We start from the raw sequence: 115,343 nt of genomic DNA, 5'->3' as shown, positions 1-115,343 counted from the left end.
ACTGTGCTCTGCCCAGCGGGATAACCATGTACTGGACAAGTTCGACAGCAAGCGACAGTAACGCCGCAATGGAAGCGGCCCCGACAATGTGGCGGAACCGAAGGAACAGTCCACTAGCTACCCCTAATGGCGCAAAAAGCAGCAGGTTCATCGACTGCCAATTGACCGAGAATAGCGCCCCTGGGGCCGGGAACGACCACGCCCAGACTCGGGTCGTCGTCAAACCATCGTTCAATCCCGGCGCGTGCCCTGACGGTGTCACTGTCGCAGCGATCACAACGGACACGCTCGCCATCCAGAAGAACACGATTACTGGATGCTCTCGAAGCCGTCGGCCAACAGGCTTTGCGATTACTGCTGCAACGATCGCACCAACTGCCGCGACCGGAAGTGCGTAGGGCAGTGCAGTTAGATATCTAAGCATTTACAGTCCTGTACAGAACGTCGTTCTCGTGTAGTAGTTCTTGCCCGAAATCGTGTCTTTCATCAGAGCACGAGCGCATGGCCGTTTGCTGCTCAACGACGCAGAGCCCGAGAACGTCGCTGTCTTTGTTTGCTTCGACTTCATCTTGTAGGTTCCGGACCACGACACCGGGCCTTGAGCTCCGCCCTTCTTGTTGACCGCCTGGAATCCGAACTTAACCGAAACCCCCGAACCTTTCGTCTTCTTGTACGTGACTTTGGCCTTCGAGACACGGTTGCCATTGGAGTAGACCTGGGCGTTGAGAGAGCCGTTCTGCACGTCGTTATATCCCGCGTTATACCAGGTGTAGCTTGCTGCTTCAGCGTTGGTTGAAACCCCCCAGCGTCAGGGCCGCTGCCGCTACCCCTGCAATGAGCATCTTCTTCACATGATTCCTCTCTGCTGGAACTCCGGTAGTCCTCAGCCGGTATAGAGGTTATGTTCATACTCGGCCTCCGCACATCCCCCAAAAAGACGAAATTGCACAAGAAATGTTGATCTACTGCGCTGGACTTGCACGCACGGCTGTGTGAAAGAGCCCTCACCGTCCAGCCAAACGTCCACTCGACCTGCCGGAACCGGCCCCTTCGTCCCGAGTTCGCGACACGTTTGGCCGCCCGTCCTCACTTGCACCTAAGCCATGGAATCGTGACTCGGCTCACGCCACCATGGGGCCATGACCATTGACGTTCCCACCACAGGCCGCTCACTGCCCCAGCTGCAGCCGATCAGCTTCATCGGCGCAGATGGCCGGCTCACCGACACTCCGACCGAAGGGCTGCGGATCCCCAGCGATGCCGCCCTCACCGGTCTCTACCGGCAGATGGTCCTCGTCCGCCGGTTCGAAGCGCAGGTCACGCATCTGACCCGGCAGGGTCGACTTGCGACCTACCCCTCCGCGGCAGGACAGGAAGCCGCCGAGGTGGGGGCCACCACCGCGCTGGCCCCGAACGACTGGCTCTTCCCCACCTACCGCGACTCGGCAGCGCTGCTGACCCGCGGAGTGCCCGTCGCCGAGATCCTCGCCGCCTTCCGCGGGGACTGGCACTGCGGTTTCGACCCGCGTGAGTATCACGCCTCACCTGCGGCGACACCGCTGGCAACGCAGACTCTGCATGCCACCGGATTCGCGATGGCCGCGAAGCTCAAAGGCGAGGATGCAGCGACTCTGACCTTCCTCGGCGACGGCGCCAGCAGCGAAGGCGACACCCACGAGGCCTTCAACTTCGCCTCCGTGTGGCAGACCCCGACGGTCTTCGTGCTGCAGAACAACCAGTACGCGATCTCCACTCCCCTGCGGGAGCAGACGAACGCGACGATGCTCGCCGATCGCGCCGCCGGATACGGAATGCCGGGCCTGCGCGTCGACGGCAATGATGTCGCTGCCGTGTTCGCCGCCGTCGCCGCGGCACTCGAGCGCGGTCGGAATGGGGACGGTCCGACCCTCATCGAGTGCCTCACCTACCGGATGGAGTCGCACACGAACTCCGACGATCCGACGAAGTATCGCGACTCCGAAGAGGTCGAGCACTGGAAGCAGTTCGATCCCATCGACCGTCTCGAGAAGTATCTGCGAACGACCGGTGCCCTCGACGATTCGACGGTCGCAGAGGTCGCCGAGGCGGCTGAGACCCTGGCCGCGTCCGTGCGCGATGCGATGAACCAAGAGGCCGAGGTCGACCCGCGCGAACTCTTCGCCCACGTCTATGCGACCCCGCGCACGGCCCTTGCCGAACAGCAGCAGGTCCTCGAAGCCGAACTCGCCGCGGCAGGCCACGCATGAGCGTCGAAACAGGCACCGACCCGACGTCCGATCCGACCGCGGTGAACGACGAAACAGCACCGGCCGCCTCGGCGAGCACCGAACCGGCGACAATGGCCGCACCGTCATCGGTGACGATGACGAAGGCCCTCAACCAGGCGCTGCGCGATTCTCTGGCCGACGACGACACTGTGCTCGTCTTCGGTGAGGATGTCGGCCGCCTCGGCGGGGTCTTCCGCGTCACCGAAGGACTGAGGGCCGAATTCGGGTCGAACCGGGTCTGGGATTCCCCGCTTGCGGAGTCGGGCATCATCGGCACCGCAATCGGCATGGCGATGAACGGCATGCGCCCGGTGGTCGAGATGCAGTTCGACGCCTACGCCTACCCCGCGTTCGAGCAGATCGTGTCCCATGTGGCGAAGATGCGGAACCGGACGAAAGGCCGGGTCAGCCTGCCGATCACGATCCGGATTCCCTATGCCGGCGACATCGGCGGAGTCGAACACCACTCGGACTCGTCCGAGGCCTATTGGACGTCGACGCCGGGTCTGACCGTCGTCACGCCGTCGAATCCGGCCGATGCGTATTCGCTGCTGCGCGAGTCGATCGCCTCCGATGATCCGGTCGTGTTCATGGAGCCGAAGTCGCGGTACTGGATGAAGGAGACCCTGTCTCTGCCGGTGACGACGGCGCCGATGAATCGGGCCCAGGTCATCCGCGAGGGCACCGACGTCACCCTGCTCGCCTATGGTCCGACGGTGCGGACGGCGCTCGATTCCGCCGAGGCCGGGGCCGAGCACGGACTGTCCATCGAGGTCATCGACCTGCGCACGCTGTCGCCGTTCGATGATGAGACGGTGTCCGAGTCCGTGCGCAAGACCTCGCGCGCGGCGATCATCCACGAGGCCGCGCAGTTCGGCGGATACGGCGCCGAGGTGGCCGCCCGCCTCACCGAGCGCAACTTCACCCACCTGTCGGCCCCGATCCTGAGGGTCGCTGGATTCGATGTGCCGTATCCGTCGCCGAAGCTTGAGGAGTTCTATTTGCCCACCGTCGAACGCGTGCTCGATGCGCTCGAGTCCTGGGATTGGGAGCTGTGATGAGTGCTGATCTGAATACGGGCACGCGCGAGTTCATCCTTCCCGACCTCGGCGAAGGCCTCACCGAGGCGGAGCTGATCTCCTGGAAGGTCGAGATCGGGGACGAGGTCCACGTCGATCAGATGGTCGTCGAGGTCGAGTCCGCGAAGTCCGTCGTCGAACTCCCCTGCCCGTACGCCGGGCGGATCGTCAGCCTTCACGCGAACGCCGGGGACACCGTCAGCGCAGGTCAGCCCTTGCTCTCCGTCGCCGAGGCGAGCGCCGAGGCGAGCGCTGAGGCAGGCGCTGAGGCAGGCGCTGAGGCGGGCGCGGGCGCCGGGCCTGTGGACGGCGGCGAAACTGGTGCCGGCGAATCGAGCGGCGCGAACCTCATCGGCTACGGTACATCGGAGCCGAAGACCCGGTCGACGAAGAAGCGCTCGTTCGGCGGCAAGCACACGGCCGGGCCTGGTGCGGCCGAATTTGGTGCGGCATCCACTCCGAGCCCGGCTGAAGCGCCCGCTGTTCCGACCGTCACCCCGGACGCCCCATCGCAGCCGCCGGCAGAGACGTCGACCTCCACCGATGAGTCATCGACGGAGGCAAGCGAGCGCGTCTCCCCCGTCTCTTCCCCACTTGTGCGCAAGCTCGCGAAGGACCACGGCATCAGCGCCAAACACATGCCCGGCACGGGTCCGGGTGGGGTCGTGACCAGGGCCGATGTCCTCGCCGCGATCGAGTCGGGCACGGCTGCGAACGTCGAAGCGGCGAGCGCTCACGTCCCCGCGGGGACGTCACCAGCCGGCGAACCTCAGTCGACCACGCAACGCAGCGCCACCTCGGTGGGGGCACCTTCGCCTGTCGGGCGGGCCGACCGCGATACCCGCACCCCGATCACGGGGCTGCGGAAGGTCGTGTCCGAACGTCTCACGAAGTCGCGGCAGGAGATCCCCGAGGCGACGATCTGGCTCGATGTCGACGCCACCGAGCTGCTGGGCACGAAGCGCGCGCTCGAGGCGCGCACGGGTGAGAAGTATTCGCTGCTGTCCCTCGTCGCCCGCTTCGTCGTGGCCGGGTTGAAGAAGTACCCGATCATCAATTCTTCGATCGACACGGCCGCCGGCGAGATCGTCACCCACGGCGACATCAACCTCGGCTTGGCCGCGCAGACCCCGCGCGGGCTCATGGTTCCCGTTGTCCACGGGGCCGGCGAGATGAGTCTGAGGCAGATGCGCGACTCCGTGTCCGAGACCGTCGGGAAGGCCGCCTCGGGCAAGTTCGATCCGTCCGAGCTCTCCGGCGGCACGTTCACGCTGAACAACTACGGGGTGTTCGGCGTCGACGGTTCGGCCCCGATCATCAATCTCCCCGAGGTGGCCATGCTCGGTCTCGGTCGGATCAAGGACCGCCCGTGGGTTGTCGACGGCGAGCTCACGGTACGCAAAGTGATGTACCTGTCGTTCGTCTTCGACCACCGGGCGTGCGACGGTCAGGAGCCGAGCGAGTTCCTCACCTTCGTCGCCGACTGCATCGAGAACCCGATCTCGCTGCTGCCCGAGCTCTGACGAGCGCTCTCGATCAACTCGAAGCTCGAAAAAGTCGTCACCCGCGACGACTTTTTCGAGTTTCGCGTTGACTGAGCGGGGACGAACTCAGGCACCGAGCGACGCCGCTGCTCTTCCGATGTCGAGACGCGGCCAGTCCGCGAGATCCGCCAACATCTGCCGGTCGTGGGTGACGACGATGAGCGCCGCCGAGGCGGTCCCGAAGGACTCCGTGAGTTCGTCGACCAGCGAGGCGGACAGATGATTCGTCGGTTCATCGAGGATGAGCGCGTCGGGTTCGACCGCCAGACACATCGCCAGCTGGAGTCTGCGCTGCTGACCCTGCGAAAGTCGGTGAACCGGTGTTGTCGAGTCATCCGCCGAGAGCAGCCCGAGGTCCTGCAGGGTAAGGTCGCCGGACAGCGACGACCGTAGTGCATAGTCCTCGAACACACGGGCGGCGGTGTCGGCGGCGTTCCATTCGGGCACCTCCTGACTGAGCAGCTCGACCCGTGCCTGCGGATGTCTGTGCACCTCTCCGGAACTCGGATCGAGACGGCCGGTGAGGATGTCGAGAAGCGTCGACTTGCCGGTGCCGTTCGCGCCGGTGATGAGCAAGCGGTCGCCGGGAGCGATGCTCAGAGACACCGTCTGCCTCATCCGCCCTTCAACGGTGACCGATTCCGCTGCCAGCGGTGAGCCGCCTTCCGCTTCCCACCGCTCGTCATCGGATTCCGATACGTCCGGCCACTGCAGACGCAGAGGCGGTTCGGGCACTTCCACGGCGTGCCGTTCGAGGTCTTCGACGCGACGGTTGAAGGCCTGCACGACGCCGGCGGTCCTCGTCGCGCGAGTGTGCTTGCCGGTTCCCTTCGGCGGACGCCACCCCGTGCTCAATCGGGATCGGGCGTCATCGGCGGCTTCGGACAGTCGGGCGTGCTCGGCCACCTCGGCGAGGTAGTCCTGCTCCCAGTTCTCACGGTCCCGACGTTTCCCCGCCACCCATCCGCGGTAGCCGCCGGAGTAGTTCCGGGGGCGTCCGTCGCGACTCCGGTCGAGATCGAGGAATTCGTCGGCAACATCGTGAAGCAGCGCCCTGTCATGGCTGACCAGGGCGAATCCGCCGTGTCGGGTGCGCAGTCGCTCGGTGAGGAACGCCAGTGACTGGGCGTCGAGGTGGTTCGTCGGTTCGTCGAGCAACAGGATGTCGGTACTCGAGCCGAGGACGACGGCCAGACGCACTCGATAGCGCTGGCCGACCGAGAGGCTCGCGAGGCTCCGCGTCCGGTCCGAGCACGCGGAGAGTCCCGCCAGTGCCGTGTCGATGCGCCGCTCGCCGCCCCATGCGTCGAGGCGGGTCGCCAGGTCGAGGGCCTGCGTGAAGGCTTCGTCTGCTCCGGGCTCGTCCCGCGCCATTGCCTCGCCGGCGGCGTCGAGAGCGGCCAGCGCGGCCTTCTCCTGGCGCAGGGACTCATTGATGAGATCGCCGACCGTGCGGTTGTCGTCGGCGTCGAGCGCCTGCTCGAGCAGGGTGACGGTACCTGATCGCCGCAGCTCTCCCTGATCGGGTGGAAGGGTACCGGCGAGGACATGCAGCAGGGTCGTCTTTCCGCTGCCGTTCTCACCGACGACGGCCAGTCGCGAACCGGCGGAGACCGTCAAGTAGAGACCGGTGAGGATCTCGCGGTCGCCGCGCATGATGTGAATGTTCTCGGCGCGGATGTGTGCGGAAGATCCTGCGGGCAGGTCGAGTTCGGGGGATGAAGATGTTGATTTCGGCATCGTGGTCTTTCAGCTCGTCGTGGAGCCGGACAGCATGAAACCACCGTCCGGCGAGGGCCAGGACGGCGCACGAGAGTGATGTGAAGGGTCCCGCCGCCGTCAGCGGCGGCTACGGAGCCTTCTGGAGGGCATACCGAAATTCATGGCACCAATTCTAACAGCGGGATATTTCTGTATTAGTCCCGGGGACAGCGAGCCACTGGCGGAGTCGTCCCAAACGACAGGGCGAGCGGTGTGGTCGAAGTTCCAGCCATTCCAGGTCCAGACGATCAGGCCGAGCGCGGCTCCGGATGGATCTCAACCCGCAGGTTCAGCGCCTTGGTCACTTGCAGGACTGTTGACCAAGTCGGATTTCCATCCTCCGACAACGCCCTGTAGAGGCCGTCGCGGCTCATGCCGACTCGGCGAGCCAGGTCGCTCATATTTCCTGATCGAGCGATGATCCCGAGCGCCGCCGGAAGGGCACCCGGGTCATCCGCGGCATCTTCAAGGGCCGTCTCCAGCAAGATCGCGGCATCATCGGCAGTGGCAATGTGATCAGCGGCGTCGAAGATCGGATACTTCACGTCGTCAGTCATGTCCACCCTCCTTCCTCTGGTCCAGCTTCCAAGTATCAGCAAGCTTCTTCGCAGCGGCTATGTCCTTACCCTGCGTCGACTTGTCACCACCGCAGAGCAGCACGATCAGCTCAGACCCGCTCTGAAGGAAATAGATCCTGTAACCGGGACCGGAATTGATCTTGAGTTCAGACAACCCGTTTCCGATCGGTGCCACCTGGCCAGGATTCCCGTGCGCAAGCCGATCCAGTCGAAGCAGAATGCGGACACGAGCTTTCTCATCCTTGAGGCCCTTGAGCCAACGATCAAATGTTCGGGTAGTTCGAACAACAGCCACGTGTCGATTATATCTGACACTTTTGCGCTGCACCAGGGTCCGCATTGTCAGCTGACTGCTCGGTCATCTCCGTCAGCATAGCTCTCCGATTCCACACTTCGGACGGCCATTTCATCTGTGATTCATGGCACTAACCTTGCCGAGGCTGCCGACCGGCTGCCGGTGTCGAGTGAAAGAAGGTCGCTCATGTCGCAATGTGACGATTCGGCCCCAACGTCAGGGCCACCTCGGCGGCGGTATTCGCTGGTCCTCCTCATCGTTCCCGTCATTCTCTACGTCCTCACCCCGGTCGTGGCGAACTCGGTCGAGCCGCGTGTCGCCGGATTGCCGTTCATCCTCGCCTATACGATCGCGGTCACGATCCTCACCTGGCTCTTCGTGTGGATGACCGCTCGCGGCGACCGGTACTACCGGCACGATCTGCCCGAGCACATCCCCTCCGATGTCGCATTCGGTGAGGACCACGAGATCGAAGAGGCCGCGAAATGAGCACCCCCGCGATCATCGCCTGCATCATCTTCGGCCTCGCAATGCTCGCGACCATCGGCATCGGCATCTGGTCCGGCCGCGGCCGGGAGAGGTCGCTGGACGAATGGTCGGTGTCCGGGCGGGGGCTCGGCTTCGTCTTCATCCTGCTGCTCATGGCAGGCGAAACGTATACGAGCTTTTCGTTCCTCGGCACGGCCGGTTGGTCCTACTCCTACGGTGTGCCGATCCTCTACCTCATCGGGTACCTGAGCATCGGTCTCGTCGTCGCCTACCTCGTCGGCCCTCTGTTCTGGACCTATGCCGCCCGGCACAAGCTCGTCAGTCTCTCCGACATCGTCGAACACCGGTTCCGCTCGCGTGGGTTGGCGATCCTCGTGGCTGTCCTCGCGACGATCTTCATCGTCCCCTACATCCAGCTGCAGATTCAGGGCATGGGTGCAGTCGTCAACGCCATGAGCTACGGCGCGATCGACCTCAAGGTCGCCGCCATCGTCTCCTTCATCGTTGCCGAGGCGTTCATCCTCTTCTCCGGACTGCGCGGTTCCGCCTGGGTCAGCGTCCTCAAGGACGGACTGGTCATCCTCGCTGTTGCGTTCCTCGCGATCTACGTACCGCTGCACTATTTCGACGGCCTGGCTCCTCTGCTTGACCGCGTCGTGAGTGAGAAATCTCAGTGGCTGACCTTCCCCGGTGCAGGCGATGGCATCTACGGGGGTGCATGGTTCATCTCGACGATCATCCTCAACGGGATCACGATCACCGTGTTCCCCACGTCGATCGCCGGCTACCTGTCGGGCACCTCGGCGAATGCTCTGCGACGCAACTCGATCATTCTGCCCTGGTATCAGCTGCTGCTCCTCGTGCCGATGATGGTCGGGGTGGCTGCACTCTTCGTCGTCCCTGCCCTCAAAGACGCCGACCTGGCTCTGTTCTCCGTGGTCATCGACTCACTGCCAGCACCTCTGGTCGCACTCATCGGTGTCGCCGGTGCCCTGTCGGCCATCGTCCCGATGAGCGTGTACATGCTCTCAATCGGGTCGATGTGGGGACGGACTGTTTTGGGCGGCGGCTTGGCTGGACCGAAGCACGCCGCTTCGATGACGTCTGAGCAGCTGAACGCACGGGGCCTGCGGCAGAAGACACTGTCCCAGTGGGTGTGCCTGGCCGTCGGCATCATCGCCCTGATCATGAGCCTGCTCATGCCGGATGCGCTCGTCGAGCTCTCCGTGCTCAGCTACGAGGGCCTGGCACAGGTCGTGCCGGCCGCGTTGCTGTCTCTGTACTGGCCGCGCATGAGCAAGCAGGCAGCGGCTGCGGGTCTCATCGTCGGCTCCGTCGTCATGGTCGCCCTCCACTACACGGGACTCGACCCATTGCTCGGAATCAACGGCGGTCTCTGGTCTGTCGCGGCGAACCTCATCGTGGTCGTCATCGTCACGCTGGTCAAGCCAGACCCACGGTGGGCACCGAAAGCCCAGCGTCAGGCGCGCACCGAGGCGGCGGCGTTGTAGGTGCGAACCCCTCGATCAGCGCGAATCTCAAAAAGGTCGTCACTGGCGACGACTTTTTCGAGTTTCGCGTTGACTGAGCGGAAGCGAGCTCACCCGTCGAGCAGCGCTGCCGCGTACATCGGACGGGCCGCATCCGCGCTCGGCGGGTGGAAGAGCCCGGCCGTGGCATCGCGGAAGAGGCGGGAGAGTTCGTGCTTGTTGCCGAATCCGCTGCCGCTCGTGCACATCAGCGCGGTCTCGGCGCTGCAGCGGGCCGCCTCGGCGGACTTGATCCTCGCCCCCACCAGACGCAGCGGCCACCCGGAGCCGTGGTCGATGAGGTCATCGAAGTCCCGAGCATACGCGTCGATCATCGCCGTCACGGGCATGAAGTCGAGGTGGGCATCGGCCAGGCGCGTCCGGGCTTCGGGGACCTCGGCGAAGGTGACGCCGGCCTTCGCTGACTTCCGCTTGTGCAGTCCGGCGGCGCCCAGCTCGAGCGCACGGGCCGCGACTCCGGCATAGACGGCAGCGATGAGCAGCTGGAAGTTGCTCGTGATCGCGAAGGTGAGCAGATCGGGGTGTTTGCCGGCGGGGATGACGCGTGAGACCCGTTCGGGTTTCATCGGCACGTGGTCGAGGATCGTCGCCCGCGACTGCGAGGCCCGCATTCCCAGCACATCCCACTCGTCCGAGACCGTGATCCCGGGTGCATCGCGTTCGATGAATCCGTAGACGAGCTGCCCCTCGGCGGGCTCGTCCGCATCGAGACCGGCGATCCCGTCGTCGTCGGAGGCCACGGCACCGTGGACGATGAGCCTGGTCCACACAGGAGACAGCGAAGTGAAGATCTTGACCCCGGTCAGTTCGTATCCGCCGTCGGACGTCGGCACCGCCTCGGTGTTCGAGCCCTGCAGCACCCAGTCGTTCGACGGCTCCGAGATGCCGAAGGCGAAGATCTCGCCGGCCATGACCTCGTCGAACACCCAGTTCAGCGAGTCGTCGCCGCGATCGGACAGCGCCTTGACCACTCCGGTGGTCATGAGGTGCATGTTGATCGCCAGCGCCGTTCCGGGCGCCGCCGCTGCCAGCCTCTGCTGCAGTCGGGTGACCTCGAACAGGCTCAAACCAGGCCCGCCGTGGGACTCGGGCACGAAGAGGGTGAGGTAGCCGAAGTCCTTAAGCTCGGCGAGATCCTCGTCGAAGAATCGGTTCTCGCGGTCATAGACGTCGGCTCGTTCGCGGAATCGTTCGAGCACATCATCGGGCAGGTACCGCGCGGCGAGTTCGCTCACGCGTGTCTCACGGTCGGTCATCGTCTCTCCTTCGTCGAGGGGTCGGTCGCTTCTGCTGACGGTGTTGTGGGTTGCGCGGTGCGGCGCAGGATGATCGCGCTGTTGTGCCCGCCGAAGCCGAACGACGTTGACAGCACGGTGTCAACGGCCGCCTCGGCGAGGTTCGGTTCACCGCCCATCTCACGGGCGTGACCTGTGACGATGTCCCAGTCGGGGAACTCGTTGTCGTCGAGGTTGAGCGTCGGCGGCAGCGTCTGATCACGCATCGACAGGGTCGCGATGATCGCCTCGACGACCCCCGATGCGCCGAGGAGGTGCCCTGTCGTCGATTTCGTGGCCGAGATCGGGGTCGACCGTCCCGCCTCCCCCAGGGCCGCGCCGAAGGCGGCGAGTTCGGCGCGGTCGCCGGCCGGTGTGCCCGTGGCGTGAGCGTTGATGTGGTCGATATCGCAGGGTTCCAGCCCTGCATCGCTCACTGCCTGGACCACCGCCGAAGCGGCTCCCCGTCCGCCCGGATGCGGGTTCGTCGGGTGGTGGGCATCGCTGGCGGCGCCAAATCCGACGAGCTCGGCCAGCGGCGTCGCCCCACGTGAGGCCGCCGAGTCGGCGGATTCGAGGAGGATCGCGGCCGCACCTTGGCTCATGACGAAGCCGTTTCGGCCCCGGTCGAAGGGGCGGCTGGCGGCGGTCGGATCGTCTTCGTATCCGGCGGCGAGCGCGCGCATGTTCGCGTTCGAGGCGAGATTGACCGGGCCGAGGCAGTCCTCCATGCCGACGACGAGCACGGCGTCGGCGTAGCCGTGGCGGATGCGGCGCATCGCCTCGCCGACGCCGATCGCCCCGGACGCGCACGTTGCCGAGACTCCCTGTCCCGGACCGCGCAGGTCGAAGCGCTGGCTGATGAGCGCGGCCGCGGAGTCCGGTGCCCCGTGGATGGCGAGCGTCAGCGGGACGGAACGAGGACCGTCGGCGTCGAGGGCGCGGGTTGCTGCCTGCATGGCGTCGACGGGTCCCGATCCGGTGGCGGCGATGACGGCTGTGCGGTCGCGGTCCCAGGGCAGATCCTCGGCCGGCGCCGGGATTCCGGCTTGGCGCAGAGCCTGTTCGGCCGCGGCGATGGCCCAGTGTTGGACGGGGCTGAGCCGGCGGGCGAGCGCTCGGGGCAGGACCGTCTCGGCGTCGAAATCCCGGATCTGCCCGCCTATGCGTACCGCAAGATCATCGAACTGCTCACCTGCGAGAACGTCGATGGCGCTGGTTCCGGTGCGCACGGAGTCCCAGAGGGCTTCCGGATCCCGCCCGCTGGGGGTGATCGCGCCGAGTCCGGTGATGACGACCCGCTGGCCGTCCGTACCGCGTTGGAGTGTGTTCACAGCCGTGTTCCCTGTCCGCTCATGATGAGGTCAACGGTTTCGGCGCGCCGAATCTTCCCGCCGATGGTCCGCGGCAGCCGCTCGAGTGCAAAGAAGCGGCGCGGCACGAACTGCGGTGCGAGTCGGGCCCGGGCATGAGCGAGCAGCGCTGCCTTGTCCGCACCTGATCCCTCGATGACGAGGGCGACGATGCTGCCGAGACTGTCATCGGGCACCGCGATCGCACACACCTCGCCGAGGCGGCCCGCCCCGTCCCGTCCGGATGCTTCGTTGAAGCCCTCGAAGGCCCGTTCGACTTCGGGCAGGGACACCTTGTGTCCTCCCGTGATCGCGAGGTCGCCGGCACGGCCGGCGAGTTGGAGCAGACCGTTCTCGATCCGCCCCTGGTCCCCGACGCTCGCCCACCCATCTGGCCCTTGCAGACGGGCGTCGGTGGTGCCGGTGACGTAGCCGTCGGAGCAGGCGGCGGCATTGATCCACAGGGTGCCGATCTCTCCCTCGGGCAGGCGCTGTCCGTCATCACCGCGCACCTCGGCGCCGATCGTGTCATAGACGGTGATCCAGGTGCCGTCCCCGTCACGGCTGTCGCCGATGAAACCGATCTCGGCGGCACCGTAGTAGCTGATCAGTCGGGTGTCGGGGAGAACCTCGGCGAGTGCTGAGCGGATGGATGCGGGCAGGTTCGCTCCCCCGGTGACGACGAGGTCGAGACCGTGGAAACGGGCCGGTGATCGGCGGGCCGCCTCGGCGAGGGCCTTGACCACGGCAGGCACGGCGACGATGCGGGTGATGGCTTCGTCCGCGATGCGCGCACCCATGGTGAAGGGGTCGAAGCCATCGGCGACGTGGACGCTGCCGCCGGTGGCGAGGCATTCGACGATCGCGTAGAGGGTGAGGCTGTAGGACACGGGGCCGGGCGCCAGGGTGGCCACGCCGGGGAAGGGTTCGAGGTAGGCCGAGGACACGGCCACGTTGTCTCGGTACTGCTGGCGGGTCTTGATGAAGGCCTTCGGGTTGCTCGTCGTGCCCGAGGAGAAGAGCATGAGGAACGGTTCGGATGCCTCGCGGACGCTCGGCGGGGTGGTGTCGGCGGGATCGACCGCGGCCTCGCGAGCCCGGAAGTCCGCGGCGGTGATGACGGTTCCGGTCCAGCCTGCGGCGGCGAGCGCCTCGGCGAGTTCGGTCGAGTCGCTGATGACAAGCCCGATGCCGGTGCATGTGATGACTCCGACCTGGTGATCCAGCGGCCACCGGGGATCGACCGTCGCCGAGACCGCACGGAACCCAGCGAGGCCGGCGATGATGCGGGAGGTCTCGAACGCCGAGGTCAGACTCACTGCCGTGATCGGGATCCCGTGGGTTTCGGGGGCCGGTGTCGGCGGCTCCGTCTGCCCTGCGTGCAGGGCGGAGACGGCGGCGAACAGCGTGGCCGAATCGTCGACGAGCTCGGCATAGGTGAGACTGCGGACTCCTGCGTCCTCGTCCGGTCCGCCGACGATGGCCAGCTGCTGAGGATCGGCGGCCGCAGTCTCGAGGATCCTCGATGTGATGGGCAAGTGCGGCCTCCTCGAAATCGATTCTCCCGGCTCGAACCGGGCACCGGTCCCCAGTATAGGAGCCGTATGGAGTGGGGTTGTGCCCCCGCTCTCGGCTCGCACCCACCGGAGTCCACGACAATGGGAGCATGAGCGAGACGGGGAGCGACGGAGCATACGAGCGCGGCTGGCAGTACGGCGATCAGATCCTGTGGACCTACACGAATCCGGCCCACCCCGGATTGGTCGATCAGCGCCCGGTCACGGTCATCGCCGATGACGAACGCCATCTCGCGGTGTGGTTGGAATCCGGCACACGGATGCTCCATCACGTTCTCGCCGACGGCAGGGGAATCCGCGAGGCCGATGGTCCGGCGCGGTTCGGCGCACCACGGGCCCAAGGCGTCAAGGACTGGCAGGGTCCGGGAATCGTGGCCGTGTTCCAGCCCGGAGTCGCCTATTCCGTATGGTTCTTCCTGACTCGCTCGGGCCTCCGCGATTCTTTCTACGTCAACCTCGAAGACCCGTATACCCGATTCGAGAGCGGGATCCTCACCGCCGACCACGTCCTCGACATCGTCGTCGATGCCCCCGGTGGCTACCGCCTCAAGGACGAGGATGAACTCAACTTCGCCTTCGATGCCGGGATGTTCTCCGCCGAGCAGGTCGCGCGGATCCGGTCGGCAGCAGAGACCGCGATCGCCGACATCAGCGCCTGGCGGTTCCCCTTCGACTCCGACTACCCGCACTTCCGGCCGAACCCCGACTGGCCGATCCCCACCCTGCCAGCCGACGCGGCCTGGGATTTCGAGACCCGGTGATGCGCTGCGCGAGCGCGAAAAACGGGCTGAGCGTCGAGGCACGCATGCGCACATGCGTTTGTCGAAACTCAGCCCGTCTCTCGGCGCGATTGCCGCTCAGCGGCCGATCATGCTCAGCACTGCGTCAGTCAGCCACGTAGTACATGCGCTTGTTGACGAATTCGTCCATGCCGTAGGGGCCCAGTTCGCGGCCGAAGCCCGAACGCTTGGTGCCGCCGAATGGAATCTCCGCACCTTCGCCACCTGGGGTGTTGACGTTCGTCATGCCCACGTCGAGACGCTGAGCCAGCTTCGCAGCACGCTCGGGGTCCTTCGCGAACACGGCGCCGCCGAGGCCGAAGCGGGTGTCATTGGCCAGCTTCAAAGCGTCATCGTCGCTGCCCACCTTGTACACGGTGGCCACGGGGCCGAAGAGCTCCTCACGGTAGGCGTCCATGTCCGAGGTGACTCCGGTCAGCACGGCAGGAGAGACATAGGCCGAACCGTCGTCGGCAAGTTCGCCGCCAACGAGGGTCGCGCCCTGTTCGACTGCACGGTCGAGCTGCTTGCGCAGGTTTTCCGCGGCACCACGCGAGGACATCGGCGAATATTTGCCGTCGCCCGCCTCGTCGGGGGTGCCCTTCGTCCAATCCTGGGCGCGCTTAGTCAGCCCGGACACGAAGTCCTCGTAGATGTCGTCCATGACGATCATGCGCTTGTTCGCGTTGCAGACCTGGCCGGTGTTGTAGAGGCGGGTGCCCCATGCGGTGTCGACGGCCTCGTCCATGTTGTCCGTGTCGAGGACGATGTAGGGATCGGATCCGCCGAGTTCGAGGACGGCCTTCTTGAGGTTCTTGCCTGCAGTCGCGGCCACGGCCGAGCCGGCCCGCTCGGAGCCTGTCAGCGACACACCTTCGACGCGGTCATCGGCGATGATGGTCTCGATCTGCTCGTGTGTGGCGTAGATGTTGTTGTACACGCCCTCCGGGATGCCGGCTTCCTTCATCATGTCGGCGATGATCGCCGATGACCGGGGGCAGATCTCCGCATGCTTGAGGATGATCGTGTTGCCCAGCACCAGGTTCGGCGCAGCGAAGCGCGCAACCTGGTAGTAGGGGAAGTTCCAGGGCATGATGCCCAGGAGTGCTCCGACGGGTCGGCGCTGGATGAAGGCCTTGCCGCCCGACATCGATTCGATGGGCTCGTCCGCGGCGAACTTGGGTCCGTTGTCCGCGTAGTAGTTGAAGATGGCCTCGCAGAACTCGGCTTCCTCGATGCCTTCGGCGACGGGCTTGCCCATCTCCAAGGCGATGACCGTTGCGAGTTCTTCCTTGCGCTCACCGAACAGGGCGGCGACCTTGTTCACGATCGCGCCGCGCTCTTCGATGGTCTTCTCGCGCCAGGCCAGGTAGCCCTTGTGAGCCGCGTCGAGGACCTCCTCGATCTGCGCATCGGTGGCGTTGTCGAACGATTCGACGACCTCGCCCGTGGCCGGGTTCTCGACACGGTAGCCGCCTGCAGCACTGCCTACATTGCTCATTCCAGACTCCTTTGACTAGCGACGCCCTTGTAGCGCCGGATAAGGCGTTTGCATCGCTGTTGCCGCCGAAATCGACGGATCGCGTATGCCTGCCTCTCACGCTATCAACACGTGACGTGTGCAACAAGTGCCGGAACCTGGGGGAATCATCAGTGCGTGACGACCTGGAGCGGTCTCGCCGAGGTTGTGCGGATTTCGCGGACAATGTCACGAAATCCGCATCCTCGGCAGGTCGTACTCACGGTTTCTGCACCGCCCTGCGGCGCTCGTTCAACGCCGCGTCGAGACAGAGAGCCTCAGAAGATGGAGCTGTAGGCGTTGAGCGCCAGCTGTCCGCCGAGGTGGGCGTAGAGGACCGTCGAATCCTTCGCCACCGTGCCGCTTCCGACGAGGTCGAGCAGCCCCGCCATCGACTTGCCCTCGTAGACGGGGTCGAGGATGACGCCTTCGAGTTCGGCGGTGGTGCGGATCGCGTTGACGGTCGTCTCGTCGGGGATGCCGTAGGCAGGGCCTTCCCAGCCGGAGCGGATGTCGACGTCAGCATCGGTGATCTCCCGACCGAGGCCGATGAGGTCAGCGGCATTGTTCGCGATGCGTTTGACCTGGTCACGGGTCTTGTCCAGGGTCGCAGAGGCGTCGATGCCGATGACCTGGCGCTTGGGACCTCCGGCCGCCTCGAGCGCGGCGAAGCCTGCGATCATTCCCGCGTGAGTGGAGCCGGTGACCGTGCAGACGATGATCGTGTCGAAGAAGACGCCGAGCTCCCTCTCCTGTTCTGCGACCTCGTAGGCCCAGTTGACGAAGCCGAGTGCACCGAATTTGTGCTCCGAGGCACCGGCCGGAATGGGGTAGGGCCTGCCACCTGCGGCCTCCACCTCGGCGATGGCGTTCTCCCAGCTCGAGCGGATGCCGATGTCGAATCCAGCGGAGTCGAGGTGCACATCGGCGCCCATGATGCGGGAGAGTTCGATGTTGCCGACTTTGTCGTTGACCGGATCGTCCCAGTCGACCCAGCGTTCCTGGACGAGCCGCGACTTCAGTCCCAGGTGTGCCGCGACGGCCGCGACCTGCCGCGTGTGGTTCGACTGGTAGCCGCCGATCGAGACGAGCGTGTCCGCGTCAGAGGCGAGGATGTCGGGAACGATGTATTCGAGCTTGCGGGTCTTGTTACCGCCGAACGCGAGTCCGGAGTTCACGTCTTCGCGCTTGGCCCATACCCGGGCCCCGCCGAGGCGGTCACTGAGTCGCTTCAGCTCGTGGACCGGGCTGGGCCCGAAGGTCAATGGGTAACGTTCGAAATCGGTGATTGCCATGGTGCCCTCTTCGTTTGGTGAAGCCGGTGTGGTCTGGTGAAACTGGAGTCGTCTGGTGAAGCCGGTGATGAGTCCTTGCGATATGCAATATATTGCATTCTGCGAAGGACTACAATGGGTCGAGCACGATATCCCATATGCCAGGACCGCCGAGCAGATCACCCCAACGACAGGATCGAGAGAGGTCGAGAGTGCCGATTCCCACGAATGCACCGATTCCCCAGCGCAGACTGCTGCGCGACGACGTCTACCGCTCGATCCGCGACGCCATCGTCCGAGGCCAGCTGGCACCCGGGGAACAGCTGCGCGACCAGGAGCTGGGGGCCTGGCTGCAGGTCTCGCGCACCCCCGTCCGGGAGGCGCTTCAACGCCTGGCACAGGCTGGACTGGTCGTGGCAGAGCCCGGACGCATGACCCGCGTGGCGCCGGAGAATCCCGAGGCAGTCGTCCACGCTCGCCAGATCGCGGCCCAACTGCACGCCCTGGCCATGAGCCTGGCCTTCCCGAACCTCAACGTATCCGATGTCTCCGCAATGGAAGCCGCCAACAATGAGCTGAGATCGGCACTGAGAGACTCCGACATCGACGCGGCCATCGCCGCCGATGACGCATTCCACGAGGTGGCCCTGGTCCGCAGCGGCAATCCCCTCATTCCCGAACACCTCGAGGTCGTCACCGCGACACTCCGGCGAGCCGAATATCTGCACTTCGACTCCGTCAAGGGCTCGGCCTCACCCGAGCAGCATGACCAGATCATTGCCGCCGTCCGCGCCGGCGAAGCCGACCGCGCAATGGCTCTGACCTGCGAGAACTGGTCGACGCTGACCAGCCACGGCGCCGACTGACTGAGCCTGCTGACTCCCCCGCCACTTCCGCCTGCCAACACAGTCCGATGACGCCCCTGGGTCGATCGCGCCCACAATAAGTCATCAAGTGATTAGATGTCTCGTGTAGAGTGGCGCCCACGATCACCGACGATCAAAGGAAGAACAATGCATTCGACGACGAAACGCATACTGTCCATCGGCCTGACTCTGGCGCTCCTGCTCAGCCTGGCCCTCGCCCTCACCCCACGATTGACCGCGGCCGCCACCCCGCCGAACCAAGCAGACAGCCGCTCCTCACCCGGATGCGGAGTCGAGCAGAAGCCCGGAAACGACCAGGGAACGATCACCTCGGCGGGAGAGGATCGCACCTACCGGATCAACATCCCCCGCGACTACGACATCACCTCGCCGATGCCGCTCATCCTCGGCTTTCACGGCCGCGGCTCCGATGGGGCGGAGTTTCAGAACTACACCGGACTTCCCGAACTGCCTGCCATCACGGTCTTCCCCGACGGCATCGCCGAGGACGGAAAACGCTCCTGGCAGGGCGCGCCCTACGCCAGCGGCGCCGATGACGTTCGCTTCGTCGCCGACCTCCTCGACTCGCTAGAGGACGACCTCTGCATCGACCTCAACCGCGTCTTCGCAACCGGAAAATCCAACGGAGGCGGCATGGTCTCGGTCCTCGCCTGCCAGCTGCGGGACCGATTCTCCGCCTTTGCCACGATCGCCGGCGCCTACTACCCGCAGTCCTTCGACGGCTGCGACTACTCCGAACCGACGCCGATGCTCGCCATCCACGGCACGGGCGACGCCACCATGCACTACGAGGGAGGCGAGCGCCAGGGCGAGACCTACCCATCGGTGCGCACCTGGCTGGAGCCCTGGGCCGAGGCCGCGGACTGCACCGGCTCGAAGGATCGGAAGGTCGGCAAGAGGGGTGAGAAGGTCGTGCGCACCAAGTGGCAGAACTGCCGGGACGGAGTCGATGTCGAACTCTATTCTGTTGCCGACGGCGGTCACGTCTGGCCAGGTGAGACCATGTACAGCGGTGGTGGATATGTCACGCAGGATTTCTCCGCCACGGACACCCTGTGGGAGTTCTTCAAGGACCATCCGAGGGCCGAACCTGCCCACGAGTGACCCTTGACACACGATTCACTAAGTGATTAGATGACTTAAACACTTGAAGGAGAGTGCCATGACAGCACCCATCGGACTCGTCGAACGACTCACCCGCGAGATCGTCGACACGATTCGCACCCAGAACCTGCAGCCCGGTCAGACCCTGCCCTCGGCAAAGGCCCTGGCTGAGCGCTTCGAGGTCACCGTCCCCACCGTCCGCGAGGCCCTGCGCCGCCTCGAGGCCACAGGATCGGTCGAGCTCAAGCACGGTTCCGGCACCTATGTGCGAGAGGCGATCAACCGTCGCATCCTCGACAATCCGCACTACGTGCCCGTGGATCTCGCCGCAGCCATCGAGCTTCTCGATGCACGCATCGCCATCGAACCCGGCATCGCGGAACTCGCGGCCAGCGTCCAAGGTGACAGTGCCGTGGAGACGATGGAGACCGCGGTCGACAACGCCCTGCAGCTGCACACCGAGGTGCCCGCGGGTCACTTCCACGTCGAGCTGGCCAAGGCCTCGGGGAATCGGGCGCTGCACGAAATGCTCGTCTCCCTGCTTGCCATTCACTCCCGCACTCAGCAGGCGGCCCGCTTCACCTACGATCGCCTCCGCGACCACGACGAGCACGCCGACATCCTCGATGCGATCAAGCGCGGCGATGGCCTCGAAGCATCGCACCGGACGCGCAAACACCTCGAGAGCATCAAAGCCGCGGTGCTGGCCGATTGGTCGGAACAGTCTGCAGCCGATTCGTCGGAGTCCACCACCACTGAAGGAACCGAACAGTGACCCGGCAGAGCGTGGCCGAGATCCGACCACAGGTCCGCAAGTACGGAGAGCTGACCTCGCTCGAGGTCGAGGTTGCCAAGGCGAATGACGCCCTCCTCATCCTGCCGGTCGGCGCCTGCGAGCAGCACGGGGACGGACTGCCTGTGAGCACCGACAGCATCCGGGCCGAGCATGTGGCCACGGCAGTGGCGGAGGAGTTGGCAGGCAGGGCCTTTGTGCTCCCGAGCATCGACTACGGGGTGTCCCCTCACCACGGAAACCTGCCCGGCACCATCACACTCGACCCGCGGACCTTCGTCGACATCGTCACCACGGTCGCCGGCCAACTCAGCGACTCCGGTTTCACCCGCATCCTGGTGATCACCGGCCACGGGGGCAACATGGCCGCCCTCGGCGTCGCCCAACAGGTGCTGCTGGGAACGCATCCGAATCTCACCTTCGCCTATTCGCCGGTCAGCGCCCTGGCCACCGAGTCCACCGCAACACTGCCGCGCACCGAGGTCAGCGGGCATTCCGGGGAATCCGAAACCTCACAGATGCTGGCCATCGACGACCACCTCGTCGATTCCCCTCGGCTCACTGCCGGAGCCACTGCCCTCGCTGATCTCTCACCACGGGCACGGCTGAGCCGGACGAAGTCACCGACGAGTGCCGTCACCTTCGACCAGTACTCCGAGAACGGGGTCCTCGGGGATCCCCGCACCGCCACGGCCGCGGCCGGGGACGACATCCTCGGCGAAATCATTGCGAAACTCGTCGCCTACTCCCGGGAGATGCTGCGACTATGACAGCCGACCTCAGCTAGTCCGCACACCTCTCACCCGGGCTTCCTCACCACCACTTTCACATCTCTTCGCCACAGCGGCACCATTTCACTTCAGTCCCACCTCTCTGACCGATGGAGTTCACGGGTACAGCCGAGTCGTGCCCAAATGCTCCTCCTCTCACCTGGACGAACAGGAGCCAGACATGGAAACGACCACCACCGACAAGCCCACTCAGGAACGCCTCCCGGCAGTCATCCGATTCCTCAACGTGATCGAAACCGTCGGCAACAGACTGCCACATCCGTTCTGGCTGTTCTGGATCCTCGCGGGAATCCTCGCCGTCCTCAGCCTCATCCTCTCCGCCATGGGAGTCGGGGTGAACGACCCCGGCACCGGGGAATGGACCCCGGTGAACAACCTGCTCAGCGGCGAGGGAATCGCGATGGCCGTGAGCATCTCGCTCGATGCCTACCAGTCGTTCCCGCCGCTGATCACGATCATGGTCGTCATCATGGGAGTGGCACTGGCCGAGCGCACCGGGCTGCTGTCGACGGCGATGAAGGTCTCGATCGCCAGGGTTCCCGCGTCCCTCATCGTCTTCACCGTCGCCTTCATGGGAACGGTCTCCCACGTCGCCTCGGCGGCGGCCTATGTCATCCTCGTCCCTTTGGGCGGCATGGTATTCAAGGCGGTCGGGCGCTCCCCCGTCCTCGGTGTCATCGTCGCCTACACCTCGATCGCCTCGGGATACGACGCCAGCCCCATCCCGACGCCCAATGACGCGATCTTCGCAGGAATCACCTCGGCGGCGGCGAACATCATCGATCCGGACTACATCGTCACTCCGATCGGCAACTGGTACTTCAACATCGCCAGCTCCATCCTGCTGGCCATCGTCATCACCATCGTCACCGAACTCGTGCTCACCAAGCGTCAGAACCTCGAAGCTGACGAGGACGCCGAACACGAAGACCTGGTCATCACCGCCAAGGAGCGGTCGGCGCTGCGGTACTCGATGTTCGCAGTGATCGCGATGCTCCTCTTCGTCGTAGTCCTCGTCGTCCCGGACAATGCTCCCCTGCGCGGGGACGGTCCCATCGGCGAGTCCCCGTTCCTCACCGGCATCGCATTCATCATCGCCATGATCTTCGGCGTCGGCGGAATGGTCTACGGGTTCCGTGAGGGCACGATTGAGAAGTTCGCCGACGTCCCCAAGCTCATGAGCCAGGGCATCGTGTCCATGGCCCCCGTCCTCGTCCTGTTCTTCGCGATCGCCCAGTTCCTCGAGTACTTCGCGTGGACGAACATCGGCATGCTCGTGTCCGTGTCGAGCTCGGAACTGTTCACCGGCCTGGGGCTGCCGACGTGGGTGATCTTCATCCTCGTACTGATCGTTCTCTCGATCGTCAACGTCCTCATCACCTCAGGCTCGGCGATGTGGGCGATCATGGCCCCGGTCATCGTGCCGATGCTCATGCTCCTCGACGTCCCACCCGAGACCTCGCAGGCCCTCTTCCGCATCGCCGACTCGGGTTCGACTTCGATCACCCCGATGAGCCCCTACTTCATCCTGGCCCTCGGCTTCATGCAGCGCTATCAGAAGTCCGCAGGCATCGGCACCCTCGCCTCCCACACCCTGCCGCTGGCGGTGTGTATGACGATCATGTGGAGCCTGCTGTTCTTCCTCTGGTGGGGCCTGGGAATTCCACTCGGACCGGACGCCCCCGTACGGTGATGATCTGGCGCGCGAGAGACTGCGAATGACATTCGCTCGACACTCCGCAGCAGGTACACCTGCACAATGGTTCACCGAAATGGTTCCACTCCTGGTCAGGAACCTTGTTTCCACCCTCGGCACCGATAGCACAAGGGGTATTTCCACAGGCGTTGTCGAAAAAGCGCCCAGAAAAGTTATTGACTCGATATAAATGACCGATATACTCGTCGGTAACACCCCGCAGTAACATACATCACAACGAGACGAGATACGTCACGGTGCGACGCCGACATAGCTGTCGGCCTCCGGAGGAGGATCAATGAAGTTCCCGAAGCTCAGCAACAGCATCCGCAAGATCGGCAGATCACACACAGGTCGAATCGCCCTAGTCGCGATTCCTACGGGTGTCGTCTCCGCCATTTTGATGGGCGGGGTAGCTCAGGGCGCTGTTCCAGTTTCATTCGCGGTGTCAGGAACTCAGTTCCAGATCACCTCCTCGCAGCTCGAGGGAACAGGCTTCTCCCAGTACAGCGGGTACGCCAAGGACGCAGAGGGTGGAAAGCACTCGGTTGTGACCGCCAACATCAAGGACGCCACGCTGGAGAACCTCTGCCAGTCGGCAGTCGCGGACACGCCGATGGGCAAGGTGGGTGTGCTCATCAAGGCCGGCGGTAAGGGAACTCCTGCATCGGCCAAGGACCTGCAGATCGGCATGACGGGACTCCGTGGCGACGCCGAGTTCAAGAACATCCGCATCGGCGTCGACGCATCCGACGTCAACACTGCGGAGAAGGGGACCAAGGGCGACTTCGCCCAGGACGCCGACACAATCTCGATCAAGAAGCTGGAACAGGACTCGTGGAGCACCACAGCCTCCGTGTTCACCCTGAAGGACATGGAGCTGAAGCTCACTGACGGATCCGAGACGTGCTTCTGATGAAGGAAGCCGCAATCAACGATCAGCAGACCGACAGGCAGGAGGACTCCGTGCAGCGTACGAATCTGCTCGCGTTGTCCCGCCGATCACGCCGCAACAGTGAGCGCGTGGAGGCCCAGCCCGAATCGACCGTTGAGACGGCCGAATTCGCCGCTGCGACATCCGGTCGTGACGATGCCAATCGTGAGGATGCCACCAACGAAGCAGCCGGTCACGAAGCGACCGGTAGCGAAGCGGCGGGTCACGAAGCAGCCGATCGCGAAGATGCTGCTAGTGAAGATGCTGCTCGTGAAGGAACCGGTCGCAAGGGAACCGGTCGCGAGGATGCCCCAAAGCGTCACCGCTTCCGGAACTGGCGTCGCCAGCGTCCCTTCATCGGCGGAGTGCTGGCCGTGCTCGGCGGAGTCGAGCTCTTCTTCTCCGGGCAGCTCGACACCGGCAACCTGCAGGTTCAGTTCGGCATCGAGGGTCTGCAGGCCACGGTCATTCCGATCGCTCTCGTGGTGCTCGGGCTCCTGTCGATGTTCAGGCCCACGCATCACGTGTTCTACGGGATCATCGCTCTCGTTCTTTCGGTCTACTCGCTCATCGGGGTCAACCTCGGCGGGTTCATCCTCGGAATGCTGCTGTCCTCGATCGGATCGATTCTCATTGTCGCCTGGATGGGACCTCGGAAGCCGAAGTCCGACGCTCCAAGCTCGGACGCTCAGGCACCAGCTGCCGGGCGGAGGGAAGACACTCAATCCGCAGGTGAAGAGGGCGTTGCATGAGGGCGCCCAGCCGCCGCACGGCGTCGCTCCTGGCGGCAGCTGCCCTCATCGTCCCGTCTGCTGTGGGAGTGACAGCGGCAGCACCGGCTCACTCATCTCCACTGTGCAATCCGCTGTTCGGATGTGAGGATTCGGAATCGAAGGAGCCGAGTCCGGATGTGAAGCCCACGGCACCGATCTCTCCGGAGATTCCCGTGAAGCCGAAGGATCCGAAGTCGCCGGGACCCACCGACGAACCGACAGACGAACCGACTGAGACGCCGACGGATGAACCTTCCGAGACGCCTACAGACGAACCGTCAGACGAGCCCACCGATCCAGGTGGGTTGGGGGTCAAGGATCCAGATGAAGAGCCGGATGATGGGGAGCTGAACGGCGATTTCCCGAAGGATGCTCAGCTCGATGAGAACGCTCCGATCTTCACTAAGACTCCCGCGGCCATGGGCTCTGAGTCACTGTCATTCAAGGGGCTCAAAGGGATCTCGTTCGCAGCTGTTCCGACCGCCGACGGCGGGAAGATCACCACGCTGAAGATCCAGGCCGAGGAGATCTCTATCGACGGGTTCTCCCTCACGGTGCGTCCGCCGGAGGAGAAGGAAGGACTGTTGACCACCGCTGACACGATGACGCTCAAGGGCGATGTCACGGTGTACATCGGTTCGATCACCGCCACGACGAAGAACGGCGATTCGCTGACCCTGGGTCCCGAAACGCCGCCGACCATGGACGATGTCGAACCTGGACTCCTGCGAGTCACGATGGGATTGGTCGGTTCCACCGCCGATTCGATCAACTACTCGAACACCGACCAGGAGCTCAAGGAAGCCTGATCACGACCGCGTCGACTCGTTCGTCGCACACGCGTCACCTACAAGAGGCCCGTCGTTTCCCAGCATTGCGTACTGCTGGGAAACGGCGGGCCTCTTCATCCGTCCTTGCTCATCTTCATTCGTCCCTGCTCAGTCGCCCCTCTTCGCACGTTCCAGCTTCTTGGCTTTGAGCGAATCCCGCACCTCACGTAGTTTGTCGCGCTTACGACGACGTCCCGCCTCGGCGGCCTTGATCTGCTCCGCGGTCGGTTCATGATCACCCATGCCGACCTGCAGCTCGGCCGGTGTGATCTCACGCATCACGCCGACGTCGATGCGCTTGCGCAGCCGCAGAATCTCAAGGCGCAGAATCCGGGACAGGAAGTACAGGCCCAGCAGGTTGGGGAAGGCCATGAGGAAGAAGATGGCATCGGAGAACGCGATGACCGATTCCAGTGACATGGAGGCACCGACGATGACGGCCAGGATCCAGAAGATCTGATAGGCCTTATCGGCCTTCTTCGAATTCCCCGTCAGATATCCCAGGGCCTGCTGGCCGTAGTATCCGTAGGCGAGGATCGTCGAGAAGGCGAAGAGCACCACGCAGATGGTGAGCAGGATCGGGAACCATCCGGCCACCGTCGCGAACGCCTCGGAGGTCAGACCGATCCCATCCTCCGAGCTCGACCCGTAGAGACCGGTGGTGATGATCGCCAATGAGGTCAGGGTGCAGATGATGACGGAGTCGATGAGCGGCTCCCACATCGCCACGAAGCCCTCGGTCGCAGGCTTCGTCGTCTTCGATGCTGCGTGGGCCATGGCCGCCGAACCGATGCCGGCGGCGTTCGAGAACAGGGCCCTCTGAATACCGACGATGGCCACACCGATGACTCCGCCGGTGAGACCATCAGGGGTGAAGGCACCGGTGAACATGAGTGCGAAGGCATGCGGGATCTCACCGATATTCATGACGAGGATGACGAGGATGCTGAGGAAGTAGAGAATCGCCATCATCGGAGTCAGCTTCGACGTCCACTGGCCGATCTTCTTGATCCCGCCGAGGATGACCAGTGCCGTCAGCGCCGCGACGACGGCGCCGATGAGCCACAGCTTGTCGGCGAGGAAGCTGCTGTCCCCGCCCGTGGCTTTGACCAGGATCGCCGCGGCCTGGTTGGCCTGGAACAGATTGCCCGCACCGATGACTCCGATGACGGTGGCGATCGCGTAGAAGACCGCGAGGAACTTGCCGAGCTTGGGGCGCCCGATTTCGGCCAGACCGTCGCGCAGGTAGTACATCGGCCCACCGGAGACGGTGCCGTCTGCCTGGATCTTCCGATACTTCACGCCGAGAGTCGCCTCGGCCATCTTCACGGTCATGGCGAAGAAGCCGAAGATGATGATCCACAGGGCGGCTCCGGGTCCGCCGACGGTGATCGCGACAGCGACGCCGGCAATGTTGCCCAGCCCCACCGTCCCGGAGAGTTCGGTCGCGAGGGCTTGGAAGCTCGATACCTGGCCCGGATCCGTTTTGCGGGTGAAGCGCCCGCGGATGATGCCGATCGAGTACTTCAATCCCCTGATGGGCTGGAAGCGCAGGTAGACGGTGAGGAATACCGCCGCCGCCATGAGCCAGACGACGATGAGGGGGATGCCGACTCCGCCGATGGAGAGCTCGAAGAACACGACGTTGCTGAAGGCTTGGGCGATCGGACCGACGAACGATTCGATCGCCTGGTCGATGCCCGAAGCGGCCGTGATGTCTGCGGCCGCCTGGGTTTCGGCCACGGCGTGGGAAGCGGTGGTCATCCGGTCGGCATTGATCGGGATGGAATCCAGGACGGCGATGTCGTGGATCTGGTCAGAATTTTCAATTATGGAGTTCATTCTCACGGGCGCTTGGTTGCGATTCGTCCGGAGGATCGGTCCGGCACCGGCGCCTGAAAACAACCTAGCAAGAACTCCACGAGCTGTCAGCTAACGTTCAGCTTTCAACAAACTCCAAGGTCACCGGGCTTTCCCGAGGTCACTGGCGTCGGCGCAGGAAGTCGACGAAGCTGTGCGCGATTGCCCGGTTGATTCTCACCAGCCCGGCGTCCGCCTCGGCGACCTCGGCCCTGATGGATTCGTTGGTCTTGCCCTCGGGCAGTTGGAGGGGGTCCGAACTCAGCCACTGTGCGACCTGCGCGGCATCGGACTCGGGATGGAACTGGGTGCCCCACGCGAATTCGCCGACCCGGTACCCCTGCACGGGTGCGTCGGAGCCGGTAAGCAGGAGTTCTGCGCCCTCGGGCAGCTCCATCTCCTCCTGGTGGAAGAGGACCGCGGGAATCGTCTCTCCCGGTCCGCCGGCGATGGCCGCGAACACAGGATCCTTCTCCCCCGCCGAGGTGGTGTGCAGATCGTAGATCCCGATCTGGGGGCGATCACGTCGGAAGATCCTCGCCGAGCTGGCTGCTGCCAACAGCTCGCCACCGAGGCAGATGTTGAAGCTGGGAAACTCCCCCGCCGCCGAGTCTCGCAGCAGGCTCCTGACCTTGGGCAGCCACGGGTTGACCGTGTCCTCGAGAGGCCCTGCGGATCCTCCCAGAACGAGGAGAGCGGCATAGCCGTCATCGGCAGCTGAGCCGTGAAGCGCGGCTGAGCTCTGAAGCGCGGTAGGGATTTCGTCGCCGAGGTAGGGGCGAAGGACATCCACCTCGGCGCCGGCCTCTCTCAGCCAGTCGCCGAACCGCTTCGGCCCCGCGCCGTCTTCGTGCTCGATGACCAGGATTCTCAATTCGCTCATGGAGTCATTGTCACCGATGCGAATCGGTGCCGTCGACATAGTCTTGGAGCTGAGATTGGATTAGTTTTGGCAGAGTCTTGAATCTGACATCGTGTCAGGTGGGTCAATGGTGATGACGACACGAGTAGGTGACATGGGACGAAGTGAACACCGCATGAGGATCGGTGAATTCGCCAGGCTCGGCCAGGTGTCAATCCGGATGCTCCGGCACTACGAGGCGCTGGACCTGCTCATCCCGCAGCACGTCGATCGCTTCAGCGGCCACCGCAGCTACTCGGTGGCGCAGTTGACCAGATTGAACCGAATCATGGCGCTGAGCTCGCTGGGGATTTCACTGAAGAGAATCAGTGTTCTCCTCGATTCCGAGCCGAGTACCAGCGAATTGGTCGACATGCTCACTCTCCGTCGCCATAAGCTGCAGACCGAACAAGAGGTCGCGGCAGCATCTCTGGCCGAAATCGAGTTTCGATTGGCCCTCATCGAAAGGACGACCATGAAGTTCCCGGACTGCGTCATCAAGGAATTGCCGGCAGAGAGAATCATCGGCACGACTGTCCTGCTCGGCGAACCCCCGTTTGATACCTCGGAGATCGGCCCACTATTCGGCAAAGTCGCTGGTCAGATCATAGCTGCCGGTGGCGACCTCGATGTCGGCGTCGGGCTCTACTCCGATTCCGAGGCGGGCACCGAGGTCACATGCGGTTACCGCATGAACTCGGCCGATGGCAACGGTCTCAACACAACCGGCCCCACCAGCACCGAACTGGACACCATCGAGTTGCCGCCATGCACTGCTGCCACTCTCATCCACGAGGGTTCGATGAGCAGAATCGGTGCGAGCTGGCAGCACCTGAGCGAGTGGTGTCTCAACCAAGGTTATTCGCTCAACGGTCCTTGTCGAGAGATCTATCTGGAGGAAGACGACGGCGACGGTTCTGACTGGGTGGTCGAACTCCAGCAGCCGATCACCCGCTAGGCACACGAAACGGGGCCCGTGCTCAACGATGATGTCGTTGAACGCGGACCCCGGCACCACCTCGGCGGCGGTGTTTGAGTGGTCAGTTGGCGATTGACGAAGCGGTGGCCGTGGTGACGGCCTTGTCGGCGACGATGGCCTTGCGCAGTGACAGGAAGAGCAGAACCATGCCGACGGAGAGCGCGATGTGTCCGAGCCCGGCGATGCCGGAGATCATGGCGCTGGACTCCTGGCCGAGGACGGTGAGCATTCCGTGCCAGACCATCATGCCGGCGGTGAGGATGATGCCGGCGTTGTAGGTCCAGAAGAACCAGGAGAACATCTTGGTGCCCGAGAGACCGAAGACCTTGTCGAGGACGAGGACGATGAGCAGGACGATGAAGCCGAGCGTGAGCAGGTGGGTGTGGACGACGCTGAGCTGAGTGAAGCCTCCTTCTGGGAAGTCGTTGGCCTTGGTGAACTCCCGGTAGAACAGGCCGGAGAGGACGCCGATGATCATGTATGCGAATGCCGCGTTAAATATTTTCTTCATGCTTCTACTTCATCAAGATCCGGCATTCGAATCCTGACCCAGAGGATTGAACTCTGTTCCCAACTTTTGATTGATGTTCGTCCTCACACCCTCAAACCTCCCGATTTCGCAGGGAATCCGGGTCAAGGACGGCTAGCCTGAAGGCATGTCCAAGGAGAATCTGTTCGCAAAGATCGACCGCATCGCCGGCGGCAGCAAAGCAGGACTCATCGTTCCCGCCGAGGGGCTCGCCCATCCGAAGACGAAACGCGCGTTCGCGTGGATCACGGGGCTGCTTGCCCTCGAATTGGTCCTCGGCGTCGGCGCGGTCGTCGTCGCTGTCATCATCGCCGGCAACGGCGAACCCGTGCCGTTCGCAGTCTGGATGCGCGCCGTCGTCGTCCTCGCTATGACCGCCACACTGTTCTACTTCTTCTGGCGCTCGACGAAGGGCTACTACTGGGGCTACCAGCGGCTGCGCCTCTTCGCCCAGATCTTCCCGGTCATCACCCTCGTCATGGCGGCCATCCCCGGCCTCTACCCGATCTGGATGATCACCGAGCAGATCGTCTTCAGCCTCATCATGATCGGCGTCGGCGATTTCCTCACCGGCGATCACATGCGCGAGGTGTTCCGGAAGCCCGAGAGCTGAGATCAGGGCCGGGCAGGCTGGGCTGGGTTCAGCTCGGGGGTGAGTCTCAGCCGGCCACGAGCTTGCGGGCCTCCTCCTGGTGGGCCGCGATGAGCGCCTCCTTGTCCAGCTGTTCACCGCTGCTGCCGATCGCATTGCCGTCGAGAACGCGCCACTGACCAGCGACCATGACCTTGTCTGCCTTCTCCGCTCCGCAGAGCACGAGGGCAGGAATCGGATCGTGTGAGCCGGAGAAGGCAAGTCCGTCGAGGCGGAACATCGCCAGATCGGCCTGTTTGCCGACCTCGATGCGTCCGATGTCGTCTCGCCCCAGTGCCGCGGCCGAGCCGCTTGTTGCCCAGTCGAGGACCCGAGCGCAGGTGACATCCTCCGAACCGTAGCGCAGACGCTGAATGTAGAGTGCCTGCCGAACCTCGCGGATGAGGTTCGAGGCATCGTTCGACGCCGATCCGTCGACACCGAGACCCACGTTGACGCCGGCATCCTCGAGTTCGACGGCTCGGGCGATGCCCGAGGCCAGGCGCATGTTCGAGGTCGGGCAGTGCGCCACGGAGGCTCCTGCCTCGCCGAGGCGGGTGATCTCATCCGTATCGAAGTGGACACCGTGGGCCAGCCAGGATCGATCACTGGGCCACCCCACGGACTCGAGATAGTCGACGGTGCGCAGCCCGAATCGTTCCCGGCAGAACTCCTCTTCGTCCAAGGTCTCCGCGAGGTGGGTGTGGAGTCGGACGTCGAGTTCCTCAGCGAGGATCGCGCTGTCGCGCATGAGTTCGGTGGTCACGGAGAAGGGTGAGCAGGGAGCGAAGCCGATCTGGACCTGCGCTCCCTCTCCGCGCTCGTGGTAGGCCTCGACGAGGCGGCGGGAGTCGGCGAGGATGACGTCGGCATCCTGCACGGTCTGCTGCGGCGGCAGCCCGCCATCCTTCTCCCCCAGGGACATGGAGCCGCGGGTGAGCATGGCCCGCATGCCGAGTTTCCTGGTCACCTCGACCTGGATGTCGATCGCGTCGTCCATACCTGTCGGGAACAGGTAGTGGTGGTCGGCGGCTGTGGTGCATCCGGATTCGAGGAGTTCGGCCATGGCCACAGTGGTGGCCAGTTCGAGGGCCTTCGGCGTCAGCCGGGCCCAGACCGGATAGAGGTTCGTCAGCCACCCGAAGAGCGGCAGGTCCGCTACGGGAGCCCACGCTCGCGTCAAGGTTTGGTAGAAGTGATGGTGGGTGTTGATGAGACCCGGAGTGATCACGTGCGCGCTTGCATCGACCACCTCGGCGACGGACTGCGCCCCACCGGTGGGCTCACCACCTGCAGGGACGAGTTCAACGATGGTTCCGGACTGTTTGTCGATGACGATGCCGCCGGAAGCCTGCGCCGCGTCGACGTCGCGCCCGAGATGGACAGCCATGGGATTGCGCAGCCACAGCGTGGAGCCGGTCGGGTTGGTCGTCGCTGCTGTGGAACTGGTGCCTGTGAACCGAGTGCCTGTGGTCATTCTTGCCGCCTTTCAGTGCTGGTGTCGATCGAATCATCCGATCGACTGCTCTGTGGCGACTTCACTGGGGGCGAAGCGCCACCAGCTCAGGTTTATCGGCGTCTGCTGCTCCGCCGTCCGGCGCGTGCGATGACGAACAAGTCACGAAGCGGATGTATCGGCAAGGGGTCTTTCCGACCCCGAACCGACTGCGCTGCAACCACACGTCATACACTTCAGGTGGCTCTGATTTGTCCCCGAAGCATGTACCGGCAAGACTGCACTCTAGCATGTGTGGCAGATCACGAAATGAGTTTGCCATCCCCCGATGATTCACCTAGCATTTTGCGATAAGGAAAGATACTTTCACATCTTGGAAGTATGGAAACCGATCCCTTACATTTAGTCGACCACCCGCATCGCCCACCCAGGCCGGGAACCCGAGGCTGTCGCTCAGGGAAGAACTCAACGGAGAGATAGATGTCGACATCAAAGCAGGCACCCAAGGGCAAACAGGCAGAGGCTGCCCGTCCGGAGGATGAACGACTCCCGGTCGGCACCTCATTCGCCTACGGTCTACAACACGTTCTGACCATGTACGGCGGCATCATCGCTGTGCCCCTCATCATCGGCAAAGCCGCCGGACTTGATGGCGCCGGAGTCAGCGTACTCATCGCATCATGCCTGTTCGTGGGCGGGCTGGCCACGATTCTGCAGTCATTCGGCGTTCCGTTCTTCGGCTCGCAGCTGCCTCTCGTCCAGGGAGTGTCCTTCGCAGGCGTTGCCACCATGACGTCGATCCTCGCGGGAGGTGAAGGGCTTCCGGAGGTCTTCGGCGCAGTCCTTGTAGCCTCGGCGATCGGACTCATCGTCGCCCCAGGTTTCGCGCTCATTGTGAAGTTCTTCCCACCTGTTGTCACGGGCACCGTCATCACGACGATCGGCCTGTCCCTCATGCCGGTGGCCGCAGGTTGGGCCATGGGCGGAAACGCCGAGGCACCCGATTACGGCAGCGGTCGCAATATCCTCATCGCCGTCGGCACCCTGGCCATCGTCCTCATCCTCAGCCGGATTCCGGTGGCCGCGATCTCCCGCCTGTCCATCCTTCTGGCAATCGTCGTCGGTACTGTCGTCTGCCTCATCTTCGGTTGGGCCGATTTCTCTCAGGTCCTCGATCGCGGCGTGTTCGCGTTCCCCGAGCCGTTTGCCTTCGGAATGCCGACGTTCTCTGCGGCAGCGATCATCTCGATGTTCATCGTCATCATCGTCACCTTCGCAGAGACCACTGCAGACATCATCGCGGTGGGTGAAATCGTCAAGACCAAGGTCGACTCCAAGCGGATCTCGAATGGTCTGCGTGCGGACATGCTGTCCTCGGCAGTGTCACCGATCTTCAACTCCTTCACCCAGTCGGCCTTCGCCCAGAACGTCGGACTTGTGGCGATCACCGGGGTGAAGTCCCGTTTCGTGGTCACCGCCGGCGGTGTCATCCTCGTCGTCCTCGGCCTGCTGCCTGTCATGGGCGGCGTCGTTGCCGCGATTCCCTCCCCCGTCCTCGGCGGCGCGGGCATCGTCCTCTTCGGCACAGTCGCAGCGTCGGGCATCCGCACCCTGTCCAAGGTCGAGTACGAGGGCAACCTCAACATGATCCTGGTGGCGGTGTCCTTGGCGTTCGGCATCATCCCGGTCGTCCAGCCCGACTTCTACAACTCCTTCCCCTCATGGGTCGGAATCATCCTCCACTCGGGAATCTCCTCGGCAACCCTGATGGCCGTGCTGCTCAACCTGGTCTTCAACCACATCGGCGTGCGAAGCAAGGACCGCACCGAGCGTTCGGTGTTTGTCGCAGGCACCGGTCGAGTCATCCGCAGGGACGAGCTCGAGCGCCTCATCAACCATGAAGCACTGTTGGCAGAAGGCGACACCGTCAAGGACGGGAAGATCGTGGACTGCAACGGTGAGGAAGTTCCTGTTGTCTCGGAGCAGCAGCACGAGAAGGTCGTGGAGGCGATCAAGAGCGGAGAGGCGCAGACTCAAGATGACGTGCGTCGAGTGATCAAAGAGACCGAAGACTGACCCTTACGGGTCAACGGCCCGAAGGACGGCCTGACTCTCTCGGACGAAGCAGGCAGTTCCAGCCGCCGGTGGTGGTGCACACGCACACATCACCGGCGGCTGGCTGTTTGGGTCGGTAAATTGGCTACCGTGGTCCGAAACTGACCGCTGGGGCCGGAGGCTCAGAACGGCGGTGGGCCGCCGGAGTCCCAGATCCACTCGTTCTCATTCACGGTTGAGCGACCGCTAAGCAAGGGGGTGTTCTTCACCCACCCTGCCTGTCCATCGGCAGCGGCTGGTCCGGGGCACCCCTCAGAGATCTGTGTGTCTCCGTGCCATCTCTCGCCTGCTGGCCGGGTTGTCGACTTCGGCGGGTCAGATGTTGGGGCCGCCTGCCGTTGCAGTTCCTCGAACACCTTCGCGTGGGCGGCGTTGATCGGATGGTCACCTGCCGCCACCTCGGTGCTCAGTCCGTGTCGGAAGACGTATTGAACGAATCCTGCCCGGTTCATTCGCACCGAGTATTTGCGATCTGTCTTTGCTTGATGGTGCATTTTGCACAGCGGGTGGAGATTGCCGAATCGCGTCAGCCCACCATCCGCCGGATGCTCATGGTCGAACGGCACGACATGGTCGATCTCCGTGGTCTCCGCTCTGCGTGTGCATCCGGGAATCGTGCAGGCCTGCCATTTCGCAATCAAAGTCTGCCGGACATTTTCGGGTATCTGGTAGGTCGCCGCCTTGGCATCCACCGGTGTGCCGGTTGCCGGATCTGTGAGAATCCGCGTCCAGGACTTTGCGTGCTTGGCAACGCGCCTCGCGGTCTCTGCTGGGATCGGAGAACCGTCGGAGAATGTTCCGGGCAGTTCTGCGGATCCCGCCAGCGTAAGGAAAGGAACCGTGGTGATCATCTTCGCCTGCGAGTCCAACCACTGCTCGTGAGTGGGCATCGTGAGAACGACTTCCGGCCCGCTTGTGTCCTCATCAGTATCCGAGCCAAGTTTGCCGACACTGCCATTGCTGCCAGCACGGGCCCCGTTAACGCCCTCTTGCACGGCATTGACGACAGCAGCCGGGGTCATAGTCTGTTCAGCGGGCACATCGAGCGGAATGTCGCGCGTCGAAGTCTCCCCTGTCGTCGTATCGGTCGAAGTGACCTGGATGCTCAGCTGCGGGATGGTCCGCGTGAGGATGTCGAACATGAGGGCATCGATTCCACGGTCGTCGTCGATCGCGGCGCCTGGCTCCAACTGGTCGCTGAATGCTGCGATGTTCCCCGATCGGATCGCCCGCGCAAACGCCGCGATCCGCAGGTAGCAGGCCTGCAGTTCGGGAGCGGGTCCGGCCAGAGTGAGGTATGCGGTCCCATCGGGGGTGGTCGTGATGTCGACGCGTCGACGTTTGCTGGCCTCTTCCACACGTTCTTCGAGGGGTTCGAGGACTGCGATCTTCATGCCCAAAGACTTCCTGAAGGTTTCAATCGTGATGTCTGCGCGACGTTGCGCAAGGTATTCATCGATGAGAGGAAGGTTTTCGAACTTCACGTCGCGGCAAGCATGAGCAGTGGCGTGGACGTGCTCGATGGTGAACTCGCCGGCAATGCAGCGGGCAAAGAATTTGGGCAACCCATGTACGAGGGTCATCGCCGAAGTTATCTGCACATATGCTCGTGCAGTTGTCGCCCCTAGAACTGTGGTGAATTCCGCGATGTCTTCGGCCTGCGAAAGTTCATGCACCCAACCGTAGAAGGTCTGATCCAACCGGAAACGGGGAAAGGGCGGAAGCTTGCTCTTACGTTTCTTGCGCTTCGCGGCCGCGGAAGAACGGCGCTCACGGTGGTATCTGCGGACGGTTTCGGCGATCGTCGCATGAGCATAAGGCTGCCCGGGGTGGGGATTGTAGAGCCGCAGATTCTCGACGGTCTCATTGAAGAACAGCTCTGCCGAGACGTCTAGAGCCGACAGCTGAGCCTGATCGCTGGCGGCAAACACCTGTGCCGCCTCGGCGAAAGGAGAATCAGCATCGATACGAAGGCGACGAGCGGAATGTGTCGGCCCAGTACCCGCCCCGCCAGTCCCCGTATCCGTTCCGTCAGCATCAGGCTCGGGTTCAGGTTCGGGTCCGCCGGTGTCTGCATCGGTTGCTTGCTCGGCCGCGGCGTCCTGCACTGTCTTGTCGGATTCAGTCTGGCCAGCGGAATTGCGACCAGGCTCGGATCCGGTGTTGTCGGAATCGGAGGGAATCTTCACTGGTGGTCACCTGATCTTCACGTCGCTGTGAGTGCCTACCTCAATTCTAGTCGCAAACCGTATATTTTAACATTACGATTAGATAACAAACATCACTCTTGTTCGATCTTCAATCGATCAAACATTTAATATGAAAGGCCTAGGGACATCACTACGGAAGGTGGAAACAGGAGAAGAAAGAGAGATAGCGACAATCCGCCCCACACCCGACTGCTCACCAATGCGCGACCGCTCACCAATGCCCGCCCGTTGATCCGTCACAGTTCACCGAATCAACAGTCCCGGCAATTGGTCCATCGCGGTGAAGATCTCATGGGCACCCACGACTTCCAACGCCTCAGGCCGCTGGTGCACTGGCGAGTCGGGACAGAACCCCAGCACATGTGCACCCGCGGCAACGCCCGCTGTCACACCGGTCGGCGAATCCTCGATCACTGCGGTCTCGGTCGGATCAACCCCCAGGGCGGCAGCCGCTGCCAAGTACACGTCCGGAGCCGGCTTCGAATGCGGCAGCTCCATTCCGGAGAAGATCCGACCATCGAAGACGTCGAACAGGCCGATCTTCTGCAGCTGCAGGTTGATCTTGGGACGATCAGCGCTCGATGCGCATGCAAGCAGGCCAGGGTAGGCAGCGTCCAGGTCACGGACCGCCTCGGCGATTCCAGGGATTGCTTCCAGTGAAGCCTCGAGCGCTACATTTCGACGCTCACGAAAATGACTCAGCCATTCAGCGTCGATGCGCACACCAGTGTGCTTTTCGATGACGTCTGCCTCGTCGCGGAGCATCTTCCCCACGAACCGGGAAATGCATTCCTTCCGCGAGATCTGCCACCCCAGCTCGTTGAGCATCTCCCCCAGAACCGTATTCGTGAGACGCTCGGAGTCGACGAGCACTCCGTCGCAGTCGAACAGCACAGCAGCATATTTCGGGCTCGAATCCATACTCTGATTCTGCCACCCGGTACTGACTCAACAGCGTTCGCCCTAGGTCGCACGCCGCCCGAAGTCAGCCGACCGACATCGTGGATGCCGAGTACAGGATGTAGGCGGAGAAGAGCGCGCAGCCGATGATGACCAGCGCGAACAGGCTCAACCAGGCGCCCGCGGGCAGGCTGGAGCCCTGGGCGAGGATGTAGGCATCAGACTGCTGGATGTGGCGCCTGCGGGTGTGCACGCGGATGACCTTGACGAGGTCCTTGAGCGAACCGATGGCCAGAGCAGTTCCCAGGCCGGCGACGAAGATGGAGATCGATTCGATCGGCAGGAACACGACGACGAGCTGCGCGGCCACGGCTGTGACCACCGCAATCATGGCACCAGCGAGGTTCCGGATGAAGATGAGCGCGACCAGCAGAATGAGCGCACCGACCGAGAGTGCCAACGCAGCCCACCCCTGAGTCGCCGAGGTGATGAGAACCAATCCGAGGACGCCGGGTGCCGGATATCCCCAGAAACCCGACCACGTCGCAGAGAATCCGACCTTGCCGAAGGAATTCATCTGCCCCGAGTGGTCGAAGTTCAGCGAAATTCCCTTGACGACCCGACCGGTCATCAAGGCTGCGAACGCGTGGCCGAGCTCGTGGACAAAGGTGACGAACATGCCGAAGAATCGCCAGATTCCGGGCGTCAGCGTGACGACCAGCGGGATTCCGATGACGAGGAGCAGCTGAACGGCGTCGGGTTCAAGGCCGTCCTGACGTCCGAATCCGGCCGTGATGGCTTCCCACCAGGTTGATACACCCTGCTTCAGATCCATGCACGCACCTCCGCCGATTCCTCTCCCGCTGCCGACACCTGATCACCCGCAGCCGACAATTGCTCGTTCATAGCGGCCCAGTCTATGAACCGACCCTGAGTGGCATCTTCAGGGTCCGCGGAGCCACCCCTAAAAGGAGTCATCCCCTCTGCCAAGCCACCCAGATCAGGGCATGTGATCGAAGTCTCCGCGCCAGTCTCTTACCCGCGCTTCATCCGCGCTCATAGAATTCTTCTGTGCCGACCACCGACGCTCTTCTCGCCTTTCTCGCCGCAGCCCTCGTCATCATCGTGATTCCCGGGCCGACTGTGCTCTTCGTCGTCGGCCAGTCACTCTCACACGGTCGACGTTCGGGTCTGACGAGCGTGCTCGGCGGCAGCGTCGGCATCATCCCGATCATCGTGGCCGTGGCCTTCGGTGTGGGCACCATCGTCGCCCAATCGGTCGTCATCTTCACGATCGTCAAGATCCTCGGCGCAGGCTACCTCGTCTACTTAGGCGTCCAGGGCATCCGGCATCGCAAGATCGGCAATGAGGTGCCCGAAGACCCAGCCCTGGCACGAGAAGCCGACGCCGAGGTGGAATCGTTCGTTCCTGCCGGACGCGAACTCAGCTACCGGTCGATGTTCATGCAGGGCTTCATCGTCGGCATCTCGAACCCGAAGACGATCATCTTCTTCGTCGCCGCCCTCCCCCAGTTCGTCTCGATCGAGGCCGGGCATGTGCCGCTGCAGATGATCATCCTCGGCCTCCTCTTCCAAGGCCTCGCCCTGTTCTCGGACGGATCCTGGGCCTTCATCGCCGGGACAGCGCGCAGCTGGTTCGCTCGCTCGCCGAGGCGGATGTCACGCATCCGTGGAATCGGCGGCGGCATGCTCATCGGCCTGGGCGGAACGCTGGCCTTCGCCAGCCAGTAGTCCGCCAGCCAACAATCCGAGATCGCTCGACGCTCCGGCCCGAGAAATCGAGCCTACTAGCTCGAGAATCCGCGCTCACTGGTTGGAGAACGCGGCGTCAAAGGACGTCTCGGGCCGCTTCCACAGCAGTTCACGGATCCGCACGACCGCCTCGGCGGCTCCATGGAGACGATCCATCCCGGCATCCTCCCATTCGATGGAGATCGGCCCGGTGTAGCCGATCGAGCTCAGCGCTCGGAAGGCATCCTCCCAGTGCATGTCCCCGTGCCCTGTCGACACGAAGTCCCACCCTCGCCGAGGTTCGCCCCAGGGAAGATGTGAACCGAGGATGCCGCTTCGTCCGCTTGCAGGCCGAAGTCGTGTGTCTTTGCAGTCGACGTGGTAGATGCGGTCGGCGAAGTCGGTGATGAAGCCGATCGTGTCCAGGCCCTGCCACAGCAGGTGGCTCGGGTCCCAGTTGAGACCGAAAGCTTCCCGGTGGTCGATGGATTCCAGGGCCCGCACGGTCGTCCAGTAGTCGTAGGCGATCTCGGAGGGATGGACCTCGTGGGCGAAGCGCACGCCTTCACCGTCGAAGACATCGAGGATGGGATTCCACCGATCGGCGAAGTCCTCGTAGCCGGCATCGATGACCCCGGCCGGAACTGGTGGGAACATCGCCACATACGGCCAGATCTTGGACCCGGTGAACCCGACGACCGTATCCACACCGAGCTTTCGGGCCACTCGAGCCGCCCGCTTCATGTCCTCGGCGGCCCGTTGCCGCACGCCTTCGGCTTCACCGTCGCCCCAGACATAGTCGCGCACGATCGCCTGATGGCGGAAGTCGATCGGATCATCGCACACGGCCTGGCCCGCGAGGTGGTTCGAGATCGCCCAGACCTTGAGACCGTGTCGATCGAGCACATCGAGACGTGACTGCAGGTAGGCGGGGTCCTCGTCCGCTCTGGCGAGGTCCAGGTGGTCACCGGAACACGCGATCTCCAGCCCGTCATAGCCCCAGGAGGCCGCCAGTCGAGCGACCTCCTCGAACGGCAGATCGGCCCACTGACCCGTAAACAGGGTGACCGGATGAGATGAGTCTGTCATTGCTGCTCCTTCGCAGTTCGTTTCGCCGCCCAATCCGCCGAGTCCCCGTCCGTACCGAAAGCCCCGTCCGCAACGGAGTCCCCACGCTTGCCGGAGTCCCCGTCCGCACCTGAAGCCCGGCGTCGTTGGTGGTCGGTGAGGAATTCGGCACTGGCCCGGGCGAGCTCGTCTTGGCTCGGTGCCAGCGGACGCCAGATTGAGGCGGCCACGGCGATGGTGTCGTTGTCGGCGGTGAAGCTCTCCACTGTCAGAGGTCCCGCGTAGGCGATGTCGTCTAGGGCATCGAAGAAGGCGTCCCAATCTGTGTGGTCCCCGCCTACCGGGCCCCGATCGTTGCCGCAGACTTGGACGACCTTGCAGTGGTCTCCGGCGGCTCTGATCGCGGCCGCAGGCGAGCGCTCCTCGATGTTCAGGTGATAGCTGTCCAGCGCCAGCCCGATGCCTCGATCCAACAAGGGGTCGAGTGCCTCAAGGGCCTGGTCAACCGTATTGATGATGCTGGTCTCGTACCGGTTGAGAGGTTCCACCGCCAGTGTCACACTGCGTTCGGCGGCGTAGTCGGCCACGGGGCGCAGCGCCTCCCGAAGTGTCTCCACGACCCGGCTCCGCTCGCCCGCATCCATCCGCCACACCCGCCCGGTCGCGGCCGTGAACGGACCGGCCACGGTGGGTGAACCCACGGCGAGCGCCACATCCACGCAGTGCCGGAGATAGTCCTGGGTATCGGCACGATACAGCGGGTCGATGAGGTCACGACCGGGACCCATCGCTCCGACGATCCGCGCACCCATGCCATACCCAGCCAGCACCTCGGCGGCGGTGGCCGGGTCCCAGTCATCCGGGTTCTCCACGGGCAGCTCCAACAGACCGAACCCGAATCGTCGGGCTCGGTCCGCCAGATCGCCGAGGTGCTGCGTCGTCAGCGGCGAGGTCCACACCCAGGTGTTGACCCCGATCTCGCGAACGATGCCCGTGCTTCCGCTACCGTCGGTCATGACTTCACTCCCCGATCAGGGGATGACTCGGTCCTGCCACACCTGCGGGAATCCGGCCATGTCCTCGCCGCCGAACTTCGCATAGTGGCCATCGGGCATGCCCTTGTTGCGGTCAAGGTAGTCATCGAGGTCCTCGGCCGTGATCGGACTCTGCGGCAGCACCCATTCGGTCGGGACTTCCTCGCCCTTGAAGATCTTCTCCGCGGCCAGCAGCGGGGTCCGCCACTGGAAGTTCGAGTAGACGGGAGCCAGTGCGGTCATCACCGGATAGTCCTTGCCTGCGTCTTCGAACGCTTCGATGGCGGACACGGCACCGTCGCCCGCATCCATCCAGATGCCCTGGACGTCGCCCTTGGCGAGCTCATCGGAGACGACCTTCTTGATCTCTGCCGGATCGCCCTCGGTGAAGTAGTCGACGACTTCGATTCCGGCCTCACCGAAGAGTTTGTCCGCTGCTGCCCAACGCTGTTCGAGCACGTCGACGCCGGGCAGAATCCGCAGGGCCACGACCTTGTCGCCTTCGCTGAGGTTGTCGATGAGGAACTGCGAGGTGTCGATGCCCCAGGCGAAGCCGCCGATGGGATGGATGAACGTCACGGCGCAGTCGGTTTCGACTCCGCGGTCGAAGACGATGACGGGTTTGTCGGTCTTGCACGCACGCTCGACCGCCGGCGTGATCGCGGCCGTCGAGTTCGGGGAGATGATGAAGCCGTCGCAGTCGCCCTCGGAGATGAAGTAGTCGATGTCCGCGATCTGCGTATCATCGTTGTCCTGGGCATCACGGGTCTCCATCTCGGTGATGACGCCGTCCTTCTTCAGCTCCTTGAGCTGCTCGTTCATCGAAATCCACCCGGTCTGGCGCCAGGGGTTGGAGATCGAGGCGTTGGCGAAGCACATCTTGTTCCCGCCATCGGATTTGAACTCCGAGGTGTCCCCCATCTTCGGGTTGATCATCTGCAGGTAGGGCTTGTCCTCCGGACCGTCCGGGACGACTTCACGCTGCTTGAACTGCTGGTCATAGACCTTCTGGTCGAACCATTCCTCGGCCGGCGCTTCCTCCTGCGCCCCGTCACCTTCGTCCGCCGGTTCCACGGACGGGTCGGTGGTGCACCCCGCCAATGCGATGAGAGCGGCGGCACTGGCAATGCCGAGCGCGCTCCTCAGTCCTCGTTTCATGATGTAATCTCCCTTGTCATTTCCGTGCGGCATCGTCGCCGCCGGTGAGTTGGATCGGCGAAGATGCCTCCGCCGAGGTTGTGCTTGGGTCCCGCGGCTCGGTTGAGCCGGTCGGATCGGTTGGGTCGATCGCCGAGGTGGTCGGTCGTTTGCGCTTCTTCGCGAACACGACACCGGAGTACGCGACTGCCGCGATGATGATGGCTCCCTGGATCGCATCACGCATCGTCGCCGGCACCGAGGTGAAGTTGAGCAGCGTGAACAGGGATTCGAGGGTGAAAGCTCCGATAAGTGCCCCGATGACGGTCCCCCGACCGCCGCCGAGGACGACTCCGCCCAGGACCACTGCCGTGATCGCCGTGAACTCGTAGCCCTGACCGACCGAGGGATGGACGCCGGCATAACCGGCGAGGAGCACCCCGGCCACCGTGGCGGCGAGAGAGGACAGAACGAAGGCCAAAGTCTTCGTCCTCCACACGTTCGCGCCGGCGAAGGACACCGCCTGGGCGTTGTCGCCGATGGCGACCACGGTCCTGCCGAATGGCCTCCGTGAGATCCAGACGGCGAACACGATCGCCGCGATCAGTATGAGGACGGCGTAGGGCAGGAGGCCAAGGACCGGTATCCCCTCGATTCCTCCGCGGCCCAGCTGTCGGAAGGATTCGGCGGGGTTGCCCGTCGCCGCTCCTCCCGTCCACCACATGACCGCCCCGTGGATGACGAGCATCGTGCCGAGGGTGACGATGAATGAGGGGACCTTGAGCAGCGTCGTTGCCAGCCCGTTGACGATGCCGACCACGACGCCGATGACGAGCATGATGATGAGCACCGGCACCGTCTTCGAGTCGTCCTCGCCGATGAGATGGCCCGCGGTCATCACCTGCGCCGTGACCACTGCACCCATCGACAGGTCGAACTCACCGCTGACGATGACGAAGTACTGGCCGATGGCGACGATCGCGACCGGCGAGACCCGCTGAATGAAGCGCATGAGCGCCCCTGGTTCAGCGAAGCTCGGATTGAGGACGACGATGGCGATCAGAATCACGATGAGGAGGACGACCACGGCGCCGCGCGGATCCGCGATTCGCTCGATCAGTCGACGAAGTCCCCCATCGCCGAGGTGGGTCTCGGGAGTTCTCGAATTCATCCCAGGCTCCCTTCCTGGTCGCTTCGCGCGCCGGTTTCCCGTGGACCGCCGATCGCCGCCGAAGCGGACTCCGGAGCGGGTTCGGACCCTGCCGCGATATTGGGCCCCGTGGGCACATCAGCGAAGCGGATTCTGCGGGCGATGACTCTGCGGCGAGCATAGAGCGCCACGGCGATGATGATGACGAGTCCGCGGATGACGTCCTTGAGGAAGGGGTTGAACTGCATGACGCTCATGAGATTATCGAGGACGGCGAAGATGGCGACGCCGCCGATGGTGCCCCAGATCGAGCCGCGTCCGCCCATGAGAACCGTTCCGCCGAGGACGACTGCCGCGATCGAGAGCAGGTCGTAGCTGCCCTGTGAGCCGACGGTCGGGCTGCCCACACCCAGGCGGCTGGCCAGCAGCAGACCCGCCAGTCCCGCGAATACGGAGCTGCCGATATGGGCGCCGATGAGAGGCAGACGCTGCCGGACACCGGAGAGTCGAGCGACCTCCGAGTTGCCGCCCACAGCGAAGAGATGATGCCCGAAACTGGTTCTGACCAGGATGAATGCCACCAGCCCGGCCAAGGCGAGCATGACGATCGTCGAGATCGGCACGGGGCCCACGCCGGTGGCGCCGAAGAGTTGGAAGGACCAGGGAACGCTGCCTTCGGTGCCCTGGTAGTTCGTATCCAGATATCCCTTGAGCATGAGTCCGACCCCAAGGGTCGCAACGAATCCGTGAACTCCGAGGACGGTGACGATGAGACCGTTGGCCAGACCGATGCAGGCCGTGACCACGAGCGTCAGCAGCACCGCGGGCAGCACCATCGCATCGCTGCCGTTCATCGTCTGCGCCGCGATCAGACTGGCCAGGCTCATCACATAGGGAACCGAGAGATCCAGGGAGGCGCCGAGGATCACCAGGGTCTGTCCGATGGCGACGAATCCCAACACGCTCATCCCGGTGAGAATGTCGCGGATGTTGCCGGGGCTGAAGAAGTTGCGACCGGTCGTGGCGACGAGCACGGCACCGATGATGAGCACGCCGACGAGCGCGAGGTAGACAAGGGCCGTCGTATCGAGGCGACGCAGCTGTGTCCTCATCGCTCCCCCACCTTCCGCCCATCGTCATCAACCAGCCCATCGTCACTGACCACCTGGGCCTCGGTTCCCGTGGCCAGGGCCAGCACCTCTTCCTCGGTCGAACTCGGGGGAAGCTCCCCGGCGATGCGACCATCTGCCATGACAAGAACCCGATCAGACATGCCCAGCACCTCGGGAAGCTCACTGGAGACGAGAAGGATCGCGACACCTCGGCGAGCGAGACTGCGGATCAGACGGTAGACGGCGACCTTGGCGCCGACGTCGATTCCTCGAGTCGGCTCATCGAGCAGCACCACGCGTGGCGAGGTGGCCAGCCACTTGGCCAGCACGACCTTCTGCTGGTTGCCTCCCGACAGAGCCCTGACCTCCTGATCCGCACCGCGGCTGATCACCTCGAGGGATTCGAGGATCCCGGGGATCTTCGCACGCATCCCGGAGGTGCGGGAGGGGAAGACTGCGCGGATCGCCAGCAGTGCATTATCGAGAATGGATTGGGAGAGCACGAGGCCAGTGCCCTTGCGGTCCTCTGTGACCAGAGCCAGACCGCGCCGGACACCTTGCCTGGCGGTGGCGATGCGCACTGCCTCACCGTCGAGGCGCACCTGGCCACGAGTGAAGGGCTCGGCGCCGAAGATCGCGGACAGCAGCTCCGAGCGGCCGGATCCCTGCAGTCCCGCGAGTCCGAGGATCTCACCGGCACGAAGGTCGAGGGTGATGTCATCGAGCTGCTCGTTTCCTCCCTCGCTCACCGAAAGCACGGTGTCACCGATCTGCGTTCCCGTCTCAGCCTCAGGGAAGAACGTGCTGATGGGCCTACCGACCATGGCGCGCACGAGACCTGCCTGATCCATCTCCGCCGTCGGCTGACTGGTGACGAGGGCGCCGTCCTTCATCACGGTGATCGTGTCGCAGAGATCGAAGACCTCCTGCAGCCTGTGTGAGACGTAGATGATCGCCACGCCCTTGGACTTCAGGGTCGCGATGACCCGGTAGAGAACAGCAACCTCATTGTCCGACAGCGCCGCGGTGGGTTCGTCCATGGAGATCACCCGGGCATCGACGGAGAGTGCCTTGATGATCTCGACGATCTGCTGTTCGGCCACGGTCAGCCAGCCGACCTTCGCATCGGGCGTGATGCCCTCCACGTCGAGGTCATCGAGCAGGGTCTGCGTCTTGGCTCGCATCGTGGCCACATCGACGAGACCACGGCGTCGGGGTTCCCTGCCTAAGAACACGTTCTGCGCCACGGTGCGGTCGGGCAGCAGATTGAATTCCTGGAAGACCGTGGCCACCCCTGCCCTCCCGGCCTCGACCGGATGGGAGAAGTCGACGACCTGCCCATCGATGCGTACCTCGCCGCCATCTCTGCGGTGGACGCCGGCGATGATCTTCATCAGGGTGGACTTTCCGGCCCCGTTCTCTCCGACGAGGCCGTGGACCGTGCCAGCGTACACCTCGAGCGAGATGTCGTGCAGGACTTCGACTCCGAAGAACTGCTTGCGGATCCCTGTGGCGCTGAGCACCGCTGCCTGGGTCATCGCGCTTCGACCTCGACCCAGGAACGTTCAGCCGCTGATTTGAGTACGGCTTCAGTCACGAGCGCCGCGCGCACACCGTCGTCGAGAGTCGGCACGCCCTCGCGCACCTCACCGGCGAAGACAGCGTAGGAGTCGGCGATGAACGCGTTGAACGCGTCCTGATAACCCTGCGGATGACCGGGCGGAACCGTGCACAGCCGAGCGGCGTCGGGAGACAGCGCGTCCGGGTCACGATCGAGGAGCTGACTGCCCACGCGGCGACCGACCCACAGCTGCTCCGGCTGCTCCTGGGCGAACCGCAGGCTCTCCTTCGAACCGCCGACCTCGATGACGAGTCGATTCTTGCGTCCCGGTGCGAGCTGGGAGATCAGGATCGATCCGATGCCGCCGCCGCTGAGCTCGACCGTCATCGCAACGGTGTCCTCGGTGGTCACCTCGGCACCGCCTCGGCGAGGGTGAACGGTTCTCGTCGTCGCGACCACGGACATGATGTGTTCGCCGGTGATGAATTCGATGAGGTCGACGAGGTGGGAGCCGATGTCGGCGAAGGCTCGGGAGGGTCCTCCGGAGCTGGCATCGACGCGCCAGTTCTCGTCCTCGGCGCTCAGCAGCCAGTCCTGGAGGTAGCTGGCGTCGACGGTCAGCAGTGTTCCGGCGTCTCCTCGGCGAATTCGGGCGCGGGCCTCGCGGACCATCGGATGATAGCGGTAGACGAACGGAACGGTTCCGCCCAATCCGAGTGATTTCGCCCGGTCGCGGATCGCGGCCGCAGCGGAGGCATCGGTGGCCAGGGGCTTCTCGCAGATGATGTTCGAGCCCGCGTCCAGGGCGCGCAGCGAGTGTTCGGCGTGGGTGCTGTTCGGGGTGCAGACGTGGACGACATCGAGATCGTGGTCGAAGAGATCCTCGCCGTTCGCGGCCGCCTCGTAACCGAGTTCAGCTGCGGCTCTTCGACTGCCGGCTGCGCTCGAGGTCGCGATCACGCGAAGCTGAGCTCCGGCGGCGCGGGCGGCCCGAGTGTGCGTGCGGGCCATGAAGCCACCACCCACCATCCCGATTCGAGGTGGAGGGGCGAAGGTCTGGGCAACGGTGTCCATGACCCATTCTGATGTCGGCTTCACCACTTTTGTCAAGTACTTTTTAAAAGTCTGTAGTCAATCGTCACCTTCTGATAATCCCCTTTACCGAATGTGCTTTACTGAGGGAATGAGCCAGGTGACCGTTTCGCACGCCCTCGATCTGTCGCATGCCGGCGGGCTGTTCCAGCTGCTGCGCGACGGACTGCCGCGAACTCGGGCCGATCTGGCGAAGTCGACCGGCCTCTCACGTCCCACCATCGCGCAGAGGATCGACCAGCTCCTGGGCCTCGGACTCATCACTCCCGTCAGTGACGCCGCCTCGACCGGTGGTCGGCCCAGCTCGCAGTTCGCGTTCAATCCCCAGGCCAGGGTCGTCGTCGCCGCGGACTTCGGCGCCTCTCACGCCCGCCTGGCCGTGACGGACCTGACCGGCACCGTCCTGGCGGAGCTCGGCGAGGAACGCGAGATCTCCGACGGCCCAGTCAGTGCCATCGAGTGGCTGAGATCTTCGGCCCTGTCCCTGCTCACCGAAGCCGATCGCAGTGCCGACGACGTGGTCGGGGTGGGCATCGGCCTGCCCGGACCGGTCGAGTTCTCCACCGGGCGCCCGATCAATCCGCCGATCATGCCCGGCTGGGATCGCTTCGATCTGCCCGGTGCCCTCAAGCAGACCTTCTCCGCCCCGGTTCTCGTCGACAACGACGTCAACATCATGGCCCTCGGCGAGCAGACCTCTGCCTGGCCGGAGACCACGGATCTCATCTTCGTCAAGGTTGCCACGGGAATCGGCGCCGGCATCATCTCCGGCGGCTCGCTGCGTCGCGGCTCGCATGGCGCCGCGGGCGACATCGGCCACGTCGCCCTGCCCCGGGCCGCGGGCATTCCCTGCGCCTGCGGCAATCGCGGGTGCCTGGAGGCTGTGGCCTCCGGCAGATCGATCGCCCGCGAACTCTCCCGGGCCGGGCTCGAGGCCAGAACGCCCGGCGATGTGATCCGGCTCGTCAAGGCCGGTGACCTGCAGGCGATACAGGCCGTCCGCCAAGCCGGCCGAGACCTCGGTGAGGTGCTGACCACGTGCGTGAGTCTCATGAATCCTTCGCTCATCCTCATCGGCGGCGCCATGGCGCAGGCGGCAGAGCACCTCGTCGCCGGCGTCCGAGAGGTCGTCTACGCACGGTCGATCCCGCTTTCGACCGAACATCTCACGATCGCGCCATCGAATGCGGCGGGCAATGCCGCCATCCTGGGAGCGGCTCATCTGGCCATCGACGCGGCACTGTCACCCGAACGCATCGCCGCCGCCCTGTCCCGGCAGTGAGGAACGTCCCACACGCCCTTAGCGTCCCAGGTGACTGATCTGCGAGCTCGCACCATTATCATAGGAAGTGCGCACCCCCAAACAGCGGCGCCCTTTCTATGAAGGAGTCCCCCACTTGCCCCATAATCGAGCATTCGCCCAAGTCGACGTCTTCTCCGCGGATCCCTACCGCGGCAACCCCGTCGCGGTCATCCTCGACGCCGAGGGACTGAGCGAGACCGACATGGCCCGGATCGCGAACTGGACGAACCTGTCCGAGACGACGTTCGTCCTCCCTCCGACGAATCCCGACGCCGACTACCGCCTGCGGATCTTCACCCCCGCCCGCGAACTCCCCTTCGCCGGCCACCCCACCCTCGGATCGGCGGCGGCCTGGCTGGAAGCCGGAGGCGTCCCTCGCAACGAGGGGACCATCGTCCAGGAGTGCGGGCTCGGACTCGTCACCCTGCGCCGAGGTGACCAGACCCTGTCCTTCGCCGCTCCCGAACCGATCCGCTCCGGTGACCTCGACGAAGACTTCGTCGAGCAGATCGCCGCCGCCCTCCACGTCGAGCGCACCGAGATCCTCGGTCACCAATGGGTCGACAACGGCCCCGGCTGGGCCGCAGTCAGACTCGCGAGCGCGCAGCAGGTCCTCGACCTCGAGCCCGACTTCTCGCAGATCCCCGACACCAAGCTCGGCGTCCTCGGCCCACACCCCGACGACAGCGCCCACGAGTATGAGATCCGGGCGTTCGTCCCCGGCACGGCCATCGGCGAGGATCCCGTGACGGGCAGCCTCAATGCCTCGGTCGCGCAGTGGCTCATCAAATCCGGCCTGGCCCCGGAAAAGTACACCGCCACTCAGGGCACAGCGCTGGGACGAGCCGGAGTCATCTCGATCTCCCACGAGGACGATGAGGTCTGGGTCGGCGGACCCACGACCGTATGCTTCAAAGGGACGGCATTCGCATGAGCCAAACAGAGAAGAAGCCGGTCACCGGGATCAGGCACAACAAGCGCAATGCCCCGGACAAGCCCCTGCGGATCTTCCACGGCCGCATCTACTTCGCCCTGCAGGCTCTCGCCGGGGCTGCCTGGTGGCTCGGGATCATCAATCTTCCGGGACTGCGCGATGCGACGCTCGGCGGCCTCAATCCGCTGCTCGTCTCCGCCATCCACATCCCGCTCTTCGTCATCGGCTCCGCCCTGGCAGCACTCAACTTCCGGTGGGCCGTGTGGGGAGCCGTCGCCTGGACCACCCTCGTCGCCGTCTTCATGGTCATCTACGCCACCGTCACCACCGAGGGTGGGCTGGGCGCCGTCCTCATGGTGTTGGCCACGGTCGGCAGCCTCATCGCCGGGACACTCATGATCCTCGGCAGGATCCCGTCCGAGCGTCTCGTCACCGGCCCGTTCGCCTTCCGCAGCTCTCACACACGCGTGAGGTCGCAGCTCCTGATCAGAACCACGATCCAGATCATGGTCTTCTGGGGAGTCTTCCTCATCGTCATTCCTGCGATCATCAATGCGTTCGAGGAACGCTGGGACCTGTCCGTGAAGTTCCCGATCCTCGTGATCGTCGCCGGCTTCGCCCTTCTCGCCTTCGGCACCGTCCTCGGCGTGTGGTCCGCACGGGCGATCGCGAACTTCGGTTCCGGTACTCCGCTGCCTTCCGCGATGGCCCACCATTTCGTCCAGCGGGGACCCTACGCCTTCGTGCGCAATCCGATGGCCATCGCCGGCATCGTCCAGGGCGTGGCGATCGGACTCTTCATCGGTTCGTGGTTGGTCATCGTCTACGCCATCGTCGGTTCGCTGCTGTGGAACTGGCTGATCCGTCCGCACGAGGAGGCCGACCTGCGTCAGCGCTTCGGCGCCGAGTACGACGAGTACGCCGCTCGAGTCTCCTGCTGGATTCCGACGTTCTCACAGTCCGACGAGGACTATGACGATGAGGATCGCGACGAGAACGAGGATGAGGCCGCGGTCGCTGAGGGTCGCGCCGACGATGCCAACGCCGACGGAGCCCGCGCCAAGCGCGACAACTCCTAGAGCTCGTGCCCGGCCCGGCCAGGACCGGAGTAAGATTCGGCCATGACCGGAGTAGGATTCGGCCAGGACCGGAGTAGGATTCGGCCATGGTCACCTTCAGCACAACTCTCCTGCAGCTGGGCAACAACGTCGGCATCGAGGTGCCCGAGGACATCGTGCTCGGCTTCGGAGTCGGCAAGCGGGTCCCGGTCATCGTCACGATCGCCGGGTACTCCTACCCCTCGACCACTGCGGTGATGGGTGGGAAGCTCCTGCTGCCGTTGGCCAAAGAGCATCGCGAGGCGAGCGGTGTCTCCGGCGGCGAGACTCATGAAGTCACGCTGACCCACGACACCTCGTCCCGCGAGACTCCGGTTCCCGATGACCTCGCCGAGGCGCTCGGCACTGCCGGTGTCCGTGAGGTCTTCGATGGGCTGGCTCCGTCGAAGCGCAAGGAGCATGTGCGGCAGGTCGAATCGGCCAAGGCCGAGGCCACACGGGAGCGTCGGATCGCGAAGATCGTCGACTCTCTGGGGTGAACACCCTGAGACGCGTGAACACCCCGACCTGCGTGTACATCCACCACTGACCGATCGACACTCCCGAGTCTGTCCGGCCTCGAAATGTCCTGCCTCGCAGACTCAGCCCGCGTCGTGCATCGTCACCGCATAGCCATCGGGATCGACGAAGGTGAACGTCAGGCCGAAGGGACTCGGCGCTGGTCCCCGCAGAATCTCCACACCGGTCTCGACGAGGCTGTCGTGCAGCGCCTGTGAGTCATCGCAGTTGAACCACAGCGCCACCCCGGTGCCGGGACGATCGATGGAGTCGAGATCGACGTCGGGCAATGGCTCACGCACGGCGAACGGTATCGGCGATGTCGCGAAGACCACCGCTCCGGGTGGCCCCGCAGGCGCCCGCGGCAGCCCGATCGTCTGCTCGTAGAATTCGGCCGACTTCTCCAGGTCTCGCACCTGCAGTGCGAGGAAATCCGGTCCTGTCACAGTCATGATCGTTCCCATCTCTTGCCATTCAGTTGCATGTCAGTGTTCTGACATAACCAATGTATGTCAGAATACTTACATGAGTCAAGAGATGCAGTCGCAGCAGTCCCAATCACCCCAGGCGCTGGAGGCGATGATCGGATATCAGCTCAAGCACCTGCAGTCGGTGCTGCGCTCACGCATGGACGAGACGCTACGGCCCCTGGGACTCTCAACGCCGCAGTACGCCTGCCTCGAACTGCTGCGCCGAGCCCCGGGCGCATCGAACTCGGAACTTGCTCGCGGCGCCTTCGTCACGCGACAGACGATGAATACGCTGCTGAAGGGCCTGCAGGATCGTGGCCTGGTGACGAGAGCAACGAAGGCCGAAACCGGCAGAGCTCTGCCGACGACCCTGACCGCGGAGGGAGGCAAGGCCCTCGATCAGGCGGTCGAACGAGTTGAACGGATCTCGGCACTCATGGTCTCTTCGCTCGATGAGGAACTGAAGGGCCACCTCGGCGAGGCTCTCGATCTGTGCATCGGAGCCCTCGAGAGCGAGGACACGAGAAGCCCACACGAGGGCTGAGGTCGTCGAGGTGATCGTCCTCAGCGTACGACGCGCTCGACCTCTTCCGGTTCGTCACGCTCGGGCAGCAGAACCATGATGAGAAGGGCGAGGACGGCACCGATCCCGGCTCCGAGCGTGTTCGTGATGAGATCGCTGATCGTACCGAAGCGGGTCGGCGAGAGCAGGGTCACCTGGGCTCCCTCGATCAGGCAGGTGAAGGCCGCGCCCGCCGCCCAGCCGACCCACCAGCGCCTACGCCCCATATGCAGGGCGAGCAGGAACCCGAACGGGACGAACATGGCGACGTTCGCCAGCTTCTCGACGAGCGTATAGGTCAGCCATGACGTCACCTGATGATCGGCGAAGAACTGGAGCAGCCTGCCGATCGGACCTTCTGGGCTGACGTCGAGCTGGTAAGGAGTCAGCGTCATGAAGCCGATGAAGACGGTGTAGAGGATCAGCAGCACCAGGGGCATATCGCCCATTCGTCTCTGCCCACTCGTCATGCGATTCAGACTACCGCCGATGCCCCACGACGGCGCCCGGATTGCGGTATCCCGCAACCCGGCTCATAAGCCGTTCAGCTCGCAAATCGAGCACACGACTGCCGATCGAACCCATGACGAGGGGCCGCCTCGCTGCTTCAGCGAAACGGCCCCTGAACCTCACCAGACGGTCACATAGATCGTCGGTCAGTCCGGCTGTCGGTCAGTCCGACTCTCAAACGAGAGCGGTCACCTCGGCGCCTTCGAATGTGGCGGTGTCGATGACGGCACGGAAGTACACGTCACCGGCGACGACGCGATCGTAGGTCTCATCCGCCTTGTCGATGCTCACGGTCTCGATCTTCGCTGCGATGTCGTGCTTCGCGCAGAAGTCGAGCATCTCCTGGGTCTCGGCGATGCCGCCGATCATCGACCCGGCCAGCACTTTGGCGCCGCCGATCACGGAGGCGAAGGACAGCGGCTGCTTCTCCGGAGGCATACCGACGACGGTCATGACCCCGCGAGGCTTGAGCAGGCTCAGGTACTTGTCGACGGGAATGTCGGCGCTGATCGTGTTGAGGATGAGGTCGAACTCTCCGCGGTGGTCACTGAAGAAGTCATCCTCAGTTGTCGCGAGCATCTGCTTCGCGCCGAGCTCGAGTGCTGCCTTCTCCTTGTTCAGGGTGCGGGAAAGGACGGTGACGTCGGCGCCCATGGCGACGGCGATCTGGACGCCCATGTGGCCGAGTCCGCCGAGTCCCAGAATGGCGACCTTCTTGGGTGCGCCGTCCTTGGTCTCGCCTGCGCCCCAGCGGTTGAGTGGTGCGTAGGTGGTGATGCCGGCGCAGAGCAGCGGGGCCGCGACATCGAAGTCGAGAGCGTCGGGGATACGGCAGACAAAGCGTTCGTTGACGACGACTTTCTCGGCGTAGCCGCCCTGTGTGATGGTGTCGTCGACGTCGGTGGAGTTGTAGGTGCCGACCTGGCCGTTGAGGCAGTTCTGCTCCTGCCCAGCCCGGCATTCCTCGCACTCTCCACACGAGTTGACCATGCAGCCCACGCCCACGCGGTCGCCGACCTTCCAGTCGGTGACATCGGAACCGACGGCCTCGACGACGCCGGCGATCTCGTGGCCGACGGTCAGGGGGAAGTGCGCCTCGCCCCATTCGTTGCGGATGGTGTGGATGTCGCTGTGGCAGATTCCGGCGGCCTTGATGTCGATGACCACGTCATCGGGCCTGGGGTCGCGGCGTTCGATGTTGGCAACCTTGAACGGCTGGTCGGGGCCGGTCTTCTGCAGTGCCTTGACGGTGAAAGTCATGAAAACTCCTCTGTGCGGTGACGACTCCGGATGCTGCGGCGGCTCTGTTTCGGGGCCGCCGACACCTTACATGCAGCACTGATTATCTGTCGCCTATTCCGGGCCCTCCCGTGATCTCTGCAACAGACGATCGTTCAGGACCAGTCGCAGCCCCGTCGCCGCCCCCTAGTCCTTGGCTGCCCGCTCGGAGATCGTGAGGTCGAGAGGGAAGTCCACGGGCGCATTGCCGAATAGGAGTGTCCCCGCCGAGGCGGCCGCTTCCCTGATCGCCTCCGCTGCGGCTTCGGCGTGCTGGGCCGGCGCGTGCACGATGACCTCATCGTGGAGGAAGAACACCAGGTGAGCGCGTCGGGAGAACACCGGACCCGAGGCATCGGCGACGTGCCCCATCGTCTCCCCCGCCGAGGTGGTTCCCCCATCACCATCAACCGCCGAGGTTGTCCCCGGGTTCCCGTCATCGATGGCCGGCAACTGTGACAGCCGCAGTCTCAGGTCGGCCAGCCAGGCCAGGGCCCATTCGGCCGCGGTTCCCTGGACGACGAAGTTGCGGGTGAAGCGTCCCTGGTCACCGGCGGCGCGACGGGCCCGGTTCTCATCGGCAGGCGTGGCGTCGAACTGGTTCGCCGCCGACTGAACGCGGCGCCACCCTTCACCTGGCACCGGTGAGGTTCGGCCCAGCCAAGTGGACACGACCCCTCCGGCGGCCCCCACCTCGGCGGCGGAATCAACCAAGCCCATGGCGGCGGGAAAACTGGTGCGCAGTCGCGGCACGAGCCTGCCGCTGTCACCGGTCGTGGACCCGTACATGGCGCCGAGCACGGCGATCTTCGCCTCCTGCCTGGTCGCGACGATGCCTTCGTCGACAAGACCCGAGTACAGGTCGCGACCTCGGCCAGCTTCGGCCATGGCCCGGTCCCCCGACATGGCGGCGAGCGCCCGCGGCTCCAGCTGGGCGACATCGGCCGAGATCAGCCGCCATCCGGGGTCGGCGCGCAGGGCGGGTCGCAGTTGGCGAGGAATCTGAAGTGCACCACCGCCGCTGGCCGCCCAGCGCCCGGTGACGACTCCCCCGGGAACATAGACGGGACGGTAGCGGCCCTCGCTGACCCATTCGTCGAGCCACGCCCACCCGTTGGCGGAGAGCAGACGGGACTGCTTCTTGTACTCCAGCAGGGGCGCGATCGCCGCGTGGTTGCTCTCCTGCAGCTCCCATTTCGAGGTCGAGGCGACGTTGATTCCGGCCGCGTGCAGGGAATGGAGGAGTTTGACGTGGGAGTCGAGATTGGCTCGCGGGTCACCGAGGGCGGCCCGCACCTGCTCGGCCACGGCGAGCATCTTGGCAGGCTTCGCGTCCCGTGCAGGACGGGGCCCGAGTTCCTCGGCGAGGATCCGATCGTGCTCGGCGATGTCCCAGGGCACCCCGGCGGCCTGCATCTCTGCGGCCACGAGTCCACCGGCTGATTCTGCCGCGAGCAGCAGACGCAGCCGGCCGGGATCGGAGGCAGTCTGCAGGGCGGTGGACTGACGTGCGAATTCGGCGAGCGCGGACTCGATGTCGTGCGGGACCGTTTTGATGTGGCTGCGTCGTTCGGTGACCTCGAAGAGCGCCTCCGCCTCGGGTGCGGTCGGTGCGCTCACCGGGCCCGCGTCCCATTCTTCGGCGCTTGCGACGGCGTTTCGGTCGGCCACGAGTTCCGAGCGCATGAGGATCGCGTGGGTCAGCCGCAGGTCATAGCAGCGCTCGATCTGCACGCCGGCAACCAGCAGGGCCGGGTACCAGTTGGGAGTGTCACTGAAGACCCACCTCGGCCGGCCCTGTGCTTCCCGTTCGCGGACGAACGTGGGCAGCTCATCCGCGCCGAGGTGGTGGTTGCCGATCCGCTGTCTGGCGTCGTCGAGGTCGACGACGGCGATCATCGAACCCATGCCGCGAACGCCGCCGAGGGCGCTGTCGGGAGCACGCCCGATCACGCACCACGCAGGCACGGCAGCGCTTGGGTTGGTCATACCTCAACACTACTGCGAGGGGCGGACGTGGCTGTGCTCCCCCGAGTCTCTCCCCGCGAGGAGTCGACGAGAGGCCCTAGCTCCGGCTCGCGTCGAGGGCCGCTCGTACGATCGAGTCGACATCGATCCCGTGATAGCGGTAGACGTCGTCGATATCGCCGGACTGACCGAAACTGCTCACCCCGAGCGCGACATGGTCGACCTTGTTGATCGTGGCGAGGAACGACAGCGTGTGCGGGTGGCCGTCGAGGAGGGTGACCATCGGCACGGCGCGCTCGGCGGGGAACACCTGGTCGAGGATCCACTCGGATCCCGGACCGGCAGCAGAGACACCAGCTCCTGCACCAGGCGAGCGATTCCCCTGCGCAGCCCGCAGCGCCCGATAGAGCAGACCGGGGCTGGTCACGCACACGACATCGGCGTCGATGCCCATTGCTTCGAGGCGGTCTGCTGCGGCCAGGGTCTCTGTCATCATGGCACCCATACCCACGAGCTGGACTCGCGGCTGCTTCGTCGCCCGCAGCCGGAATCCTCCGGCGATGACCTGCTCCCGACGACGCCGACGCGCCACCGGATCGCTCGGCACCTCGGCCAGGGACTGGTCGACCGCCCGGGTCGACAGGCGCAGGTAGGCCGATTCACCATCAGGCCTGCCCAAGCGCGTGATGGAGTGGAGCAGGGTCCACTCGACGTCCTGGGCGAACGCGGGCTCATAGGTCACCAGACCCGGCACCTCCATGCCCGTCGAGGGGGTCGTGATCGACTGATGCGCACCGCCTTCGGGTGCCAGCGTGACCCCGGACGGAGTGCCGACGAGGATCGACTGTCCACCCGCATACATGCCGAAGGTCCACGGCTCGAGGGCACGGTTGACGAAGGGGTCGTACATCACGCCGATCGGGAAGAGCGGCTCTCCCCACCGGCTCCAGGTCGCACCGAGCTCCCCGAGCAGACCGACCAGGTTCGTCTCGGCGATGCCCAGTTCCATGTGCTGGCCCTGTTCCGATTCGTTCCACTGCAGGATCGTCTCGGCGTCATCGGCGAACCAGTTGCGGCCGGCTTCGGAACTCCACACCCCGACCTTGTTGACCCATCCGCCGAGGTTGGTCGTCGATGACACATCGGGACTGACCGTGACCACCCGGCGGGCCGTCTCCGGTGACTGCCGACTCAGGTCCATGAGAACGCGGCCCAGCGCGGCCTGCGACGAGGAGGTGCCCTTGTGCGCCCGCTCGAGATCACGCGGCAGCTCGCTCTCGGCAGCACGAGGGAACTCCGGTCGCGCCAGCCGCTTCGCACTCGCCTCGATGATCTCTCCGGCGGCAGAATCGTGGTCGAACCTGGTCCACGGTGCCTGTGTGTCCTGGCCGCTGCGCCGGGCCAAAGCACCGTATTCCTCATCGCTGATGAGCGCGGAGTGGTTCTGCGGGTGGCCGGAGCTCGGCAGACCGAACCCCTTGATCGTGTACGCAATGATGGCCGTCGGCTTCGAATCGTCGATCCGCGCGAAGGCGTCGAGGAGCGCGGGAATGTCATGGCCGCCGAGGTTTCTGATCGCATCCGTCAATGTGGTGTCATCGAGGCTGCCCACCAGATCCCGCAGGGCCTGGGCGTCCTCCCCCTCACCGGGCAATCGCTCGCGCAGCTCGGCGGCGGTGCATCGCAGCAGACGCTGGTATTCGGGGTTCGACATCGTCAGGATCCGCTGTCTCAGCTCAGGACCACAGGGTCGGGCGAAGAGTTCGTCGAGCAGGCGTCCGAACTTCACGGTGATCACCTGCCAGCCGGCGGCGTCGAACATCGCTTCGATGCGCCCGGCGGCGATATCGGGGATCACGCGGTCCAGTGACTGGCGGTTGAGGTCGACGATCCAGACGATTTCGCCGAGGTGTTTGACGTCGGGGTCAATGACGGCCTCCCACACGGCACCCTCGTCGAGTTCCGCGTCTCCAACCAGGGAGTACTGTCGCCCGAGGCCGATGGGTTTCAGCGTCGAATCGACGTAGCGTCGGGCGATCGAGCCCCAGATGGGTGCCGTGGCTCCGATGCCGACGGAACCGGTGGAGTAGTCGGCTGGAACCGGGTCCTTGGTGCGACTCGGGTAGCTCTGCAGACCGCCGAAGGCCCGCAAGGAGGTCATGTCTGCTTCGTCGAGTTCACCGCAGAGGTAGTTGATGGCGTGCCAGACGGGGCTGGCATGCGGTTTGATGCTCACCCGGTCTTCGGCGCGCAGTTCGTGGAACCACAGTGCGGTCATAATCGTGGCGATCGAGGCGCATGAGGCCTGGTGTCCGCCGACCTTGAGCCCGCTGCGGTTGGGACGCACGCGATTGGCATGGTGGATGATCGAGGTCGACAGCCACAGAATCCGATCGTGGATCTCATCGAGGGTCTCGAACGTCGAGGCTTCTGAGGCGGTGTTGATGTCTGTGTCTGTATCGATGGTCACGGTTGTCCTCCCGAGGTGTGCGCGCATGCATTGTGCCCGCAGATCCGAATTCGCGGCAGGTGTCCTGAACCGGTTGGCTCAGGAGACCTGCCGCCGCAGGACGGGATCGTCCTGTGAGTCGCCGACGGGATATGTCGAACGTGACGCCAGTCAGGTTGATGATCGACGGTGAACCCATTCCAACCCGGCTGAAAGAAATGCTCAATAGTCAGTTTTGAAATTGAGCAGATTGCTCAGAATGTGCGATTCGTCGGTACAGTGGGCTGAACGTTTCGAGCATGTAATGGGGGTCACAGACGATGACGGAGAAGACACGCAGGATCGCCGACGCTCTCGATGCGCGCATCCTCCTCGAACTCGTGCGGCAGCCTCGATCCACGGTCGCCGGTCTCGCCCAACGGCTCCAGGTTGCCAGGAACACCGCGCAGGCCAGACTCACCCGCCTCGAGAACGAGGGCCTGCACTCCTTCGACCACCGAGTCGACACTGCCGGGCTCGGCTATCCCCTGCGGGCACACGTCCTGGCGAACCTCAAGCAGCGCAAACTCGATCAGGTCGGCGTCGAACTCGCCCGAATTCCGGAGGTCCTCGAGGTCATCGGAGTCTCGGGCACTGCCGACACCCTCATTCAGGTCGTCGCTCGGGACACCGATGATCTGTACCGCATAGCCGGGCGGATTCTGTCGATTCCCGGCGTCAAACGCACACGCACACTCGTGTCGATGAAGCAGATGGTGGAATACCGAGTGACTCCGCTGCTGCGCCGCACGATTGCGAAGCGCTGAGGCCCTCACTCGGCGGATGAATTCCGCCCGCCAGCGGCACGAATCTCACCCACTTCGACGAATTCCGGCAATAATTGTTCTCAGACGTGTCGAATCGACGTGAACTCGGTCGTCTCAATGATGAGCGATCGAAACGCGATCGCACCTGAGATGAACGGAGTTCAATCATGCGCTACTCACTGGTCTTCCACGCACCCGAACCTCAAGAAGGCGGACCCCAGCCCTCCGCCGAGGTGATGGCCGAGATGCAGAAGCTGATGTCCGACTACGCTGATGCCCTCTACTCCGCGGGAGTCTTCATCGCTGCAGAGATGCTTGAACCGCAGCAGGCGACAACCACCGTCACCCGCCGAGGTGGCTCTGTCGTCATCGAGGATGGTCCCTTCGCAGCGGCGAAGGAGGCCCTGGCCGGAGTCTTCGTCATCGACGTCGAGAGCCGCGACGCGGCCCTGGCGTGGGCAGAGAAGTTCCCCGGCACGAGCTACGGAGTCATCGAGGTCAGAGCGGCGGCAGTCTCCTATATAGACGGACGTTGGGTGCAGCCCTGAACGAACATCGGGACCCGATCGATCGGGCGATGATCCTCTCCCAGGACGGCTGGGGGCGGATCATCGCCCTCATCGCTGCCGCCGACGGGGACTTGGCCGGCGCCGAGGATGCCCTGAGTTCGGCTCTCGAACGCGCAGTTCGCGTGTGGCGGGAGCAGGGAGTGCCGACCAATCCCGAGGGGTGGCTCTACCGGGTTGCCCTCAATGCACGACGAGACGTGTGGAAATCGGCCGCGGCCCGCACCTCGGCGGCCTTGGATCCCGAGGTTCACGATGGTGCCGATCTAGGTAACCACGACAGGTCCGCGTCCCACGGCGCAGGCCAGCCGGCTGCAGCTCATCTGGTCGCCCCAGCTGATCCCGATGCCCTGCCCGATCGTCGTCTCGAACTGATGGGCGCGTGTGCTCATCCGGACATCGAGCCGGGAGTCCGGCCGCTGCTCATGCTCTCTGCGGTGATGGGCATGACCGGGAAGCAGATCGCTGCAGGAATGGCCCTGCCTGCCGCGACGGTCGCTGCTCGGCTGACTCGGGCGAAGAAGCGCATCGCCGCCCTGGGCATCGGTTTCGGTCTGCCAGATCGCACCGAGCTCGAAGCTCGACTGCCCGACATCCATGAGGCGATCTACGGTGCCTTCGCCATCGACTGGGTGCATGCGGCGAGCGAACCACGCGATGGCATCATCGGCGAGACCCTCTATCTCTCCCGACTGCTCGCCGAGCTGTGTCCCTCCGATGGGGAATCACACGGCCTCGCGGCCCTCATCCACCTCTCTGCTGCCAGGTTTCCGGCCCGCCGCGGCCAGGGCGGAGAGTTCGTGCCCCTCGGCGATCGAGACCCGGGCAGTTGGGACTCCGTACTCATCGCCAGGGGCGAGGATCATCTGCGGGCAGTGCAGGGCAGCGGCGAGATCGGTCGTTTCGGGTTGCAGGCTGCGATCCAGATCCTCCACATGTCCGGTGTGCGCAGCGGAAGCACCGATTGGCCGATGCTGCTGCGCCTGCACGACGATGTGGAGCGGATGGCGCCCAGCCTCGGCGGGGCTGTGGCGAGGGCAGCGGTGATTGCTGAGATCGACGGCCCGAAGGCTGGTCTGGCTGAACTCGACACTCTGGACGGCCCCAGCCGTGGCGAGTCTCCTGTCAGAGAGAATGCGTTCTCCTCCGCACGCGTCGACTCGTTCCAGCCGACGTGGGCACTGCGCGCACACCTGCTCGCCCGTGCCGGGCAGGGGCAGGAGGCCCAAAACGCCTATCGCCGTGCCATCGAGCTGACCACCGACCCTGCCGAACGCGCCTACCTCGAGGCCCGATCACTCAAGGCTTAATCCTGCCGCTAACCCGCACAATCGAAGTCACCTGGGAACGGGATCGATCGAAGTTTCAGAGCCCTGCTTCAAAGTCGAGCTTTGAAACTTCGATCGATCCCTTACCTCTGAGGCGACGCATCCCACCCGCACCCGAACCCGCACGACGCAGCACCCAGACACGAAACAGCCCTCCACCTTGGCCCCGAAGGGTCCCGGTGAAGGGCTGTTGTTCACTGTGCGCGAGGGGGGACTTGAACCCCCACGACCTTGCGATCACTGGCACCTGAAGCCAGCGCGTCTACCAATTCCGCCACTCGCGCGAACAAGAGAAAACTCTAGCATCGCGGCCGGGAAGAATGAAACCGAGTTCGGTCGAAACACCCAAAACGTGTCGACGCTCACACCGACCACCCCCTGCACCACCCGCCTTTCGTGACCCAGCACTCATTTCCGGTAACATCGGCGCTCGTCACAGGCTCATGGAGTACTCAGCGACAATCTCTAAACTGGGCGACTGCCGGGAATCCGAACAGACCTCGGCCCCGAAATACCTAGTGACGTGAGTTGAGAGCCTCACCGCGTTAGGATTGGGTGTTGATGTCTCCGTTTCGGTGTTCCTTTCCGAACTCGGATTCACCAGGACAGACTCGTTCGGGCGCATGCGTCCGGGCTGGTGGCGAACGGTTCGTCACGCGCACGACACCTGGAAGAGGAGGTGCCATGGGGATTCTCGATCGTTTCGAGAAGGGATTGGAGAATGTCGTCAACGGCGCCTTCGCCAAAGCGTTCCGCTCACAGGTGGAACCGGTCGAATTGGCCGGCGCGCTGCGACGCGAAGCCGATAACAAGGCCGCTGTGGTCTCACGCGGACGAACACTGACGGCAAACCACTACAGCATCGAACTGTCTCCCACAGATTTCGACCGTCTCTCTGGTCTCGAGAACGAACTTCGCTCCGACCTGCGACAGGTCATCGGCGATCACGCGGTCGAGCAGGCCTACAGCTTCGTCGGTCCCGTCTCCGTCGAGTTCGTCGAGGCAGAAGACCTCGACACCGGAATGTACCGAGTCGTCTCCAGCACTCAGCGACCCGACGGCTCACACGCAGCCCAACCGGCCAACCGCGGCGGCTATGACCCCGTGTCCCGGTCCCACAACATCGTGGGCGAAGGACAGGCCAACTCCGGATCACGTCCGGTCCCACCCAGACGCACACCCGAACCAGCACCGGCCCGACCGGCGGCCACCAGCCGCCCGGCATCGGCCCCCGTGCGACAGGCAGCACCAGCACGGTCGCGCACCATCAGCGCCAGCGTGACCATCCACGGTCAGGACTACGAGCTGCACCAGGGCACGAACGTCTTCGGACGGTCCTCCTCCAGCTCCGACTACGTCATCGATGACCCCGGCGTCTCCCGCCGACACTTCGAGATCACCGTCGAACGTGACCATGCGGTCGCCAACGACCTCGGATCAACCAACGGCACCCTTCTGCGCGGACGCAAGCTCACCTCGGCGAACCTCTCCGACGGTGATGTCCTCATGGCCGGAGACGCAGAGGTGCGCTACCACGAGAACGAACAGGACGCCCAGTGAGCGAGTTCACCGTCACCGTCTTCCGGTTCGCCTTCTTCATCATCCTCTGGCTCTTCGTCCTCGGTGTTGCCGGCGTCCTGCGCCGCGACATCTTCGGTGCCAGGAAGGGTCCCCGGAAGTCTCGCCGAGGTGGCCGGGCCTCCCGTAATGCAGCGCCGACCCCTGCCCCGAGCAGACCGGCGCCGGCACCGGCTCCTACGCCCTCTCCGGCGCGACAGCATGCTCATCCGGGCTCCATTCGGGTCACCGGTGGGCCCTTGGCCGGGACACTGGTCACGCTCTCCGGAGCACCAGTGACCTTCGGACGAGCTCCGGACAATACGATCGTCATCAGCGATGACTTCGCGTCCAGCCATCATGCGCGAATCGTGGCCTCCAACGGCTCCTGGGTCCTCGAGGACCTCGGTTCGACCAACGGCACGATCGTCGACGGCTCGCCCATGCATTCGCCCATCAGTCTGCGAATCGGCACCCAGATCACCATCGGCCATACGACGTTGGAGACCCAATCGTGACGACCGACGGTACGATCACCCTCCGCTCAGCAGCCCGGTCTCACACCGGGCTGGTGCGTAAGAACAACCAGGACTCCGGCTATGCGGGTCCGAATTTTCTGCTCATCGCGGATGGAATGGGCGGACACGCCGGCGGTGACGTCGCCTCGGCGATCACCGTGTCCCGGCTGGCCGACCTCGATCGTGAACCCAGCGGCGAGGATGCGCTGGAGATCCTGCGCACCTCGATCCTGGAGGCCAACGACCGCATCTGCCGCGGCGTCGCCGAACAGCCCGAGCTCGCCGGCATGGGCACCACAGTCACCGCACTGCTGCGCGCTCCCGGCAACCGCTTCGCCTTAGCCCACATCGGCGACTCCCGCGGCTATGTGCTGCGCGACGGCGAACTGCAGACCGTCACCCATGACCACACCTTCGTCCAGATGCTCGTCGACGAAGGCCGCATCACCCCGGACGAGGCCGAAACACACCCGCAGCGTTCCGTTGTCATGAAGGTCCTCGGCGACGTCGGGGCCTCCCCCGACCTCGACCTGACCCTGCGTGAGGCTCACGTCGGCGACCGGTGGATGCTCTGCTCCGACGGCCTGACCGGCTTCGCGGACGTCGATGACATCGCCCGCGTTCTCTCCGAGGTCTCCGACCCCGACGAATGCTGCCGTCAGCTCATCGATCTGGCCCTGGCCGGCGGCGGCGCCGACAATGTCACCGTCGTCATCGGCGACGTGCTCGAAGGCACCCTCGACACCGTTCAGGGCAGCTCCGTGGGCTCCGTCCACCTCAACCCGAAGTACGCCACCATCGGCATGAACACCGATGTCGACGAACCCACCACTGAGCCTCAGCCCCACTACGGCAACGGCGACATTCCCACCGACACCGTGCCCCTGCAGACGGTGTCCGGTTCCGATAAGCAGGAGCCCACCGCCGAGGTGGTTCCCCCTTCCCAGCGCACCGACTCGGAGTCGTCCGACAGGGACGCACCCGCCGAGGAGGATGACCTCGACGCTGACGACGACGAGGTGGAAAAGCGGTCCTACCTGGGCTGGATCATCGCAGCGATCGTCATCGTCGCAATCGCGGTGGGCGGGTTCTTCGCCTATAACTACGTGAGCAACCACTACTACCTGACGAACCAAGATGGAAAGGTCACCCTCTACCGGGGCCTCGACACGACTCTGGGACCCATCGAACTCAGTCAGCTCGAAGACACCACCGACATCGAAGTCGGGACCCTCAACAGCTTTTCGCAGGATCGTCTGCGCGGCTCCATTCAGGCCGATTCCCGTGATGAGGCCGATCGCATCATTGAGAACCTGCGACAGGAAGCCGATAAGTCCGGTACCGTCTCCGGCAATGTCGAGGATGCCGCAAGTCCCAGCGATCCCGCGCCCTCACCGCCGAGTTCCCAAGCGGTCGATCCCAGTGATGCCATCACTGAGGAGTCACAGTAATGTCCGAGAACCCCAACCAAGGCGCACGGCCACGGCCTTATCGCTTTGCTGAGCTCGGCCTCCTCATCCTCGCGATCGCGGTCTCCACGAGCGCCTATGCACTTGTAGGGCTCGGCACCGAGGACACGATTCCCGCCAACGTCTATCAGTATGCGGCGTGGTTGGCCGCGCTGGGCCTCATCATCCACGTCGTCGTGTGGTGGAAGGCCAAGTACGCCGACCCCGTCCTCGTCCCGATCGCCGTCCTGCTCAACGGCTTGGGCCTGGCCATGATCTACCGCGTCGACCTGGGTCGGGATGAGTATCAGAACAGCGGAGTCACTCAGCTGATCTGGATGACCTTGGGCGTGGCCCTGGCCGTCGGCATCATCATCTTCTTAGGTGACCACCGGTGGCTGCGCCGCTACACCTTCCTCTCGGGGTTCGCTGCGCTGATCTTCCTCCTGCTCCCGCTGATTCCCGGCCTGGGCAAGACGGTCAACGGCGCACGCATCTGGATCGGCATCGGCCCGATGTCCTTCCAGCCCGGTGAGATCGCGAAGATCCTGCTGGCCATCTTCTTCGCTGGCTACCTCGTGTCCTACCGTGACCAGCTGGTTCTGGCCGGGCCGAAGATCCTCGGCATCCGCTTCCCGCGCCTGCGAGACTTCGGCCCCATCGTCATCGCCTGGGTCGCCAGCGTCGGCATCCTTGTCTTCGAAAGAGACTTGGGAACCTCGCTGCTGTTCTTCGGCCTGTTTGTGGCCATGCTCTATGTGGCGACAAGCAAGGTCTCCTGGATCATCCTCGGACTCGGTTTCTTCGCCGTCGGTGCGGTCGCCGCGACCTTCCTCTTCGACCACGTCGGGCAGCGCGTGGACGGCTGGCTCAACGCCCTGACCGCTGAGGAGTACAACAAGACTCCAGGCGGGTCATATCAGCTGGTCCAAGGCCTGTTCGGCATGTCCAACGGCGGTCTGACCGGCACCGGACTCGGCGAGGGCCGACCAAATATGGTCCCCTATGCGGAATCTGACTTCATCTACGCCAGCCTCGGCGAAGAGTTGGGCATGGCCGGACTCTTCGTCATCCTGCTCTGCTACCTCTTCATCTTCCAACGCGGCATCAAGACCGCCCAGCAGCTGCGCGACGGATTCGGCACCCTGCTCGCCACGGGCTTGAGCTTCACGATCGCCCTGCAGGTCTTCGTCGTCGTCGGCGGCGTCACCCGCCTCATCCCCCTCACGGGTCTGACCACGCCGTTCCTTGCCCAAGGCGGGTCGTCTCTGATCGCGAACTGGATGATCATCGCCCTGCTCCTGCGCATCTCCGACAATGCCAGGCGCCCAGTGGAGGAATTCCACACCGGCGTCCTCAAGATCACGGAGGATCCCGAGGAACTCACCGCCTCGGCGCGGGGAGCCGGAACCCGCAACGACACGAAACGTGTCGAGGGGGCGCGCGAACACGCGGCGGGCAGCCTCGCGACCGACCGGACCACCAGTGACGACGCACCGACGACCAACCTCGGCGCCGCCGATCTTAAGACCACCGGGTCCGATGAGGACCCGACGACGAATCTGGGCACTACCGGAGGTGAACGATGAAGAGACCACTGACACACATCAGCATCGTCGGGTTCGTCATGTTCGCGCTCCTGTTCGGCTCCACGAGCTGGGTGCAGTTCGTCACCGCCGACTCGCTGAACAACAATGCGCTGAATAACCGCAAGGTCCTCGATCAGCTGGCCCGCGACCGGGGTCCGATCCTCGTCGACGGCAAGCCGATCGCCTACTCCGAACCGGTCGACGACAAGTACAAGTTCCAGCGCAAGTACGGCGCTGAGGGCCTCAACCCCCGCGCGTACGCCTCAATGACCGGGTACTACTCCATCGTCTCGGGAGCCTCGGGCATGGAACGCGCGTCCGGAGACTACCTCTCCGGCGATTCCGACGCCCTGTTCTACGACAAGGTCGGCAGCCTGTTCACCGGCGAGCAGCCGCGCGGAGCGGCCGTGGAGCTCACGATCGACCCGAAGGTGCAGCAGGCCGCGTGGGACGGCCTGGGCAACCAGAACGGTGCCGCCGTGGCATTGGACCCGAAGACCGGCAAGATCCTCGCCATGGCCTCGACGCCGGGCTGGGATCCCAACCCGATTGCCAGCCATGACTCCGAGACGGCGCAGTCCGCCTTCGAGGAGCTCAACAACGCTGAGGGCAAGCCTGCCTACAACCGCGCGATCGGCGGCAACCTGTACCCACCGGGCTCGACATTCAAGGTCCTCGTGGCCGCGGCCGCACTGGAATCAGGCGACTACAAGCCGGATTCGACCCTGAACGGTCCGGCGGAACTCGACCTGCCCCAGACAACTTCCACCATCGGCAACTCCCATCCAGGAGCCTGCCGCAACGGAGGGCAACCGACGCTGGCCGATTCCCTCGCCGAATCCTGCAACACCTCGTTCGCCTCACTCGGCATGGATCTGGGCGAGGACGCGATCAAGGAGCAGGCGGAGAAGTTCGGCTTCGGCCAGGACATGGAGATTCCGCTCAAGGTCAGCCCGTCCACGTTCCCCGACAACCTCAATCCACCACAGCTGGCACAGTCTTCGCTGGGTCAGTACGAGGTCAGGTCCACGCCGATGCAGATGGCGATGATGACAGCGGGAATCGCCAATGGCGGCAAGATGATGAAGCCGCAGCTTGTCGACCGGGTGCTGAACGCGAACACCCTCGAACCCATCAAGGAGATGCGTCCGGCGCAGAAGTCTCGGCCTGTCTCAGGCAAAACCGCCGATCAGCTCACCACCATGATGGAAGGCGTTGTCGAGGATGGAACCGCCTCGGTGGCCAAGATGGACGGAACGAAGGTCGCCGCGAAGACCGGTACCGCACAGCACGGACCCGGTGCGGCCCCGCACGCCTGGTTCATCTCATTCGCCCCAGCCGATGATCCGAAGATCGCAGTGGCGGTCGTCGTGGAGAACGGCGGAAACGCGGGCAACGAAGCTTATGGAGCGACGGTCGCAGGACCGATCGCCAAGAACATGATGGAAGCGGTGGTCGAAAAATGAGACCCGTCGAAGGCACCCTGTTGGGAAACCGATACAAGCTCACCTCTCGCATCGCCGTGGGCGGTATGGGTGAGGTCTGGAAGGGCGTCGACTCCGTGCTCGGCCGTGAGATCGCAGCGAAGATCCTCAAGGACGAATACCTCTCGGACACCACCTTCCTCGCACGCTTCCGCGCCGAGGCGCAGAACATGGGCCGCGCATCCGACCCCGGAATCGCCGGCGTCTTCGACTACGGCGACGAGCAGGGATCCCCCTATCTCGTCATGGAGTATGTGCCCGGCGAGGCACTGTCGGCGATCATCGAACGCAGCGCACCCCTGTCGGAGACGGACACTCTGAGCATCGTCTCCCAGTCCGCGCAGGCGCTGGGTGCGGCCCACAAGGTCGGCGTCATCCACCGCGACATCAAACCCGGCAACATCCTCATGACACCGGACTTCCGGGTCAAGATCACCGACTTCGGCATCGCCCGAGTCACAGACCAGGCTCCGCTGACGAAGACCGGTCAGGTCATGGGCACCGCCCAGTACCTGGCACCGGAGCAGGCCACGGGCAAGGGCTCGGGCTCCGGCTCCGACCTCTACGCCCTGGGCATCATCGCCTATGAGGCACTGGCCGGGCAGCGTCCGTTCACCGGTGACTCGCAGGTCGCGATCGCCATCGCCCAGGTCAATCAGCAGCATCCGCCGCTGCCGGACACGGTGTCCGAACCGCTGCGTCGCTTCGTCGACTGCCTCCTGGAGAAGAAGCCCGAGCGCAGGCCCTCGGATGCCATGGCCGTGTCCCGAGCCGCCGATGCGCTGGCCGCCGGCGATGTCGCCGGTGCCGAGCAGATTCTGCCGCAGATGGTGCTGGGCAGCGCCGCCTCCGAGGCATTGACCCAGGTCTTCAACAACCCCGAACCCGTGCCGACGACCAAGGCGATGCCGGTCACTGCGTCCAATGAGGAGACTCGCGTCTACCCGGGCGCCGCTGCCGCAGGTGTCGCCGGTGCCGGTGCGACAGGAGCCGCTGGGGTTGGGACTGCGAATGGCAGCGAACTCGATGCGGAGAACGCAGAGGACAAGGAACTCGACGAGAAGCAGTCGAAGAAGGGCCGCGCCCTCATCTGGATCCTTGCGATCATCGCGCTCATCGCCGTCGGTTCGCTGCTGTGGTTCTTCCTCGGCGGGGGCAATGCCGAACCCGAGCCGGACCCCAGCACCAGCGCGCCCACGACCTCCGAGGCGGCGAAGACGATCGAGATCGACAAGAGCGATTACATCGGACTCACCGAATCCTCGGCGACTCAGAACCTCGAACAGCAGGGCCTGGAAGCCGATACCCAGACCATCGAGTCCTCCCGCGCTGCGGGCACGGTCGCCGATGTCGGCGAGGGCGAGAACGGCTACACCTTCGAAGAGGGCGACACCGTCACGCTCTACATCTCCTCAGGTCCGGCCGAGGAACCGGTGGAGACCGAGGAACCTGAGCCCAGCAGCACTCCCACGCCGTCAGAGACCAGCGGCGACGATGGTTCGGGTTCCGACAACGGTTCCGGCTCCGACAACGGCGGCTCCTCGAGCGATGACAACAGCAGCTCGAACGACAGCGGTTCCAGTTCCGACAACGGATCGAGCAACGATTCCGGCAACGGCTCGTCAAGTGACTCAGACACCTCTGGTTCGGGCTCGAACGGTTCCGACAACGGATCGAACTCGAATGGCTCTGACAGCGGTTCGGACAGCGGATCCGGCAACGGATCGGACGCTACGGGCAACGGCGGATCGAACCCGTCCGGTGGCAACAACGGGAACTCGAGTGCCGGAGCGAACCTGGACGAGGCGATCTTTGGTTGACATCATGCGCTGAGAAGACGAGTAATCTACATGACATGCGGAGTACTTTCCCACGACGTGGGTGAACCAAGCGGAGGACCAGAATGAATGAACCCAAGGTGCTGTCGGGGCGATACGAAGTTCGTGCGCTCCTCGGCCGTGGGGGCATGGCAGAAGTGCACGAGGGCGTCGACAACCGACTCGGTCGACGCGTCGCGATCAAACTTCTGCGGTCCGATCTCGCCCGCGATCCCTCGTTCCACACACGTCTCAAGCGTGAGGCTCAGTCCGCCGCAGGGCTGAACCATCCGGGTATCGTCGCCGTCTACGACTCCGGCGAAGAGGACTTCGTCGAAACCGGCGGCTCCAGCGTCTCCGTGCCGTTCATCGTCATGGAATACGTCGAGGGTCAGACCCTGCGCGAGGTCCTCAACGAACACGGCACCCTGACCATCGACGAGGCGCTCAACGTCGTCGCCGGTGTGCTCGCGCCGCTCGAGTACTCCCACCGCAACGGCATCGTCCACCGCGACATCAAACCCGCCAACGTCATGCTCACCCCCGAGGGTGACATCAAGGTGATGGACTTCGGCATCGCCCGCGCGCTCAAGGACAACAGCGGCCTGACCCAGACGCAGTCCGTCGTGGGCACCGCCCAGTACCTGTCCCCCGAACAGGCCCGCGGTGAGGTCGTCGACGCCCGCTCCGACCTGTACTCGACGGCGTGCCTGCTCTATGAGCTCCTCGTAGGCCGTCCCCCGTTCGTCGGTGATTCGCAGCTCGCGGTCGCCTACCAGCACGTGGGTGAGACGCCGAAGCCTCCGAGCTTCTACAATCCCAATGTTCCCCCCGAGGTCGATCGCCTCCTCATGCATTCCCTGCTCAAGGACCGCGACGAGCGCTACCAGGACGCCTACATCTTCCGTGAAGACGTTCTCGCGGCCCGTGACGGCCGTCCGCTGAGCTTCGATGACGACATGGATCGCACCCAGGCGTTCCCGATGGCCGGGGCCATGATGGGTCCCCCGCAGTACGCCCAGGACTCCGAGGTCGACCCGGAGACGGGTGCCGTGTCGACGATCATGGCCAAGCAGGACGAAGCACCACCGCCGAGGCGGTCACGTGCCTGGATCTGGATCGGCAGCATCTTCGTGCTGTTGGCTCTGGCCGCAATCGCACTGTGGGTCTACGAGATCAACAAACCACCGGACATCATCCAGGTCGAGGTCACGGACGTGGCCAATATGAATGCCGACGAGGCAGAATCCGCCCTGATCGAACAAGGCCTGAGAGTCGACCGTGATGAGGCGTACAGCGAAGACGTCGACGAGGGCAAGGCCATCAAGACCGACCCCGCCGGTGGTCAGCGAGTTGAGCAGGACAGCGTCGTGAAGCTGGTCATCTCCTCCGGCCCTGAGAGCGTCAAGGTCCCCGATGTCTCCGGCAAGTCTGAGGAGAGCGCTCGCAAGGTCCTCAATGACGCCAAGCTGCAGGCCGGCACGCACATCTCACAGAACTCTCCGGACGTCGAGAAGGGCGTCGTCATCGAGACGAAACCCGGCAACGGCTCCGAGGTGGATGTGGATTCCAACGTCGACCTGGTCGTATCCTCGGGAATGGTCGAGGTCCCCGATGTGACAGGCAAGTCCGCAAAGGAAGCCTGCGAGATCCTTGAGGGCGATGACTACCAGTTGGGGTGCAAGACCGAAGAAGTCGAGACCGCCGACGAGCCGGCCAAGAAGGTCTTCGAGCAGTCGTCCAGCGGCGGCAGCGAGGTCAAGCAGGGCACGGAGATCACCGTCAAGGTTGCCAAGAAGCCACCGGAGGAGCCTTCGTCGCCGAGCATCCCGTCGATCCCTGGTGGAATCCCCACCTCACCGTCTGACGACGGTGGCAGCGACGATGAGGGCAATGACACCGGCGGTAACGGTGGTAACGACAATGGCGGCAACGACGATAATAAGGACGACGACAGTTCCATGGGTCCCGGTGACGTGGGCGGCCTGTTCGACGGTTTCTCAGACGCCAGCTGAACCGGCCGCCAGCTTAAGCGCCAGCTGAACTGACCAACTGAACCGACCAGTTGAACTGACGACCAGCCTGTCCACCTATGGTGTGGGCACCCGCCCTCAGGACAAGGTGATGAACAGGTCTGTACGCAGGTCCGCGGGGTCCATGTCGGGGTTCGGTTCGGTCACGTAGACCTCGAAGAACGGCAGCCCGGGATGGTGCCCCGCATCGACGGCAGCCTTCGTGAACACCGCCCAGGCCTCACCGAGGCCGTCGTATCCTCCGGTGTGACTCATGGCTGCGATCGATCCCCCAGGCAGCTGAGAGGGGATCGCGATGAGGTCCCTGCTCAGAGGCAGGGCCTGGGTCAGTCCCGAGGTCAGCGGAAGCCCGATCTCCAGGTCAACAGTGTCGCTGGGCTGGCGCGTGTACAGTGCGAACGCAGGACCGGCGATCTCCATCTCGGCCTCCTGCAGTGTAGGAAACAGCCCGGTGAACGTGGCATCGAAGAGTGCCGGAAGGTCCTCCATGGCGACGTTCCTGGCCTCCACGACGGCCGTGGGGATCTCGGACGCCTCGAACACGGTGAGTTCGGAGAATGGCTCGGTGCGGTTGAAACTCGACTCTGGCATCAGTGGTCCTCTCGGTTCCGCCTGCCGGCCCAGCCCCACCTCGGCGAGCTTTCGGGGTCTCCCGGGGATGGCAAGCGGTGCTGGATCTCTTGGTGACTCACGATCCTAATGCGGCGAGAGAGCCACAGGAAGAGTGTGAGCGCAGATGCCTGTCGCGACGGCTGAAGCGGTGCTGGCTTATGCGGGTGTGCCGGCCGGCACGGACTTCGCTGCAATCGCCGATGCCATGGGCGACATCGTCGCGGCCTGTGAGGCCGCGCCCTCGATGCCGCAGACCTCGAGCCAGTTGCCCAGCATCAGGTAGCCGCATTCGGTGAGGACCGACTCCGGATGGAACTGCACTCCGAACAAGGGCTGCTCACGATGTTCGATGGCCATGACGACGCCGTCCTCGGTGCGGGCCGTGACCACGAACTTCTCGAGGTCGATCGTCTCATCGACGATTGCCAGCGAGTGGTACCTGGTCACCGTCAGAGGATTCTTGCAGCCGAAGAAGATGCCCTGGCTGTCGTGGGTGATGACGGAGGTCTTGCCGTGCATGAGCACCGGCGAGTGGGTCACCGTGGCGCCGAAGACCTCGCCCAGCGCCTGGTGGCCCAGGCAGACTCCGAACACCGGAGTGCCCGAGGACTCCGCCCACGCGATGAGGGCCGGGCAGACTCCCGACTCGGCGGGCACACCCGGGCCTGGGGACAGGAGGACTCCGTCGTATTCGGCTGCCAGGGCCACGACAGCCTCGGCGGTCATATCGTCATTGCGGATGACATGAGTCTCGGCGCCGAGCTCACGGACGTAGGACACGAGCGTATAGACGAAGCTGTCGTAGTTGTCGACGACGAGGATCTTTGTCATTGGCCACCGCTTCCGTCAGTCACTGTTGCGTTGTTGAAGGGCATGTAGGGGGCGACGACCGGGAAGACGTACTGCATGAGCAGCAGCACCACGGCCGCGATGAGGATGAGGGCGAAGATGAGTTTGACGAACCAGTTGCCCGGGAGCAGACGCCAGATCAGACCGTACATTCTCAGGCACCACCGTTCTTGCTGACCTTGTCGTAGGCCTTCGAGTCCTTGATGTTGTCCGGGGCGCCATCGCCGGCCGGGGTCCAGTCGGTGAGCTCGGCGTAGGCGACGTAGCGCTCCCTGGCCGAGAACATCGGGTTGCAGGCCGTCATCGTGAGAATCCGGTCCTTGCCCTTGAACTTGGGTTCGTTGGGAACCGGGGCGAGAACCTCGACGGCGTCGGGAAGGATGATGTCGAAGTTGCGGAACGTGTAAGTGTAGAAGCCGTCCTTGGTCTGGACGATGATCTCATCGCCGGGGCGCAGCTGCGCGATCTGGTTGAGCGGCTTGCCGTAGGTGACGCGGTGGCCGGCGATCGAGAAGTTGCCGACCTCTCCGGGCATCGCCGAGTTCGGGTACCTGCCCACGCCCATCCGGTTGAGGACGGGTTCGAGATCGACACCCTCGGCGACGGTGCGGTAGTAGTCATCGCCGAAACGTGGAATGTAGAAGATTCCGAACGCGCTGTTCTTCTCCACCGGATCCGCCACGACAGGTTCGTCCGGGTCATCGGGAAGCTCGTTGGGATCCTGGTTCTGCCAGTCCTGGGCCAACTTGTCGGCGAGCTGCTCGTTGTCCCGGTTGGCCTCGATATCGGTCCACCACAGCTGCCAGACCACGAACAGGATGAGGACCATTCCGGCCGTGATGCAGAGCTCGCCGAAGGTGCGGATGGTGCCGCGAACGGGGCCCAAGGGCTCCCGCTCCGGTTTCTGCCTCCGCCGATTGGTGCGACGACTGCCCTCGCCGGGTGCGCTGTAGCCCGCAACGGCCGCACCCGCATAGGCGCCGAGGTTGGGGTTCGTTTCACTGCTGACCGGCTGCTGCACCTGGGTGGAGTCGGTGTACGCGGGCGGGGCGTCGGAGTAGACGGCAGTCGGGGCACCGTTGGCCGCGGCCGCTTCGGCTTCGCGGCGCCGAAGTTCACGGCGACTGGGAAGTGGCTGATCGGTTCCTGCCTGTGAGCCCGTCCCGGGATGCGAACCTGCTCCGGAGTTCTGGCCCCCGCCAAGCTCGGGTGCGGTGCTCATGGGTTCTGTGGCCGGGCTGGCTTCGCGTCCGCGGTACCCGCCCTGAGCGGGGTACTGGTCGTGAGCCGGGTGATGGGAGGAGTTCTGCCTCTGAGCAGGACGAATAGTGGGTCGCGATGACGCATCCGCGTCTGATTCGTTACCCGAGGAGGGACTATTCACCACTGCTGCACCGTGCCTAATGTTTCGAATCCGGGGCTTGCCCAAAGGACAAGCGGGGACACCGTATTGCACTTTATCGTATGAAACTGCACAAACAGGTCGTTCTCAGGGTAGTTGGAGTTTTTAAAACTGCCGGATGTCACGAGTAGACTGATGTGCGATTGTCCCTATACATCAATCGGTGACCCCAGCAACGGTCGGCCGTAAAAGGAGTACTCGTGGCCAAGTCCAACGGACGGACCCAGCGCCCTCAGCGCACTTCTCGCAACTCGTCGAAGGCCAAGGTCGAAACCAAGGCCCAGTCGAACGACGATGTCGAGGCAGTCGAGGATCCCCAGACCGTGCAGGCCGAGGATCCGAAGGACGAGCGTCTCGACGGCGATCTCCTCGACTTGGATGATTCCTCGGACGCCTCCGATGTGGTTGCCGACGATGCTGATGCAGACGAGAAGTCCACCGCCGCCACGACTGCCGCGGACAAGGAGTCCGCGCCGAAGAGCGCCGGAGCCGGGGCCAAGAAGGTTGACGCCAAGGACAGCGACAAGTCCGCCGACCTCGATGCCGACGACGCTGTTGACGTCGATGATTCCGATGCTGATGAGGCCGACGCCGACGACTCAGCCGAGGACTCGAAGACGGCCACGAAGTCTGAGAAGTCTGCCAAGGCGGCCAAAGTCGACAAGCACGAGAAGGACAGCAAGTCCTCGAAGAAGAAGAGCGAGTCCTCCAAGGCCGCGGCCAAGGGTTCGTCCGCCAAGGGCTCCTCAGCCAAGCGCACCTCGCGTTCGGGCAATCCGGCCAAGCGCCCCCAGGGCCGCAAGACCGCCTCATACACCTCGCAGTCCGGTCAGCAGACGATCAAGCCGAACCCACGCTGGTTCCTGCCGGTGCTCATCGGCCTCCTGGTCATCGGCCTGGTCTGGCTCGTGACCTTCTACATCTCGCAGGGAGCGTTCCCGGTCGAGGCGTGGGGCAACTGGAACATCCTCATCGGCTTCGCCTTCTTTGTCGCGGGGCTGATCATGTCCACGCGCTGGCGGTAGTCAGCAAGCCGCTTCACGAATAACGGGCGTTGTGTCGACGCACGGGTGCGTAATCCCGATAGTCGACGCAGCGCCCGTTATTCGATCGCGCAATGGGTGCACTCGCGCACCCGCACCATGCTGGCAAGCGGCTCATCTGCGGTTGTGTCGAGGACCCGATATTGACGTTTCAATCGCCTCGTGATCGCCTCGTGATCGCCTCGCCATCGCCTTTGTCCACAGGGTCGAAGTTATACCCAAGCCGGGTGCGTCGCTTGTGCATAACTTATTTTGAGCTTGTGACCAGGGAAAATACACCTATGTAAGTTATCCACCATGTGGATAAAGGTTGTGGACAAGTAAATTCGAGCCCCGCAGGTGCCAATTTTCGACGGAAGTCTGATATAAGCCTGAGAGCCGCCTATCACCCGTGGTCGACACCGTGGATGCTGCGGCGCTCGGTGCCCATCACATCGCAGCAATCTGCCAAGCGTCGTTGATCCTCCAGGCCCCGGCGACAAGCATCGCCAGCAGCAGACCGACGGCTGTCAGCACGAACACCAGCGTCGACTGCTTCTTCGGTACGAGAAGAGCACCGCACCCGAGCACGAAGCCCGCAATGAGCCCGCCGAGGTGGGCCTGCCAAGACACTCCTGCGACGAGGAATCCGTATCCGAAGTTGAGTGCTACGAACAGCACGACGCCGGTGATGTTGCGATCCAGCTTCTGCGTCGGCACCAGCAGGACGCCGACGATGGCGAAGACCGCACCGGAGGCGCCGATGTTGTTCGTCACCCAATCCACCGTGAACGGCTTGGCGAGGACGAGGACCATGACTGATCCGCCCACCGTGCCGAGCAGATAGATGGTGAGGAACCTCCAGCGGCCCAAGGCACGCTCGATGAAGGATCCGAAGAAGAACAGGCCGATCATGTTGGCCAGGAGATGGAACGGCGAGGGCTGTTCGTGCACCAGCGCCACGCTCAGGACCCGCCAGGGCTGTTCGAGCACGAGTGCGGGAACGAAGCTGAGTCGATGGACCAAGTCCAGGCTGGGCAGCAGCTGGGCCAGGAAGACCACGCCGGTGAGGATCATGATGATGCTCGTGACAAGGGGTGGAGACACAGAAGGGGCCCGGCCGGTCTCCCGGGCCGAGCCCTCCTGCGGTGTGTCCATCACACCATGGTACTCAGTTCAGTGAGTCTCAGTACTCCGCACTCGAAGTCTGCTGCTCACCGGTGAAGCGGTCTCAGGCGCTGATCTCGACCGATTCGAGAACGACTGGCTCCACTGGCTTGTCCATGGCTGCGGTGCGAACGTTGTTGATCTCGTCGACAACCTTCTGTGAGGCTTCGTCGGCCACCTCGCCGAAGATGGTGTGCTTGCCGTTGAGCCATGGGGTCTCGGCGGTGGTGATGAAGAACTGCGACCCGTTGGTGCCGCGTCCCATCTGCTTGCCAGCGTTGGCCATGGCCAACAGGTACTTGCGGTCGAACTGGAGCTCCGGGTGGATCTCGTCGTCGAAGGTGTAGCCGGGTCCGCCGGTACCGGTGCCCAGCGGGCAGCCGCCCTGGATCATGAAGTCCGCGATGATGCGGTGGAAGTTGAGACCGTCGTAGAAGGGACGCTTGGTGGGTTCGCCGGTGGCGGGATCGGTGAACTCACGCTCACCTTTGGCCAGTTCCACGAAGTTGGCAACAGTCTTCGGCGCGTGATTGCCGAAGAGGCTGATGGTGATGTCACCGTGGTTGGTGTGCAGGACTGCTGTATGCGTAGAAGCTGTAGTCATAGGTCCATTCTTCCACGCCCTCACGGCTAATGCAGATTCCCGTGGCTCGGATTGCGGACTCTGTCAGCGTTTCTGCAGACAATTTCATGACGCCCTGGTGACCAGCGGCTTGCGCCTAGGCCGTAGACTGAGACTGATCAATTGACCCCGACAAAGAGGATTGGGAATGTTCATGTCGAAGAAGTCAGCTCGAGATCCGTTCACTTCGAAGCTCGATTCCGCGAAGAAGACGTCACTCCGAGTCCTGGCCGATGCCAGCGGGGCCGCAAGTCCAAAGCTCCGCGAAGCCGCTGACAAGGCACGCCCTCAGGTCGAGGCCCTTGCAGAGAAGGCACGCCCTCAGGTTGAAGCACTTGCCGATCGGGCCGAAGGTCTTGCCGTCAAGGCACGTCCGCAGGTCGAAGCATTCGCCGACAGGGCGAATGAGCAGGTTCACGCCTGGGCAGACAAGCTCGATGCCTACCGCCCCGAGGCCACAGAACGTGCCGGCAAGTTCGCGTCCAATGCCGCCAACTCGCTGGCCGCCGTCGAAACCCCTCAGCTGGTCGACGACCTCGCTGTGCGCCTGACCGGTGACAAGAAGGCAGTGAAGAAGGCCCGCAAGGCCCTGACGAACGCCGGCAAGCGGATTCAGAAGGACACCGCTCGCAAGTCCGGTGGTGGCAAGGCCGCAGTCGTGTGGACCCTGGTCATCGGCTCGGCAGCCGGAATCGGCTACTACGTCTGGAAGAAGGCGCAGCCGGTCGAGGACCCATGGTCGACGCCGCTGCCCAACAACCGTCCGCAGGATGCCCGTCCGGTGGGCTCGACCCCGGCTTCACGCCAGGGAACAGCACCCGAGGTATCGCAGACGGCAGTGCCTGAGTCGAAGACCGCCGCAGCGGCCACCACGACGGCACCGACCCCGAAGCCTGCAACCGAGGCCAAGGGAACCCAGGCAACGCCGGCCAGCGTCGTCAAGCCTGCAGAGGATTCGAAGTCAGCGGCCGAAACAGCCGAGGACAAGAACGCCAAGCACTGATCTGTTCTGACTAGCTGGTCAGCTGACCGGCGCAGACAGATCGAACGGCTCCCGTCGTCGAGGTGCTCACTGATTGAAGTGAGCGAACCTCGACGACGGGAGCCGTTCGTCATTCATCCAGAACTTCACGCCTCGTGGCCGGTCCGCCGCCCCGGAAACGCCCGGAGATCCGAACCGCCAGCAGACCGGTGATCGTGAACGCCAGAGTCGCGGCGAGGATGAGCAGGATCGGGGCCGTCCACCCATCGGTGACATTGCCCAGCCAGCCCGCGAACGGCGGAGCCAGGGTGGCTGCGAGGTAGCCGCCTCCCTGCACCCGGGCCGAAGCCGAAGCCGTCTCCCGGTCACTTCCGGCGGTACGGGCGATGATGGAGAAGATCGCGGTGAATCCGCCGCCCTGGGCGATTCCGCCGGTGATCGACCACAGCACGAACGAGCTGGGAGCCAGCAGCAGTCCGACAGGCAGCGAGAGCCACAGTGCGGCGATAATCGCCACCGGCACCCACGGTTTGGTGCGGGCCGCCAGCAGCGGCACTCCGAATGCGCCGAGGATGGCCGCGATCTGGAACAGCGAGGCGGTGCCACCCGAGGCTGTCGCGCTCAGCCCTCCGGTGTCTGCCAGGATCGACGGCAGCCACGTCGTGGTCGTGTAGTAGGCGATCGACTGTCCGCTGAAGGTGACCACGAGCAGTGCGATGATGGCGCGGAATTCGGGCGGGGCCTCCCGCCACGGGCGACGTTCCGGTGTGGGTGCGGGCGTCGGCGGCGTTTCGGCCGCGGCTGCGACGATCGCGTTGCGTCGGATCCGCAGCCGGATCGCGAACAGCCAGTAGGCGAGTCCGAGCACGGCCATGCCGCCCCAGATGGCCACGGCCCACCGCCATCCGACGGCTGCAGCCAAGGGACCGGTGCCGAGGAGGGTGATCATGGACCCGACATTCATGGTGGCCGAATACAGGCCGGTCACCATCGACACCTGGCTCCAGGGGACCTCGCGCCGGATGATCACCGGGACCGCGATATTGCCCAGAGTGATGGCGAAGCCGATGATTCCGGTGCCCACGAGCACGAGCCAGGGCGGCCCGAGCGAGCGCAGCACCGTTCCCAGCAGCACACCGGTGAGACAGGACAGCACGGCCGCCTCGGCGCCGAACCGGCCGATGGCTTTGCCCGCCACAGGCGTGACGAGGGCGAACAGCAGCACCGGCAGGCCCGTGAGGAGGCCCACCCCGGCCGCGCTCAGTCCCGTATCGTCCTGGATGTCGCCGAGGACGGCCGTCGGTGCGATGATCGGTGCCCGCAGGTTGATCGCCAGGACGACGATGCCCACGACCATCCACGGCAGCATCCGCCGGGCGACGGAGGGGTCAGGCTGGTTCACATGCGCTCGGGCACGCGGATGCCCAGGACTCCGAGTCCGGCTTCGAGCACCTCGAGGACGGTCTGGCTCAGGCGCAGCCGAGAATCGCGCACCTCGGCGGTTTCTGCGATGAGAACCGGGCACTGCTCATAAAACGATGTGAACGACTGGGCGAGGTCGAAGAGGTACGTGCACAGTCGGTGCGGCGCGGAACCGGCCACCACCTCGGCGACGACATCGGAGAACCCGAGAAGCGCCAGCCCCAGGTCACGTTCGGCAGCCTCGCCGAGGTGGATCGGCGCGGCCGTGAACGCATCCCCTTCCGCCTTGCGCAGGATCGATCGGATCCGTGCACCGGCGTACTGCAGGTAGGGGGCGGTGTTGCCGATGGGCACGAGCATGCGGTCGAGGTCGAAGGTGTAGCTGGTGTCGTGGGCGACGGAGAGGTCGGCGTACTTCACGGCTCCGATGCCCACGGTCTTGGCCACTAGGGCCTCCTCCTCAGCATCGAACTCGACGTTCGACTCCTGGAGGGTGGCCTTCGCGCGGGCGACAGCCTCGTCGAGGAGCTCGGCCAGACGCACCGGAGCTCCGCTGCGCGTACGCAGGATCTTGCCGTCGTCGCCGAGCACATTGCCGATCTTCACGTGCTCGAATTCGACGCCCTCGGGCAGCCAGCCGGCGGCCCGAGCGATGGAGAAGACCATCTCGAAGTGCATAGCCTGCGGGGTGCCGACGACATAGAGGACACGGTCGGCATTGAGGTTGCGCACGCGGTGGCGAACAGCCGCGAGGTCCGTCGTGGCGTAGCCGTAGCCGCCGTCGGACTTGCGGATGATGAGCGGCAGCGGTTCGCCCTCACGGCCGGTGAAGCCTTCGGGGAAGACACACAGGGCGCCGTCGCTGATGCGCGCCAGGCCCGCGTCCTCGAGTTCCTGGCAGACCGCGGCGAGATCGTCGTTGTAGATGCTCTCACCTGCGAGGTCGTCATCGGTCAGGGTGACGTCGAGGAGTGAGTAGATGTGGTTGAAGTAGGTCTTGGAGAAACCGACGAGCCGCTCCCACAGTTCAAGGGTCTGCTTGTCACCGCCCTGCAGTTCGACCACCCGGGCGCGGGCGCGGGTGGCGAAGGCCTCGTCGCTGTCGAACTTCGCACGCGCTGCCTGGTAGAAGGCGTTCGGGTTGGCCGAGATGTCCTGGGCCGTCTCGGATTCGATGCCGACGTCGAGGAGGTGTTCGATGAGCATGCCGAACGGAGTGCCCCAGTCGCCGATGTGGTTCTGGCGCACGACGGTGTTGCCGAGGAATTCGTGCGTGCGGGCGAGCGCATCGCCGACGACGGTGGTCCGCAGGTGACCGACGTGCATCTCCTTGGCGACGTTGGGTGCCGAGTAGTCGATGACGACGCGCTGACCGGCAGCGGCCGCACCCTCGGATGTCGCCCCCTCGGCTGTCGCAGGTGTCTCAGCCACAGCCTCGGCGGCGGTGCCCTGGTTGAGGGTCGATGCCAGGAAGTCGGAGGTGAAGGTGAGGTTGATGAAGCCGGGGCCCGAGATCTCGGGGGTCTCGCAGATGTCGGCGAGGTCCAGGTTGCCAACGATCGTGTTCGCGATGTCGCGCGGTTTGGACTTCAGCTCCTTGGCCAGGGGCAGAGCCACATTCGCCTGAAAATCAGCGAACTGGCTGCTCCTGATCACGGGGTCGCGTCGCTTGAAGTCCTCGCCGAAGGACTGTTCGAGGGCGAGTGCGAAACGATCGTTGAGAAGCGAAGTCAGAGATGGCATGACACCATTCTATTGGTCAGGGGCCGACCGCGCCGCATGGGCCGCGTCACCTCGCCGCACCGTGCCCGGGTGCCCGTGCCGACGAGGACTCGCCGAGCGTGCAAGTTGGCTGGGCATCCTCGTCCTTCACGGCTCCGTGTCCGTGCATGCTTGTAATGTGGGTCACGTGAATTCCAACACTTATCTCCGGTATCCGCACATCCACGGTGATCTCATCACCTTCGTTGCCGACGATGACGTGTGGCTCGTCGCCGCCGAGGGAGGGCGTGCTTGGCGTCTGACCTCGGATCATGCTCCCGCGCGCAGCCCGAGGTTCTCCCCTGATGGGTCCCGTATCGCTTATGTCTCACACCGCGACGGCCACCCTGAGCTCATGCTCGCCGAGGTGGCTTCCGGTTCTCTGCACCGGCTCACCTGGCAGGGGTCGACGGCGATGACGATGCTCGGTTGGGCCGACGATGAGCACGTCCTCATCGGTTCCAATGCCGGCGAGTTCGAGTCACGCAATCACGTCGTGAGGTCTGTGGGAATCGACGGCAGCGTCGAGCGCCTGTCCTGGGGTCGTGCCTCGGGAATGGCCCGCCATCACTCGTCGGTGACGGCACTGGCCACTCCCTACAGTCGTGAACCCGCGCACTGGAAGCGCTACCGAGGGGGAACCGCGCCCCGGCTCTGGCTTGATCGCAGCGCAGATGCCTCGGGCAGCGGAGTCCAGTGGCAGCGGCTGCTGCGTGAAGAAGAGGCGTCGCTGACCGACCCGCTGTGGGTCGGCGACTCACTGGTCATCACCTCTGACAAGGCCGCGAGCTTTCCCCATCATGCCAACGAACAGGCCAACCTCTGGATCTGGGACGGTCTGGCCACTCGCAGCGGTGGAGAGCCGGGTGAACCTCGACAGCTGACGTTCCAGACGGAGGCCGAAGGGTACGTGCGCAATGCGACGACCGACGGGACGCGCATCGTGTGGCACAGCCGCGGCGAGATCCGCATCCTCGACAGCCTCGATGCCGCCATCCGGACCCTTGCAGTCCAGCTTCCGGGCACCCAGGTGCAGCCGCTCAACCTCGACTCGAAGTCCAGGATCGGCGCCATCGCCCCAGATCACGAGGGCAATGCCTCCCTCATCGAATGGCGAGGAAAGACCTTCTGGTTGGCTCATCGTGAGGGCCCCGCACGAGCATTGTGCGCGGACTCTTCGATCCGCACACGCCTCCCGGTGGTGCTCGGACAGACCGGGCAGGCGGCCTACATCACCGATGTCGAAGGTGAGGATGCCATCGAAGTTCGCGCCACCTCGGCGACGGCGACGGAACGGCGAATCGGAGCCGGCGCTCTCGGACGGGTTCTGCACATGACCTCCGATCCGTCCGGGAAGACCTTGGCCACGATCTCCCACGACGGAAGCGTTCGTCTTGTCGAGGTCGGAAACGGCAAGACCAGATTGGTCGGGCGTTCCGGCTTCGGTGAGGCCAGATCGCCTGAGTTCTCGCCCGACGGGCGGTATCTCATCTGGTCACAGCCCACTCAGGGTGAGGAGCAGTTGGCGCAGCTCATGCTCGTCGACACCAAATCAGACCGTGAGGCGCTGGCGCTGACCAGTGGGAAGTACAACGACTACTCCCCCACGTTCTCCGCCGACGGCAAGTACATTGTGTTCCTGTCTGACCGGACCTTCGATCCTGCCTATAATCAGCACTCCTTCGATCTGTCGTTCAACGGTGTGACCAGGCCGTGGCTGCTGCCCTTGAGCGCCACTGAGCCGGCTCCGTTCGGACCGACCTCGAGCGGGTGGGCGATCAGCGAGCTGACCGATGAGGCCTCGAAGGCAGAGAAGACCAAGGCGGAGAAGTCCAAGGTCACCAGCGTCGAGCTGGATGTCGAGGGTGCCGAGGAGCGGATCCTCGCGCTCCCCGTCTCTGCTGGTGTCTTCCGGAAGCTTGAGTCGGCAGTCGGCGGTGTCCTGTGGATCCGTGCCGGGGAATCGGAGGACGGTGTGCTCGGCACCGACCTTGATGCCCCTCCGACGGAGTCGATCCAGTACTTCGACTTCGCCAAGCGCAAACTCGTCACCATCGTCGATAAGGCGGATGCCTATTGGGTGAGCGGGGACGGCAAGCTCATGGTTGTCTACGATGACGGCGATGTGACTGTGCGTCCGAGCAACCGCAAGGTCGAAGACGACGATGACGAGTGCGTCTCGGTGGATCTCTCTCGGCTGCGTTTCGAGCTCGACCTGCGTGCCGAGTGGCTGCAGATGTTCGAAGAGAACTCGCGGATCATGCGCGATCACTATTGGCGTGCAGACATGAACGGTGTGAACTGGGAGGGAGTCACCCTGCGGTGGCGCCGAGTCGCCGCGAGGGCACTGACCCATGATGATCTCGTCGATGTGCTGTGGGAGACGGTCGGGGAACTCAACACCTCTCATGCCTATGTCACTCCCTCGACTGGCTTGGGCAACCCGTCGAAGCGACTCGGCTTCCTCGGCGCCGACCTGGAACGGACACCGAACGGTTGGCAGATCGCACGAATTCTGCCTGGTGAGAGCAGTGAACCCGCGGCCAGGTCGCCATTGCGTCAGGCAGGTGTCGGGGCTCAGGAGGGCGACATCATCCTGGCTGTCGATGGTCAACGGGTCGATGAGGTACGCGGGCCTGCCGCCCACCTGCAGGGTGCCGGCAACAGGATCGTCGAACTCACACTGCGCCGTGGCCGCAAGGACCGCGTGGTCGCGATCGTGCCGCTGACCAGCGAGGAGAAGCTGCGGTACCAGGACTGGGTGCGATCGAGGCGAGAGTATGTGAGGTCGAAGTCCGAGGGACGCGTCGGCTATGTGCACGTCCCGGACATGATGCCCAACGGTTGGGCACAGCTGCATCGCGACCTCAGACAGGCGATGTCGGCCGACGGCGTCATCGTCGATGTCCGGTTCAACCGCGGCGGTCACACCAGCGCCCTGGTGGCCGAGCGCTTCGCCGATCGTGTCATCGCCTGGAACGCCGTGCGCAACTACGACGCCATGATCGCCGATCCCGAAGACGCACGCCGAGGGCCAGTGGCCTTCGTCGCCAATGAGTTCTCGGGCTCCGATGGTGACATCATCAATGCCCGTGCTCAGGCGAAGGGCTTGGGCCCCGTCATCGGTGTGCGCACCTGGGGCGGAGTCGTCGGCATCGATGGCCGCTACGACCTGGTCGACGGCACCGGTGTGACTCAGCCGCGCTACGCCTTCTGGCTTGAGGGCAAGGGCTGGGACGTGGAGAACTACGGTGTCGAGCCTGATATCGAGGTCGAGCATGATCCCTCACAGCTGTTCAGTGAGGACGATCTGCAGCTCGACCGCGCCATCGCCGAGGTGCTCTCCGGCCTGGAGAAGACCCCTGCGGCCACGCCCCCGGACTTCCCGGCCCCGCGCGTGCAAACATCCCCGAAGCCCCAGGCTCCAGGAGCTCCGTCGGAGTAGAGCCCGGGGTCAATCAGCCGGGTTCGAACTTGGGACCGGCGCATGGAGGGACTTTTGGTGTGCTTCTGGGCTCCGAGAGCACACTGAGAGTTCCTCAGCGACTTTCGAGCGGCACGAGCGCCCACAGGCCGAAGGCGAGGAGCACAAAACCGGGGATGATCCCGCCTAAGACGGGGATGAATTCGGGAGCACCGGCGAAGAAGGCGATGAAACCGGCGATGCCGCACGCCGTGACGACCGTGGCGAGAATGTGGAAGCGCCCGAGCTTGAAGACATAGCCGAGGGCGTAGAAGTGCGTTCCGACGACGAATGACACCCAGGCCACACCGAGTTCGGGATGACCCATACCGCTGAGCAGACGACTGCCCCCGAAGAGTGCGACTGCCTCGATCGCGACAATGATCCAGTAACTGCGCCCGAAGGGGCCGGTCGTGCGCAGCTGCGAGTCTGCAGTCTGCGCCCGAGGACGCTTCATCCGCCCCAACCCGCGAAGCGCGAGAAACGCGATAGCGGCGAAGGCTGCGATGCCCACGATGAGCACCAAGGCCCGACCCAGGGTTGAGAAGCCTGTGCTGTTGACAATGAGGAAGACGAGTCCGAAGGCTCCACCGATGAGCGAGCCGATCTCCGCGCCCGCGGCGGGCTGCGGTCTGGTGTGCACTGAGGGGGTCATCATCGTCCTGTCGGGAGTGTATGGGCACCACCTCTTCGGTGGTGGCTCGGTGGACCCTGATCCTGCTGCCGGGGCCCCGGACTCGGGTCTGTGCTCACATTCTTACACCTGAGACCATCTCATTCTCACACTTGAGGCCGCCTCTTACCGTCAACGCGCGGAACTTTCCTGCCGACTCGGGCCTTGACCTCACTAATGAATTGATGTTCACTAGTTGTGAACATAGATTCATTTCCCTCTGAGCGAAGACCCTTCGCCCCTAGAGAGAAGCCGATCGAGGAGGCAAAGATGCAAGGTACACACGAATCCGCGGCCACCACACCGGAGTTCGACGACATCCTCTACGAGGTCGAAGACTCCTTCGCGGTCATCACCATCAACCGTCCCGACTCGTTCAACTCCTTCCGCTCACAGACCGTCGACGAACTCATCGAGGCGCTGACACTGGCCTGGGGTGACAATCGCGTCCGCTCGATCATCCTCACCGGTTCGGGGCAGAAGGCGTTCTGCGCCGGCGGCGACGTCAAACAGAAGGCGAAGACCGGAGACTACGGTCCCAGCCGGTACGGCATGTTCCGCATCTCGGAGCTGCACAAGACCATGCGATCGGTGCCGAAGCCCATCATCGCCGCAGTCAACGGTGTAGCCATCGGCGGAGGCAACGTCCTCAACACCCTCTGCGACATCACGATCGCGGCCACGCATGCTCGCTTCGGACAGGCCGGGCCGAAGGTCGGATCCTTCGACGCCGGATATGGGACGGCCTTCCTTGCACGGGTCGTCGGCGAGAAGCGGGCTCGCGAGATGTGGTATTTCTGCGAGCTCATCGACGCCCAGAAGGCCGAGAACTGGGGACTGGCCAATGAAGTCGTCGAGGCCGAGGAACTCATGCCACGGGCCAAGGAACGGGCCCGAGCACTGGGACTCAAGGCACCCACAGCGCTGCGCTTCCTCAAGCAGTCGTTCAATGCCGACAGCGAGATGCAGACCGGGTTCACCAACCTGGCTATGAGCGCACTCGACCTCTACGCGCACTCACCGGAATCGCATGAGGGCGCGGCCGCCTTCGCCGAGAAGCGCGACCCGGACTTCAGCAGCTTCGACAATGCGTACTGAACCAGCCCACCAGAACAGAGGATCACAGTGGACTTCGCAATCACCCCAGAGACACAGGGACTGCTCGACACAGCAGCGACGTTCGAGGACCGCCTCATATCCGAGGCGCGTGACCGGGAGGCCGCTGGGTCGATCGGAGCCGAGCTGACCCAGGAGATGGGTCGCGCCGGACTCATCGCACCCGAACTCTCGACCCACCTCGGCGGGCAGGGCCAAACGAAGGTGAGCGCAGGACTGGTCACCGAGGCGATCGCTCGGGGCGATCTCAACGTGGCATATCTGCAGGTGGTGGGCTCGCTGATGGGTCAAGTCATCGCCCGCAATGCCAGCGCTGAAGTTGCCGAGCACTATTGCCGACTCATCACCTCGGGTGCCGAGACAGTGGCAATCGGGCTCTCGGAACCCGACGCCGGCTCCGATGCAGGCAATCCCCAGACCACCGCCACGCGCGATGGCGACGATTGGATCATCAACGGCACAAAGTCCATGTCACTGGCCATGACCTCGACGGCCACGGTCATCTTCGCCCGCACCGATCCTGATGCGAAGCGAGGCAAGGGCATCTCCGCCTTCCTCGTCGACCTCGATGCCCCCGGAGTGACCCTCACTGCGATCGCCGATATGGGGCAGGCCGCGGTGGCTCGCGGTTCCGTCGACTTCACCGATGTCAGGGTCCCGGGCAATCACCTCCTCGGCGCCGAAGGAACAGCATTCTCCCAGGTCATGCAGGGATTCGACTTCTCCCGTGCCCTCATCGGACTCCAGTGCACAGGCAGCGCCACCCGAGCGATCGAAGACACGTGGGGGTACGTGCGGGAACGCGAGGCTTTCGACCAGCCGCTGTCGAAGTTCCAAGGCGTCTCATTCCCCCTCGCGGAGGCGGAGACGAAGATGGCCGCCGCAAGGCTGCTGTGTCTGAATACGCTGTGGCTCGGCGACGAGGGTCTACCTCACACTTCGCAGGCGGCAATGTGCAAATGGTGGGCTCCACTCGAGTCCTATCACGCCATCCACCAGTGTCTTCTGCTCCACGGTCAGAACGGCTACAAACAGGACCGTGACGTGGAGAAACGCCTCCGCGACGTCCTGGGCATGCAGATCGGGGACGGAACCGCGCAGATCATGAAGCTCGTCATCGCCAGAGAATCAGCCGGACGCGCCTACGCCCCCTGAAACACCATCACAGCCACTCATCCGACCAAGACACCTTCCGAAAGGACCACATCATGTCTGCACTCGACAACCGCATCATCATCGTCACCGGCGCCGCCTCCGGAATCGGCAAGGGCATCGCGACCCGCCTGGCCGCAGACGGAGCCACCGTCGTCGTCGCCGACCTCGACGAGAAGAAGTCCCAGGAGACCGCCTCGGCGCTGGGCAACGGATCGATCGGCATCGCCGTCGATGTCACCGACCGGGCCAAGGTCGATGCCATGACCGCGCGAACGATCGAAGAATTCGGACGCATCGACGTCCTCGTCAACAACGCCGGCTGGGACAAGGTCGAACCCTTCATGGAATCGACTGCCGACACCTGGGACCGCGTCATCGCGATCAACTTGATCGGGACCCTCAACTGCACCCAGTCGGTCGCCAGTCACATGATCGCCGCTGAATCCGGTGCAATCATCAGCATCGGCTCCGACGCCGGTCGCGTCGGTTCCAGCGGTGAAGCCGTGTACTCCGCGGCCAAGGGCGGCATCATCTCGTTCACGAAGACCTTCGCCCGCGAGGTTGCCCGACACAACATCACCGCAAACTGCGTTTGCCCCGGCCCTGCCGACACCCCGCTGTTCGCGGAGATCTCGGCTGACAACCCGAAGCTGCGCACCGCGCTGGAGAAGGCGATTCCGATGCGTCGCCTCGCCCACCCCGACGATCTGGCCAACGCGGTCTCCTTCTTCGCCCAGCCCGAATCGGCCTACGTCACCGGTCAGACCCTGTCCGTCTCCGGCGGACTCACCATGGCCTGACCCACCCACCCCGTTCAGTCCCCACCCCGATCAACCGAACAGTCCACCCGCACGATCAGCAATCAACGGCACGCACACAGCGCAAAGGAGCCCTGACATGCCCACTCGATTCGACACGATCCTCACCGAATCCCTCATCGCGGACCACACCTCGACCGGTGCATGGAAGAACAGAACACTGCTCGACCACCTCGATCATTGGACGGCGGAGACTCCGAATGCGATAGCCTCACGTGACCCCTACGGGTCCCACACCTATCGGCAGCTGGCCGAGGACTCTCAGCGGTGCGCCCGCGCCCTGGTCGACCTCGGTGTGGAGCCCGGCGACGTTGTCGGCATCCAACTGCCCAATTGGTACGAGTGGCTGGTCATCCACCTCGGCGCGATCCGGGCAGGGGCTGTGAGCAACGGCCTCATCCCGATCTACCGCGACCGCGAAATCGGCTACATGGCGAAGAAATCGGGAGTGTCCGTGCTCTTCGTCCCGCACACGTTTCGGAAGTTCGACTACACGGAGATGGTCGACCGGCTGCGGGCCCAGCTCCCAGATCTGCGCCACACGGTCGTGCTCAGCACGCCTGGGGAAACCGACTTCGCCCCACGTGAGGGATTCGAACGGTGGTCGGACTTCCTCGGCCGCGGCAACAGCGCTTCCGCTGCCGGCGTCGATTGGGAAGCGCGTCGACCCGACCCCAACGACGTCGGTCTCATCCTCTTCACATCGGGAACCACCGGCGACCCGAAGGGCGTCATGCACACCCACAACTCCGTGCTGGCGGCTGCCCTGCCCTGGCCGGACCACCTAGGGCTTGGAGCCGGCTCGGTCATTCACATGGCCTCGACGTTCGGCCATCTCACCGGGTTCATGTACGGAGTGTGCCTGCCCCTGCTCATCGGCGGAACCGGGGTCTTCCAGGATGTCTGGAACGGTGAGGAGTTTGCCCGTCTCATCGACGAATTCAAGGTCGAACACACCTCGGGAGCCACACCGTTCCTCCACGACCTCATCGAGGTGGCGAAGACGACGAGCCATGACCTGTCCAGCCTCCGGCACTTCTGCTGCATGGGTGCACCGATCCCTCGTGTCATGATCCGCGAGTCGAAGGAACTGCTGCCCGAGCTCAACGTCTTCGGCGGCTGGGGTCAGACCGAGTGCGGCCTCGTCACCATGACCGCTCCCGGTGACTCAGAGGAGAAGGTCGCCAGCACGGACGGACGTGCCCTCGGCGACATGCAGCTGCGGGTCGTCGATCCTCTCGGCGAGCCGGTACCTGCAGGAAGTGAGGGAAAGGTCCAGGTCAAAGGCCCATTCCTGTTCGTCGGTTACCTGTTGGAGCCGAAGCTCACCGAAGGCGCGTTCGACGGGGACTGGCTGGACACCGGCGATATCGCCGAGATGGACGCCGAGGGCTTCATCAAGATCGGCGGACGCTCCAAGGACATCATCATTCGTGGTGGGGAGAATATTCCCGTCGCCTACGTCGAGAACATCCTCTACGAGCACCCGGCGATCACCCAGGTCGCTCTCGTCGCCGTGCCTCATCCGCGCCTGCAGGAGATCGCCTGTGCCGTGGTCTCCCTGCGCGAAGGAGAGTCCTTCACAATGGACGATCTGCGTGAATTCTTCGCCTCGAAGGGGGTCACGAAGCACTACTGGCCCGAGGTTCTTCAGATCCTCGACGAGTTCCCGCGCACTCCGAGCGGTAAGATTCAGAAGTTCAAACTGCGCGAGGAAGTGGTTGTGAAGCATGACAAGTGAGACCGAAGATCTCAATGCCATCGTTCGCGGTGCTCGAGCCGAGTTCCGTGAACGGCAGATCGTCGACGCCGCTATCGGCCTGATGCAGAAGAAGGGCGCGCATTCCGTGTCCATGCAGGCGATCGCGAAGTCGACCGGGGTCAGCGTCGGTCTGCTCTACAAGTACTTTTCGGACAAGGAGCAGATCGTCCTCGCCGCAATCACGCGGGTGCTCGAGGACTTCCGCATCCGCGTGCCGGCGGCCATTGAGAAGGCCGACGACCCCGTCGACCGCATCATCGCGGCCTTCACGGAGTTCTGCCAGGTCGTCGACGAGCATCGGCAGGCGGTTGTGCTGACCTACCAGGTCTCACGGTCACTCTCGCGTGACGGCCTCGAGTCCATCCAGACTCAGGAACTCGCAACCCTGCAGCCACTCATCGATGTCGTCTCCGAGGCAGCGGCACAAGACGATCTCCATAACGTCGATGCGAATACCCTCGGCCACGACCTCATGACGATGGCGCACATGTGGGCACTCAAGCACTGGTACTTCCAGCAGCGGGAGGTCAGTCTCGAGGAGTACATCGCCCAGCAGGTGCGTACGGTTGTCATGAACAACCTCAGCGAGAGCGCGCGGAAGCGAGTGGGTACGTCCGCAGTCCGGTGAGCGCGGCGAGTCAGCCTGTGCGGCGGTAGAGCAGGTAGAGATAGCCGTCGTCGGTGCCGTAAAGGGACGCCAGGGAAAGGTCGGCTGGCGGGTCGAACCGCGCACCGTGGAGAATGCTGGTTCCATCCCCTGCCACCAGCATGGGGCTCCTCGTCAGGCTGAGTTCGTCGACGTCCCCGGTTCTCAGCAGATCGGTGAACAGGCGGGGTCCGCCTTCGCAGACGATGCGCGTCAGCCCGCGAGAGACGAGCTCAGCGATCGCCGCGCTCAGGTTCACGGTCGAGCGCCCGGCCACGACCACCTCGGCGACCTCAGCTGCCTGCGCACGGGCTTGCGCGGGAGCATCGGCACACGTGATGACGATTGTTCGTGCATCGTCGGGAGCCTCGGTGAACAGCGGGGACGAGAAGTCGAAGTCCAGGCTGTGTGAGACCACAGCCATGGGCGCAGTCGGGGTTCGCCCCTGACGCAGGTGACGCCACTGCCGATCGTCTTCGGCCGGGCCGTAGTCCTCGATCCGAGCCGTGCCCGCGCCCACGAGGATGACGTCGGCCAGCGCGCGATTGAGCGCGAAGAGCGACTTGTCCGTGTCATTGCCCAGTCCACCAGCGTGACCGGCGATGGTGGCAGCGCCATCGACCGAAGCCACGAACACGGCGCGCACCCAGTGTTCGACACCCTCCGGGAAGGCGAAGGCCTCAGGCAGCGTGACCGTCTCCAGCGGCGCGGGCACGAGCCTGTTCACACTCGGAGCGCCGGGCGGGGCGTCACTCGGAGCGCCGTTCATCGACCGTCCTTGTTGCCGCTGAGGATGAGGTCAGCGGTGCAGGGGAACACTGGATTCGTCCGTCAGGGCGAGGAATCCGAAGGTCTCCTGCAGGTAGAGCTCGACGCTGTCGCCGTTGTGGCTGTGATAGCCGATCGAGAGGTCCTGGCCGAGGTGCAGTTCGTAGTCTCCGCCGCGCACTGAAACGAGAAGCGCGCCCTCGAGAGCCGGGGCCCAGATGATCTCTCCGTCGCCGAGCAGGCGGGACAGATGATCGCGGACCGGGTAGCCGTGGTCGGTCGATTCGGAGACCTTCGTGTACTCCTCGGAGGACAGCAGCAGACTGTAGGGGCCGTCGACTCCGGCCTTGCGCAGACCGCTGAGCGCTTGGGCCACGGAGTCGGCGAAGTCCTCGACGGCATCAGGGATCGCCACTGGGGTATTCGAGCTGCCGGGCACGATTCCGCCGATGCCGGCCGAGTCGAGGCCGTGGAGGATCGCGCTGTCCTCGGCCATCGCGATCGTGGTGGCGGCATCCTTGACCGGCTGCCAGTCCGAATCGCCGGACCCGCGTTCGACATCGTCGATGGCCTGCCGGGTGACCGTGAACGGCACTCGCAGCTCGATGAATTCCTGCGAGATGCGCTGCTTGATCGAGATGTCGCCGCCCGTGCTTCCGAGCGTGCGGATGTGACCAGTGCCCACGGATGAGGTCTCGAAGCCCGTGGGGCCTTCGACGTCGACGATGCGGCGGCCGGCGATGTTGCGTTTGAAGGTGCGGCGGGCTTCCTCTTCGATCTCGGCCCAGGCGGAGTCCGTGACTGGGGCGAGATCGCGATAGAGATTATTCACTGTCTACTCCTTTTGAGACTGCCTATTCCGAGGCTGCCGTCGGATGTATCCCGAGCGGCTTCTTCGGCTGTCTGATCTGCGGGTTCGGTGGAATCCTCGGCGAGGACCTCGGCGCGACCAGTGTCGTCGTCCGTGGCTGCATCCTCGTCCTCGCCCGGATCCTCGAGGAAGTCCTGGGTTGGGACGTAGAACAGATTGCCGGTCTCCGCGGTCGAGAAGTCGAGGATGCGGTCATAGGTCCCGGGAGGATCTCCGATGAACATGTTCTCCAACATCTGCTCGGTCACCGAGGGATCGCCGGCGTAGCCGATGAAGTACGTTCCGTATTCGCCGGACTCGACGGAACCGAAGACCATGTTGTCGCGGACGATCTTATGTTCGGTGCCGTCCTCATCCTCGATGGTGTTGAGGATGAGATGGGAGTTCGCGGCCTTGTCATCGTCGTCGAACTCCATGTCGGAGAGCTTGTGGCGACCGAATGCCGCCTCTTGGTCCTCGACGCTCAGCGATTCCCAGTCCTTCATCTCGTGCGTGTACTTCTGCACGATGACGTAGCTGCCGCCTTCGCAGTCGGGGTCCTCGGGACCGACGTAGGCCGAGTCGATGGCCTCCTGATCTTCGGGATTCTCGGTCCCGTCGACGAATCCCAAGATGTCGCGTTCGTCGAAGTAGCGGAATCCGTGCACTTCGTCGACGACGTCGACAGACGAGCCGATTTCTCCGATGATGAGCCGCGCGAGTTCGAAGCACAGGTCGATGCGTCGCGCGCGGATGTGGAAGAGGATGTCACCCGGGGTCGAAGGTGCCGTGTGGGTGTCACCGCGCTGTTCGATGAAGGGGTGGAGCTGAGCGGGCCGCGGTATCGAGTACATGCGGTCCCACAGCAAGGCGCCGATGCCCGTGACACAGCTCAGGTGGTCTTCGCGGGAGCGGAATCCGACGGTGCGCACGAGTCCGCTGACATCGCCGAGGAAGTCCTTGACCTCAGCTTCCGCGCCCGGGTGGACGGTGACGACGAGGAAGATCGCCGAGGGGGCAGGCGGACCCAGGACGTGCTGCGGAGTCCTCCCGTTCGGAAGTGCCACGTTCTGTACCGTCACGCCATCATCTCCTCGTTCGCACGAATGATCATCGAGGTGCACTGCATCATCGCAATGGTGCTTGGCTGGTCAGTATACACCCCCTCTGACAACGGCCGGCAACCGTCTGACAACGGGAAATATCCGTTTTCGACAACCGCGGAAGTTGTCCTTGCCGTTCACTTCGTCTGTCCTACACTGGGGTCAGAACGACGGTAATGGGACCAGACGACGGAACTGGGACACCGACGACAGCATGGAGGTCGAGCATGACGCAGAAGCATCAGGTTCAGGTTCGGCGGGCCTATGACGACCCGGCTCAGAACGACGGCACTCGGATCCTCGTCGACCGCATCTGGCCGCGCGGAGTGAGCAAGGACAAGGCCGAGCTCGACGACTGGCTCAAAGAGCTCGCTCCCTCCAGCGACCTGCGCAAGTGGTACTCCCACGACCCCGACAAGTTCGAGGAGTTCTCGCGGCGCTACCGTGACGAGCTCAAAGACGATGACCATGCCGAGGCGTTCAAGCAGCTCAAGGAGTACGCGAAGAAGGGCAAACTGACCCTCATCACGGCCTCGAAGCGCGACGACATCAGCGACGCGACGGTGCTCAAACACGTGCTCGACGGCAAGAATTCGAACTGAGGGAACAAGGGCGGAACATGAACGAGATCGAACCGGACACACGCGATTGGGCGGATGTGCTCGAGGCCGGATGCCCCGAATGCGGGTTCACCGGAAACGAGGACGTCACGAGCGTCCCCGACTTCGCGACAGCCTCGGCGGAAACGTGGAACGAGGTGTTGACCAGGCCGAATGCGCGCGAGCGCACCCAACCGGACCGTTGGTCTGACGTCGAGTACGCCGCTCATGTGCGTGACATCCTCGACCTTTTCCGCGAGCGCACGCACCTGATCATCACGCAGGAGTCCCCGACCCTGCCGAACTTCGACGGTGATGCTGTCGCCATCGAATCCGACTACCGGAACCAGGACCCCGCCGAGGTGGCCGTGGAACTGAGAGCTGCAGCCCTGGCTTACGCTGCCGGCCTGTCGCAGGTCTCCGGGGATCAGTGGGATCGGGTCGGCTACCGCGCCGACGGGCGCGAATTCACGGTCACTTCACTGACCCGATACGGACTGCACGAACTCAAGCATCATCTCCACGACGTCGGCGCGTGAACGCCTGAGCACCTCGGCACTTCAGAAGACGACGCCCCAGACGATGATCGCGATGACGGCGAGGACGAATACGAGGGTCCAGGGGCTGCCGTAGTTGAATCCCCAGCCGATCCCGACGCGCTTCGGCACGAGGAACGCTGGGTCTTTGGGACAGAAGTAGAGGACTCCGAGCTTCCAGTTCGCATCGTCATCGCGAAGTCTCTGCTTCTCTTCCGGGCTGATCGAGCTCATGGACGACTCTCCTCCTCGAGTGTGGTGCGTGAGCATGGTTCCTTGCCGTAACGCTACACCTGCAGTACCCCGTTCGGCACCTGGGCCCGGTTCACAAGTGCTCGCGCGAAAACTATCGTTGACTCATGGCACTGGAATGGGAGCAGACCGTCGTAGATGCCCACGACCCGCAGGTCCTCGGCCGCTGGTGGGCCGAGGCACTCGATTGGGTCGTCGTGGGCAATGATCCGGAAGAATTCGAGATCCGCGAGACCAAGGACAGACTTCCGGGCATCCTCTTCGGACGCGACGATGAGACGAAGTCCGTGAAGAACCGACTCCACTTCGACTTCCGACCGAATGATCGCGACGCCGAGGTGGAGCGACTGCTTCGTCTCGGCGCCGTCCGCGTCGACGTCGGCCAGACCGGTGAGGAGCCCTGGGTGGTCCTCGCCGACCCGGAGGGCAACGAGTTCTGCGTCCTCTCACCCCACGACCCGTGATCTGGCGCCACCCATGATCTGATCAGTCCTCAGCCTATATTGGACAGCAGTGTCCAAAATAACCTACTCTCGTTCCATGGGCAGGAAGAAGAGCTTCGACGAGCAGGCGGTGATCAACGCCGCGATCGCCGTCTTCAGCGAGCACGGCTATACCGGCACCGACGTCGGCCTCGTCTGCGAACGCGCTGACATCGGCCGTTCCAGCTTCTACAACACCTTCGAGAGCCTCGATGCCCTGTTCCTACGGGCACTGCGCGAATACACCGCGTCTGGAATCCCGCTCCGGGAGGAACTGAGGACAGGGACAGCACCGGCACCAGCACTCATCATGCACCGCCTCGGCGGGGAACTGGCCAAACAGTGTGAGGACGATCAGCGCATCGGATGCCTGTCTGCCAACACCGCTGCCGAACTCGGACGTGAGGTCGACGCGGTGTGCACGATCCTCGATCCCGATCGTCAGGCCTGGCTGGAGACGTACCGCATCGTCGTGGAACGCGGCCAGGTCGAGGGCCACATTCGCTCCGAGCTCGATGCGGAGGTGCATGCGGAGCTCATCCACAGTGTGCTCGCCGGGCTGAGAGTCGCCGCTCGAGTCATGCCCGCCGAAAACGTCCAGGCGCAGGCGACCGCGTTCATCGCAGGGCTGTGCACTCCTGCGGGGCTCACAGCACTTCACGACCACACGGCAGCCTCTACCGGCATCGACTCACCCGGACTTCCCGTCTCAACCGAAAGCAGCCCCCAGTGACGACTTCGACTCACGCGAGAGTCCGTGTCCCGGCCCAGGTCTACCTTCTGGCAGCGGTGATCTTCTGCCTGGGCACCAGCGAGTTCATGATCGCCGGGATCCTCGAACCCATCAGCGCTGACCTGCAGGTCAGCATCCCCCAGGCTGGTCTCCTAATCACCGGGTTCGCCGTGGGAATGATCGTCGGGGCACCGGCGATGGCGCTGCTGACCCTCAAGCTGCCGCGGAAGGCGACGATGATCATCTCGATCGTGGCCTTCTCCGCACTGCACATTGTGGCCGCTCTGTCGCCGAACTATTCGATCCTCATGGTCACCCGTGTCCTGGCGGCCATCGCCTGCGGCGGGTTCTGGGCCGTCGCCGCCGTCCACACGACCCGCATCGCCCCCGCCGAGGTGCATGGTCGTGCCCTGGCCAGCCTCGTCGGCGGTCTGACCGTTGCAAACCTCATCGGTGTGCCCGTGGGCACGTGGGTGGGCACCCAGTTCGGTTGGCGGGCGACCTTCTGGGCCGTCGCGATCGTCACCGCTCTCGCCGCCGTCCTCATTGCGCTCACAGTTCGCAGCGCGACCGGGGAGCGCAGCGGGTCGAGCCAGCATCTGCCCACCCTTTTCAAGGCCGAGATCCAAGCGTTCAAGGGCCCGCGGATCTGGTTGGCTCTGGCCACGACTGCACTCTTCCAGGCTTCGGTCTTCGCAGCCTTCTCCTACTTCTCGCCCCTGCTCACCCAGGTGGCCGGAATCTCCCACGACCTTGTGCCGGGAGTCCTGGCCGCCTTCGGCATCGGCGCATTCATCGGCGTCGTCGTGGGCGGGCGATTCGCCGATCGCAATATCTTCGGCAATATCGTCGGCAGCCTCATTGCCCTGGCGATCAGCCTCTTCGCCTTGTGGCTCGTGGCCGAAAACGGCTGGGCGGCGATCGTGATGATCGTGCTCGTCGGCGCCAGCGGGTTCTCCATCGCCGGGGCGCTCAATGCCCGCGTCTTCCAGATCGCCACCCAGGCACCGACCCTGGCAGCCAGTGTGAACACCTCGGCGTTCAACGTCGGCAATGCCATCGGACCGGCGTTGGGCGCGGCGGTCATCGCACTCGGGTGGGGATTCACGGCACCGGTCGTCGTCGCCATCGTGTTGGCAGTGGCAGCACTCGGGGTCGCCGCGATCGCGATCAGGGGCGAGCGGAGGTTTGCAGCCGACAACGTCGCTTCGGCCTCGCTCGACTCGGTGTCGCTCGACTCGGCCCTGCTCGACACGAAACCCTCGGGCGATGACACGAAGCATTCAGCTATCGACGCCTCCCGCTGCGCCGATTAGCAATGACCGCTGCCACCGTCAGTCGGCAGGCGGCTGCCACAGCTCGATTCGGTTGCCCTCGGGGTCATGGACCCATCCGAAGATTCCGACACCCTCCATCTCCTGGGTCTCAGCCGTCCCCGGCCCGTTCGAAGCGCAGCAGGGTCATTCCACCGGGGTAGCTTGTGGCCTCGGCCCGAGACCAGATCTCCCTGTCGAATCCTGCGTCGTGACCCCAGAGCGGAATTCCCGAGCCCAGGGTCACGGGCCCGAGTTTGATGATCAGTTCGTCGATCTCCGGTCGCAGGCTCGCCGCGAGTGTGCCTCCACCGACAAGCCAGATGCCCTTGCCCGGTTCGCCCTTGAGCTGCCTGATCCGCTCGATCGGATCGCCGCTGACGATTTCGACGTCCGAATCGGATGGAGACTCCAGAGTCGTTGAGACCACGAGGTGGCGCAGATGAGGGTAGGCGTTCGGCAATCCAGCGGCCAGTCCGATTTCGAAGGAACGACGTCCCTCGACCACGGTGTCGAAGTGATGCCCAGGGTCGGTGACGCCCAGCGCCTGCCGGGCGGGGCCGGGCAGAGTCTCGGGGTACTCGGTGCGGATGAAGTCGAGGTAGTCATCGGTCATGGGCCACCAGGAACTCGGATCGCTCCCATCGGGTCCTGCGATGAAGCCGTCGAGGGAGGAGGCCACGAAATAGCTCAGTCTTCGTTGATCGGGCATCTTCGCAGTCTAAACCAGCGAACCCGCCGGCCCCAGGGTGACGCGAACGTTCTTCCACGGCTTCACCCAGGTCATCGCCTCGGCCACGAGCGTCTGACCACACGAGCTGCACACTTCACCGTGCGTGGTCTCCTCGCCGCAGACTTCGTGGATCATCGCCATATGTCCGCCTGCAGCGGGCATCTCCGTGTGCTTCTCTCCCCAGAGCGCAAGCTGCTGGAGGATCGGCAGAAGATCGGCCGCGGCCTCGGTGCCAGCGTATTTCTGGCGGGTGCGTGCACCGTCCTGATAGTCGACCCGCTCGAGCAGACCGGCCTCGACCATCGCATGCAGACGCCGGCTGAGCACCGCTTCGGAGATCTGCAGTCCCTCACGCAGCGCCTCAAAGCAACCGCGTCCATGGAGGACGTCACGGACGATGAGCAGCACCCAGGGGTCACCGAGCACATCGAGCGATCTCCCGATGGGGCACAGCGCCTCGGACCAGTCTGATCTCAACGGCATGAGCCCTTTCCTTTCTTCAGCGAAGTCTGTCTATACTTCTTCAAGCATAACTTCTTTCAAGAAAGTGTGAGGGATCGATGTCGACCACTCCTCGAGGCACCACCGGACCACAGGGGTCGAAGCGCCGCCGCATTCACCCTGCCTGGTGGGTAGCGGCCGTCGCCTTCCTTGCCCTGCTCGCCGCAGCAGGCTTCCGGGCAGCACCTGGCGCACTCATGATCCCGCTCCACAATGACTTCGGCTGGTCGATGAGTGTCATGTCATTGGCAGTCAGCGTCAACCTCATCCTCTACGGACTCACGGCCCCGTTCGCCGCTGCGCTCATGGATCGCTTCGGAGTTCGCCAGATCGTCGCCCTCGCGCTCTTCCTCGTCGCCGCCGGCGCCGGTGGCAGCGTCATCATGACCGCTTCGTGGCAGCTGCTCGTCTTCTGGGGCGTGCTGATCGGGCTGGGCACGGGGTCAATGGCCATGGTCTTCGCCGCAACCATTGCCAATCGCTGGTTCATCCGCCGGCGCGGACTGGTCATGGGGATGCTCACCGCCGGGTCGGCCACCGGTCAGCTCATCTTCCTGCCCCCGGTCGCCGCAATCGCCGAGTCCACCGGGTGGCGACCCGCTTCGCTGCTCATCGCCGCCGCGGCTCTCGTGGCCGTGCCGATCGTATGGTTCGTCCTGCGCGATCACCCTGAGGACCGCGGAGTCCTGCCCTACGGTGCCGATCCCGAGACCTATGTACCAGAGGAGAAGCCGACGGGCGGAGCCGCCAAGCGCGCGTTTGCGGGGCTGGCTTTCGCGGTGCGACACCGTTCCTTCTGGGCTCTGGCGATCGCGTTCGCCATCTGCGGGGCAACGACCAACGGGCTCATCGGCATCCACTTCATCCCGTCCGCCCATGACCACGGAATGCCGTCGACAACAGCGGCGGGCCTGCTCGCCGTCGTCGGTGTCTTCGACATCGTCGGCACCGTATTCTCGGGCTGGCTTACCGACAAGTTCGACCCGCGCATCCTTCTCCTCACGTACTACACGTTCCGCGGCGTCGGGCTTCTGCTTCTGCCCTGGCTGCTCTCGGACATCGTGCACCCGTCCATGGTGCTCTTCATCGTCATCTACGGCCTCGACTGGGTCGCCACCGTTCCGCCCACCTCGGCGCTGTGTCGTGAGGTATTCGGCGAGCAGGGGACGATCGTCTTCGGCTGGGTCTTCGCGGCCCACCAGCTCGGTGCTGCGGCCGCGGCCTTCGGTGCGGGCGTCATCCGCGACGTCTTCGGCGAGTACACCTACGCCTGGTGGGGCGGTGCCGCGATGTGCGCGGTCGCTGCCGCGCTGTCGTTTGCCGTGAAACGCAGCAGGCAGTGCTCTTCCCGGACCACCATCATCGCCGAGGCGGCCCCCAGTTCCGCTTCTCGCGCTGAGAACTGAGGCCCGAGATTCGGGTCAGAGGTGGGCAAGGTGTGAGACCGACTTGCCCCAGCGGAATGCGCACGTCATTCTTCTTGTTGACCCTGTATCGCCGTTTCCTATGCTCGAGAGGACGTTCATGAGCAAGTTCGCAGTGACAAATGCCAATACCGGTGAGATCGAGGAGGAGTTCGCCTCCGTTCCCAAGGAAGAGATTCCCGGTTACATCGATCGCGCCCACGAAGCCCACCTGTCGTGGAAAGAGACTCCGCTGCATGAGCGCGCGACGATCCTGCGGAAGTTCGCTGACCTCGTCGATGCCAATGCCGACGAGATGACCGACATCATCGGCCGTGAGATGGGCAAGATCAAGAAGCAGGGACTCGGCGAGGTCGACAAGGTCGCCCGCACAGCCCGCTGGATGGCCGACAACGCCGCCACCCACCTGGCACCCACACATCTGGCTGCCGCAGGTGCGGCCAGCAGCTTCGTGCGCCACCAGCCGCTTGGCGTGCTGCTGGGAATCATGCCGTGGAACTTCCCCTACAACCAGATCGCTCGCTTCGTGCTGCCCAACCTCATGGTCGGCAACTCGATCATCATGAAGCAGGCCTCCATCTGCCCGAAGTCCTCACAGTACTTCGAAGATCTCCTCACCGAGGCGGGGCTGCCCAAGGGTGTGTACCAGAACATCTACCTCGACAGCTCCCACGCCGAGGAGGTCCTCAAGGACTTCCGCGTCAAGGGCTTCTCGCTCACCGGGTCCGAGGGTGCCGGTGCCTCAGTGGCCGCCATCGCCGCCAAGTACTACAAGCGTGCCGTCCTCGAACTCGGCGGCAATGACCCCGCCGTCGTCCTCGACTCGAAGGACGTGCCGGCACTGGCCCAGAAGCTCGTCGGACTGCGCCTGGCGAACGCCGGTCAGGTCTGCACCTCACCGAAGCGCATGATCGTCGTCGATGATCTCTACGACGAGTTCCTCGCCGAGGCCGTCAAGGCCGCCGAGGCGACGAAGGTCTCGACCTTCGATGACCCGGATGTCGGCATGGGACCGGTCTCCTCCGAGGGCGCCCTCGATGAGGTTGTCGCCATGATCGACAAGGCAGTATCCGATGGTGCCACTTTGCACACTGGCGGCAAGAAGCTCGACCGTCCAGGTTGGTTCATGTCGCCTGCAGTGATCTCCGACATCGACCCGAAGTCGGACCTCGGCTGCAATGAGCTCTTCGGACCCGCAGTCATGATCTACCGAGCCAAGGACGAAGAGGATGCACTGCGTCTGGCCAATGACACCGAATACGGTCTCATGAGCTCGGTGTGGACCGATGACCTCGAAAAGGGAGAGGAATTCGGTGCCAAGATCAACGCCGGAATGACTCTCATCAACGGACACATGGAATCGGGACCGGAGTACCCGTTCGGCGGCATCAACCGCTCGGGCTACGGCCGCGAGAACGCCCAGTGGGCTTTCCAGGCGTTCACCAACGAACACCTCATCCGCGTCCACGCCTGAATCTAGTCGGGCACAGAGCACAGACAAAGATCCCGCCGACAGCGTCCATATCGCTGTCGGCGGGATCTTCTTTTACGAGTGCTGTCTCAATAGCTTCTCGAGTGGAGGTAAGGGGACTCGAACCCCTAACCCCCTGCTTGCAAAGCAGGTGCGCTACCAATTGCGCCATACCCCCGGAGTACAGGCCGATATTACCCGCTTGAACGGTGCGTGCGAAATCGGCTGTGGTCCACAAGCAACGGCAACGACCTGCGAAGACCCCTCCAGGCCCATCTACACGCGCTTGGCACCCCGACCTCGGGGCCGGTGTCGGCAATCTTCGTAAACCCCTCGTTTTCAGACAATCACCCGTGGCCCGAGCAATCACCGAAGATTCTTACGCAGGGTCGCTATATGTCGAGTCCTCGAATCGATCACCGGTGTGCCTCAGCGATTCCGATCCTGTCTGCGCCTGCCCGCCGATGGTTTCGACCTGGAGTGTCAGTGCCGCGATCGACTCCTCGAGGGCATGGATGTGGGCGACGGTGGCTGATTGGTTCTCCTCCGCATCCGTCGATACCTTCTCGACGATCCAGGAGGCCAGCGTGCCGGTGACGACGCCGAGCAGAGCAATCCCACCCAGCATGAGGCACACAGCGAGCATCCGGCCCAACCCGCTCATCGGCGCCATGTCCCCGTAGCCGACGGTGGTCACGGTGACGAAGGCCCACCAGATCGCATCGGGGAAGGAATTGATCGCCGATTCGGTTCCGCGTTCGGCGTCGAGGACGGCGAGTGCAGCGGCGTAGACGAGCAGTGCTGACGCCGAAGCGGTGTAGATGAGGATCTTCCCGCGCACAGCGGTGCCGACGGTGCGGTTGAGGATGTGCAGGACCGTGATGGCCCGCAGGACTCGCAGGGGCCGCAGCAACGGCAGGGCGATGACTGCGAGATCGAAGAGATGGTGACGAAACCAGGCCCAGCGATCCTCGGCGAGCCAGAGGTTGACCACGTAGTCGATGACGAAGACGAGCCACGTGATGATGACCAAGGCCATAGCGAGTTGGGCATATGTGCCGGTGGGCGCTCCGATCACCTGCCAGCTGTAGGCACCGAGGAAGGTGAGCGCGGCGACCACGAGTGGCCATTCCATGATGTGCTGCCAGCGTTTCGAATTCACGCCGATGACTCTAGTTCAGGTCGTTGCCACAGCGCCACACGTGCAGATGGGCAGGAACCTTGGGTCAACTCATCCTCAGATTATGTGGCAGGTGTCTCCGGAACCAGGGGGACCTCCTCGGCGGGGGCGTCTTCCTGATCTTCGGGCTTCTTGATGAAGAACGACAGCACCACGGGCACCAGGGCGATGACTGCGGCCAACAGGAACGCATTGTGCGCTCCCGGCGAACCTGACTCCGCGACGGAGCGTCCTGCCGCCTCACCCGAGTGCAGGGCAGAGGAGTAGATGGAGATGAGAAGCGCGGTTCCGGCAGCTCCTGCCACCTGCTGCATGGTGTTCAGCGCCGCAGATCCGTGTGAGTACAGTTTCCGGTCCAGTGACCCCAGTGAGGCGGAGAACAGGGGTGTGAACGACCCGGCCAGCCCCAGTGACATGACCGTCTGGATGACGACGAGGACCCACGTGGGTGTGCCCACGCCGACCATGGAGTAGGCGAACATCGATGCAGCGATCATGACCGATCCTGGGACCAACAGTGTCCGTGGGCCCCGCGCATCGTAGATGCGGCCCATCACGGGAGCAAGAACGCCCATCAGGATGGATCCGGGCAGGAGGACTAGACCCGACTGGGTGGCGTTGAGCCCGGCGACGTTCTGCAGGTACAGCGGAAGCAGGGAGAAGGTACCGAACATGGCCAGCGAGACGACGGCCATGATGACGACTGCGATGACATAGTTCTTCGCGGAGAAGACGCGCAGGTCCAGCAGCGCCCGATCTTCCTTCTGCAGGATCAGCTGTCGCCAGGCGAACAGCCCCAGGAAGACGAGTCCCGCAGCGATCGCAGTCCAGGCGGAGCCGGTGGTGGAGCCGCCTGCCTGGCCCCCACCGAACTGGCTGAGACCGAAGACGATGCCGCCGAAGGCGAGGACAGAGAGCACGACTGAGACGATGTCGATCGGAGCATGGGTGCTCTCACCCAGGTTGGTCATCCACTTGGCGCCGAAGCCGAGAGCGATGAGCGCGATCGGGAGGACGATGGCGAACAGCCAACGCCATCCCAGGGAGTCGAGCACGATGCCCGACATCGTCGGACCGATTGCGGGAGCGAGCGAGATGACAAGGCCGACCCGACCCATCATCCGACCGCGCGAGTGGGCAGGGACGACATTCATGATCGTTGTCATCAGCAGGGGCATCATGATGCCGGTGCCCGCAGCCTGGACGACGCGTCCGACGAGTAGGACGGTGAAGCCCGGAGCCACGAGACAGATCAGGGTGCCAGCGGAGAACAGAATCATTGCCGCCAGGAAGATCTGACGGGTGGTGAAGCGCTGCAGGAGGAAACCGGTGGTGGGAATCACGACGGCCATGGTGAGCATGAACGCGCTGGTCAACCACTGACCGAGTTCCGGAGGGATACCGAGGGCAACGTTGAGCTCTGGGATCGCGATGGCCATCGTCGTTTCGTTGAGGATCGCAACGAAGGCAGCCACCAGAAGCAGCCAGATCACCCGCATCCCGGCAGGATCGATGGCGTCAGCCTGCGCGTCGTTGGTACGGGAGGGCGAAGTGTCGCTGGACAAAGAGGAACTCCGATCGAGTGATGTGATCAAGGGCCGAACTGGCTTCTGCAGCCATCTGCCCCGGAAGGCGAGTGCGAGTTCGGAAACTGCGAACGACATTCGCGGATGTAGCAGGCAACAATGATGAGGGCGGACTTATTCCGAACAGAGAGCGAAAAGAGACCGGAAGTGGAGAGAGTGCGGGGCACGAGGGAAGTTCTTCACAACGAAGGCTCCGGACCGATTCGGTCCGGAGCCTTCGTCATCTGGTGGAGGTAAGGGGACTCGAACCCCTAACCCCCTGCTTGCAAAGCAGGTGCGCTACCAATTGCGCCATACCCCCAAACGGGATTCACCTTCACACCGAGTCGGTGTGTTCGGACCATTCGGCTTGGGCACTGAGATTACCGTGCCGCCACCGGAAGAAAACTCCGAGTCCCACAAGCGTGAGACCACTGAGAATCCACTTCTTCATGATCCTCCTCGAAAGGATGTGGGCCTACCTGGACTTGAACCAGGGACCTCTTCGTTATCAGCGAAGCGCTCTAACCGCCTGAGCTATAGGCCCTTTTCAGGGGGTGAACCCGAAGTAAAACGATACCCAACGGGTCATTCCAACACAAATCGGCTGACAGTGACTCGCCTCACATGACCCCATAATACTCTGCGATCCTCCCCGGAACCGCCCGACGGCGGCTCGGAATTCCCAGACTGGGATTCCGAGCCGCCGCCAGGTTCTGGGAGCAGGTAGGAGCACATAGCACCGAAAGAGGCTGCCGCAGGTCTCAGTCGTCGGTCAGTGTCAGATGGAATCCACCCGCGATGAGGGATCCGATGTTGTAGATGAACGCACCGAGAGTGGACAGGGCGGTCATCAGGACGATGTTGATGACTGCGATGATGAAGCCGGCGGCCACAACTCGTCCGAAACCGAATATCCCGACGATCTTCTCGGCCGATTCCGCGCCGGCAACTTCGGAGATCGTCGTTTCCAGACCGCTCATGACGCCCGTGGCCTGGAGGACGACCCAGAGCACGACGAATGCCACGATGGTGGCGATGCCGATGGCCACAGACATGAGGAACGACATCTTCATGACCGACCATGGGTCCACCGCTGACACGGTGAGGCGAACCGTTCGCGGGCCCTTCTTCTTTTTATTGCCCTTGCCGCTGTCGACCATGTTCTTGACGCCCATTTTCACGCTGCCGGAGCTGGCGCGAATGGTGTTGGACGCTGATCCCATCGCCGAGGTGGCCGGACCACTTCCGGACGCTGAGTTCTGCGAACCGGTTGCCTGACTCGAAGGCGTCGAGCCACCGGTGGAGGTCCCGGCAGAGGGCTGCCGGCCGGAGGCCGAACCGGCTGAGGACTGACCGGCCGAGGGAGCCTTGCTGGGCTTCGGCGAGGCCTTGGGCGTAGGGGGAGCAACGACTCGGTTCCTATCGGGTGCAGTACCCGATTCACCCGAGCTTGCCGATCTATTCGAGCCCGCCGATTCGCCGGAGCCGCCCGGGTCATCGGAGCCGGAAGAATGATCAGCCTTCTCCCCGTCCTTCGACGATCCTGCTGTCAAGCGGGTGGAGCCACTGGACGTGCGTATGATCTTGCCTGAGCCTGGCTGTTTGTTCTCGCTCACTCTTCCACATCCTCGCTGCCGGTCTGAGGCTCTACGTCCTCACCTTCCGGTTCCTCAGCTTCTTCGTCAAGTTCTTCGACCACGGTCTCGGGTCCACGCGTTACAGCGATAATACGATCATTCTTGCCCGGTTTCGCGAACACCACACCCATGGTGTTGCGTCCCTTTGCCGGAACTTCATCGATATTCGACCGTACGATCTTACCGCGTTCCATGACGACGAGGACTTCTTCTCCCTCATCGACGATCAGTCCGCCCACCAAGTCTCCGCGCTGCTCCGTGATCTTGGCAACCCGGATTCCCAGGCCACCACGGCCCTGCAGACGGTATTCATCGACCGGAGTCCGCTTGGCATAGCCACCCTCTGTCACAACGAAGACGAAGGTGTCTGGCTGGATGACATCCATGGTCAGCAGCTCGTCATCACCCTTGAACTTCATTCCGGTCACGCCGCCGGTGACGCGGCCCAGGGGACGAATCGAATCATCGTCGGCTGCGAACCGGATCGACATTCCCTTGCGGGAGATCATGAGGAGGTGATCCTCGGAGCTCACAATCCGTGCCGAGACCAGTTCATCCGGCTGACCCTTGTACTCACGGAGGTTGATCGCGATGACGCCGCCCGTGCGATTCGAGTCGTATTCGCTCAGACGGGTCTTCTTCACGACACCGGACTGCGTGGCCAGGATGAGGAACTCTGCTTCCTCGTAGTCGCGGATGGAGAGTACCTTGGCGATCATCTCGCCCGGCTGCAGGGCAAGCAGGTTCGCCACGTGCTGGCCCTTGGCATCCCGTGAACCCTCGGGGAGCTCATAGGCCTTTGCGCGGTACACACGACCGGTGTTGGTGAAGAACAGCAGCCAGTTGTGTGTCGAGGTGACGAAGAACTGTTCGACGACGTCGTCGCCGCGTAGGTTTGCGCCCTTGATTCCCTTGCCACCGCGGTGCTGAGCGCGATACAGGTGGTTCTGCGTGCGCTTGGCATAGCCGCCGCGGGTGATGGTGACGACGACCTCTTCCTCCGGAATGAGGTCTTCCATCGATACATCGCCGTCGAATCCGGCCATGATCTTGGTCCGACGATCATCGCCGTAGCGTTCGACGATCTCGTCGAGTTCTTCCGACACGATCTCACGCTGCCGGGCGGGGGTTGCGAGGATGTATTTGAACTCGGCGATCTGCTGCTCGATCTTCTCGGCCTCTTCCTGGATCTTCAGGCGTTCCAGGGCGGCCAGACGACGCAGCTGCAGGTCGAGAATGGCATTGGCCTGAATCTCATCGACCTCGAGGAGGTCCATCAGTCCGGACCGAGCCTCATCGGACGAGGGAGAACGCCGGATCAGTGCGATGACCTCGTCGAGGGCGTCGAGTGCCTTGAGGTAGCCACGCAGGATGTGCGCACGTTCCTCGGCCTTGCGCAGACGGAACTCGGTGCGACGCACGATGACTTCGACCTGGTGCTTGACCCACAGACGGAGGAAGGAGTCCAGGCTGAGAGTGCGCGGCACGCTGTCGACGATCGCCAGCATGTTCGCGGAGAAGTTCTCCTGCAGCGAGGTGTGCTTGTAGAGGTTGTTGAGGACGACCTTGGCCACCGCATCGCGCTTGAGCACGATGACCAGACGCTGTCCGGTTCGTCCCGAGGACTCGTCGCGGAGATCCGCGATGCCTGCGACCTTGCCGTCCTTGACGTAGGAGGCGATCTTCGCAGCCAGGGTGTCGGGGTTGACCATGTAGGGCAGCTGAGTCACGACCAGGCAGGTGCGTCCCTGGATCTCTTCGACCTCGACGACGGCACGCTGTGTGATCGACCCGCGACCGGTGCGGTAGGTGTCTTCGATGCCCTTGCGACCCAGGATGGTTGCACCCATCGGGAAGTCCGGGCCCTTGACGATGCCGAGCAGTGCTTCGAGAGCCTCTTCCTTGCTGGCCTCGGGGTGAGACAGCAGCCACTGCGCTCCGGCGGCAACCTCACGGAGGTTGTGCGGTGGGATGTTGGTCGCCATACCGACAGCGATGCCGGACGAACCGTTGACCAGCAGGTTCGGGAACCGTGACGGCAGAACCGTCGGTTCCTGGTTACGGCCGTCGTAGTTGTCCTGAAAATCGACGGTGCCCTCTTCGATGTCCCTGACCATCTCGAGAGCCAGGGGAGCCATCTTGCACTCGGTATAACGTGGCGCAGCCGCACCATCGTCACCTGGAGAGCCGAAGTTTCCCTGTCCCGCGACCAACGGATAGCGCATGGTCCACGGCTGCACGAGTCGGACCATGGCATCGTAGATCGCCGAGTCACCGTGCGGGTGGTACTGGCCCATGACATCGCCGACGACGCGTGAGCACTTGGAGAAGTTGCGGTCCGGACGGTAACCGCCGTCGAACATCGCGTACAGCACGCGCCGGTGAACTGGTTTGAGTCCGTCACGGACGTCAGGCAGAGCACGTCCGACGATCACGCTCATCGCATAATCGAGGTACGACCTCTGCATCTCGAGATTGAGATCAACCTGTTCGACACGGTTGATTTCGGTTCCGATATCGTTTTCGTCAGCCAATGTGGGCTCTTCCCTTGTGTCTTAACCCGCGCATGAGGGCGGTGCTTGAGTTCATGAAAGTCTGTGTGACCGTCGGTTCCCGGCACAGGCCGGGAACCGACGGTGAGAATCAGATATCGAGGAAGCGAACGTCTTTCGCGTTCTCCTGGATGAAGCGTCGACGCGAGTCAACGTCATCACCCATGAGGACTGTGAAGATCTCATCCGCGACGATCCCGTCGTCGAGCGACACCTGCTTGAGCAGCCGGTGGTCGGGATCCATCGTTGTCTCCCACAGCTCCGAGTAGTTCATCTCGCCCAGACCCTTATAGCGCTGAATCGCCATGTCCTTGGGCAGGCGTTTGCCCGCCGCTTTACCGGCTTCCAGCAATCCGTCGCTTTCCTTCTCGGTGTAGGCGAACTCATGAGGAGCATTCGACCATTTGATCCGATACAGAGGAGGAGTCGCCAGATACACGTAACCGTGCTCGATGAGCGGCTTCATGTAGCGGAAGATCAGAGTCAGCAGCAGCGTCGTGATGTGCTGGCCGTCGACATCCGCGTCGGCCATGAGCACGATCTTGTGATAGCGGAGCTTCTCGAGGTCGAACTCTTCGCCGATACCGGTACCGAAGGCGGTGATCATGGCTTGGACTTCGTTGTTGCCCAGAGCTCGGTCGAGGCGGGCCTTCTCCACGTTGAGGATCTTGCCGCGCAGCGGCAGAATCGCCTGTGTGTTCGGGTTGCGGCCCTGAGTCGCCGAGCCGCCGGCCGAGTCACCCTCGACGATGAAGACTTCGGAGATCGTGGGGTCCTTGGACTGGCAGTCCTTGAGCTTGCCGGGCATGCCCGAAGACTCAAGCAGTCCCTTGCGTCGAGTGGCTTCCCGGGCTTTGCGTGCAGCCAATCTCGCCTGGGATGCCTGGAGTCCCTTGCGGACGACGTCCTTGGCCTGAGCCGGGTTGGATTCCATCCAGTGTCCGAGTTCATCGCGGACAACGCGCTGGACGAAGCCCTTGACCTCGGAGTTGCCCAGTTTCGTCTTGGTCTGACCTTCGAACTGCGGATCGCCGAGCTTGACGGAGATGACCGCGGTCAGTCCTTCACGGATGTCATCACCCGTGAGGTTCGCGTCCTTCTCCCGCAGGAGTTTCTGCTCACGAGCGTAGTTGTTGATCAGCGAGGTCAGCGCAGTGCGGAAGCCCTCTTCGTGGGTGCCGCCCTCATGGGTGTTGATGACGTTGGCATAGGTATGGACCGATTCGCTGTAGGACGTCGTCCACTGCATGGCGATTTCGAGCGACAGCGTCTCTTCGGCTTCCTCGGCCTCGAAGACGATGACGTCAGGGTGGACGAGATCGGCCTTCTTCGTCGAATTCAGGTACTGCACGTAGTCGAGCAGACCATGTTCGTAGTGGTAGGTAGCCTCACGCGGTTTGGCGTCTGTCTCTTCGTCTTCGTCGATCTGAACATTGTCGTCATCCACCTGGACGTGGCGTTCGTCCGTGAGGCTGATCTTCATGCCCTTGTTGAGGAACGCCATCTGCTGGAAGCGGGCGCGCAGGTACTCGTACGAGAAGTCGGTGGTCTCGAAGATCGTCGAGTCGGGCCAGAAGGTCACCATCGTGCCGGTCTCTGAGGTTTCAGCACCACGGGTGAGCTCACCGGTGGGGACGCCTTTCTCGAAGTTCATGTTCCAGAAGTAGCCGTCACGGCGGACTTCGACCTCAAGACGCTCGGAGAGCGCGTTGACCACTGTCGAACCCACACCGTGGAGACCGCCGGCCACGGCGTAGCCGCCTCCGCCGAACTTACCGCCGGCGTGCAGAATCGTCAGGATCACTTCGACGGTGGGTTTGCCCTCGGTGGGGTGCATCGCCACTGGCATTCCGCGCCCGTCATCGACGACTCTCACGCCACCATCGGCGAGGATCGTCACCTCGATGTGGGAGCAGTATCCGGCCATCGCCTCATCGACGGAGTTGTCGACGATTTCCTGCACCAGGTGGTGGAGACCGCGTTCCGAGGTCGAACCGATATACATGCCAGGTCGTTTGCGAACTGCTTCGAGACCCTCGAGTACCGTAATATCCCCGGCATCGTAATGGGGCAGATCCTCGGTCGTCATATGACTCCTTGTAAGGGTGGGCGCTATCAGCTTCCTATTCTACCGCGCCATGACCGGAAATGCCCGTAAGCGGCCCTTTAAGGTGCATTTCCGGATTTTCCAAGCCTCAGATGTACCCCCGGGCACGAACGGGACCGGCTATCGCCGTTTAAGGCTCTCTATCGCTTTTCAGATCTCGGCTCTAGCCGAGTCAGAATTTCACTTGCTGAAATCCCTCCGAACACCGTCGTTCGGGTTGGCTCTGAGGCTCAGCCGTAGGTGTCGCGAGGTCCCCGGCCGGATACGCTGCGCCGGCCCTTCTTGAAGCTGCGCCCCCTAGGTCCGCGGATCTCGATCTCCGTGATCGTCTGTGAGCCGAGACCAGCCTCGAGCGCTCTGAGGATCGTCGGCTTAAGCACTCGCAGCTGAGTCGCCCAGGTCGTTGAGTCCGCGGCGATGATCAGCAGAGGAGGGGAGAAGTCGACGGGCTTGCAGTGCATCGCCACCTGTTCTCCCACCAGATCCGGCCACCGGCCCAGCACCTTGCCGATGTCGATCGACGAGGACCAACCTCGGGCGGAGATCAGCTTCCCCAGGGCCGATGAGATCGCTGCCGGATCTCGTCTGTCCTTACCTGCGCCGCTGTAGACGGCTTCACCGCGCAGTCGCGAGCGGCGACGGCTGCGAACGAACTTTGCCTCGGTCGCCTCCATCCGTCGGACCCGGTCGAGAGCCTCAAGTGAGGCCACCGGAGTTGAGGTGTCCTTTTGGATGCCGCTCATGACTGCAGACGCTCCTGCCCGATCCTTCGGCCTTCCAGCCCTTCGGGCAGATCGCCGTCCACGGCCGCGGTGATGAATACCTGTTCGGCCTCGGTGATGCGCGACGCAAGTCGGTTGCGGCGTCCGGTGTCGAGTTCGGCGAAGACATCGTCGAGGACGAGGACAGGCTGTTCGGCAGCAGATCCGGCATCGGAGCTGAGCAGGTCCCATCCGGCTAATTGCATGGCCAAGGCCAGGGACCAGGTTTCTCCATGTGAGGCGTAGCCCTTTGCCGGGTGGTCTCCGATCGTCAGCGCCAGATCGTCACGGCCGGGACCGTGCAGGGTCAGACCGCGTTCGATCTCGGTGGTGCGGCGACGTTCGAGGGCGGCCAACAGCAGCTCGCGGCATTCGGCGGCCGATTCGGCCTGCGAATAGTCGATGCGCGAATCATAGCGAGCCTGGATTCCCTGACGCTCAAGTCGAGCATCGGCGGCGATATAGGCGAAGTTCTTCTGCAGCGGCTCGACGATGTCGGCGAGGATCCGCTGCCTGCCGTAGACCAGCTCCGAGGCAGAGTCGGCGTAGGCCATGTTCCAGATGTCCAAGGTCGCCTCGAGTCCGGGATCACGGTCCTCACGAAGACGTTTGAGCAGAGCGTTGCGCTGCTTGAGCGCGCGTTCGAAGTCCGTGATCACCGAGGAGTAGCGAGGGTTGCGCGAGACGACCAGGGTGTCCATCCACGAACGTCGTTCAGCTGGTTCGCCGCGCACCAGGCTGAGATCCTCCGGTGCGAAGACCACGCAGGACACGAGTCCCAGGATCTCCTTCATCTTCACTGGAGAGCGGTTGACTCGTGCCCGGTTGGCGCCCTTCGACTGAATCGAGACTTCCACAGTGGCGTGACGCTGATCGCGGTTGACGAGAGCAGACACGGTTGCCGTCTGCGCGGACTCGTTGACCAAAGGCGCATCGAAGGCAACTCGATGAGAACGCAGATGGGCCAGATACCCGATGGCTTCGACGATATTGGTCTTGCCGGTTCCGTTGTCGGCCACGAATGTGGTGACTCCGGGCTCGAACTCGAGGTCGAGTTCCGGATAGGACCGGTAGTTACGCAGCGAAAGTCGGGATATCCACATTCAGATACGAGTTGGCATGAGCAAGTATCGATACGATTCGTCGGCCGTCGATTCCAGATCTCTCTGTCCCGAGATGATGACGGGTTTCATCGGCTGAGTGAACGAGAAGTTCACGTACGGGCTCTCGATCGCGGCCAGACCCTCGGCGATGTAGTGCGGGTTGAAGCCCACGGTGATCGGGTCACCCTGCAGCACAGCCTCAACGGCTTCCGATGCCTGGGCATCGTCACCGGTGCCGGCGTGGAGTGTGAGCATTCCGTCGCTGACCTCGAAGCGCAGCGGAGTGTTTCGCTCGGCAACGAGGGAGACACGACGAACTGCCTCACGCAGAACGCCTGTTTCGACGATCGCGTGGATCGGCACAGAATCGGGGAACAGCGACCGCACCTTCGGATATTCGCCTTCGACGAGCAGCGAGGTCGTGACTCGGCCCGCCGAGGTGAAGGAGATGAGATCCTTGCCCGCATCGTTGCTCAGGCCGATCGTGACATCTCCGCCCAAGGACTTCGACACATCGGACAGTGTCCGTCCGCGCAGAAGGGCAACGGCGGAGACGTCTGGGCGACCTGGATTCCAGGTGAACTCACGGACAGCGAGCCGGTAGCGGTCGGTGGCCAGGAGTGTGACCTTCTCGCCCTCGATCTCAACGCGAACACTGGTCAGGATCGGCAGAGTGTCATCTTTCGATGTTGCGATCGTGACCTGGGAGACGGCGTTCTGGAATTCCCCGGCGGAGACCGTTCCCGAAGCGTCGGGAACCTGCGGCAGCGATGGGTATTCGCCGACCGGCATCGTCATCAGCGAGAAGCGAGACGAGCTGCAGGTGACGTCGACCTTCGAATCGATCCGCTCCAGGGTGACTTCCTGATTCGGAAGAGCTTTGGAGATGTCTGCAAGGAGTCGACCGGAGACGAGGACCGTACCGGGCGTGACCACGTCGGCCGCGATCTCCACTCGGGACGAGACTTCGTAGTCGAAGACGGAGAGACGGACCGTGCCACCAGCTTCGGCGGTGATGAGGATGCCGGTGAGAACTGGTGAGGAGGGACGACTGGGGAGGGTCTTGGTAGCCCAAGTCACCGCATCGGCAAGGACATCGCGGTTGACTTTGAACTTCAGGGGAGATGCTTCGGCGTTCACTTTACTCCTTCGGGGTGGCCACCCGACGTACTCAAGACACTGGCTTGACGTTGCTCGGAAAACTTTACACAGCCTATCGGAAATATCAGCGTCCCGGCATTGGGCAGCCAACATCATGAACGTCGACAGACACCGACTCAAGCGAGAACTCAGGGATCTCGTATTCGAGAATCGGCTGTGACAGTGTGTTCGAATAAATGGCAGTGCTCAGAATGGGTCTCGAGCTCTCACTCGAGAGCTCCCCAACCGACCCGATGCAGTCGGTGGCGGTCACCCTCTTATTACTTCCATTCAATGAGTAGAAGTATTAGCACCTGTGGAGTTTGTGGACAACCATCGGTTACGCCCTAGTAATCAAGGCTTGGGCGATCTCCGAGGGTGTGGATCCCCTGTGTACGCTCACACATGCTTCGGTGGGCGCTTGGGTAAGCACATCCATGTAGTTCACAGCCGTCCACTCACTTCGTGGAGTTATCCACCATTCTATCCCCAGGATACGCAGTTTGTCCCCATGGTTATCCACAGATGTGTATACCGCGTTCTATAGGCGATGTTGCTGTTTAATGCGGTTTGTTAACTCGGTGACCTGAGTGTAGACCGCTCGTCGTTCGGCCATCTGAGTTCGAATCTTCTTGTTCGCATGCATCACGGTGGTGTGATCGCGACCGCCGAAGGCCTGGCCGATCTTGGGCAGCGACAGCTCCGTGAGCTCACGGCACAGATACATGGCGATCTGCCTGGCAGTGGTCAGCGTTCGCGACCGGGACGTGCCGCACAGGTCATCGAGGGTGAGGCTGAAGTAGGCAGCGGTCTGTCCCATGATGTCGGCTGCGGTGATGGCTGGGGTGTCGTCTTGGGTGATGAAGTCCTTGAGTACTGTCTCGGCCAGACTCACATCGACCTGCTGATCATTGAGGTTGGCGAAGGCCGTCACGCGAATGAGTGCGCCCTCGAGCTCGCGGATGTTCGATGAGATCCGCGAGGCGATGTATTCGAGGACGTCATTGGGAACGTCGAGCTGCTCGCCGGCGGCCTTGCGACGCAGAATCGCGAAACGGGTCTCCATATCCGGAGGCTGCACGTCAGTGAGGAGACCCCATTCGAAGCGTGAGCGCAGCCGTTCCTCAAAGCCCTTGAGCATCTTCGGCGGCTGGTCCGAGGTGATGACGACCTGTTTGACCTCATTGTGCAGAGCGTTGAAGGTATGGAAGAACTCTTCGACCGTCGCATCCTTGCCCTGCAGGAACTGGATGTCATCGATCATCAGAATGTCGACCTCGCGGTAGCGACGCTGGAACGCGGGACGCAGCGAATTCGAGGTCTTCGACGAACCGATGGTGTTGATGAAGTCGTTGACGAACTCTTCGCTCGAGACGTATTTCACTCGGATCTCAGGAAACAGCTGCGTTGCGTAGTAGCCGATCGCGTGCAAGAGGTGCGTTTTGCCCAGACCCGAATCGCCGTAGATGAACAGTGGGTTGTAGGCCTTGGCCGGTGCCTCGGCCACAGCGAAGGCCGCGGCATGTGCGAAGCGGTTGGAAGCGCCGATGACGAAGGTGTCGAAGGTGTACTTCGGGTTGAGCTGGGCGAGTCCGGGAACCTCGACCGGCGGAGTCGACTGGGCGGCGGTCGCCTCGGCGATCTTCATCTCTCGCGTCGTCCTTTCCACAGGTGCCCCATTGCTGGGTGCCGGCCCGGCGTCTTCGTACCTGGGTGACTGCGGCTGCGGGTGAGGCGCGCGGTTGTAGGGAGAGGGGATCTGCGGCTCGGACGCTGGGGCCTGCGTCGGCGCATAGCTTGGGGACGCCGTGGAATCCATCGCCGAGGTGGATGTCTCCGGATCGATCTCGATCGGTGATCCCGGTGTGGGTTCCCCGATGAGATCTTCGAACCGAATCGGTACATCGAGTTCCGGATCGACGACGAACCCGAAGGTCACCTCGAAGCCAAGAACATGGGAGAACTCCCTGGTCAGCGGACCGAGAAGTCGAGTCTCAATGGTTCTGCGCGTGTGTTCGTCCCGGACAGCGAGAAGGACCAGAGCATTGTCGACGAGAGCCTTGGGCAGCGCGAGCGAGAGGAATCCCCTCTGGTGGGCAGTCAGACTGGGGTCCTGATCCAGGGTCGAGACCACCGTCCGCCATTGGCTGATGAGCTCATTCTTGGAATTCGACACCGTCAATCTTCCT

Annotated in this window: 100 protein-coding genes and 4 tRNA genes; 48 read left to right on the top strand and 56 right to left on the bottom strand. The window is 63.7% G+C overall.

From position 1 onward, the window contains the following. Positions 1–424: 424 nt before the first annotated feature. Complete coding sequence (locus CXR25_RS00520) at positions 425–742, bottom strand: hypothetical protein (RefSeq protein WP_069599165.1); 318 nt, start codon at positions 740–742, stop codon at positions 425–427. A gap of 397 nt (positions 743–1,139) precedes the next feature. On the opposite strand from CXR25_RS00520, the gene pdhA reads away from it, so the two are divergent. The 3 genes from pdhA to CXR25_RS00505 are packed head-to-tail and all read left to right on the top strand — an operon-like array spanning position 1,140 to position 4,869. Then, positions 1,140–2,246: a pyruvate dehydrogenase (acetyl-transferring) E1 component subunit alpha gene (gene pdhA / locus CXR25_RS00515; RefSeq protein WP_009884984.1), complete on the top strand. Its 1,107-nt coding sequence runs from the start codon at positions 1,140–1,142 to the stop codon at positions 2,244–2,246. Next, positions 2,243–3,325, top strand: a complete 1,083-nt coding sequence (locus tag CXR25_RS00510) for an alpha-ketoacid dehydrogenase subunit beta (protein ID WP_009884983.1) — start codon at positions 2,243–2,245, stop codon at positions 3,323–3,325. The genes pdhA and CXR25_RS00510 overlap by 4 nt, the downstream gene beginning before the upstream one ends. Beyond that, on the top strand, positions 3,325–4,869 hold the full coding sequence (locus tag CXR25_RS00505) for a dihydrolipoamide acetyltransferase family protein (protein ID WP_125187579.1): 1,545 nt from the start codon (positions 3,325–3,327) through the stop codon (positions 4,867–4,869). The genes CXR25_RS00510 and CXR25_RS00505 overlap by 1 nt, the downstream gene beginning before the upstream one ends. Positions 4,870–4,956: 87 nt before the next feature. On the opposite strand, the gene CXR25_RS00500 is transcribed toward CXR25_RS00505, so the two are convergent. The 3 genes from CXR25_RS00500 to CXR25_RS00490 form a co-directional block, all read right to left on the bottom strand. Continuing rightward, a complete protein-coding gene (locus CXR25_RS00500) occupies positions 4,957–6,630 on the bottom strand; it encodes an ABC-F family ATP-binding cassette domain-containing protein (protein ID WP_096161464.1) in 1,674 nt (557 codons plus the stop codon). A gap of 269 nt (positions 6,631–6,899) precedes the next feature. Next, entirely contained in the window at positions 6,900–7,208 is a 309-nt protein-coding gene (locus CXR25_RS00495; protein ID WP_009884979.1) for an addiction module antidote protein, read from the bottom strand. Next, positions 7,201–7,524 carry a type II toxin-antitoxin system RelE/ParE family toxin gene (locus tag CXR25_RS00490; RefSeq protein WP_009884978.1) on the bottom strand — a complete coding sequence of 108 codons (324 nt, stop codon included), beginning with the start codon at positions 7,522–7,524 and terminating at the stop codon, positions 7,201–7,203. Before CXR25_RS00490 ends, CXR25_RS00495 begins: the two co-directional genes overlap by 8 nt. A gap of 186 nt (positions 7,525–7,710) precedes the next feature. On the opposite strand from CXR25_RS00490, the gene CXR25_RS00485 reads away from it, so the two are divergent. Together CXR25_RS00485 and CXR25_RS00480 are read left to right on the top strand one after the other, a co-directional pair. Next, positions 7,711–8,013, top strand: coding sequence for a DUF3311 domain-containing protein (locus CXR25_RS00485; protein WP_009884977.1), 303 nt, complete (start codon positions 7,711–7,713; stop codon positions 8,011–8,013). Then, positions 8,010–9,524: a sodium:solute symporter family protein gene (locus CXR25_RS00480; RefSeq protein WP_101598012.1), complete on the top strand. Its 1,515-nt coding sequence runs from the start codon at positions 8,010–8,012 to the stop codon at positions 9,522–9,524. Before CXR25_RS00485 ends, CXR25_RS00480 begins: the two co-directional genes overlap by 4 nt. An 89-nt stretch (positions 9,525–9,613) precedes the next feature. Here CXR25_RS00480 and CXR25_RS00475 read toward each other — a convergent pair whose 3' ends face one another. From CXR25_RS00475 to CXR25_RS00465, 3 genes are read right to left on the bottom strand one after another with little or no spacing between them, the layout of a single operon-like run. Further along, on the bottom strand, positions 9,614–10,819 hold the full coding sequence (locus tag CXR25_RS00475) for an acyl-CoA dehydrogenase family protein (protein WP_069599160.1): 1,206 nt from the start codon (positions 10,817–10,819) through the stop codon (positions 9,614–9,616). After that, positions 10,816–12,171, bottom strand: a complete 1,356-nt coding sequence (locus tag CXR25_RS00470) for a beta-ketoacyl-[acyl-carrier-protein] synthase family protein (RefSeq protein WP_125240274.1) — start codon at positions 12,169–12,171, stop codon at positions 10,816–10,818. Before CXR25_RS00470 ends, CXR25_RS00475 begins: the two co-directional genes overlap by 4 nt. Next, on the bottom strand, positions 12,168–13,727 hold the full coding sequence (locus CXR25_RS00465) for an ANL family adenylate-forming protein (protein ID WP_101556822.1): 1,560 nt from the start codon (positions 13,725–13,727) through the stop codon (positions 12,168–12,170). Before CXR25_RS00465 ends, CXR25_RS00470 begins: the two co-directional genes overlap by 4 nt. 128 nt (positions 13,728–13,855) lie before the next feature. On the opposite strand from CXR25_RS00465, the gene CXR25_RS00460 reads away from it, so the two are divergent. After that, on the top strand, positions 13,856–14,527 hold the full coding sequence (locus CXR25_RS00460) for a ribonuclease FAU-1 family protein (protein WP_125240273.1): 672 nt from the start codon (positions 13,856–13,858) through the stop codon (positions 14,525–14,527). Between the two features lie 124 nt (positions 14,528–14,651). Here the strand turns inward: CXR25_RS00460 and CXR25_RS00455 are convergent, their stop codons facing one another. Then, the gene (locus CXR25_RS00455) at positions 14,652–16,046 is read right to left on the bottom strand and encodes an NAD-dependent succinate-semialdehyde dehydrogenase (RefSeq protein WP_009884751.1); all 1,395 of its coding nucleotides are present in this window, start codon (positions 16,044–16,046) and stop codon (positions 14,652–14,654) included. A 296-nt stretch (positions 16,047–16,342) separates the two neighbouring features. After that, complete coding sequence (locus CXR25_RS00450) at positions 16,343–17,359, bottom strand: 1-aminocyclopropane-1-carboxylate deaminase (RefSeq protein WP_069599156.1); 1,017 nt, start codon at positions 17,357–17,359, stop codon at positions 16,343–16,345. Positions 17,360–17,550: 191 nt separating this feature from the next. On the opposite strand from CXR25_RS00450, the gene CXR25_RS00445 reads away from it, so the two are divergent. From CXR25_RS00445 to CXR25_RS00410, 8 genes are all read left to right on the top strand, one after another. Continuing rightward, positions 17,551–18,204: a GntR family transcriptional regulator gene (locus tag CXR25_RS00445; protein WP_096157883.1), complete on the top strand. Its 654-nt coding sequence runs from the start codon at positions 17,551–17,553 to the stop codon at positions 18,202–18,204. A gap of 147 nt (positions 18,205–18,351) precedes the next feature. Further along, positions 18,352–19,329 (top strand): CE1 family esterase, encoded by a 978-nt coding sequence (locus CXR25_RS00440; RefSeq protein WP_164513909.1) that lies wholly within the window; start codon positions 18,352–18,354, stop codon positions 19,327–19,329. Between the two features lie 58 nt (positions 19,330–19,387). Then, the gene (locus CXR25_RS00435; protein WP_096157880.1) at positions 19,388–20,104 is read left to right on the top strand and encodes a FadR/GntR family transcriptional regulator; all 717 of its coding nucleotides are present in this window, start codon (positions 19,388–19,390) and stop codon (positions 20,102–20,104) included. Beyond that, complete coding sequence (locus tag CXR25_RS00430; RefSeq protein WP_125240272.1) at positions 20,101–20,892, top strand: creatininase family protein; 792 nt, start codon at positions 20,101–20,103, stop codon at positions 20,890–20,892. Before CXR25_RS00435 ends, CXR25_RS00430 begins: the two co-directional genes overlap by 4 nt. Positions 20,893–21,073: 181 nt before the next feature. Continuing rightward, on the top strand, positions 21,074–22,606 hold the full coding sequence (locus tag CXR25_RS00425) for an AbgT family transporter (protein ID WP_125240271.1): 1,533 nt from the start codon (positions 21,074–21,076) through the stop codon (positions 22,604–22,606). A gap of 301 nt (positions 22,607–22,907) precedes the next feature. Next, positions 22,908–23,525, top strand: coding sequence for a DUF6230 family protein (locus CXR25_RS00420; protein WP_009884744.1), 618 nt, complete (start codon positions 22,908–22,910; stop codon positions 23,523–23,525). Next, on the top strand, positions 23,525–24,295 hold the full coding sequence (locus CXR25_RS18735; protein WP_180959192.1) for a DUF6114 domain-containing protein: 771 nt from the start codon (positions 23,525–23,527) through the stop codon (positions 24,293–24,295). The genes CXR25_RS00420 and CXR25_RS18735 overlap by 1 nt, the downstream gene beginning before the upstream one ends. Continuing rightward, entirely contained in the window at positions 24,292–25,125 is an 834-nt protein-coding gene (locus CXR25_RS00410; protein WP_125240270.1) for a hypothetical protein, read from the top strand. The genes CXR25_RS18735 and CXR25_RS00410 overlap by 4 nt, the downstream gene beginning before the upstream one ends. Positions 25,126–25,254: 129 nt before the next feature. Here the strand turns inward: CXR25_RS00410 and CXR25_RS00405 are convergent, their stop codons facing one another. Next, the gene (locus CXR25_RS00405; RefSeq protein ID WP_069599151.1) at positions 25,255–26,988 is read right to left on the bottom strand and encodes an alanine/glycine:cation symporter family protein; all 1,734 of its coding nucleotides are present in this window, start codon (positions 26,986–26,988) and stop codon (positions 25,255–25,257) included. Between the two features lie 139 nt (positions 26,989–27,127). Beyond that, positions 27,128–27,889 carry a type 1 glutamine amidotransferase gene (locus tag CXR25_RS00400; protein WP_069601208.1) on the bottom strand — a complete coding sequence of 254 codons (762 nt, stop codon included), beginning with the start codon at positions 27,887–27,889 and terminating at the stop codon, positions 27,128–27,130. Positions 27,890–28,043: 154 nt separating this feature from the next. Here CXR25_RS00400 and CXR25_RS00395 point away from each other — a divergent pair, with 154 nt between their 5' ends. Then, positions 28,044–28,865, top strand: a complete 822-nt coding sequence (locus CXR25_RS00395; RefSeq protein WP_069599150.1) for a MerR family transcriptional regulator — start codon at positions 28,044–28,046, stop codon at positions 28,863–28,865. 82 nt (positions 28,866–28,947) lie between these two features. On the opposite strand, the gene CXR25_RS00390 is transcribed toward CXR25_RS00395, so the two are convergent. Continuing rightward, positions 28,948–29,397 (bottom strand): DUF2871 domain-containing protein, encoded by a 450-nt coding sequence (locus tag CXR25_RS00390; protein WP_009884737.1) that lies wholly within the window; start codon positions 29,395–29,397, stop codon positions 28,948–28,950. Positions 29,398–29,542: 145 nt separating this feature from the next. Between CXR25_RS00390 and CXR25_RS00385 the strand changes: the two genes are divergently transcribed. After that, positions 29,543–30,028: a hypothetical protein gene (locus CXR25_RS00385; protein ID WP_125240269.1), complete on the top strand. Its 486-nt coding sequence runs from the start codon at positions 29,543–29,545 to the stop codon at positions 30,026–30,028. 46 nt (positions 30,029–30,074) lie between these two features. Here CXR25_RS00385 and CXR25_RS00380 read toward each other — a convergent pair whose 3' ends face one another. Beyond that, complete coding sequence (locus CXR25_RS00380) at positions 30,075–31,523, bottom strand: 8-oxoguanine deaminase (RefSeq protein ID WP_083248594.1); 1,449 nt, start codon at positions 31,521–31,523, stop codon at positions 30,075–30,077. Between the two features lie 459 nt (positions 31,524–31,982). On the opposite strand from CXR25_RS00380, the gene CXR25_RS00375 reads away from it, so the two are divergent. Beyond that, positions 31,983–33,578: a nucleobase:cation symporter-2 family protein gene (locus tag CXR25_RS00375; protein ID WP_009884734.1), complete on the top strand. Its 1,596-nt coding sequence runs from the start codon at positions 31,983–31,985 to the stop codon at positions 33,576–33,578. A gap of 161 nt (positions 33,579–33,739) precedes the next feature. On the opposite strand, the gene CXR25_RS00370 is transcribed toward CXR25_RS00375, so the two are convergent. From CXR25_RS00370 to CXR25_RS00360, 3 genes are all read right to left on the bottom strand, one after another. Beyond that, positions 33,740–35,806, bottom strand: a complete 2,067-nt coding sequence (locus CXR25_RS00370) for an HNH endonuclease signature motif containing protein (RefSeq protein WP_125240268.1) — start codon at positions 35,804–35,806, stop codon at positions 33,740–33,742. A 264-nt stretch (positions 35,807–36,070) separates the two neighbouring features. Beyond that, positions 36,071–36,748 carry an HAD family hydrolase gene (locus CXR25_RS00365; RefSeq protein ID WP_125187574.1) on the bottom strand — a complete coding sequence of 226 codons (678 nt, stop codon included), beginning with the start codon at positions 36,746–36,748 and terminating at the stop codon, positions 36,071–36,073. Positions 36,749–36,812: 64 nt separating this feature from the next. Beyond that, positions 36,813–37,562 carry a M50 family metallopeptidase gene (locus tag CXR25_RS00360; protein ID WP_069599147.1) on the bottom strand — a complete coding sequence of 250 codons (750 nt, stop codon included), beginning with the start codon at positions 37,560–37,562 and terminating at the stop codon, positions 36,813–36,815. A gap of 236 nt (positions 37,563–37,798) precedes the next feature. On the opposite strand from CXR25_RS00360, the gene CXR25_RS00355 reads away from it, so the two are divergent. Then, entirely contained in the window at positions 37,799–38,479 is a 681-nt protein-coding gene (locus CXR25_RS00355) for a LysE family translocator (protein WP_009884730.1), read from the top strand. Between the two features lie 75 nt (positions 38,480–38,554). On the opposite strand, the gene CXR25_RS00350 is transcribed toward CXR25_RS00355, so the two are convergent. From CXR25_RS00350 to CXR25_RS00320, 7 genes are read right to left on the bottom strand one after another with little or no spacing between them, the layout of a single operon-like run. Next, positions 38,555–39,568: a sugar phosphate isomerase/epimerase family protein gene (locus CXR25_RS00350; protein WP_009884729.1), complete on the bottom strand. Its 1,014-nt coding sequence runs from the start codon at positions 39,566–39,568 to the stop codon at positions 38,555–38,557. Continuing rightward, positions 39,565–40,563, bottom strand: a complete 999-nt coding sequence (locus tag CXR25_RS00345) for a sugar phosphate isomerase/epimerase family protein (RefSeq protein ID WP_125240267.1) — start codon at positions 40,561–40,563, stop codon at positions 39,565–39,567. The genes CXR25_RS00350 and CXR25_RS00345 overlap by 4 nt, the downstream gene beginning before the upstream one ends. A 15-nt stretch (positions 40,564–40,578) precedes the next feature. Further along, entirely contained in the window at positions 40,579–41,739 is a 1,161-nt protein-coding gene (locus tag CXR25_RS00340; protein ID WP_125240266.1) for a substrate-binding domain-containing protein, read from the bottom strand. A gap of 16 nt (positions 41,740–41,755) precedes the next feature. Further along, positions 41,756–42,889, bottom strand: a complete 1,134-nt coding sequence (locus CXR25_RS00335; protein ID WP_125240265.1) for an ABC transporter permease — start codon at positions 42,887–42,889, stop codon at positions 41,756–41,758. Further along, positions 42,886–43,980, bottom strand: a complete 1,095-nt coding sequence (locus tag CXR25_RS00330; protein WP_069599143.1) for an ABC transporter permease — start codon at positions 43,978–43,980, stop codon at positions 42,886–42,888. The genes CXR25_RS00335 and CXR25_RS00330 overlap by 4 nt, the downstream gene beginning before the upstream one ends. Beyond that, positions 43,977–45,518 (bottom strand): sugar ABC transporter ATP-binding protein, encoded by a 1,542-nt coding sequence (locus CXR25_RS00325; RefSeq protein ID WP_009884724.1) that lies wholly within the window; start codon positions 45,516–45,518, stop codon positions 43,977–43,979. Before CXR25_RS00325 ends, CXR25_RS00330 begins: the two co-directional genes overlap by 4 nt. Then, a complete protein-coding gene (locus CXR25_RS00320; RefSeq protein WP_096160189.1) occupies positions 45,515–46,615 on the bottom strand; it encodes a Gfo/Idh/MocA family protein in 1,101 nt (366 codons plus the stop codon). Before CXR25_RS00320 ends, CXR25_RS00325 begins: the two co-directional genes overlap by 4 nt. 109 nt (positions 46,616–46,724) lie before the next feature. Between CXR25_RS00320 and CXR25_RS00315 the strand changes: the two genes are divergently transcribed. The 4 genes from CXR25_RS00315 to CXR25_RS00300 all read left to right on the top strand — a co-directional run bounded on the left by CXR25_RS00315 (position 46,725) and on the right by CXR25_RS00300 (position 50,467). Beyond that, positions 46,725–47,915, top strand: a complete 1,191-nt coding sequence (locus CXR25_RS00315) for an ROK family transcriptional regulator (RefSeq protein WP_009884722.1) — start codon at positions 46,725–46,727, stop codon at positions 47,913–47,915. 115 nt (positions 47,916–48,030) lie between these two features. After that, positions 48,031–48,870 carry a PhzF family phenazine biosynthesis protein gene (locus CXR25_RS00310; RefSeq protein ID WP_009884721.1) on the top strand — a complete coding sequence of 280 codons (840 nt, stop codon included), beginning with the start codon at positions 48,031–48,033 and terminating at the stop codon, positions 48,868–48,870. Then, on the top strand, positions 48,867–49,949 hold the full coding sequence (locus CXR25_RS00305) for a methyltransferase family protein (RefSeq protein ID WP_096146201.1): 1,083 nt from the start codon (positions 48,867–48,869) through the stop codon (positions 49,947–49,949). The genes CXR25_RS00310 and CXR25_RS00305 overlap by 4 nt, the downstream gene beginning before the upstream one ends. An 86-nt stretch (positions 49,950–50,035) precedes the next feature. Further along, a complete protein-coding gene (locus tag CXR25_RS00300) occupies positions 50,036–50,467 on the top strand; it encodes a YdeI/OmpD-associated family protein (RefSeq protein WP_101582841.1) in 432 nt (143 codons plus the stop codon). A gap of 102 nt (positions 50,468–50,569) precedes the next feature. Here CXR25_RS00300 and CXR25_RS00295 read toward each other — a convergent pair whose 3' ends face one another. Next, positions 50,570–50,938 (bottom strand): VOC family protein, encoded by a 369-nt coding sequence (locus CXR25_RS00295; RefSeq protein ID WP_125240264.1) that lies wholly within the window; start codon positions 50,936–50,938, stop codon positions 50,570–50,572. A 73-nt stretch (positions 50,939–51,011) separates the two neighbouring features. On the opposite strand from CXR25_RS00295, the gene CXR25_RS00290 reads away from it, so the two are divergent. Further along, positions 51,012–51,500, top strand: coding sequence for a MarR family winged helix-turn-helix transcriptional regulator (locus CXR25_RS00290; protein ID WP_096160108.1), 489 nt, complete (start codon positions 51,012–51,014; stop codon positions 51,498–51,500). A 20-nt stretch (positions 51,501–51,520) separates the two neighbouring features. Here CXR25_RS00290 and CXR25_RS00285 read toward each other — a convergent pair whose 3' ends face one another. The 4 genes from CXR25_RS00285 to CXR25_RS00270 all read right to left on the bottom strand — a co-directional run bounded on the left by CXR25_RS00285 (position 51,521) and on the right by CXR25_RS00270 (position 57,744). Continuing rightward, positions 51,521–51,988, bottom strand: coding sequence for a VanZ family protein (locus CXR25_RS00285; protein WP_240517979.1), 468 nt, complete (start codon positions 51,986–51,988; stop codon positions 51,521–51,523). A 214-nt stretch (positions 51,989–52,202) separates the two neighbouring features. Further along, positions 52,203–53,288, bottom strand: a complete 1,086-nt coding sequence (locus CXR25_RS00280) for an NAD(P)-dependent alcohol dehydrogenase (RefSeq protein WP_096146197.1) — start codon at positions 53,286–53,288, stop codon at positions 52,203–52,205. A gap of 165 nt (positions 53,289–53,453) precedes the next feature. After that, positions 53,454–55,295 (bottom strand): bifunctional 3'-5' exonuclease/DNA polymerase, encoded by a 1,842-nt coding sequence (locus CXR25_RS00275; protein WP_114385040.1) that lies wholly within the window; start codon positions 55,293–55,295, stop codon positions 53,454–53,456. Between the two features lie 76 nt (positions 55,296–55,371). After that, positions 55,372–57,744: a transketolase-like TK C-terminal-containing protein gene (locus CXR25_RS00270; RefSeq protein ID WP_125240263.1), complete on the bottom strand. Its 2,373-nt coding sequence runs from the start codon at positions 57,742–57,744 to the stop codon at positions 55,372–55,374. Positions 57,745–58,043: 299 nt separating this feature from the next. Here CXR25_RS00270 and CXR25_RS00265 point away from each other — a divergent pair, with 299 nt between their 5' ends. From CXR25_RS00265 to CXR25_RS00255, 3 genes are all read left to right on the top strand, one after another. Continuing rightward, on the top strand, positions 58,044–58,529 hold the full coding sequence (locus CXR25_RS00265) for an Lrp/AsnC family transcriptional regulator (RefSeq protein WP_125240262.1): 486 nt from the start codon (positions 58,044–58,046) through the stop codon (positions 58,527–58,529). Positions 58,530–58,696: 167 nt separating this feature from the next. Continuing rightward, positions 58,697–59,077 carry a YciI family protein gene (locus CXR25_RS00260; protein WP_009884711.1) on the top strand — a complete coding sequence of 127 codons (381 nt, stop codon included), beginning with the start codon at positions 58,697–58,699 and terminating at the stop codon, positions 59,075–59,077. Next, on the top strand, positions 59,062–60,405 hold the full coding sequence (locus tag CXR25_RS00255; RefSeq protein ID WP_206430641.1) for an RNA polymerase sigma factor: 1,344 nt from the start codon (positions 59,062–59,064) through the stop codon (positions 60,403–60,405). Before CXR25_RS00260 ends, CXR25_RS00255 begins: the two co-directional genes overlap by 16 nt. Before the next feature lie 218 nt (positions 60,406–60,623). Here CXR25_RS00255 and CXR25_RS00250 read toward each other — a convergent pair. Continuing rightward, positions 60,624–60,707 (bottom strand) — tRNA-Leu (locus CXR25_RS00250). A gap of 400 nt (positions 60,708–61,107) precedes the next feature. Between CXR25_RS00250 and CXR25_RS00245 the strand changes: the two genes are divergently transcribed. The 7 genes from CXR25_RS00245 to pknB all read left to right on the top strand — a co-directional run bounded on the left by CXR25_RS00245 (position 61,108) and on the right by pknB (position 70,851). Beyond that, positions 61,108–61,983, top strand: coding sequence for an FhaA domain-containing protein (locus tag CXR25_RS00245; RefSeq protein ID WP_069599132.1), 876 nt, complete (start codon positions 61,108–61,110; stop codon positions 61,981–61,983). Then, entirely contained in the window at positions 61,980–62,498 is a 519-nt protein-coding gene (locus CXR25_RS00240) for an FHA domain-containing protein FhaB/FipA (protein ID WP_009884841.1), read from the top strand. Before CXR25_RS00245 ends, CXR25_RS00240 begins: the two co-directional genes overlap by 4 nt. After that, positions 62,495–63,949 carry a PP2C family protein-serine/threonine phosphatase gene (locus CXR25_RS00235; RefSeq protein WP_096177545.1) on the top strand — a complete coding sequence of 485 codons (1,455 nt, stop codon included), beginning with the start codon at positions 62,495–62,497 and terminating at the stop codon, positions 63,947–63,949. The genes CXR25_RS00240 and CXR25_RS00235 overlap by 4 nt, the downstream gene beginning before the upstream one ends. After that, the gene (locus tag CXR25_RS00230) at positions 63,949–65,535 is read left to right on the top strand and encodes an FtsW/RodA/SpoVE family cell cycle protein (RefSeq protein ID WP_125240261.1); all 1,587 of its coding nucleotides are present in this window, start codon (positions 63,949–63,951) and stop codon (positions 65,533–65,535) included. Before CXR25_RS00235 ends, CXR25_RS00230 begins: the two co-directional genes overlap by 1 nt. Next, positions 65,532–67,001 carry a peptidoglycan D,D-transpeptidase FtsI family protein gene (locus CXR25_RS00225; protein ID WP_009884838.1) on the top strand — a complete coding sequence of 490 codons (1,470 nt, stop codon included), beginning with the start codon at positions 65,532–65,534 and terminating at the stop codon, positions 66,999–67,001. Before CXR25_RS00230 ends, CXR25_RS00225 begins: the two co-directional genes overlap by 4 nt. Further along, positions 66,998–68,839, top strand: a complete 1,842-nt coding sequence (locus CXR25_RS00220) for a protein kinase domain-containing protein (RefSeq protein WP_125240260.1) — start codon at positions 66,998–67,000, stop codon at positions 68,837–68,839. Before CXR25_RS00225 ends, CXR25_RS00220 begins: the two co-directional genes overlap by 4 nt. Before the next feature lie 83 nt (positions 68,840–68,922). Next, positions 68,923–70,851, top strand: coding sequence for a Stk1 family PASTA domain-containing Ser/Thr kinase (gene pknB, locus CXR25_RS00215; protein ID WP_069599128.1), 1,929 nt, complete (start codon positions 68,923–68,925; stop codon positions 70,849–70,851). Positions 70,852–70,947: 96 nt separating this feature from the next. Here the strand turns inward: pknB and CXR25_RS00210 are convergent, their stop codons facing one another. The 4 genes from CXR25_RS00210 to CXR25_RS00200 all read right to left on the bottom strand — a co-directional run bounded on the left by CXR25_RS00210 (position 70,948) and on the right by CXR25_RS00200 (position 73,552). Continuing rightward, on the bottom strand, positions 70,948–71,460 hold the full coding sequence (locus CXR25_RS00210; protein WP_069599127.1) for a GyrI-like domain-containing protein: 513 nt from the start codon (positions 71,458–71,460) through the stop codon (positions 70,948–70,950). Positions 71,461–71,637: 177 nt separating this feature from the next. Continuing rightward, complete coding sequence (locus tag CXR25_RS00205) at positions 71,638–72,312, bottom strand: anthranilate synthase component II (protein WP_009884834.1); 675 nt, start codon at positions 72,310–72,312, stop codon at positions 71,638–71,640. Then, the gene (locus CXR25_RS18550; RefSeq protein ID WP_009884833.1) at positions 72,309–72,482 is read right to left on the bottom strand and encodes a hypothetical protein; all 174 of its coding nucleotides are present in this window, start codon (positions 72,480–72,482) and stop codon (positions 72,309–72,311) included. The genes CXR25_RS00205 and CXR25_RS18550 overlap by 4 nt, the downstream gene beginning before the upstream one ends. 2 nt (positions 72,483–72,484) lie before the next feature. Further along, positions 72,485–73,552 carry a class E sortase gene (locus CXR25_RS00200; RefSeq protein WP_069599126.1) on the bottom strand — a complete coding sequence of 356 codons (1,068 nt, stop codon included), beginning with the start codon at positions 73,550–73,552 and terminating at the stop codon, positions 72,485–72,487. Positions 73,553–73,932: 380 nt separating this feature from the next. Between CXR25_RS00200 and CXR25_RS00195 the strand changes: the two genes are divergently transcribed. Beyond that, complete coding sequence (locus CXR25_RS00195; protein WP_101598029.1) at positions 73,933–74,757, top strand: cell division protein CrgA; 825 nt, start codon at positions 73,933–73,935, stop codon at positions 74,755–74,757. A 447-nt stretch (positions 74,758–75,204) separates the two neighbouring features. On the opposite strand, the gene CXR25_RS00190 is transcribed toward CXR25_RS00195, so the two are convergent. Together CXR25_RS00190 and CXR25_RS00185 are read right to left on the bottom strand one after the other, a co-directional pair. Next, a complete protein-coding gene (locus CXR25_RS00190; protein ID WP_009884829.1) occupies positions 75,205–75,912 on the bottom strand; it encodes a rhomboid family intramembrane serine protease in 708 nt (235 codons plus the stop codon). Between the two features lie 73 nt (positions 75,913–75,985). After that, the gene (locus CXR25_RS00185; RefSeq protein WP_009884828.1) at positions 75,986–76,525 is read right to left on the bottom strand and encodes a peptidylprolyl isomerase; all 540 of its coding nucleotides are present in this window, start codon (positions 76,523–76,525) and stop codon (positions 75,986–75,988) included. A 172-nt stretch (positions 76,526–76,697) separates the two neighbouring features. Here CXR25_RS00185 and CXR25_RS00180 point away from each other — a divergent pair, with 172 nt between their 5' ends. Beyond that, the gene (locus CXR25_RS00180) at positions 76,698–77,546 is read left to right on the top strand and encodes a hypothetical protein (RefSeq protein WP_180959194.1); all 849 of its coding nucleotides are present in this window, start codon (positions 76,698–76,700) and stop codon (positions 77,544–77,546) included. 109 nt (positions 77,547–77,655) lie between these two features. Here the strand turns inward: CXR25_RS00180 and CXR25_RS00175 are convergent, their stop codons facing one another. After that, positions 77,656–78,927 carry an MFS transporter gene (locus tag CXR25_RS00175; protein WP_096146187.1) on the bottom strand — a complete coding sequence of 424 codons (1,272 nt, stop codon included), beginning with the start codon at positions 78,925–78,927 and terminating at the stop codon, positions 77,656–77,658. After that, positions 78,924–80,690: an arginine--tRNA ligase gene (gene argS / locus CXR25_RS00170; protein ID WP_101598030.1), complete on the bottom strand. Its 1,767-nt coding sequence runs from the start codon at positions 80,688–80,690 to the stop codon at positions 78,924–78,926. Before argS ends, CXR25_RS00175 begins: the two co-directional genes overlap by 4 nt. Before the next feature lie 166 nt (positions 80,691–80,856). Here argS and CXR25_RS00165 point away from each other — a divergent pair, with 166 nt between their 5' ends. Continuing rightward, a complete protein-coding gene (locus CXR25_RS00165; RefSeq protein ID WP_101598031.1) occupies positions 80,857–84,153 on the top strand; it encodes a S41 family peptidase in 3,297 nt (1,098 codons plus the stop codon). Positions 84,154–84,247: 94 nt separating this feature from the next. On the opposite strand, the gene CXR25_RS00160 is transcribed toward CXR25_RS00165, so the two are convergent. Next, the gene (locus tag CXR25_RS00160; protein WP_240518423.1) at positions 84,248–84,829 is read right to left on the bottom strand and encodes a hypothetical protein; all 582 of its coding nucleotides are present in this window, start codon (positions 84,827–84,829) and stop codon (positions 84,248–84,250) included. A 285-nt stretch (positions 84,830–85,114) separates the two neighbouring features. Between CXR25_RS00160 and CXR25_RS00155 the strand changes: the two genes are divergently transcribed. The 5 genes from CXR25_RS00155 to CXR25_RS00135 all read left to right on the top strand — a co-directional run bounded on the left by CXR25_RS00155 (position 85,115) and on the right by CXR25_RS00135 (position 90,323). Next, positions 85,115–85,942, top strand: coding sequence for an enoyl-CoA hydratase-related protein (locus CXR25_RS00155; protein WP_096160121.1), 828 nt, complete (start codon positions 85,115–85,117; stop codon positions 85,940–85,942). Positions 85,943–85,969: 27 nt separating this feature from the next. After that, positions 85,970–87,115: an acyl-CoA dehydrogenase family protein gene (locus tag CXR25_RS00150; RefSeq protein WP_096168395.1), complete on the top strand. Its 1,146-nt coding sequence runs from the start codon at positions 85,970–85,972 to the stop codon at positions 87,113–87,115. Positions 87,116–87,168: 53 nt separating this feature from the next. Further along, a complete protein-coding gene (locus CXR25_RS00145; RefSeq protein ID WP_096160123.1) occupies positions 87,169–87,915 on the top strand; it encodes an SDR family NAD(P)-dependent oxidoreductase in 747 nt (248 codons plus the stop codon). A gap of 97 nt (positions 87,916–88,012) precedes the next feature. Next, positions 88,013–89,674 (top strand): AMP-binding protein, encoded by a 1,662-nt coding sequence (locus CXR25_RS00140; RefSeq protein WP_096160124.1) that lies wholly within the window; start codon positions 88,013–88,015, stop codon positions 89,672–89,674. Then, positions 89,664–90,323: a TetR/AcrR family transcriptional regulator gene (locus CXR25_RS00135; protein WP_096177550.1), complete on the top strand. Its 660-nt coding sequence runs from the start codon at positions 89,664–89,666 to the stop codon at positions 90,321–90,323. Before CXR25_RS00140 ends, CXR25_RS00135 begins: the two co-directional genes overlap by 11 nt. A gap of 10 nt (positions 90,324–90,333) precedes the next feature. Here CXR25_RS00135 and CXR25_RS00130 read toward each other — a convergent pair whose 3' ends face one another. The 3 genes from CXR25_RS00130 to CXR25_RS00120 are packed head-to-tail and all read right to left on the bottom strand — an operon-like array spanning position 90,334 to position 93,041. Further along, positions 90,334–91,110 carry a pyrimidine reductase family protein gene (locus tag CXR25_RS00130; protein WP_069599118.1) on the bottom strand — a complete coding sequence of 259 codons (777 nt, stop codon included), beginning with the start codon at positions 91,108–91,110 and terminating at the stop codon, positions 90,334–90,336. A gap of 30 nt (positions 91,111–91,140) precedes the next feature. Continuing rightward, positions 91,141–91,941: a family 1 encapsulin nanocompartment shell protein gene (locus CXR25_RS00125; RefSeq protein WP_009884820.1), complete on the bottom strand. Its 801-nt coding sequence runs from the start codon at positions 91,939–91,941 to the stop codon at positions 91,141–91,143. Continuing rightward, on the bottom strand, positions 91,938–93,041 hold the full coding sequence (locus CXR25_RS00120; protein ID WP_069601202.1) for a Dyp-type peroxidase: 1,104 nt from the start codon (positions 93,039–93,041) through the stop codon (positions 91,938–91,940). The genes CXR25_RS00125 and CXR25_RS00120 overlap by 4 nt, the downstream gene beginning before the upstream one ends. Before the next feature lie 248 nt (positions 93,042–93,289). Between CXR25_RS00120 and CXR25_RS00115 the strand changes: the two genes are divergently transcribed. After that, a complete protein-coding gene (locus tag CXR25_RS00115; RefSeq protein ID WP_009884818.1) occupies positions 93,290–93,664 on the top strand; it encodes a DUF488 domain-containing protein in 375 nt (124 codons plus the stop codon). A gap of 17 nt (positions 93,665–93,681) precedes the next feature. Then, positions 93,682–94,200, top strand: coding sequence for a DinB family protein (locus CXR25_RS00110; RefSeq protein WP_009884817.1), 519 nt, complete (start codon positions 93,682–93,684; stop codon positions 94,198–94,200). Between the two features lie 21 nt (positions 94,201–94,221). Here CXR25_RS00110 and CXR25_RS00105 read toward each other — a convergent pair whose 3' ends face one another. Beyond that, a complete protein-coding gene (locus CXR25_RS00105) occupies positions 94,222–94,431 on the bottom strand; it encodes a DUF5808 domain-containing protein (RefSeq protein WP_009884816.1) in 210 nt (69 codons plus the stop codon). A 125-nt stretch (positions 94,432–94,556) separates the two neighbouring features. On the opposite strand from CXR25_RS00105, the gene CXR25_RS00100 reads away from it, so the two are divergent. The 3 genes from CXR25_RS00100 to CXR25_RS00090 all read left to right on the top strand — a co-directional run bounded on the left by CXR25_RS00100 (position 94,557) and on the right by CXR25_RS00090 (position 96,980). After that, positions 94,557–94,913 (top strand): VOC family protein, encoded by a 357-nt coding sequence (locus CXR25_RS00100; protein WP_101598034.1) that lies wholly within the window; start codon positions 94,557–94,559, stop codon positions 94,911–94,913. Between the two features lie 76 nt (positions 94,914–94,989). Further along, the gene (locus CXR25_RS00095; protein ID WP_101598035.1) at positions 94,990–95,664 is read left to right on the top strand and encodes a TetR/AcrR family transcriptional regulator; all 675 of its coding nucleotides are present in this window, start codon (positions 94,990–94,992) and stop codon (positions 95,662–95,664) included. After that, positions 95,661–96,980 carry a Cmx/CmrA family chloramphenicol efflux MFS transporter gene (locus CXR25_RS00090; RefSeq protein WP_009884813.1) on the top strand — a complete coding sequence of 440 codons (1,320 nt, stop codon included), beginning with the start codon at positions 95,661–95,663 and terminating at the stop codon, positions 96,978–96,980. Before CXR25_RS00095 ends, CXR25_RS00090 begins: the two co-directional genes overlap by 4 nt. A 109-nt stretch (positions 96,981–97,089) precedes the next feature. On the opposite strand, the gene CXR25_RS00080 is transcribed toward CXR25_RS00090, so the two are convergent. Continuing rightward, the gene (locus tag CXR25_RS00080) at positions 97,090–97,689 is read right to left on the bottom strand and encodes a dihydrofolate reductase family protein (protein ID WP_096161508.1); all 600 of its coding nucleotides are present in this window, start codon (positions 97,687–97,689) and stop codon (positions 97,090–97,092) included. A gap of 9 nt (positions 97,690–97,698) precedes the next feature. After that, a complete protein-coding gene (locus CXR25_RS00075; RefSeq protein WP_125240259.1) occupies positions 97,699–98,193 on the bottom strand; it encodes a winged helix-turn-helix transcriptional regulator in 495 nt (164 codons plus the stop codon). Positions 98,194–98,270: 77 nt separating this feature from the next. Here CXR25_RS00075 and CXR25_RS00070 point away from each other — a divergent pair, with 77 nt between their 5' ends. Next, entirely contained in the window at positions 98,271–99,617 is a 1,347-nt protein-coding gene (locus CXR25_RS00070; protein ID WP_096146183.1) for an MFS transporter, read from the top strand. Positions 99,618–99,735: 118 nt separating this feature from the next. Then, entirely contained in the window at positions 99,736–101,109 is a 1,374-nt protein-coding gene (locus CXR25_RS00065; protein WP_096168430.1) for an aldehyde dehydrogenase family protein, read from the top strand. Between the two features lie 102 nt (positions 101,110–101,211). On the opposite strand, the gene CXR25_RS00060 is transcribed toward CXR25_RS00065, so the two are convergent. The 12 genes from CXR25_RS00060 to dnaA form a co-directional block, all read right to left on the bottom strand. Beyond that, positions 101,212–101,284: transfer RNA gene (locus CXR25_RS00060), tRNA-Ala, on the bottom strand. Positions 101,285–101,485: 201 nt separating this feature from the next. Beyond that, positions 101,486–102,268: a potassium channel family protein gene (locus CXR25_RS00055; protein ID WP_205676734.1), complete on the bottom strand. Its 783-nt coding sequence runs from the start codon at positions 102,266–102,268 to the stop codon at positions 101,486–101,488. A gap of 80 nt (positions 102,269–102,348) precedes the next feature. Beyond that, complete coding sequence (locus CXR25_RS00050) at positions 102,349–103,785, bottom strand: MDR family MFS transporter (RefSeq protein WP_096161575.1); 1,437 nt, start codon at positions 103,783–103,785, stop codon at positions 102,349–102,351. A gap of 312 nt (positions 103,786–104,097) precedes the next feature. Next, positions 104,098–104,173: transfer RNA gene (locus CXR25_RS00045), tRNA-Ala, on the bottom strand. Between the two features lie 151 nt (positions 104,174–104,324). Beyond that, a tRNA-Ile gene (locus CXR25_RS00040) sits at positions 104,325–104,398 on the bottom strand. A 217-nt stretch (positions 104,399–104,615) separates the two neighbouring features. Then, entirely contained in the window at positions 104,616–105,470 is an 855-nt protein-coding gene (locus CXR25_RS18830) for a DUF3566 domain-containing protein (RefSeq protein ID WP_233430336.1), read from the bottom strand. Further along, positions 105,467–108,025, bottom strand: a complete 2,559-nt coding sequence (gyrA, locus tag CXR25_RS00030) for a DNA gyrase subunit A (RefSeq protein WP_125240258.1) — start codon at positions 108,023–108,025, stop codon at positions 105,467–105,469. The genes CXR25_RS18830 and gyrA overlap by 4 nt, the downstream gene beginning before the upstream one ends. Positions 108,026–108,134: 109 nt before the next feature. Further along, a complete protein-coding gene (gene gyrB / locus CXR25_RS00025) occupies positions 108,135–110,132 on the bottom strand; it encodes a DNA topoisomerase (ATP-hydrolyzing) subunit B (protein WP_009882738.1) in 1,998 nt (665 codons plus the stop codon). Between the two features lie 248 nt (positions 110,133–110,380). Then, on the bottom strand, positions 110,381–110,893 hold the full coding sequence (locus CXR25_RS00020) for a DciA family protein (protein WP_009882739.1): 513 nt from the start codon (positions 110,891–110,893) through the stop codon (positions 110,381–110,383). Next, positions 110,890–112,014 (bottom strand): DNA replication/repair protein RecF, encoded by a 1,125-nt coding sequence (gene recF, locus CXR25_RS00015; RefSeq protein ID WP_009882740.1) that lies wholly within the window; start codon positions 112,012–112,014, stop codon positions 110,890–110,892. The genes CXR25_RS00020 and recF overlap by 4 nt, the downstream gene beginning before the upstream one ends. Next, complete coding sequence (dnaN, locus tag CXR25_RS00010; protein ID WP_181871734.1) at positions 112,015–113,154, bottom strand: DNA polymerase III subunit beta; 1,140 nt, start codon at positions 113,152–113,154, stop codon at positions 112,015–112,017. It abuts the gene before it with no gap. A gap of 541 nt (positions 113,155–113,695) precedes the next feature. After that, the gene (gene dnaA, locus CXR25_RS00005; protein WP_096146178.1) at positions 113,696–115,330 is read right to left on the bottom strand and encodes a chromosomal replication initiator protein DnaA; all 1,635 of its coding nucleotides are present in this window, start codon (positions 115,328–115,330) and stop codon (positions 113,696–113,698) included. Positions 115,331–115,343 lie beyond the last annotated feature (13 nt).

This window comes from Brevibacterium aurantiacum (assembly GCF_003932995.1).
Classification (GTDB): domain Bacteria; phylum Actinomycetota; class Actinomycetes; order Actinomycetales; family Brevibacteriaceae; genus Brevibacterium; species Brevibacterium aurantiacum.
This window is presented reverse-complemented; position numbering and strand designations above follow the sequence as displayed.

Bases quoted from the DNA above. Each gene is read 5' to 3' on its own strand.
- pdhA (WP_009884984.1), top strand. From the start codon at position 1,140: ATGACCATTGACGTTCCCACCACAGGCCGCTCACTGCCCCAGCTGCAG.
- CXR25_RS00510 (WP_009884983.1), top strand. From the start codon at position 2,243: ATGAGCGTCGAAACAGGCACCGACCCGACGTCCGATCCGACCGCGGTG.
- CXR25_RS00505 (WP_125187579.1), top strand. From the start codon at position 3,325: ATGAGTGCTGATCTGAATACGGGCACGCGCGAGTTCATCCTTCCCGAC.
- CXR25_RS00500 (WP_096161464.1), bottom strand. From the start codon at position 6,630: ATGCCGAAATCAACATCTTCATCCCCCGAACTCGACCTGCCCGCAGGA.
- CXR25_RS00495 (WP_009884979.1), bottom strand. From the start codon at position 7,208: ATGACTGACGACGTGAAGTATCCGATCTTCGACGCCGCTGATCACATT.
- CXR25_RS00485 (WP_009884977.1), top strand. From the start codon at position 7,711: ATGTCGCAATGTGACGATTCGGCCCCAACGTCAGGGCCACCTCGGCGG.
- CXR25_RS00480 (WP_101598012.1), top strand. From the start codon at position 8,010: ATGAGCACCCCCGCGATCATCGCCTGCATCATCTTCGGCCTCGCAATG.
- CXR25_RS00475 (WP_069599160.1), bottom strand. From the start codon at position 10,819: ATGACCGACCGTGAGACACGCGTGAGCGAACTCGCCGCGCGGTACCTG.
- CXR25_RS00460 (WP_125240273.1), top strand. From the start codon at position 13,856: ATGAGCGAGACGGGGAGCGACGGAGCATACGAGCGCGGCTGGCAGTAC.
- CXR25_RS00455 (WP_009884751.1), bottom strand. From the start codon at position 16,046: ATGAGCAATGTAGGCAGTGCTGCAGGCGGCTACCGTGTCGAGAACCCG.
- CXR25_RS00450 (WP_069599156.1), bottom strand. From the start codon at position 17,359: ATGGCAATCACCGATTTCGAACGTTACCCATTGACCTTCGGGCCCAGC.
- CXR25_RS00440 (WP_164513909.1), top strand. From the start codon at position 18,352: ATGCATTCGACGACGAAACGCATACTGTCCATCGGCCTGACTCTGGCG.
- CXR25_RS00435 (WP_096157880.1), top strand. From the start codon at position 19,388: ATGACAGCACCCATCGGACTCGTCGAACGACTCACCCGCGAGATCGTC.
- CXR25_RS00425 (WP_125240271.1), top strand. From the start codon at position 21,074: ATGGAAACGACCACCACCGACAAGCCCACTCAGGAACGCCTCCCGGCA.
- CXR25_RS00420 (WP_009884744.1), top strand. From the start codon at position 22,908: ATGAAGTTCCCGAAGCTCAGCAACAGCATCCGCAAGATCGGCAGATCA.
- CXR25_RS18735 (WP_180959192.1), top strand. From the start codon at position 23,525: ATGAAGGAAGCCGCAATCAACGATCAGCAGACCGACAGGCAGGAGGAC.
- CXR25_RS00410 (WP_125240270.1), top strand. From the start codon at position 24,292: ATGAGGGCGCCCAGCCGCCGCACGGCGTCGCTCCTGGCGGCAGCTGCC.
- CXR25_RS00405 (WP_069599151.1), bottom strand. From the start codon at position 26,988: ATGAACTCCATAATTGAAAATTCTGACCAGATCCACGACATCGCCGTC.
- CXR25_RS00400 (WP_069601208.1), bottom strand. From the start codon at position 27,889: ATGAGCGAATTGAGAATCCTGGTCATCGAGCACGAAGACGGCGCGGGG.
- CXR25_RS00395 (WP_069599150.1), top strand. From the start codon at position 28,044: ATGAGGATCGGTGAATTCGCCAGGCTCGGCCAGGTGTCAATCCGGATG.
- CXR25_RS00390 (WP_009884737.1), bottom strand. From the start codon at position 29,397: ATGAAGAAAATATTTAACGCGGCATTCGCATACATGATCATCGGCGTC.
- CXR25_RS00385 (WP_125240269.1), top strand. From the start codon at position 29,543: ATGTCCAAGGAGAATCTGTTCGCAAAGATCGACCGCATCGCCGGCGGC.
- CXR25_RS00380 (WP_083248594.1), bottom strand. From the start codon at position 31,523: ATGACCACAGGCACTCGGTTCACAGGCACCAGTTCCACAGCAGCGACG.
- CXR25_RS00375 (WP_009884734.1), top strand. From the start codon at position 31,983: ATGTCGACATCAAAGCAGGCACCCAAGGGCAAACAGGCAGAGGCTGCC.
- CXR25_RS00365 (WP_125187574.1), bottom strand. From the start codon at position 36,748: ATGGATTCGAGCCCGAAATATGCTGCTGTGCTGTTCGACTGCGACGGA.
- CXR25_RS00360 (WP_069599147.1), bottom strand. From the start codon at position 37,562: ATGGATCTGAAGCAGGGTGTATCAACCTGGTGGGAAGCCATCACGGCC.
- CXR25_RS00350 (WP_009884729.1), bottom strand. From the start codon at position 39,568: ATGACAGACTCATCTCATCCGGTCACCCTGTTTACGGGTCAGTGGGCC.
- CXR25_RS00345 (WP_125240267.1), bottom strand. From the start codon at position 40,563: ATGACCGACGGTAGCGGAAGCACGGGCATCGTTCGCGAGATCGGGGTC.
- CXR25_RS00340 (WP_125240266.1), bottom strand. From the start codon at position 41,739: ATGAAACGAGGACTGAGGAGCGCGCTCGGCATTGCCAGTGCCGCCGCT.
- CXR25_RS00335 (WP_125240265.1), bottom strand. From the start codon at position 42,889: ATGAATTCGAGAACTCCCGAGACCCACCTCGGCGATGGGGGACTTCGT.
- CXR25_RS00330 (WP_069599143.1), bottom strand. From the start codon at position 43,980: ATGAGGACACAGCTGCGTCGCCTCGATACGACGGCCCTTGTCTACCTC.
- CXR25_RS00325 (WP_009884724.1), bottom strand. From the start codon at position 45,518: ATGACCCAGGCAGCGGTGCTCAGCGCCACAGGGATCCGCAAGCAGTTC.
- CXR25_RS00320 (WP_096160189.1), bottom strand. From the start codon at position 46,615: ATGGACACCGTTGCCCAGACCTTCGCCCCTCCACCTCGAATCGGGATG.
- CXR25_RS00315 (WP_009884722.1), top strand. From the start codon at position 46,725: ATGAGCCAGGTGACCGTTTCGCACGCCCTCGATCTGTCGCATGCCGGC.
- CXR25_RS00305 (WP_096146201.1), top strand. From the start codon at position 48,867: ATGAGCCAAACAGAGAAGAAGCCGGTCACCGGGATCAGGCACAACAAG.
- CXR25_RS00300 (WP_101582841.1), top strand. From the start codon at position 50,036: ATGGTCACCTTCAGCACAACTCTCCTGCAGCTGGGCAACAACGTCGGC.
- CXR25_RS00295 (WP_125240264.1), bottom strand. From the start codon at position 50,938: ATGACTGTGACAGGACCGGATTTCCTCGCACTGCAGGTGCGAGACCTG.
- CXR25_RS00290 (WP_096160108.1), top strand. From the start codon at position 51,012: ATGAGTCAAGAGATGCAGTCGCAGCAGTCCCAATCACCCCAGGCGCTG.
- CXR25_RS00285 (WP_240517979.1), bottom strand. From the start codon at position 51,988: ATGACGAGTGGGCAGAGACGAATGGGCGATATGCCCCTGGTGCTGCTG.
- CXR25_RS00280 (WP_096146197.1), bottom strand. From the start codon at position 53,288: ATGACTTTCACCGTCAAGGCACTGCAGAAGACCGGCCCCGACCAGCCG.
- CXR25_RS00275 (WP_114385040.1), bottom strand. From the start codon at position 55,295: ATGACCAACCCAAGCGCTGCCGTGCCTGCGTGGTGCGTGATCGGGCGT.
- CXR25_RS00265 (WP_125240262.1), top strand. From the start codon at position 58,044: ATGACGGAGAAGACACGCAGGATCGCCGACGCTCTCGATGCGCGCATC.
- CXR25_RS00260 (WP_009884711.1), top strand. From the start codon at position 58,697: ATGCGCTACTCACTGGTCTTCCACGCACCCGAACCTCAAGAAGGCGGA.
- CXR25_RS00245 (WP_069599132.1), top strand. From the start codon at position 61,108: ATGGGGATTCTCGATCGTTTCGAGAAGGGATTGGAGAATGTCGTCAAC.
- CXR25_RS00230 (WP_125240261.1), top strand. From the start codon at position 63,949: ATGTCCGAGAACCCCAACCAAGGCGCACGGCCACGGCCTTATCGCTTT.
- CXR25_RS00225 (WP_009884838.1), top strand. From the start codon at position 65,532: ATGAAGAGACCACTGACACACATCAGCATCGTCGGGTTCGTCATGTTC.
- CXR25_RS00220 (WP_125240260.1), top strand. From the start codon at position 66,998: ATGAGACCCGTCGAAGGCACCCTGTTGGGAAACCGATACAAGCTCACC.
- pknB (WP_069599128.1), top strand. From the start codon at position 68,923: ATGAATGAACCCAAGGTGCTGTCGGGGCGATACGAAGTTCGTGCGCTC.
- CXR25_RS00210 (WP_069599127.1), bottom strand. From the start codon at position 71,460: ATGCCAGAGTCGAGTTTCAACCGCACCGAGCCATTCTCCGAACTCACC.
- CXR25_RS00205 (WP_009884834.1), bottom strand. From the start codon at position 72,312: ATGACAAAGATCCTCGTCGTCGACAACTACGACAGCTTCGTCTATACG.
- CXR25_RS18550 (WP_009884833.1), bottom strand. From the start codon at position 72,482: ATGTACGGTCTGATCTGGCGTCTGCTCCCGGGCAACTGGTTCGTCAAA.
- CXR25_RS00200 (WP_069599126.1), bottom strand. From the start codon at position 73,552: ATGAGCACCGCACCCGAGCTTGGCGGGGGCCAGAACTCCGGAGCAGGT.
- CXR25_RS00190 (WP_009884829.1), bottom strand. From the start codon at position 75,912: ATGGACACACCGCAGGAGGGCTCGGCCCGGGAGACCGGCCGGGCCCCT.
- CXR25_RS00185 (WP_009884828.1), bottom strand. From the start codon at position 76,525: ATGACTACAGCTTCTACGCATACAGCAGTCCTGCACACCAACCACGGT.
- CXR25_RS00180 (WP_180959194.1), top strand. From the start codon at position 76,698: ATGTCGAAGAAGTCAGCTCGAGATCCGTTCACTTCGAAGCTCGATTCC.
- argS (WP_101598030.1), bottom strand. From the start codon at position 80,690: ATGCCATCTCTGACTTCGCTTCTCAACGATCGTTTCGCACTCGCCCTC.
- CXR25_RS00160 (WP_240518423.1), bottom strand. From the start codon at position 84,829: ATGATGACCCCCTCAGTGCACACCAGACCGCAGCCCGCCGCGGGCGCG.
- CXR25_RS00155 (WP_096160121.1), top strand. From the start codon at position 85,115: ATGCAAGGTACACACGAATCCGCGGCCACCACACCGGAGTTCGACGAC.
- CXR25_RS00145 (WP_096160123.1), top strand. From the start codon at position 87,169: ATGTCTGCACTCGACAACCGCATCATCATCGTCACCGGCGCCGCCTCC.
- CXR25_RS00140 (WP_096160124.1), top strand. From the start codon at position 88,013: ATGCCCACTCGATTCGACACGATCCTCACCGAATCCCTCATCGCGGAC.
- CXR25_RS00135 (WP_096177550.1), top strand. From the start codon at position 89,664: ATGACAAGTGAGACCGAAGATCTCAATGCCATCGTTCGCGGTGCTCGA.
- CXR25_RS00130 (WP_069599118.1), bottom strand. From the start codon at position 91,110: ATGAACGGCGCTCCGAGTGACGCCCCGCCCGGCGCTCCGAGTGTGAAC.
- CXR25_RS00115 (WP_009884818.1), top strand. From the start codon at position 93,290: ATGACGCAGAAGCATCAGGTTCAGGTTCGGCGGGCCTATGACGACCCG.
- CXR25_RS00110 (WP_009884817.1), top strand. From the start codon at position 93,682: ATGAACGAGATCGAACCGGACACACGCGATTGGGCGGATGTGCTCGAG.
- CXR25_RS00105 (WP_009884816.1), bottom strand. From the start codon at position 94,431: ATGAGCTCGATCAGCCCGGAAGAGAAGCAGAGACTTCGCGATGACGAT.
- CXR25_RS00100 (WP_101598034.1), top strand. From the start codon at position 94,557: ATGGCACTGGAATGGGAGCAGACCGTCGTAGATGCCCACGACCCGCAG.
- CXR25_RS00095 (WP_101598035.1), top strand. From the start codon at position 94,990: ATGGGCAGGAAGAAGAGCTTCGACGAGCAGGCGGTGATCAACGCCGCG.
- CXR25_RS00080 (WP_096161508.1), bottom strand. From the start codon at position 97,689: ATGCCCGATCAACGAAGACTGAGCTATTTCGTGGCCTCCTCCCTCGAC.
- CXR25_RS00075 (WP_125240259.1), bottom strand. From the start codon at position 98,193: ATGCCGTTGAGATCAGACTGGTCCGAGGCGCTGTGCCCCATCGGGAGA.
- CXR25_RS00070 (WP_096146183.1), top strand. From the start codon at position 98,271: ATGTCGACCACTCCTCGAGGCACCACCGGACCACAGGGGTCGAAGCGC.
- CXR25_RS00065 (WP_096168430.1), top strand. From the start codon at position 99,736: ATGAGCAAGTTCGCAGTGACAAATGCCAATACCGGTGAGATCGAGGAG.
- CXR25_RS00050 (WP_096161575.1), bottom strand. From the start codon at position 103,785: ATGCGGGTGATCTGGCTGCTTCTGGTGGCTGCCTTCGTTGCGATCCTC.
- gyrB (WP_009882738.1), bottom strand. From the start codon at position 110,132: ATGACGACCGAGGATCTGCCCCATTACGATGCCGGGGATATTACGGTA.
- CXR25_RS00020 (WP_009882739.1), bottom strand. From the start codon at position 110,893: ATGAGCGGCATCCAAAAGGACACCTCAACTCCGGTGGCCTCACTTGAG.
- recF (WP_009882740.1), bottom strand. From the start codon at position 112,014: ATGTGGATATCCCGACTTTCGCTGCGTAACTACCGGTCCTATCCGGAA.